The 112574-nt window shown below is 73.2% G+C and carries 105 protein-coding genes, 1 tRNA gene and 1 riboswitch (1 of these 107 running past the window's edge); of the genes, 58 read left to right on the top strand and 48 right to left on the bottom strand.

Going from position 1 to position 112574, the window contains the following annotated elements:
- Both ACX9I7_RS06950 and ACX9I7_RS06945 read left to right on the top strand, forming a co-directional pair.
- Positions 1-166, top strand: partial view of a response regulator transcription factor gene (locus ACX9I7_RS06950; RefSeq protein WP_358627408.1) — the 3' end only. It extends 545 nt beyond the left edge of the window; the window shows 166 of its 711 coding nt (coding positions 546-711); its start codon lies off the left edge, out of view; its stop codon occupies positions 164-166.
- Positions 163-1314: a sensor histidine kinase gene (locus ACX9I7_RS06945; RefSeq protein WP_387575328.1), complete on the top strand. Its 1152-nt coding sequence runs from the start codon at positions 163-165 to the stop codon at positions 1312-1314. The genes ACX9I7_RS06950 and ACX9I7_RS06945 overlap by 4 nt, the downstream gene beginning before the upstream one ends.
- 170 nt (positions 1315-1484) lie before the next feature.
- On the opposite strand, the gene ACX9I7_RS06940 is transcribed toward ACX9I7_RS06945, so the two are convergent.
- The gene (locus tag ACX9I7_RS06940; RefSeq protein WP_126915581.1) at positions 1485-1859 is read right to left on the bottom strand and encodes an STAS domain-containing protein; all 375 of its coding nucleotides are present in this window, start codon (positions 1857-1859) and stop codon (positions 1485-1487) included.
- Positions 1860-2256: 397 nt separating this feature from the next.
- Here ACX9I7_RS06940 and ACX9I7_RS06935 point away from each other — a divergent pair, with 397 nt between their 5' ends.
- A complete protein-coding gene (locus tag ACX9I7_RS06935; protein WP_358627406.1) occupies positions 2257-2823 on the top strand; it encodes a sigma-70 family RNA polymerase sigma factor in 567 nt (188 codons plus the stop codon).
- A complete protein-coding gene (locus tag ACX9I7_RS06930) occupies positions 2820-4070 on the top strand; it encodes a maleylpyruvate isomerase N-terminal domain-containing protein (RefSeq protein ID WP_459386797.1) in 1251 nt (416 codons plus the stop codon). The genes ACX9I7_RS06935 and ACX9I7_RS06930 overlap by 4 nt, the downstream gene beginning before the upstream one ends.
- Positions 4071-4156: 86 nt before the next feature.
- Here ACX9I7_RS06930 and purU read toward each other — a convergent pair whose 3' ends face one another.
- The 4 genes from purU to ACX9I7_RS06910 all read right to left on the bottom strand — a co-directional run bounded on the left by purU (position 4157) and on the right by ACX9I7_RS06910 (position 9043).
- Positions 4157-5020 carry a formyltetrahydrofolate deformylase gene (gene purU, locus ACX9I7_RS06925; RefSeq protein WP_189453157.1) on the bottom strand — a complete coding sequence of 288 codons (864 nt, stop codon included), beginning with the start codon at positions 5018-5020 and terminating at the stop codon, positions 4157-4159.
- Between the two features lie 59 nt (positions 5021-5079).
- Entirely contained in the window at positions 5080-5523 is a 444-nt protein-coding gene (locus tag ACX9I7_RS06920; protein WP_189453576.1) for an SCO4402 family protein, read from the bottom strand.
- Positions 5524-5628: 105 nt separating this feature from the next.
- Positions 5629-7182, bottom strand: a complete 1554-nt coding sequence (locus ACX9I7_RS06915) for a hypothetical protein (protein WP_459386796.1) — start codon at positions 7180-7182, stop codon at positions 5629-5631.
- 472 nt (positions 7183-7654) lie between these two features.
- Positions 7655-9043: a transcriptional regulator gene (locus tag ACX9I7_RS06910; RefSeq protein ID WP_189453161.1), complete on the bottom strand. Its 1389-nt coding sequence runs from the start codon at positions 9041-9043 to the stop codon at positions 7655-7657.
- Between the two features lie 368 nt (positions 9044-9411).
- Between ACX9I7_RS06910 and ACX9I7_RS06905 the strand changes: the two genes are divergently transcribed.
- The 3 genes from ACX9I7_RS06905 to ACX9I7_RS06895 all read left to right on the top strand — a co-directional run bounded on the left by ACX9I7_RS06905 (position 9412) and on the right by ACX9I7_RS06895 (position 12705).
- Positions 9412-10080, top strand: coding sequence for a bifunctional DNA primase/polymerase (locus tag ACX9I7_RS06905; RefSeq protein WP_387575338.1), 669 nt, complete (start codon positions 9412-9414; stop codon positions 10078-10080).
- A 166-nt stretch (positions 10081-10246) separates the two neighbouring features.
- Positions 10247-11053 (top strand): ABC transporter ATP-binding protein, encoded by an 807-nt coding sequence (locus ACX9I7_RS06900; RefSeq protein ID WP_189453165.1) that lies wholly within the window; start codon positions 10247-10249, stop codon positions 11051-11053.
- Positions 11050-12705 carry a transporter gene (locus ACX9I7_RS06895; RefSeq protein ID WP_459386795.1) on the top strand — a complete coding sequence of 552 codons (1656 nt, stop codon included), beginning with the start codon at positions 11050-11052 and terminating at the stop codon, positions 12703-12705. Before ACX9I7_RS06900 ends, ACX9I7_RS06895 begins: the two co-directional genes overlap by 4 nt.
- Positions 12706-12781: 76 nt before the next feature.
- On the opposite strand, the gene ACX9I7_RS06890 is transcribed toward ACX9I7_RS06895, so the two are convergent.
- The gene (locus ACX9I7_RS06890) at positions 12782-13882 is read right to left on the bottom strand and encodes a citrate synthase 2 (protein ID WP_459386794.1); all 1101 of its coding nucleotides are present in this window, start codon (positions 13880-13882) and stop codon (positions 12782-12784) included.
- A 602-nt stretch (positions 13883-14484) separates the two neighbouring features.
- On the opposite strand from ACX9I7_RS06890, the gene pdxH reads away from it, so the two are divergent.
- Positions 14485-15126 carry a pyridoxamine 5'-phosphate oxidase gene (gene pdxH / locus ACX9I7_RS06885; protein ID WP_387575728.1) on the top strand — a complete coding sequence of 214 codons (642 nt, stop codon included), beginning with the start codon at positions 14485-14487 and terminating at the stop codon, positions 15124-15126.
- Between the two features lie 421 nt (positions 15127-15547).
- Positions 15548-16918, top strand: coding sequence for a PAS domain-containing protein (locus ACX9I7_RS06880; RefSeq protein ID WP_387575344.1), 1371 nt, complete (start codon positions 15548-15550; stop codon positions 16916-16918).
- Positions 16919-16923: 5 nt separating this feature from the next.
- On the opposite strand, the gene ACX9I7_RS06875 is transcribed toward ACX9I7_RS06880, so the two are convergent.
- Positions 16924-17682 carry an SIS domain-containing protein gene (locus ACX9I7_RS06875; protein ID WP_387575346.1) on the bottom strand — a complete coding sequence of 253 codons (759 nt, stop codon included), beginning with the start codon at positions 17680-17682 and terminating at the stop codon, positions 16924-16926.
- A gap of 261 nt (positions 17683-17943) precedes the next feature.
- Here ACX9I7_RS06875 and ACX9I7_RS06870 point away from each other — a divergent pair, with 261 nt between their 5' ends.
- The 3 genes from ACX9I7_RS06870 (at position 17944) to ACX9I7_RS06860 (ending at position 21600) form a co-directional block, all read left to right on the top strand.
- Positions 17944-18636: a metal-dependent transcriptional regulator gene (locus tag ACX9I7_RS06870; RefSeq protein ID WP_126915571.1), complete on the top strand. Its 693-nt coding sequence runs from the start codon at positions 17944-17946 to the stop codon at positions 18634-18636.
- A gap of 513 nt (positions 18637-19149) precedes the next feature.
- A complete protein-coding gene (locus tag ACX9I7_RS06865; protein ID WP_387575730.1) occupies positions 19150-20046 on the top strand; it encodes an alpha/beta fold hydrolase in 897 nt (298 codons plus the stop codon).
- A 132-nt stretch (positions 20047-20178) separates the two neighbouring features.
- The gene (locus ACX9I7_RS06860) at positions 20179-21600 is read left to right on the top strand and encodes an FAD-dependent monooxygenase (protein WP_459386793.1); all 1422 of its coding nucleotides are present in this window, start codon (positions 20179-20181) and stop codon (positions 21598-21600) included.
- A 65-nt stretch (positions 21601-21665) separates the two neighbouring features.
- On the opposite strand, the gene ACX9I7_RS06855 is transcribed toward ACX9I7_RS06860, so the two are convergent.
- Complete coding sequence (locus ACX9I7_RS06855; RefSeq protein ID WP_459386792.1) at positions 21666-22469, bottom strand: VOC family protein; 804 nt, start codon at positions 22467-22469, stop codon at positions 21666-21668.
- Positions 22470-22597: 128 nt separating this feature from the next.
- Here ACX9I7_RS06855 and ACX9I7_RS06850 point away from each other — a divergent pair, with 128 nt between their 5' ends.
- A complete protein-coding gene (locus ACX9I7_RS06850; RefSeq protein ID WP_459386791.1) occupies positions 22598-23647 on the top strand; it encodes a hypothetical protein in 1050 nt (349 codons plus the stop codon).
- Positions 23648-23700: 53 nt separating this feature from the next.
- On the opposite strand, the gene serC is transcribed toward ACX9I7_RS06850, so the two are convergent.
- Positions 23701-24822, bottom strand: coding sequence for a phosphoserine transaminase (gene serC, locus ACX9I7_RS06845; RefSeq protein ID WP_459386790.1), 1122 nt, complete (start codon positions 24820-24822; stop codon positions 23701-23703).
- Between the two features lie 121 nt (positions 24823-24943).
- Here serC and ACX9I7_RS06840 point away from each other — a divergent pair, with 121 nt between their 5' ends.
- The 8 genes from ACX9I7_RS06840 to ACX9I7_RS06805 all read left to right on the top strand — a co-directional run bounded on the left by ACX9I7_RS06840 (position 24944) and on the right by ACX9I7_RS06805 (position 36326).
- Positions 24944-27841 carry an FAD-binding and (Fe-S)-binding domain-containing protein gene (locus ACX9I7_RS06840; protein WP_459386789.1) on the top strand — a complete coding sequence of 966 codons (2898 nt, stop codon included), beginning with the start codon at positions 24944-24946 and terminating at the stop codon, positions 27839-27841.
- 48 nt (positions 27842-27889) lie between these two features.
- Positions 27890-29671: an acyclic terpene utilization AtuA family protein gene (locus tag ACX9I7_RS06835; RefSeq protein WP_459386788.1), complete on the top strand. Its 1782-nt coding sequence runs from the start codon at positions 27890-27892 to the stop codon at positions 29669-29671.
- Positions 29668-31272 (top strand): acyl-CoA carboxylase subunit beta, encoded by a 1605-nt coding sequence (locus tag ACX9I7_RS06830; RefSeq protein ID WP_459386787.1) that lies wholly within the window; start codon positions 29668-29670, stop codon positions 31270-31272. The genes ACX9I7_RS06835 and ACX9I7_RS06830 overlap by 4 nt, the downstream gene beginning before the upstream one ends.
- Positions 31273-31297: 25 nt before the next feature.
- Entirely contained in the window at positions 31298-33208 is a 1911-nt protein-coding gene (locus ACX9I7_RS06825) for an acetyl/propionyl/methylcrotonyl-CoA carboxylase subunit alpha (RefSeq protein ID WP_459386786.1), read from the top strand.
- Complete coding sequence (locus ACX9I7_RS06820; protein WP_459386785.1) at positions 33205-34368, top strand: acyl-CoA dehydrogenase family protein; 1164 nt, start codon at positions 33205-33207, stop codon at positions 34366-34368. The genes ACX9I7_RS06825 and ACX9I7_RS06820 overlap by 4 nt, the downstream gene beginning before the upstream one ends.
- Before the next feature lie 27 nt (positions 34369-34395).
- Positions 34396-35136, top strand: coding sequence for an enoyl-CoA hydratase family protein (locus tag ACX9I7_RS06815; RefSeq protein ID WP_459386784.1), 741 nt, complete (start codon positions 34396-34398; stop codon positions 35134-35136).
- Positions 35124-35798, top strand: coding sequence for a TetR/AcrR family transcriptional regulator (locus tag ACX9I7_RS06810; RefSeq protein ID WP_459386783.1), 675 nt, complete (start codon positions 35124-35126; stop codon positions 35796-35798). Before ACX9I7_RS06815 ends, ACX9I7_RS06810 begins: the two co-directional genes overlap by 13 nt.
- A 135-nt stretch (positions 35799-35933) precedes the next feature.
- Positions 35934-36326, top strand: coding sequence for a hypothetical protein (locus ACX9I7_RS06805; RefSeq protein ID WP_387575370.1), 393 nt, complete (start codon positions 35934-35936; stop codon positions 36324-36326).
- Positions 36327-36471: 145 nt separating this feature from the next.
- Here the strand turns inward: ACX9I7_RS06805 and ACX9I7_RS06800 are convergent, their stop codons facing one another.
- A complete protein-coding gene (locus tag ACX9I7_RS06800) occupies positions 36472-37905 on the bottom strand; it encodes an alpha/beta hydrolase (protein ID WP_459386782.1) in 1434 nt (477 codons plus the stop codon).
- Between the two features lie 334 nt (positions 37906-38239).
- Between ACX9I7_RS06800 and ACX9I7_RS06795 the strand changes: the two genes are divergently transcribed.
- Together ACX9I7_RS06795 and ACX9I7_RS06790 are read left to right on the top strand one after the other, a co-directional pair.
- Positions 38240-38827, top strand: coding sequence for a TetR/AcrR family transcriptional regulator (locus tag ACX9I7_RS06795; protein WP_387575373.1), 588 nt, complete (start codon positions 38240-38242; stop codon positions 38825-38827).
- Complete coding sequence (locus ACX9I7_RS06790; RefSeq protein ID WP_459386781.1) at positions 38824-39717, top strand: alpha/beta fold hydrolase; 894 nt, start codon at positions 38824-38826, stop codon at positions 39715-39717. Before ACX9I7_RS06795 ends, ACX9I7_RS06790 begins: the two co-directional genes overlap by 4 nt.
- On the opposite strand, the gene ACX9I7_RS06785 is transcribed toward ACX9I7_RS06790, so the two are convergent.
- The 4 genes from ACX9I7_RS06785 to ACX9I7_RS06770 form a co-directional block, all read right to left on the bottom strand.
- Positions 39714-40673 (bottom strand): hypothetical protein, encoded by a 960-nt coding sequence (locus tag ACX9I7_RS06785; RefSeq protein ID WP_459386780.1) that lies wholly within the window; start codon positions 40671-40673, stop codon positions 39714-39716. The two genes, ACX9I7_RS06790 and ACX9I7_RS06785, sit on opposite strands and share 4 nt — an antisense overlap.
- Positions 40670-41251, bottom strand: a complete 582-nt coding sequence (locus ACX9I7_RS06780) for an RNA polymerase sigma factor (RefSeq protein WP_459386779.1) — start codon at positions 41249-41251, stop codon at positions 40670-40672. The genes ACX9I7_RS06785 and ACX9I7_RS06780 overlap by 4 nt, the downstream gene beginning before the upstream one ends.
- Positions 41248-41433 (bottom strand): hypothetical protein, encoded by a 186-nt coding sequence (locus ACX9I7_RS06775; RefSeq protein ID WP_459386778.1) that lies wholly within the window; start codon positions 41431-41433, stop codon positions 41248-41250. Before ACX9I7_RS06775 ends, ACX9I7_RS06780 begins: the two co-directional genes overlap by 4 nt.
- An 82-nt stretch (positions 41434-41515) precedes the next feature.
- Positions 41516-41806, bottom strand: a complete 291-nt coding sequence (locus tag ACX9I7_RS06770) for a hypothetical protein (RefSeq protein WP_459386777.1) — start codon at positions 41804-41806, stop codon at positions 41516-41518.
- Positions 41807-41940: 134 nt separating this feature from the next.
- On the opposite strand from ACX9I7_RS06770, the gene ACX9I7_RS06765 reads away from it, so the two are divergent.
- Genes ACX9I7_RS06765 through ACX9I7_RS06755 form a run of 3 tightly spaced genes read left to right on the top strand, consistent with a single transcriptional unit; the run spans position 41941 to position 43518 of the window.
- Positions 41941-42165 carry a hypothetical protein gene (locus tag ACX9I7_RS06765; protein WP_459386776.1) on the top strand — a complete coding sequence of 75 codons (225 nt, stop codon included), beginning with the start codon at positions 41941-41943 and terminating at the stop codon, positions 42163-42165.
- Between the two features lie 43 nt (positions 42166-42208).
- Positions 42209-42661, top strand: coding sequence for a DUF6879 family protein (locus tag ACX9I7_RS06760; RefSeq protein ID WP_459386872.1), 453 nt, complete (start codon positions 42209-42211; stop codon positions 42659-42661).
- 5 nt (positions 42662-42666) lie between these two features.
- Positions 42667-43518, top strand: a complete 852-nt coding sequence (locus ACX9I7_RS06755) for a helix-turn-helix domain-containing protein (RefSeq protein ID WP_459386775.1) — start codon at positions 42667-42669, stop codon at positions 43516-43518.
- A 10-nt stretch (positions 43519-43528) separates the two neighbouring features.
- Here ACX9I7_RS06755 and ACX9I7_RS06750 read toward each other — a convergent pair whose 3' ends face one another.
- Complete coding sequence (locus ACX9I7_RS06750; RefSeq protein ID WP_126918154.1) at positions 43529-43756, bottom strand: GntR family transcriptional regulator; 228 nt, start codon at positions 43754-43756, stop codon at positions 43529-43531.
- 712 nt (positions 43757-44468) lie between these two features.
- Here ACX9I7_RS06750 and ACX9I7_RS06745 point away from each other — a divergent pair.
- On the top strand, positions 44469-45278 hold the full coding sequence (locus ACX9I7_RS06745; protein ID WP_459386774.1) for a phosphotransferase: 810 nt from the start codon (positions 44469-44471) through the stop codon (positions 45276-45278).
- On the opposite strand, the gene ACX9I7_RS06740 is transcribed toward ACX9I7_RS06745, so the two are convergent.
- On the bottom strand, positions 45262-45807 hold the full coding sequence (locus tag ACX9I7_RS06740; protein ID WP_459386773.1) for a GNAT family N-acetyltransferase: 546 nt from the start codon (positions 45805-45807) through the stop codon (positions 45262-45264). The genes ACX9I7_RS06745 and ACX9I7_RS06740 overlap by 17 nt on opposite strands.
- Positions 45808-45924: 117 nt before the next feature.
- On the opposite strand from ACX9I7_RS06740, the gene ACX9I7_RS06735 reads away from it, so the two are divergent.
- Positions 45925-47976 carry a hypothetical protein gene (locus ACX9I7_RS06735; protein WP_387575395.1) on the top strand — a complete coding sequence of 684 codons (2052 nt, stop codon included), beginning with the start codon at positions 45925-45927 and terminating at the stop codon, positions 47974-47976.
- A gap of 103 nt (positions 47977-48079) precedes the next feature.
- The gene (locus ACX9I7_RS06730) at positions 48080-49075 is read left to right on the top strand and encodes an aldo/keto reductase (protein ID WP_459386772.1); all 996 of its coding nucleotides are present in this window, start codon (positions 48080-48082) and stop codon (positions 49073-49075) included.
- Between the two features lie 32 nt (positions 49076-49107).
- Here ACX9I7_RS06730 and ACX9I7_RS06725 read toward each other — a convergent pair whose 3' ends face one another.
- Positions 49108-50235: a permease gene (locus ACX9I7_RS06725; protein ID WP_459386771.1), complete on the bottom strand. Its 1128-nt coding sequence runs from the start codon at positions 50233-50235 to the stop codon at positions 49108-49110.
- Positions 50236-50365: 130 nt separating this feature from the next.
- Here ACX9I7_RS06725 and ACX9I7_RS06720 point away from each other — a divergent pair, with 130 nt between their 5' ends.
- Entirely contained in the window at positions 50366-50956 is a 591-nt protein-coding gene (locus tag ACX9I7_RS06720; RefSeq protein ID WP_387575401.1) for a hypothetical protein, read from the top strand.
- Positions 50957-51135: 179 nt separating this feature from the next.
- Here ACX9I7_RS06720 and thpR read toward each other — a convergent pair whose 3' ends face one another.
- The 3 genes from thpR to ACX9I7_RS06705 form a co-directional block, all read right to left on the bottom strand.
- The gene (thpR, locus tag ACX9I7_RS06715; RefSeq protein WP_387575403.1) at positions 51136-51702 is read right to left on the bottom strand and encodes an RNA 2',3'-cyclic phosphodiesterase; all 567 of its coding nucleotides are present in this window, start codon (positions 51700-51702) and stop codon (positions 51136-51138) included.
- A gap of 210 nt (positions 51703-51912) precedes the next feature.
- Positions 51913-53328 carry an MFS transporter gene (locus ACX9I7_RS06710; RefSeq protein ID WP_387575405.1) on the bottom strand — a complete coding sequence of 472 codons (1416 nt, stop codon included), beginning with the start codon at positions 53326-53328 and terminating at the stop codon, positions 51913-51915.
- A gap of 27 nt (positions 53329-53355) precedes the next feature.
- Complete coding sequence (locus tag ACX9I7_RS06705; RefSeq protein ID WP_126915545.1) at positions 53356-53820, bottom strand: MarR family winged helix-turn-helix transcriptional regulator; 465 nt, start codon at positions 53818-53820, stop codon at positions 53356-53358.
- 172 nt (positions 53821-53992) lie between these two features.
- Between ACX9I7_RS06705 and ACX9I7_RS06700 the strand changes: the two genes are divergently transcribed.
- The 3 genes from ACX9I7_RS06700 to ACX9I7_RS06690 are packed head-to-tail and all read left to right on the top strand — an operon-like array spanning position 53993 to position 56653.
- Positions 53993-54772 carry a CPBP family intramembrane glutamic endopeptidase gene (locus ACX9I7_RS06700; RefSeq protein ID WP_459386770.1) on the top strand — a complete coding sequence of 260 codons (780 nt, stop codon included), beginning with the start codon at positions 53993-53995 and terminating at the stop codon, positions 54770-54772.
- On the top strand, positions 54762-56042 hold the full coding sequence (locus tag ACX9I7_RS06695) for a sensor histidine kinase (RefSeq protein WP_387575409.1): 1281 nt from the start codon (positions 54762-54764) through the stop codon (positions 56040-56042). Before ACX9I7_RS06700 ends, ACX9I7_RS06695 begins: the two co-directional genes overlap by 11 nt.
- Positions 56006-56653 carry a response regulator transcription factor gene (locus tag ACX9I7_RS06690; protein ID WP_358627303.1) on the top strand — a complete coding sequence of 216 codons (648 nt, stop codon included), beginning with the start codon at positions 56006-56008 and terminating at the stop codon, positions 56651-56653. Before ACX9I7_RS06695 ends, ACX9I7_RS06690 begins: the two co-directional genes overlap by 37 nt.
- Before the next feature lie 71 nt (positions 56654-56724).
- On the opposite strand, the gene ACX9I7_RS06685 is transcribed toward ACX9I7_RS06690, so the two are convergent.
- A complete protein-coding gene (locus ACX9I7_RS06685) occupies positions 56725-58194 on the bottom strand; it encodes an NCS2 family permease (RefSeq protein WP_358218921.1) in 1470 nt (489 codons plus the stop codon).
- Positions 58195-58434: 240 nt separating this feature from the next.
- On the opposite strand from ACX9I7_RS06685, the gene ACX9I7_RS06680 reads away from it, so the two are divergent.
- Positions 58435-58710, top strand: a complete 276-nt coding sequence (locus ACX9I7_RS06680; protein WP_387575412.1) for a DUF2530 domain-containing protein — start codon at positions 58435-58437, stop codon at positions 58708-58710.
- Between the two features lie 70 nt (positions 58711-58780).
- Positions 58781-61285, top strand: coding sequence for an HAD-IC family P-type ATPase (locus tag ACX9I7_RS06675; protein ID WP_459386769.1), 2505 nt, complete (start codon positions 58781-58783; stop codon positions 61283-61285).
- A 14-nt stretch (positions 61286-61299) separates the two neighbouring features.
- On the opposite strand, the gene ACX9I7_RS06670 is transcribed toward ACX9I7_RS06675, so the two are convergent.
- Positions 61300-61373 (bottom strand) — tRNA-Lys (locus ACX9I7_RS06670).
- Between the two features lie 68 nt (positions 61374-61441).
- Here ACX9I7_RS06670 and ACX9I7_RS06665 point away from each other — a divergent pair.
- The 3 genes from ACX9I7_RS06665 (at position 61442) to ACX9I7_RS06655 (ending at position 63741) form a co-directional block, all read left to right on the top strand.
- A complete protein-coding gene (locus tag ACX9I7_RS06665; protein WP_459386768.1) occupies positions 61442-61942 on the top strand; it encodes a GNAT family N-acetyltransferase in 501 nt (166 codons plus the stop codon).
- Positions 61943-62089: 147 nt separating this feature from the next.
- Positions 62090-63277, top strand: a complete 1188-nt coding sequence (locus tag ACX9I7_RS06660) for an amidase domain-containing protein (RefSeq protein WP_459386767.1) — start codon at positions 62090-62092, stop codon at positions 63275-63277.
- Between the two features lie 35 nt (positions 63278-63312).
- A complete protein-coding gene (locus ACX9I7_RS06655; protein ID WP_358627288.1) occupies positions 63313-63741 on the top strand; it encodes a hypothetical protein in 429 nt (142 codons plus the stop codon).
- A 28-nt stretch (positions 63742-63769) separates the two neighbouring features.
- On the opposite strand, the gene ACX9I7_RS06650 is transcribed toward ACX9I7_RS06655, so the two are convergent.
- The 4 genes from ACX9I7_RS06650 to ACX9I7_RS06635 form a co-directional block, all read right to left on the bottom strand.
- Positions 63770-64447, bottom strand: a complete 678-nt coding sequence (locus ACX9I7_RS06650; protein WP_459386766.1) for a pentapeptide repeat-containing protein — start codon at positions 64445-64447, stop codon at positions 63770-63772.
- A gap of 101 nt (positions 64448-64548) precedes the next feature.
- On the bottom strand, positions 64549-65388 hold the full coding sequence (locus tag ACX9I7_RS06645; RefSeq protein ID WP_459386765.1) for an SAM-dependent methyltransferase: 840 nt from the start codon (positions 65386-65388) through the stop codon (positions 64549-64551).
- A 48-nt stretch (positions 65389-65436) separates the two neighbouring features.
- A complete protein-coding gene (locus ACX9I7_RS06640) occupies positions 65437-65937 on the bottom strand; it encodes a cupin domain-containing protein (protein ID WP_387575424.1) in 501 nt (166 codons plus the stop codon).
- 88 nt (positions 65938-66025) lie between these two features.
- Positions 66026-66631, bottom strand: coding sequence for a DUF6415 family natural product biosynthesis protein (locus ACX9I7_RS06635; protein WP_387575426.1), 606 nt, complete (start codon positions 66629-66631; stop codon positions 66026-66028).
- 281 nt (positions 66632-66912) lie between these two features.
- Between ACX9I7_RS06635 and ACX9I7_RS06630 the strand changes: the two genes are divergently transcribed.
- Entirely contained in the window at positions 66913-67782 is an 870-nt protein-coding gene (locus ACX9I7_RS06630; protein WP_459386764.1) for a helix-turn-helix domain-containing protein, read from the top strand.
- Positions 67772-68014 (top strand): DUF397 domain-containing protein, encoded by a 243-nt coding sequence (locus ACX9I7_RS06625; RefSeq protein ID WP_459386763.1) that lies wholly within the window; start codon positions 67772-67774, stop codon positions 68012-68014. Before ACX9I7_RS06630 ends, ACX9I7_RS06625 begins: the two co-directional genes overlap by 11 nt.
- A 71-nt stretch (positions 68015-68085) precedes the next feature.
- Here ACX9I7_RS06625 and ACX9I7_RS06620 read toward each other — a convergent pair whose 3' ends face one another.
- Positions 68086-68280, bottom strand: coding sequence for a DUF1059 domain-containing protein (locus ACX9I7_RS06620; protein WP_358627268.1), 195 nt, complete (start codon positions 68278-68280; stop codon positions 68086-68088).
- Positions 68281-68551: 271 nt separating this feature from the next.
- Here ACX9I7_RS06620 and ACX9I7_RS06615 point away from each other — a divergent pair, with 271 nt between their 5' ends.
- Entirely contained in the window at positions 68552-68746 is a 195-nt protein-coding gene (locus ACX9I7_RS06615) for a hypothetical protein (RefSeq protein ID WP_459386762.1), read from the top strand.
- Between the two features lie 57 nt (positions 68747-68803).
- Here ACX9I7_RS06615 and ACX9I7_RS06610 read toward each other — a convergent pair whose 3' ends face one another.
- The 4 genes from ACX9I7_RS06610 to ACX9I7_RS06595 all read right to left on the bottom strand — a co-directional run bounded on the left by ACX9I7_RS06610 (position 68804) and on the right by ACX9I7_RS06595 (position 76062).
- Complete coding sequence (locus ACX9I7_RS06610; protein ID WP_459386761.1) at positions 68804-70540, bottom strand: serine/threonine-protein kinase; 1737 nt, start codon at positions 70538-70540, stop codon at positions 68804-68806.
- A gap of 96 nt (positions 70541-70636) precedes the next feature.
- Positions 70637-71512: a poly-gamma-glutamate hydrolase family protein gene (locus tag ACX9I7_RS06605; RefSeq protein ID WP_459386760.1), complete on the bottom strand. Its 876-nt coding sequence runs from the start codon at positions 71510-71512 to the stop codon at positions 70637-70639.
- 56 nt (positions 71513-71568) lie between these two features.
- Complete coding sequence (locus ACX9I7_RS06600; RefSeq protein ID WP_387575438.1) at positions 71569-74868, bottom strand: sacsin N-terminal ATP-binding-like domain-containing protein; 3300 nt, start codon at positions 74866-74868, stop codon at positions 71569-71571.
- Between the two features lie 294 nt (positions 74869-75162).
- Positions 75163-76062 carry a DUF3027 domain-containing protein gene (locus ACX9I7_RS06595; RefSeq protein ID WP_387575440.1) on the bottom strand — a complete coding sequence of 300 codons (900 nt, stop codon included), beginning with the start codon at positions 76060-76062 and terminating at the stop codon, positions 75163-75165.
- Positions 76063-76434: 372 nt separating this feature from the next.
- On the opposite strand from ACX9I7_RS06595, the gene ACX9I7_RS06590 reads away from it, so the two are divergent.
- From ACX9I7_RS06590 to ACX9I7_RS06575, 4 genes are read left to right on the top strand one after another with little or no spacing between them, the layout of a single operon-like run.
- A complete protein-coding gene (locus ACX9I7_RS06590; protein ID WP_387575442.1) occupies positions 76435-77808 on the top strand; it encodes an MFS transporter in 1374 nt (457 codons plus the stop codon).
- 26 nt (positions 77809-77834) lie between these two features.
- A complete protein-coding gene (locus ACX9I7_RS06585; RefSeq protein WP_126915520.1) occupies positions 77835-78350 on the top strand; it encodes a DUF2771 domain-containing protein in 516 nt (171 codons plus the stop codon).
- Between the two features lie 11 nt (positions 78351-78361).
- Positions 78362-79141 carry a futalosine hydrolase gene (locus ACX9I7_RS06580; RefSeq protein ID WP_459386759.1) on the top strand — a complete coding sequence of 260 codons (780 nt, stop codon included), beginning with the start codon at positions 78362-78364 and terminating at the stop codon, positions 79139-79141.
- Between the two features lies 1 nt (position 79142).
- Positions 79143-80003: a 1,4-dihydroxy-6-naphthoate synthase gene (locus ACX9I7_RS06575; RefSeq protein ID WP_387575447.1), complete on the top strand. Its 861-nt coding sequence runs from the start codon at positions 79143-79145 to the stop codon at positions 80001-80003.
- 8 nt (positions 80004-80011) lie between these two features.
- Here ACX9I7_RS06575 and ACX9I7_RS06570 read toward each other — a convergent pair whose 3' ends face one another.
- Positions 80012-80395 carry a cold-shock protein gene (locus tag ACX9I7_RS06570; RefSeq protein ID WP_189453265.1) on the bottom strand — a complete coding sequence of 128 codons (384 nt, stop codon included), beginning with the start codon at positions 80393-80395 and terminating at the stop codon, positions 80012-80014.
- 231 nt (positions 80396-80626) lie between these two features.
- Between ACX9I7_RS06570 and ACX9I7_RS06565 the strand changes: the two genes are divergently transcribed.
- Entirely contained in the window at positions 80627-80875 is a 249-nt protein-coding gene (locus ACX9I7_RS06565) for a hypothetical protein (RefSeq protein WP_126915515.1), read from the top strand.
- Here the strand turns inward: ACX9I7_RS06565 and ACX9I7_RS06560 are convergent.
- Positions 80872-81564: an HAD family hydrolase gene (locus ACX9I7_RS06560; protein WP_387575450.1), complete on the bottom strand. Its 693-nt coding sequence runs from the start codon at positions 81562-81564 to the stop codon at positions 80872-80874. The two genes, ACX9I7_RS06565 and ACX9I7_RS06560, sit on opposite strands and share 4 nt — an antisense overlap.
- A gap of 137 nt (positions 81565-81701) precedes the next feature.
- On the opposite strand from ACX9I7_RS06560, the gene ACX9I7_RS06555 reads away from it, so the two are divergent.
- Genes ACX9I7_RS06555 through ACX9I7_RS06545 form a run of 3 tightly spaced genes read left to right on the top strand, consistent with a single transcriptional unit; the run spans position 81702 to position 84609 of the window.
- The gene (locus ACX9I7_RS06555) at positions 81702-82733 is read left to right on the top strand and encodes a FecCD family ABC transporter permease (RefSeq protein WP_387575452.1); all 1032 of its coding nucleotides are present in this window, start codon (positions 81702-81704) and stop codon (positions 82731-82733) included.
- Positions 82730-83803: a FecCD family ABC transporter permease gene (locus ACX9I7_RS06550; RefSeq protein ID WP_459386758.1), complete on the top strand. Its 1074-nt coding sequence runs from the start codon at positions 82730-82732 to the stop codon at positions 83801-83803. Before ACX9I7_RS06555 ends, ACX9I7_RS06550 begins: the two co-directional genes overlap by 4 nt.
- Positions 83800-84609, top strand: a complete 810-nt coding sequence (locus ACX9I7_RS06545) for an ABC transporter ATP-binding protein (RefSeq protein WP_459386757.1) — start codon at positions 83800-83802, stop codon at positions 84607-84609. Before ACX9I7_RS06550 ends, ACX9I7_RS06545 begins: the two co-directional genes overlap by 4 nt.
- Before the next feature lie 28 nt (positions 84610-84637).
- Here ACX9I7_RS06545 and ACX9I7_RS06540 read toward each other — a convergent pair whose 3' ends face one another.
- Entirely contained in the window at positions 84638-85603 is a 966-nt protein-coding gene (locus ACX9I7_RS06540) for a hypothetical protein (RefSeq protein WP_387575458.1), read from the bottom strand.
- A 142-nt stretch (positions 85604-85745) separates the two neighbouring features.
- On the opposite strand from ACX9I7_RS06540, the gene ACX9I7_RS06535 reads away from it, so the two are divergent.
- On the top strand, positions 85746-88199 hold the full coding sequence (locus ACX9I7_RS06535; protein ID WP_459386756.1) for a helicase-associated domain-containing protein: 2454 nt from the start codon (positions 85746-85748) through the stop codon (positions 88197-88199).
- Here the strand turns inward: ACX9I7_RS06535 and ACX9I7_RS06530 are convergent.
- Genes ACX9I7_RS06530 through ACX9I7_RS06520 form a run of 3 tightly spaced genes read right to left on the bottom strand, consistent with a single transcriptional unit; the run spans position 88162 to position 91537 of the window.
- On the bottom strand, positions 88162-89604 hold the full coding sequence (locus tag ACX9I7_RS06530; protein ID WP_459386755.1) for a PTS transporter subunit EIIC: 1443 nt from the start codon (positions 89602-89604) through the stop codon (positions 88162-88164). The two genes, ACX9I7_RS06535 and ACX9I7_RS06530, sit on opposite strands and share 38 nt — an antisense overlap.
- A gap of 31 nt (positions 89605-89635) precedes the next feature.
- Positions 89636-90580 (bottom strand): N-acetylmuramic acid 6-phosphate etherase, encoded by a 945-nt coding sequence (murQ, locus tag ACX9I7_RS06525; RefSeq protein ID WP_387575464.1) that lies wholly within the window; start codon positions 90578-90580, stop codon positions 89636-89638.
- A 27-nt stretch (positions 90581-90607) separates the two neighbouring features.
- Complete coding sequence (locus ACX9I7_RS06520) at positions 90608-91537, bottom strand: MurR/RpiR family transcriptional regulator (protein WP_387575466.1); 930 nt, start codon at positions 91535-91537, stop codon at positions 90608-90610.
- Positions 91538-91600: 63 nt separating this feature from the next.
- Here ACX9I7_RS06520 and ACX9I7_RS06515 point away from each other — a divergent pair, with 63 nt between their 5' ends.
- Together ACX9I7_RS06515 and ACX9I7_RS06510 are read left to right on the top strand one after the other, a co-directional pair.
- Positions 91601-92005 (top strand): hypothetical protein, encoded by a 405-nt coding sequence (locus tag ACX9I7_RS06515; RefSeq protein ID WP_459386754.1) that lies wholly within the window; start codon positions 91601-91603, stop codon positions 92003-92005.
- Positions 92006-92020: 15 nt separating this feature from the next.
- On the top strand, positions 92021-92293 hold the full coding sequence (locus ACX9I7_RS06510) for a DUF4031 domain-containing protein (protein ID WP_189453287.1): 273 nt from the start codon (positions 92021-92023) through the stop codon (positions 92291-92293).
- Here the strand turns inward: ACX9I7_RS06510 and ACX9I7_RS06505 are convergent.
- Complete coding sequence (locus ACX9I7_RS06505; RefSeq protein WP_189453289.1) at positions 92283-92933, bottom strand: HD domain-containing protein; 651 nt, start codon at positions 92931-92933, stop codon at positions 92283-92285. The genes ACX9I7_RS06510 and ACX9I7_RS06505 overlap by 11 nt on opposite strands.
- Positions 92934-93014: 81 nt before the next feature.
- On the opposite strand from ACX9I7_RS06505, the gene ACX9I7_RS06500 reads away from it, so the two are divergent.
- Entirely contained in the window at positions 93015-93713 is a 699-nt protein-coding gene (locus tag ACX9I7_RS06500) for a copper homeostasis protein CutC (protein ID WP_459386753.1), read from the top strand.
- 162 nt (positions 93714-93875) lie between these two features.
- Here the strand turns inward: ACX9I7_RS06500 and ACX9I7_RS06495 are convergent, their stop codons facing one another.
- A complete protein-coding gene (locus ACX9I7_RS06495; RefSeq protein WP_459386752.1) occupies positions 93876-95948 on the bottom strand; it encodes a HelD family protein in 2073 nt (690 codons plus the stop codon).
- Between the two features lie 299 nt (positions 95949-96247).
- Here ACX9I7_RS06495 and ACX9I7_RS06490 point away from each other — a divergent pair, with 299 nt between their 5' ends.
- Entirely contained in the window at positions 96248-96385 is a 138-nt protein-coding gene (locus ACX9I7_RS06490) for a hypothetical protein (protein ID WP_189453294.1), read from the top strand.
- An 11-nt stretch (positions 96386-96396) separates the two neighbouring features.
- On the opposite strand, the gene ACX9I7_RS06485 is transcribed toward ACX9I7_RS06490, so the two are convergent.
- The 6 genes from ACX9I7_RS06485 to thrC form a co-directional block, all read right to left on the bottom strand.
- Positions 96397-98046 (bottom strand): DNA repair helicase XPB, encoded by a 1650-nt coding sequence (locus ACX9I7_RS06485; RefSeq protein ID WP_189453296.1) that lies wholly within the window; start codon positions 98044-98046, stop codon positions 96397-96399.
- Between the two features lie 77 nt (positions 98047-98123).
- A complete protein-coding gene (locus tag ACX9I7_RS06480) occupies positions 98124-100610 on the bottom strand; it encodes an ATP-binding protein (RefSeq protein ID WP_459386751.1) in 2487 nt (828 codons plus the stop codon).
- A gap of 147 nt (positions 100611-100757) precedes the next feature.
- On the bottom strand, positions 100758-102380 hold the full coding sequence (gene groL / locus ACX9I7_RS06475) for a chaperonin GroEL (RefSeq protein WP_358633223.1): 1623 nt from the start codon (positions 102378-102380) through the stop codon (positions 100758-100760).
- Between the two features lie 340 nt (positions 102381-102720).
- On the bottom strand, positions 102721-102924 hold the full coding sequence (locus ACX9I7_RS06470) for a cold-shock protein (RefSeq protein WP_004954158.1): 204 nt from the start codon (positions 102922-102924) through the stop codon (positions 102721-102723).
- A gap of 487 nt (positions 102925-103411) precedes the next feature.
- Complete coding sequence (locus tag ACX9I7_RS06465) at positions 103412-103687, bottom strand: MoaD/ThiS family protein (protein ID WP_459386750.1); 276 nt, start codon at positions 103685-103687, stop codon at positions 103412-103414.
- 63 nt (positions 103688-103750) lie between these two features.
- Entirely contained in the window at positions 103751-105046 is a 1296-nt protein-coding gene (thrC, locus tag ACX9I7_RS06460; RefSeq protein WP_387575489.1) for a threonine synthase, read from the bottom strand.
- 17 nt (positions 105047-105063) lie between these two features.
- Positions 105064-105206, bottom strand: a riboswitch (SAM riboswitch).
- Between the two features lie 148 nt (positions 105207-105354).
- On the opposite strand from thrC, the gene ACX9I7_RS06455 reads away from it, so the two are divergent.
- The 3 genes from ACX9I7_RS06455 to ACX9I7_RS06445 all read left to right on the top strand — a co-directional run bounded on the left by ACX9I7_RS06455 (position 105355) and on the right by ACX9I7_RS06445 (position 108921).
- Positions 105355-106302, top strand: coding sequence for a glucosyl-3-phosphoglycerate synthase (locus tag ACX9I7_RS06455; RefSeq protein ID WP_358633302.1), 948 nt, complete (start codon positions 105355-105357; stop codon positions 106300-106302).
- A 91-nt stretch (positions 106303-106393) separates the two neighbouring features.
- Positions 106394-107905 (top strand): alpha,alpha-trehalose-phosphate synthase (UDP-forming), encoded by a 1512-nt coding sequence (locus ACX9I7_RS06450; RefSeq protein WP_387575491.1) that lies wholly within the window; start codon positions 106394-106396, stop codon positions 107903-107905.
- Between the two features lie 269 nt (positions 107906-108174).
- A complete protein-coding gene (locus ACX9I7_RS06445) occupies positions 108175-108921 on the top strand; it encodes a hypothetical protein (RefSeq protein ID WP_387575493.1) in 747 nt (248 codons plus the stop codon).
- 12 nt (positions 108922-108933) lie between these two features.
- Here the strand turns inward: ACX9I7_RS06445 and otsB are convergent, their stop codons facing one another.
- The 3 genes from otsB to ACX9I7_RS06430 all read right to left on the bottom strand — a co-directional run bounded on the left by otsB (position 108934) and on the right by ACX9I7_RS06430 (position 111396).
- On the bottom strand, positions 108934-109791 hold the full coding sequence (gene otsB / locus ACX9I7_RS06440) for a trehalose-phosphatase (protein WP_387575495.1): 858 nt from the start codon (positions 109789-109791) through the stop codon (positions 108934-108936).
- Positions 109792-109852: 61 nt separating this feature from the next.
- Positions 109853-110119, bottom strand: coding sequence for a DUF3263 domain-containing protein (locus ACX9I7_RS06435; RefSeq protein WP_459386749.1), 267 nt, complete (start codon positions 110117-110119; stop codon positions 109853-109855).
- A 23-nt stretch (positions 110120-110142) separates the two neighbouring features.
- Positions 110143-111396 carry an extracellular solute-binding protein gene (locus tag ACX9I7_RS06430; RefSeq protein ID WP_387575499.1) on the bottom strand — a complete coding sequence of 418 codons (1254 nt, stop codon included), beginning with the start codon at positions 111394-111396 and terminating at the stop codon, positions 110143-110145.
- A 262-nt stretch (positions 111397-111658) separates the two neighbouring features.
- Between ACX9I7_RS06430 and ACX9I7_RS06425 the strand changes: the two genes are divergently transcribed.
- Positions 111659-112540, top strand: coding sequence for an SIS domain-containing protein (locus tag ACX9I7_RS06425; protein ID WP_459386748.1), 882 nt, complete (start codon positions 111659-111661; stop codon positions 112538-112540).
- Positions 112541-112574: the final 34 nt, after the last annotated feature.

Raw genomic sequence — 112574 nt, 5'->3', positions numbered from 1 at the left:
GGTCAAGGACCATGTGCGCGCGGTCCTCGGCAAGCTGGGCGGGATCAACCGCGTCCAGGCCGCGATCGTCGCCGACCGGGCCGGGCTGGTGACCACGGGCCCGGGCGCGCGCGGCGGGTCCCCGGGGGCCGGGCCGGGCGGGAGAGACGGGGACGGACGGCCGTGACGACGCCGTGGCGCGCCGCCCTGCCGTCCCGCGTGCCCGACTGGGCGGCGGTGGCCGGGCCCGCGCTGTTCGCGGCCGGGGACGCGCTGCTGGTCAACGGCGTCACCCCGCGGTTCTCGCTGTGGGTGTCGTTGCTGGCGGCGGTGGCGCTGCTGTGGCGCCGCCGGTTCCCCGCGCCGGTCTTCCTGGCGACGCTGCCGGGGATGTACTACGCGTACATCTGGATCGCGCCCATGTTCGCGCTCTACACGCTGGCGGTGCGGCGCACGGCCAGGCCGCGCGCCGACAAGTGGCTGCTGGGCGGCGCCGGGCTGCTGATGGCCGCCGCGCAGTTCCTGCCGTACCCGGTGTCCGACCTGGCGCTGGGCGACCGCCGCGAGACGGGCGTCAATCTGCTCGACTCGCTCGTGGTGGCCACCACCCCCATCGCCTTCGGCCTGCTCTCCCGGGCCCGCCGGGAGCTGGTCGCCCGGCTCGACGAGCTGACGCGCAGCCGCGCCCGGGAGGACCGGCTGCTGGCCGACCGGGTGCTGGCCACGGAACGCGCGCGGCTCGCGCGGGAGATGCACGACGTCGTCGCCCATCAGGTCAGCCTGATCAGCCTCCAGGCGGGGGCCGTGCAGATCAGCACGGGGGACGACGCGGCCCGTGAGGGCGCCCGGACGATCCGTGAGCTGTCGGTCCGGACCCTGGACGAACTGCGGCACATGGTGGGCATCCTGCGCGCCGCCGGGGCCGACACCGAGGAGCTCACACCGCAGCCCCGGCTGTCCGACCTGCCCCGGCTGATCGAGCTGAGCGCGCTCGACGTCGCCTTCGAGGACGGCTCCGACCCCGGCGCCGAACGCCCGGAGGCCGTGGAGCGGGCGGCGTTCCGCACGGTCCAGGAGGCGCTGACCAACGTACGCAAGCACGCGCCCGGGGCGAAGGTGCTGGTGCGGGTCGTGGAGGAACCGGGGGAGCTGGTGGTCGAGGTGCGCAACGGTCCGGCGGACGCGGCGGTCCCGGCTCCGGAGCTGCCCGGCGGGGGCCACGGCCTGGTGGGGTTGCGCGAGCGGGCGCAGAGCCTCGGCGGGACGCTGGAGGCGGGTGCGACGGACGAGGGCGGATTCGCGGTACGGGCCCGCTTCCCGACGACGGAGCGCTGACGGACCGTCGACCGGCTGTTGGCCGACCGTCGACCGTTCGGCGGCGGACCGTTGACCGACAGCCGGCGGGCCGCTGAATCACCCGGGCCGGGTGCCACGGTCCGCTGATTTGTTGACGGTTCGACGATTCACCCGTCCGAGGGGCGCCGGGACGCGCCGATGACGACAGGTCAGGCGGACAGCGGGTCCGTGCTCTCCTCGGTCGCGCTGTCCAGGTCGGGGTAGACCTCGAAGAGCCTGCGCACCCCCAGCGCGGCGAGCACCCTGTTGACGTGCGAGCCGTCCACCGCGCCCTGGGCGGGCAGGATCAGCCGCAGCCGCCCCTGGCAGGAGCGCATCAGCCGCCGGGCCGCGATCAGCACGCCCACGCCGCTGGAGTCGCAGAACCGCACTTCCGCGAGGTCGAGCACCAGACTCCGCCGCCCGTCCGCGACAGCCTCGTGCACGTGCTGCCGCACCGACGGGGAGGTCACCAGATCCATCTCGCCGCAGACCCGGAGCACGGCCCACTCCCCCCGCTCGTGCTCCACCACCTTCAACGTCACGCGCTCGAGCCCCTTCACTCGGTCTGTCGTTCCTATGGAATGGACCCTTCCGCGGTATGGCTGCCTGGCGCTTCCCCCGTGCGGCGCCGAGTGAAACACCGCGGTCTCGTACGCGGTACAAGCCGACCACTGTTGAGCCTATGCCCAGCTCGAACCCTTCATCCCCATAGATCCGGTCACACCCGCATAACACATCGGCACATTCGTGCACGTACGATCGACCCCGATCGCCGACTGGGTGGAGCATGCACGCATGGTGACCGATCCAGTACCACACGCGACATGGATCAGGCGGCGTCTTTCCGGGATTCATCCCAACCGCTCGTGCGGTGTCGGACCCTCCCGTTACATTCGGTGCGAGGGCGTACAGCAGTGCGTACGGAAGGGGGCCGGGCCGATGACGAACGACGCGCCACCGCGCTGGGACCGCAGGATGCAGCAGCGCCTCACCCACGGCGAGGCCGCGGCCCTCGGCGAGCTCTACGACCGTTTCGCCTCCCTCGTGCACGGCCTCGCCCACCGCGTCCTGGGCGACGAGGCCGGGGCCGACCGCGTCACGCGCGAGGTCTTCGGCCATATCTGGGAGCACCCCGAGGAGTTCGACCCCCGGGAGGGCCCCCTGCGCTCCTGGATCGCCGGCCTGGCCCACCGGCAGGCCGTCAGCAGACTGCGGCGCGCCGAGGCCGACGAGGAGCGCCCGGCGGCCGAGATCGAGGAGAAGGTGCGCGCCGCGAGCGCCGCCGCCCGCGCGGACTACATCGTCACGTCCATGCCCGCGCCCCTGCGGGCCGCGCTGGATCTCGCCTACTTCCGCCGCCTCGACTACCGCCAGACCGCCGTACGGCTCGGCGTCACCGAGGACGAGGCGCGGCGCAGACTCCGGCTGGGCTTACAACTGCTGTCCACGGCCCATGACGGCCCGCGCGCGGTCTCGCCGCCCGGCGGTGGGGCGGCACTGCGATGAGCACCGCACCCCGACCGGGCGAGGACGGCGGGCACGGCGTGCCCGGGTCGCACGTACCCGGATCGCACATGCCCGGCTCGCACGTACCCGAGCCGCGTGTTCCCGCGCAGCGCGCCGCCGTGGAGGGCGGCGCGGGCCGGTCCGCGACCCCGCTCGTCCGCTCCCACCCGCTGCTCAAGTCACTGCTCGGCGCCTGGGCACTGGCCGCCTGCTCGGCCGAGGAGACCGCCGCCGTCGAGGCCCATCTGACCGACTGCGCGCCCTGCGCCGACGAGGCCGTCCGGCTGCGCGACGCCGTCGCGCTGCTCCACCCCGAGGACAGCCTCGACCTCGACCCGGGGCTGCGCGCCCGGGTGCTGACCGCGGCGCTCAACCGCAGGCCCGCGCGGATCCCGGTCCCCGAGTGGGCCGCTCCCTACGAGGCGGAGGCCTCCCGGCTCGACGCGCTGCTGCGCGACATCGGCGAGACGGAATGGCGGGCCCCGGTACGGCTCGGGTGGTTCGACGGGCGCTCCCCGGTCGCGCGCGAGGCGACGGTGGCGGATGTCATCGGCCACCTCACCGCGGTGGACACGATCGTGGCGGGCGCGCTCGGCATGGCGGACCCGCTGCGCGGGGCGTCCCCCGAGGAGCGGACGGAAGCCCTGTGGGCGGCGGAGCCGGCCGACCGGACACCCGCCTCCGTTCGGGCCGCGTGGCGCGACCAGGAGCAGACGCTGATACGGACGGTCTCCTTCGCGGGCGAAGCCGCCGCGGAGCTCCCCGTCGACTACGGGCCGTTCGCGCTGCCCCTGCGCGACGCCTTCCTGGACCGGGCCTTCGAGTGCTGGACGCACGCCGGGGACATCGCCGAGGCCGTCGACTATCCCTACGCGCCGCCGTCGCCGGCCCACCTCAACGGCATGATCGACCTGGCGGCCCGGATGCTGCCCGGCGCGATAGCCGCCCGGCGCCGCGCCGGCCTCGCACCGCCGGCGCGCGGTCTGGTGGTGGCGGGCGCACCGGGGCGCGCGCTCCATCTGGAGATCGAGGGGCGGGGTGGCGGACACTGGTACATCGCCCTGGACTCCCCCGGGGCGACCGGGACTCCCGAGGGGGAGGTGGCACATGTGGCGCTGGACGGGGTCGAGTTCTGCCGGCTGGCCGCGGGCCATGTCCCGCCGGAGGAAGCGGCGGCGGGCTCGCTCGGCGACGAGGAAGCCGTGCGCGACGTCCTGTACGCGACGGCATCACTGTCACGGCTGTGACACGCCGCTGACCCGCTCCTGAACCCGCCCCCGAACCCGCTCCTGTTCCCTCCCCCGGCCCGCCCGGGCCGGGGGAGGGAGCGGAATCACGCGAAGACGACCGTGCGGGTGCCGTTCAGCAGGACGCGGTGCTCGCTGTGCCACTTCACGGCACGGGCCAGCGCCTGGCACTCGACGTCGCGGCCGACGGCGACGAGCTGCTCCGGGGTGACCTCGTGGCCCACCCGCTCGACCTCCTGCTCGATGATCGGGCCCTCGTCGAGGTCGGCCGTCACATAGTGCGCGGTGGCACCGATCAGCTTCACACCGCGCGCGTGCGCCTGGTGGTACGGCTTCGCGCCCTTGAAGCTCGGCAGGAAGGAGTGGTGGATGTTGATGATCCGGCCCGACAGCGCCTTGCAGAGGTCGTCGGAGAGCACCTGCATATAGCGGGCGAGGACGACCAGCTCGACGTTCTCCGCCTGCACGAGCTCCAGCAGCCGCGCCTCGGCCTCCGGCTTGTTCTCCCTCGTCACCGGAATGTGATGGAAGGGGACGCCGTAGGAGCCGACGAGCTCGGCGAAGTCGGTGTGGTTGGAGACCACCGCGGCGATCTCCACCGGGAGGGCGCCGATCCGGGAGCGGAAGAGCAGGTCGTTGAGGCAGTGCCCGAACTTGGACACCATCAGGACGATGCGCATCTTCTCGTCGGCCCGGTGGATCTGCCAGTCCATCTGGAAGGAGTCCCCGACCGCCGCGAAGCTGGCCCGCAGCTTCTCCAGCGTGACGGGCGCCTCGGCGCCGAAGTGGACGCGCATGAAGAACAGGCCCGTGTCGCGGTCACCGAACTGCTGGCTGTCCTCGATGTTGCAGCCGGTCATGAAGAGATAGCTGGACACCGCGTGGACGATGCCCTGCTTGTCCGGGCAGGAGAGGGTGAGGACGTACTGCTGGGGCTGTTCGGTGGTCATAGCCCAATAGCGTCGCACACCCGGGACCCTGCCGGAGCCCGATGCCCGTCGGCGCCCGGTCAGTACCGCGTCGCGAGCTCCAGCACCGCCAGCGGGGGCGGCGGCGCGTCCGGGTCGTGGCCGTCGCCCAGGGCCATCCGCACATGGGCCTCCCGGGCGGCCCGGACGGCCTCCGGCCAGCCGTGGTGCCCCAAATACGCGGACGCCGGCGCGTCCGCCCCGACCTGGTGCATGATCCGCAGCACGCGCAGCACGGCGACGTCGACGAGCGCGGCCTCTCCCGAGTCCCGGAAGACCGTGCCGACGTATTTCTCGGCCGACCAGTTGTCCAGCCAGGTGTCCTCGACCAGGCGGTAGACGGCGTCGGTCACGTCCCCGTACCCCTCCCGGCCCGCCACCCAGCACTCCTGCTGGAAGACCGGGTCCGAGAGCATGTGCAGCGCCGAGCGCACGTTCGCACGCCAGCGCCACCACGGCATGTCATTGAGCGGCATACCGCCCATGGTGGTCGAGCGGCGGCCGCGACGGGAAGACTTCTCTGAACCCTGCACAACAATCGATCGTACGTTCCCGTGCGCCGTGCCGGAGCCCGGCCCCGGCGTTCAGGCTCACAGCTGGGTCCAGTCGTGGGGCGTCAGGCCGTACTGCCGCGCGATCGGGTTCCACAGGTCGGCCGCCTTCTTCTTGGCGGCCGTCGCGTCGGCGCTGGCACGGTCGCCGTCCGCGCTGTCGCGCGTCGGCAGGGCGTGGTCCTTCACACAGCCCTTCTTGCCCTTGGCCTGGCGGGCCCAGGCCGCGTAGTGGCTGTCCGCCGAGGCGGACGACTGCCACGCCTTCGTCAGCTGGGCGGTGAGGGCGGCGCTGTTGGACAGCTTGTCCGTGGGCGTCTGCCCGAGCCGGGCGACCAGGGCGTTGCGCTCGCCCGCGGCGGCGGTGAGATCGGCGGCGGACTTGTCGAGGTCCTTGCAGTTCCGGGTGGCGTCCACGGACCTGATGACCGCGTCCCGGCTGTTGTTGCTGTCCTTCAGCAGCGCGTCCAGCGCCTTGGCCTGCGCCGCCGCCGGGTCGTCGGTCTTGGCCGACGGCGAGGGCGTGGCGCTGGGGGTGTCCGCGGGCTTGGTCGGCGCGGCGGCGGAGGGGGCGGTCGTCGCCGGGCTCGCGGCGGCGGCGTTCTGCTTGTCGCCGCCGCCGTCGTCGTCCCCGCCGCTGAGCAGCGCGCCCGCGCCGAGCCCGGCGACGGCGCAGCCCGCGACGACGGCCGCGATCACCACGGCCGGGGACTTCTTGCGGCCCGCCGGACGCGGCCCGCCGTGGCCGCCGCCCGGCGCCACCGGGGCGCCGGGCGCGCCCGGCATTCCCGGCATGCCGGGACCGCCCCGGTGCCCCTGCGGGCCCGGGGCGCCCGGGAAACCGGGAGAGCTGGGGAAGCCCGCGGAGTTCTGGGCGCCCGGGGAGTGCGGGGGGTAGCCGTACGAACCGCCGGCGCCGTGGGACTCCTGCGGCTGCCCGAAGGGCGCGGGCACGGACCCGCCCGGCGGTACGGGCGGCAGCTGCTGCGTGGGCGTCGCGGAGCGGAACAGCGTGTCGAACTCGGCGGGCGGCGGCCGCTCCCCGGGCCGGGCCATCACCGAGAAGGGCGTGGCGGGCGTGGGCGTGGAGGTGGTGGGCGCGGCGGGCGGCGGGACGGCGGCGGAGCCAGCGCCCGTGGCGGACGAGGGCGCGGCTCCGGGCGCGGCCGGTGCTCCCGGCGCGGCTGCCGGAGCGGACCCCGGCCCGGCCGAGGGCACGGGCGGCATGAGGGTGGTCGCCGCCTCGGCGTTCGCCGTGTGCGCGGGGGACGGCTCGTCGCGCTCGTTGACGACGGGCGGGAGGTACTGCGTCGCGGCGGCGGAGTCCACGCCGGGGGCGGACGGTACGGGCGGCAGGTACTGGGTGGCCGCTTCGGCGGCCATGGGGCCCGTGGGGCCACCGTTGCCCGGGACGGGCGGGAGGTACTGGGTGGCGGCGTCGGCACCGGCCCCGGGACCGGCCCCGGTCATGGGCGGCAGGAAGGCCGTGGCCTCCGCGTCCCCGTAGGAGGCGTGACCGCCATGGGGGCCACCGTAGGAGCCACCGTGGGGGCCACCGACGGCCGGCGGGTTGCCCGGGTGCGAGGGCAGCAACTGCGTGGCCTCGGCAGCGGATTCGGGCCCGGAGTGTCCAGGACCCGCGCCGGGTATACCGGATATCTCCGGCTCCTCACGTATCTCGCGTATCCCGTGGATCTCCGGTATCGCGGGCGCACCGGCCCCACCACCCCGCGGCGGGTTCTCCGGCGGGAGAGGGGCGCCGGCCGTGGGCCAGGGCGTGCCCCAATCGGGGGCAGGCCGAACTGGCGGCGCGGGCGGGGCCGCAGGGCGCTGCGGCTCGTTTCCCTGTCCGCTCTGCGTCACCGGGACTCCTCAGGCTGTAACGGGACTTACGGGACCGGCGGCTCACGCTACCGGGTCCTGCGGGCGGTCGGCCATGCGCCGCCCGTTCGCCCCGAAACGCCCCGCTGTGCGGGCCGTCCTCAAACGCCGGACGGGCTGCCGTGCCCTGTCCTCAAACGCCGGACGGGCTGATTGACCCGCGATCCACCCGCCCGGCATCCGACTACGCCGCCTGCATCTCCATCCGCGCCCCGAACTCCCGTACCACCGGCTCGTCCCGGTACGGCTCCAGCCGCTGCTGGAAGTCGTCCAGGTACTCCGCGCCCCGGTTGGACCGCAGCGTGCCCAGCAGCTCCAGGGCCCGGCTGCCGGTGGCGACCGCCTCCTCCACCTCCCTCTGCTGCACGTGCGCCGTGGCGAGGAGCAGCAGGTCGATCGCCCGGCGGCGGACCCGGCCCGGCGGGTGCGCGGCGAGCGCGTCCTCCGCGTGGCGCCGCGCCGGTTCGGCCTGGCCCAGGTCACGGTGACAGTGGGCCAGCTCGTCCGAGAGGTACGCCTGGTCGAAGTGGCGGATCCAGGGCGGTTCGTCCCCCGACTCCCGGCCGCTGTCGGCCGCTTCGAGCCGGGAGACGGCCCGGCTCGCGACGACCTGGCAGGAGCGCGCGTCGCCGAGCAGCGCGTGCCCGCGCGCCTCGGCGGCGTAGAACATCGCCTCGGCGCGGGGCGGCACATGCCCCCGCGCCCCCTCCTGCGCGGCCTTGGCGAGCTGCGCGATCTCCCGTGGGTTGCCGAGCGAGGCGGCGAGGTGGCTCATGCTGGCGGCCAGCACGTATCCCCCGTAGCCCCGGTCGCCGGCCGCCTGGGCGAGCCGCAGCGCCTGGATGTAGTAGCGCTGGGCGAGCCCGGGCTGGCCCGTGTCGACGGCCATGTAGCCGGCGAGCTCCGTCAGCCGGGCCACGGCCGCGAAGAGCTCGCGCCCGACCGCCTCCCGGTAGGAGCCGGCGAGCAGGCCGGAGACGACGCTGTTGAGGTAGTGGACCACCACCGGGCGGACGTGCCCGCTGCCGTAGCGGTGGTCGAGCTCGACGAGGGCCTCCGTGGTGGCGCGGACGGCCTCGACGTCGGCGGTGCCGACCCGTGCCCCCGCGCTCCGGGCGACCTGCGCGTCGGCGGCGGTGATCAGCCAGTCGCGGCTGGGCTCGACGAGCGCGGAGGACGCCACCGAGGTGCCGCTGAGGAAGTCGCGCCGGCCGACGTCGCTGCGCCACAGCTCGCAGACCTGCTCGATCGCGCCGAGCACGGTCGGGGAGAACTGGAGCCCGACGCCGGAGGCCAGGTTCTTGCCGTTGGCCATGCCGATCTCGTCGATCGTCACCGTGCGGCCCAGCTTGCGGCCGAGGGCCTCGGCGATGACAGCGGGGGCCCGGCCGCGCGGCTGCTGACCGCGCAGCCAGCGGGCCACGGACGTCTTGTCGTACCGCAGGTCCAGTCCGTGCTCGGCGCCGCACATGTTCACACGGCGCGCCAACCCGGCGTTGGAGCAGCCGGCTTCCTGGATGAGCGCCTGCAGCCGTTCGTTCGGCTGCCGCGCCACAAGTGGCCTCGCGGCCATGCTTTACCCCCTGAGACTGCTGATACCGCTATGCGTTCGCGATGAGTCCCGCCGGATGCGGAACAGCCGGTTCGGCCGGGACAGCCGGGTCGGCCGTGAACGCTCTCTCCCGTGATCTTTGCCCCCTGGATATCCGGAGAATGCAGGACTTGCCGGTATTCGCGCCAATCGCGGCGATCCACGAACGGAACCACCGCCTCGGTGGCCCGCGCCGTCAACCGCCGCCCAGGTGGCTACCCCTTCGCGGCGGCGAACCCTCGCCTGCGCCCCCGTACATGCATCCGTGCGCCCCGTGTGCTGTTGCCGGCAGTCGTAACTAGCCCGTGCCGCCGCCGTAACCCCTGATGTCAAGGGGAGTTGTGTTGAACGTGGAAGAGACCATCGGAGTAGGAGCCCCGCACATTCCCCAACAACGCGGCGAGCGCGTGCTCGATGCCGCCGGGAGATACGCGGAGGACCGGCACTGGGACGTATTTCCGGGCACCTGGCTGGAGGCCGTCGAAGGACGGGAACGCTGCTCGTGCGGGGAGTACGAGTGCCCCGCGCCCGGTGCCCACCCGGCCCGGCCCGACTGGGCCTCCCAGGCCACGGGGAGCGCGTCCACGGCCCGGCGGATGTGGAGCAAGCAGCCCCGCGCCTCCATCCTGCTGCCCACGGGCCGCACCTTCGACGCCCTCGAGGTCTCCGAGTCGGCGGGCTTCCTGGCGCTGGCCCGCATGGAGCGGATGGAGATCCAGCTCGGCCCGGTCACCTGCACGCCCTTCCGCCGGATGCTCTTCTTCGTCCTGCCCGGCGGCTCCCTGAAGGTCGCCGACCACGCCCGCAGGCTCGGCTGGTCCCCCGCCACGCTGGACCTGATCCCCCACGGCGAGGGCAGCTACGTGGTCGCGCCACCCACCCGGATCGGCAACCGGGGCCGGGTCCAGTGGGCCCGGCAGCCCACGCCCGCCAACCGCTGGCTGCCGGACGCGGAGGAGCTCGTCAGCGCCCTGGCGTACGCCTGCGGCCGGGGCACCGCCCCGGCGAGCTGCCGCTGACCGGCGCGCCGGCCGGCACACCGGGACGGCGGCGGGAAGTCCCGACGGTCCGCGAAGTCCTGACAAACCTCATGCCCCCGCCCCTCGACACGCCTCTAGGGTGGTTCCGGGGGGCAGGGCGGAGTCCGTCCCCCGGAACAGCACTCGGGGATTTGAGGAACAGCACGTGGGACGGGAAGCGACGAACGCGACCGGGACGACCGGCATACCGGCGGTCCGCGTCGAGGGACTGTGGAAGCGGTTCGGCGAGCAGGTGGCGGTCGCCGGGATCGACCTGGAGATACCCGCCGGCCGGTTCGTGGGCCTGGTCGGCCCCAACGGCGCCGGGAAGACCACCACCCTCTCCATGGTCACCGGGCTGCTGCGCCCGGACTCCGGCCGGGTGGAGATCGGCGGCGCCGACGTCTGGCAGGACCCGGCCGCCGTCAAGGCCCGCATCGGGGTGCTGCCCGAGGGGTTGAGGATGTTCGAGCGCCTCTCGGGGCGTGAACTCCTCGCCTACACCGGGCGGCTGCGCGGCCTGCCCGGCGACGAGGTCGACAAGCGCGCCACCCAGCTCCTGGACGTCCTCGACCTCGCGGGCGCGCAGAACAAGCTCGTCGTCGACTACTCCACCGGCATGCGCAAGAAGATCGGCCTGGCCGCCGCGCTGCTGCACAATCCCGAAGTCCTCTTCCTCGACGAGCCGTTCGAGGGCGTCGACCCGGTCTCCGCCCAGACGATCCGCAAGGTCCTGGAGCGCTACACCGCCTCCGGCGCCACCGTCGTCTTCTCCAGCCACGTCATGGAACTCGTGGAGTCCCTGTGCTCCTGGGTCGCGGTGCTGGCCGGCGGCCGGATCCGCGCCCACGGCCCCCTCGCGGACGTCCGCGGCGACGCGCCGACCCTCCAGGACGCGTTCCTGGAACTCGTCGGCATGCGCGGCAACGCGGCCGACGACAACCTCGACTGGCTCGGCGGCGGCACCCGATGAGCGCGGCAGCCACCACCTCCACGACCCCCTCCACGCCCTCCTCGCCGACCTCCTCGACGATTCCCGCCACCACCGCCGTCTTCGTCCGGCTGAAGCTGTCGCTGCTGCGCAACGGACTGCGGCAGTCCTCCGGCCGCAAGGCCGTCTGGATCACCTCCCTCGTCCTCGTCTCCCTCTACGCCGCGCTCCAGCTCCTCGGCTTCGTCGCGCTGCGCGGCCACGCCCACGTCGGCGCCCTGACCGTGTGCACGGCGGCCCTGCTGGCGTTCGGCTGGGCGGTGATGCCGCTGTTCTTCCCCGGCGGCGACGAGACCATGGACCCCACCCGGCTGGTGATGCTGCCGCTGCGCCCGACCCCGATGCTGGCGGGCCTGCTGGCCGCGGCCCTGGTGGGCATCGGCCCCGGGTTCACAGTGGCGGTGCTGACCGGCGCGGTGATCGCCAGTGCCCACGGCGCCGCCGCCTTCGCCGTCGGCGTCCTGGCCGTGCCCCTGGCCCTGCTGGTCTGCCTGGCCCTGGCCCGGGCCGTGGCCACGGCCAACGTCCGGCTGCTGACCAGCCGCAAGGGCCGTGACCTGGCCCTGCTGAGCGGTCTGGTCATCGCGGTGGGCGGTCAGCTGTTCAGCCTCGCCATGCAGAAGCTCAACGGCGCCGGCATGGCGAAGCTGGAGTCCGTGGCCGACGTCCTGCGCTGGATCCCGCCGGGCTCCACCCTGGACGCCGTCCGGGCCGCGAGCGACGGCGCGTACGGGCGGGCCGCCGTCGATCTGGCCCTCACCGTCGTCGCGCTCGCCGCCGTCCTGTGGTGGTGGCAGCGCGGCCTGACGAAGGTCATGACCGCCGGCGACGCCTCCACCCTCGGCGCGGCCTCCGTCACCAAGCCCGAGAAGGCCCGCCCCGACGGCTCCGGCCTCGCCCGGCTGCTGCCCGCCGGCCGCACCGGAACCGTCATGCACCGCTCGCTGCGGTACATCTGGCGCGACCCCAAGACCAAGGCGTCCTGGGTCTCCGGGCTCGCGGTGGGCGCGCTGGTGCCGATCGTCAACGCGGCGCAGGGCATGTCCAACATCTGGTTCGCCATGTTCGCGCCGACCATGCTCGGCCTGCAGATGTACAACCAGTTCGGCCAGGACGGCCCGGCCTTCTGGATGGTCCTCCAGACGATCGGCTCCCGCCACGACGCCTACGCCGAACTGCGCGCCCGCGCCCTGACCTTCTCCCTGATCGCCGTCCCGTACGTGGCCCTGGTGGTCACCGGCACGGCCTACTTCACCGGCAGGTGGCAGGACTGGGCCGAGGTCCTGGGCCTGGCCTTCGCCCTCCTGGGCGCCCTCTTCGCCACCGGCGCCCTCGCCTCCGTCCTGGCCCCGTACTCGATCCCGCAGGACAGCGGCTTCAAGAACGTCGCCCCCGGCCAGGGCGCCCTCGCCTGGTTCGGCATGCTGGGCGCCCTCGTCGGCGCCGTCCTCTGCGCCCCGCTGGGCGCCCTCACGATCGGCCTCCACCTCGCGGGCGCCCACGGCTGGCTGTGGACCGTACTGCCGCTGGGCGCGGGCTACGGCGTCCTGGTGACCTGGGCGGGCCTGCGCCTGGCGGCCCCGCGCATGCTGGACCGCCTGCCGGAGATCCTCACGGCGGTGAGCAAGGGGTAGCGGGGATTCCCGTGAAACGCCGGAGGGGCTGGACGGATCCAGCCCCTCCGGCGTTTCGGCATCCGGCGGCGGAGGCTCAGCCCTTGATGTCCGCGTAGCCCTGGACCTCGCGGGGGTCGCGGGGGCCGGGTCCCACGTAGCGGGCCGAGGGGCGTACCAGACGCCCCGTGCGCTTCTGCTCCAGGATGTGCGCGCTCCAGCCCGCCGTGCGGGCGCAGGTGAACATCGAGGTGAACATGTGCGCGGGAACCTCGGCGAAGTCCAGGACGATCGCCGCCCAGAACTCGACGTTCGTGGCCAGCACCCGGTCGGGGCGGCGGTTGTGGAGCTCCTCCAGGGCCGCCTTCTCCAGGGCCTCGGCGACCTCGAAGCGCGGGGCCGCCAGCTCCTTGGCCGTACGGCGCAGGACGCGGGCGCGGGGGTCCTCGGCGCGGTAGACGCGGTGGCCGAAGCCCATGAGGCGCTCGCCCTTGTCGAGGGCGTTCTTGACGTAGGCGACGGCGTCGCCGGTGCGCTCGATCTCCTCGATCATGCCGAGGACGCGGGAGGGCGCGCCGCCGTGCAGCGGGCCGGACATGGCGCCGACCGCGCCCGACAGGGCCGCCGCGACGTCCGCGCCCGTGGAGGCGATGACGCGGGCGGTGAACGTGGAGGCGTTCATGCCGTGCTCGGCGGCGGAGGTCCAGTAGGCGTCGACGGCCTTGACGTGCTTGGGGTCGGGCTCGCCCCGCCAGCGCTTCATGAAGCGCTCGACGACCGTCTCCGCCTTGTCGATCTCCCGCTGCGGCACCATCGGCAGTCCCTGGCCGCGGGCCGACTGGGCGACGTACGACAGGGCCATCACGGCGGCCCGGGCGAGGTTGTCGCGGGCGGTGGCCTCGTCGATGTCGAGAAGGGGCTTGAGGCCCCAGACGGGCGCGAGCATCGCCAGCGCGGACTGCACGTCGACGCGGATGTCACCCGAGTGGACGGGGATGGGGAACGGCTCGGCCGGCGGGAGCCCGGGGTTGAAGGCGCCGTCGACCAGCAGCCCCCAGACGTTGCCGAAGGAGACGTTGCCCACCAAGTCCTCGATGTCGACGCCTCGGTAGCGGAGGGAACCGCCTTCCTTGTCGGGTTCGGCGATCTCCGTTTCGAACGCGACGACTCCTTCGAGTCCGGGGACGAAGTCGGACATCAGGCGGCTCCTCATGATGTGTGCGACAAGCGGCTGCCGACCGGCGGACCGTCCGGGATCTCCGGAGGTCCGGCCATGGATCGGAAGAGGTCAATGGGGTTGGGCTTGCGGCTGTTGCTTTCCGGTGGGGGTGGTGCTTCCGGTGGGGGTGCTGCGCTCCGGTAGGAGTGGCCGGCGCGGTTACGCGGCAGCATGCGCGGCTCGCGGTCCGTTCCGGTCTACCCGGTCATGCCCCGTGCGGATGTACTTCACCCCGGACATCACCCGGGCTCCGCAGAAGTACGGTGCCGGGTCCGGGGCCGGACACGATAGCCGGAGCTGACGGGAAGCCACAGCTGTCCACCGGTGATTTTGGGGGGTTCGGGGCTTGCGGGGAAGGTGATGTCCGGCACACCCAACTTTCCACTGGTGAAAGGGTTACGGAGCGGGATTCCGGGGCAGGAGAGCCGCCCGAACACCCGTCCGCCCGCAATGTCGGCCACCCCGTGCTGCAAGATGTCCACGTGTCCCACGCCGACGACTACACATCCGACGACGCCGACGACGCCTACGACGGCGATGACGGCCTCGAGTACGGACTCGCGTTCGACCTCCAGCACGACCTGGCCGCCATGCGGGCGCACTACCGCTCCGCGGGCCTGTCCGAGACGGAGCTGACGGCCGACCCGTACGAGCAGTTCGCGCACTGGTTCACCGAGGCCGCCGCGAGCGAGCTCCACGAGCCCAACGCCATGGTCGTCTCCACGGCCGACGCCGCCGGACGGCCCAGCTCCAGGACGGTGCTGCTCAAGGGGTACGACCGGCGGGGCTTCGTCTTCTACACCAACTACAACTCCCGCAAGGCAAGGGAGATCGCGCAGAACCCGCGCGTCTCCCTGCTGTTCCCCTGGTACCCCCTGGCCCGGCAGGTCGTCGTCACCGGTACGGCCGAACGGGTGCCGGCCGAGGAGACCGCCGCGTACTTCCGTGCGCGCCCCTATGGTTCGCAGATCGGCGCCTGGGCGAGCGAGCAGTCGACGGTGGTCGCCTCCCGCGCCGAACTCGACGCGGCGTACGAGCGAATGGCCGCCCGCCATCCGGAGGGCGAGCCCGTGCCGGTGCCGCCGCACTGGGGCGGCTTCCGGGTGACGGCGGAGACGGTCGAGTTCTGGCAGGGCCGGGAGAACCGCCTCCACGACAGGCTCCGGTACGTCCGCGACGAGACCGCGAAGACGGGCTGGCAAGTGGAACGCCTCTGCCCGTAGAGCCACCCGGGCCCCAGGGAGCCACCCGGCTCCGTAGAGCCATCCGGGCCCGAAAACGCAGACGGCCCGTGGGCTGCTACCGCCTCCCCGCCTGACGGCGGAGCGACGGTGCCGAGCGGACGACTCGGCGGCCCACGGACCGGGTGACTGCTTGGGATTGGCCGGCGTGGCCGGCGCTGCGTAGGAACGCGACGACGGGCGCTAGCCCGCAGTCACCTCACGCGTCCGGAAAGAAATCATGTCCCGAACCACCTCCCTTCTCGTGTGCCTCACAGCCTAGGAACGGCCGCGCGCCCCCGGCAAGCGAATTTCCTTGGGCATCGATTTCGGCGAAGTCGGTGTGGGGTGCGCCGGGGTCGAGTTGAATGCCGGTCGTGCAGGACTTGCAGGGCACGCGGACACGTCCAGCGGGGGGTATCTCGTGACGGCTCCACACCAGCCCGGCCCCACCGGCCACCGGGCGGCCCCGGAGAGCGAGGACCACGACCTCCTGGCGGCGCTTCTCGACGGCATGGACGCGGCACTGTGCGCGTTCGACGCCGACGGTCACGTCACCCACTGGAACCGCGAGGCCGAGCGGATACTCGGCTGGACGCCCGAGGAGGCCGTGGGCCGCCGGGGCCTGGGCGGCTGGGCCGCCCGCGAGGCGGACGCCGAGGAGGTCACCGGGCGGCTGCTGGGCGTGATGAAGTCGCCGGGCCGCCAGGTGGACGAGTTCGCGCTGCTCACCAAGGACGGCCGGCGGGTGCTCGTCCGCGTCCAGTCCTCCACCGTGCCCGGCACGGACGGCAGACCGGCGGGGGTGTACTGCGCGTTCAGCGAGGTGCACACCCAGATCGACCTGGAACGGTCCGTCGCCCTGAGCGAGGCGCTGTTCGGCGACGCGTCCTGGGGCGTGGTGCTGGTCGACGCCGACCTGCGCCCCGCCCTGGCCAACGCCCACGCCGCCCGCGCCCTGCGCACGAGCCGCACCGCCCTACTGGGCCGCCCCCTGGGCGAACTGCTCGACCAAGGCGTCGAGGAAGTGGAGGGCGCCCTCCAGCACGTCCTGGCCGCCGGCGCGCCGCCCGCGCCCACCGAGCTGTGGGTGACCGTCCGCGACCACGGCGGCGGCCCCTCGCCCGTCCCGGAGCGGCGCTGCTGGCGCAGCGGTTTCCTGCGGCTGGCCACCCCGCTGGTCGAGGAACCCGTCCCCCTGGGCGTGGCCTGGCTGTTCCTCGACGTCACCAAGACCCGGCTGGCGGAGCAGGAGAGCGCCCGGCTGCGCTTCCGGGGCAGCCAGCTGCACCGGGCTGGGCGGGCGGTCGCGGAGTGCGAGGACCCCATGGAGGCCGCGGCCCTCTACATGGACTTCGCCCTCGCGGGCTTCGCCGACCACGCCCTGATCGACCTGCTGCCCGAGCCCCGGCCCGTCCCGGAGGGCCCGATCCGGCTGATCCGCGCCGCGGCGACGCCCGCCTGGGCCCCGGGCCAGGGCCCCCTGACCTCGGCGGGCGGCCTGCCGGTCCCCTACCTCGACGGTCACCCGGCGCTCCAGGCCGTCGAGCGCTGCGGCTCGGTGCGTGCGGCGGCGGACCGTTCGGAGAACTGGGCCGCCACCCGCAAATGGCCCGACGGCACCCGCCACGCCCTGTCCACGGCCCTGCGCAGCCGGGGCCGGACGGTGGGCGTCGTCACCTTCCTACGAGGCGGCTCGCGCCGCGCCTTCGACCGCGCGGACGCGATCTACGCGGAGGACATCGCCTCCCGGGTGGCGGCCTCGATCGACCTGGCGGTGACGACGGCGGGCTGAAGCCCTCAGTGGTGCCGGAAGAAGATCCGGTCGCCGTACTCCGCCAGCACCCGCCCGTTCCACTCGTGGCCACCGTCCACGTTGCCCGACCGCAGCATCGGCGGGTCGATGCCGCGCGCCGCGAGCTCCCCGGCCGCCGCGGCCATGACGGCCTGCATCACGGCGCTCGCCACGACCGTCGACGCGGGCCCGAAGGGCGCCGCGATGCCCTCGGAGGTCAGCTCCGCGTCCCCCACAGTGATCTTGGTGTCGACGACGACGTCGCAGTGGTCCTTCAAGAACGTTCCGGACACATGGCGGGATCGGGTCTCCTCGGCATAGGCCAGGGACGTGACCCCGATGACCCCGAGACCGAGGGCGCGGGCGTTCATGGCCATCTCGACGGGCAGCGCGTTGCGCCCGGAGAGGGAGATGACGACGAGGACGTCGCCCGGCCGCGCGGGGCTGGTGTCCAGGACCGCCCCGGCCAGCCCGTCCACCCGCTCCAGCGCGCTGCCCAGCGTGGCGGGCATGACGTCGATGCCGACGACGCCCGGCACGGCCAGCAGGTTCACCAGGGCGAGCCCGCCCGCGCGGTAGACGACGTCCTGGGCGGGGAGCGAGGAGTGCCCGGCGCCGAAGACGAAGATCCGGCCGCCGTCCGCCACCGTGCCGGCGATCAAGGCACCGGCGTCCGCGACGGCGCCCGCCTCCTCGTCGCGCACCCGCCGCAGCAGGCCGATCGCGGCGTCGAAGAACTGCCCGGCCGGCTTACTGTCGCTCATCGCTGCGGGACTCCTTGGCTCGACTCGGCTCGACGCTCGCCCGACGCCCGACGCCCGACGCCCGACGACGGAACACGCGTGGCAGGACATATCCCCCCGGTTCGCACCCCGGACGACTGTCGTGGCGCGGATCACGTTGCGTGCTGGACCAGGGCGCTGTCAATACGGACGAGGCGGGCGGAGGCGTGGGCGGCCCCGTTGTCGGTGCCATGCGTCAGAATTGAGTCCAGGGCCAGCGCACGACTTATCGAGGGGCACGGCATGTCCGGACTGATCGACACCACGGAGATGTACCTCCGCACCATTCTCGAGCTGGAAGAGGAAGGTGTGGTCCCCATGCGCGCCCGCATCGCCGAGCGGCTCGATCAGAGCGGCCCGACGGTCAGCCAGACCGTGGCCCGTATGGAGCGCGACGGACTGGTCACGGTCGCGGGCGACCGCCACCTGGAGCTCACGGAGGAGGGCCGGCAGCTGGCCACCCGCGTGATGCGCAAGCACCGGCTGGCCGAGTGCCTGCTCGTCGACGTGATCGGCCTGGAGTGGGAGCAGGTGCACGCCGAGGCCTGCCGCTGGGAGCACGTGATGAGCGAGGCCGTCGAGCGGCGGGTGCTGGAGCTGCTGCGCCACCCCACGGAGTCGCCGTACGGCAACCCGATCCCGGGCCTGGAGGAGCTGGGCGAGAAGGCCGAGGCCGACCCGTTCCTCAATGACGGCATGGTCAGCCTGATGGATCTGGAGCCGGGCACCGACGGCAAGACCGTCGTCGTGCGCCGCATCGGCGAGCCGATCCAGACCGACGCCCAGCTGATGTACACGCTGCGCCGCGCCGGGGTGCAGCCGGGTGCGGTGGTCAGTGTGACGGAGTCGCCCGGTGGAGTGATGGTGGGAAGCAGTGGCGAGGCCGCCGAGCTGGCGGCGGACATCGCCGCGCATGTCTTCGTCGCCAAGCGCTGACCTGCCTCGACGCCGGAGACGGACCGGCCGCGCCGGGTACGTATACCGCCTTACGTAAAGCTGCCGAGCCGCGGCGGAATCGGCGCGCCCGGGGCCGAGCCGTGCCACGCTGGCGCTGAGTGCCGAAACGCATATGCGCGCGCAGCCGACCGGGGGGAGGGGCTGGGATGAGGCCGGCGGACCGGCGTCGACACGGAACGGGGCTCCAGCGAGAAGGACCCCGGCGACACGGAAAGCGACACGGAAAAGGGCCCCGGCGCCCTTACGAGCGGCCGGGGCCCCACCTCCCCGTTCTCCCCCACAGCGACCCGGAGCCCCGAGCTCCCAGGGTGCGCCGCGCGGACCTTCTTCCCCGAACGGTCCGCGCCCAGATCGATTCCTCCCCTGGTCGCAGACGGTCAATCCTTCCGCCCGGTCACTCGAACGAGGGGTGTTGCGCGCGACAACGGTTCATTCGAATGGAAGTTCCATAGGGTGGAGCTGCTCGGGGGAGACGAGGGGGTGCCAGGGCTCATGGTGCGGCGCATCGAGGTGACGGGAAGCGGCGGAGTGCGGCTCGCCGCCTGGGAGTTCGCCGAACCGCCGAAGGCCGGCGGCAGCGGGCGGTACGACGGCGGGCCGGTGCCGGGCCCCGGTTCCCGGCCGGGCGGGGTGCTCCTCCTCCACGGCCTCCTGGGCCGCGCCGCGCACTGGGCGCAGACGGCCCGCTGGCTCTCCACGCGCTACCGCACGATCGCCCTCGACCAGCGCGGCCACGGCCGCAGCGACAAGCCCGTCAGCGGCCCCTACGCCCGCGAGGCATATGTCGCCGACGCGGAGGCGGCGGTCGAGCAGCTCGGCCTCGCGCCCGTCACCCTGATCGGCCACGCCATGGGCGCCCTCACCGCCTGGCAGCTCGCCGCCCGCCGCCCCGACCTCGTCCGCGCCCTGGTCATCTGCGACATGCGCGCCTCGGCCCTCGGCGCGGCCACCCAGCGCGAGTGGAGCCAGTGGCTGGGCTCCTGGCCGGTGCCGTTCGCCACGCTCGCGGACGTACGGAAGTGGTTCGGCGAGGACGATCCGACGCTGGAGCGCCCCGCCCCCAGCCGGGGGGATTTCTACGCGGAGGTGATGGCGGAGCGCGCCGACGGCTGGCGGCCGCTGTTCTTCCGCCGCCAGATGCTCCAGGCCCGCGAGGGCTACGCCCATGACGCGCACTGGGAGGAGCTGGCCCTGGTCGAGTGCCCGACGCTGGTCGTCCGCGGCCTGGACGGCGCGCTGGGGCGGGCGGAGGCCCAGGAGATGGTCCGCGTCCTGCCGCGCGGCCGCTACGCCGAGGTGCCGGACGCGGGCCATCTGATCCATTACGACCAGCCGGACGGCTGGCGGCGCGTCACCGAGCCCTTCCTGGACGCGGCGGTTCCGGCGTAAGGACCGAGGGGGCCAAGGATCGAGAGAACCGCTGATTAATTCAACAGTCGTTGACATACTGGCCCGACCGGGTGTGCACTGGTGGTACGAGCCGAGCCCCGGCCGTGCCGGGGCGATTCACCGGGAGCTGTCATGTCCGAGTCCGCCACGTCCGGGTTCACCGCGGACGTCCTGGTCGTAGGGGCCGGCCCGACCGGCCTCCTTCTCGCCGGCGATCTCGCCGCCGCGGGCGTGCGGGTCGTGGTGCTGGAGAAGCGCGCCGAGGAATCCAACCTCACCCGCGCCTTCGCCATCCACGCGCGCACCCTGGAGGTGCTCGACGCCCGCGCGCTCGCCGAGCCGCTGATCGCGACCGGCACGTTCATTCCCGGCGTACGGCTCCCCGGCGGCGCCCGCGTCGAGATGGCCGCCCTCGACAGCCGCTTCGCCGGCGTCCTGATCACCCCCCAGTACGAACTGGAAGGGCTGCTGGAGAAGCGCGCGCTCGCGGCCGGCGCCGAGATCCGGCGCGGCGCGCGGGTGACCGGGCTGCGACAGGACGCGGAGGGCGTCGACGTGGACGTGGCGCCCGCCGAGGAGGGCGGGGAGCCCGTCATCCTCCGGAGCCGCTATGTCGTCGGCACGGACGGGGTGCGCAGTGCCGTCCGCGAGGCGATCGGCATGCCCTTCCCGGGGCAGGCCGTCCTGCGCTCGGTCATGCTCGCCGACGTCCGGCTGGACGCCGCGCCGGACGAGGTGCCCGCCTTCAAGGGCACGACCGAGTGCTTCGCGATCATCGTCCCCTTCGGCGACGGCTGGTACCGCGTCATCGCCTGGGACCGGAACGCGGATCTGCCCTCCAGCGCCCCCGTCGACTTCGAGAACCTCAAGGCCGTCACCCGGACCGCCTTCGGCAAGGACTTCGGCATCCGCGACCCCCGCTGGACCTCGCGCTTCCACAGCGACGAACGCCAGGTGCCGCGCTACCGGGACGGCCGGGTCTTCCTCGCGGGCGACGCCGCGCACGTCCACTCCCCGGCCGGCGGCCTGGGCCTCAACGCGGGCGTCCAGGACGCCGCCAACCTCGGCTGGAAGCTCGCCGCCGTCCTCGCCGGCCGGGGCGGCGAACGCCTCCTCGACAGCTACCACGAGGAGCGGCACCCGGTCGGCGCGATGGTGCTGCGCATCAGCGGCGCCCTCATCCGCGCGGTCCTGGCGTCCACGCCGCTCACCAGGGGCGTGCGCAACGCGGTGGGCACCGTGGCCCGCCTCGCGCCGTTCGCGGTGCGCCGGGCGGCGCTCTACGTCTCCGGCATCGGCATCCACTACCCGGCCCCGCCCGGCTCCCACCCCCTGACGGGCCACCGGGCCCCGGACCTGCCCCTGGCGGAGCTGGACGGCCACCCCTCACGACTGTACGAGGCCCTCCGGGCGGGCACGTACGTACGGGTGGTGCCGAGGAAGGCCGACGTGAAGGCCGAGCCCGGCGTCCTGACGGTGACCCGCGCGGACGCCCAGCGCACCACCCTCCTCGTCCGCCCGGACGGCTACGTGGAGTCCGCGTCGGAGAGCTGAGGCCGGGGCCCGCCCCACCCGAGTCCGCCCGGCCGGGGCGCCCGCACGGCACCCCGGCCGGTGGGTCACTCGGTGGTCGTCGGCGTAGTGGTCGCCTGCAACACCCCGAACGTCGCGCCGAACGGGTCGCGGAGCATCGCCACGCGGGCCACGCCCGGTACGTCGATCGGTGGGATGAGCGTCTCGGCGCCGCGTTCCGTGGCCGTCTTCGCCACGCCGTCGCAGTCGCGGGTCGCGAAGTACGGGTGCCATTCGGAGCGTGAGCCCGCTGCCAGGTTTTCGGGGAGCAGTTGCATGATGGCGCCGTGCTGGGCCTCCCGGCCGGAGCCGGAGGGGGAGATGATGGCGAGGACGTGGGTGCCGACCTCGATCTCCCAGCCGGTGTCCCAGGGGAGGACCGCACCGTAGAAGGTTTTAGCCGCGGCCGCGTCCGTGGTGTAGAGCTCGGTCCAGCAGAGCGCGCCGGCGGTGTTGATCGCGTCCAGGGAGTCGACCTCGCGCGGCTGCCAGACGGCGAAGCGGGCGCCGGTCGGGTCGGTGAAGCCGGCCGCGCGGCCGGCCATCAGGACGTCGTGGGCCGCGAAGCGGACCATGCCGCCCGCCTGCTCCACGGCCTTGGCCGTGGCGTCGGCGTCCGCGGTGCGGAAGTAGATCTGCCACTCGGCGGCCGTGCCGGCCTCCGCCAGCGGGCCGCAGCTCGCCACGGTCCTCCCGGCCAGGCGGAAGAGCCCGAACTCCCGTTCCTCCGGCCCCACGGGCTCGTACCGCCAGCCGAAGACGTCGCCGTAGAAGGCGGCGGACGCGGCGGCGTCCGGGGTCGTGAGGCCGAGCCAGTTGGGCCCGCCCGGTACCTGCGTCGCTGTGAGCATGACGAACTCCTCGTCCTCGGCAACTCCCGCACGCCAACCCCCTGAGCATGCCCACCCGGAGGCCCCGACTCGCCCGGGTTCGGCCTCTCGGTCCCGGACGCGCCACGCGGCGATGGCAGGCTTGGGGCATGCGTCCCTTCCGTCCCGCCCTCGCCGCCGCCGTCCTGGGAATCGCCGCATCGGCCCTGCTCCTCCCGTCGGGCGTCCTCCCGCCGGGCACCACGCCCGCGCGCGCCGACGGGAGCGGCCGCGAGACGCCCTCCGGCTTCACCATCGAGGACTCCCGCATCAAGGAGTCCAGCGGCCTGGCCGCCAGCCGGGCCCACCCCGGCGTCTACTGGACGCACAACGACAGCGGCGACGGCCCGTACGTCTACGCCGTGGACAGCCGGACCGGGCGCACGGTCGCCCGGGTGACGCTCGACGGCGTCGACGCCCGGGACGTCGAGGCGATCTCCCTCGGCCCCGACGGGAACCTCTACCTGGGCGACATCGGCGACAACCTCGGCGGCACCTGGCCCGACGTCCGCGTCCACCGCTTCCCCGAGCCGAAGGAGCTCACGGGCGACATCACCGTCACCCCCACCACCTACACCGTCCGCTACGAGGACGGGCCGCGCGACGCCGAGTCCCTGATGGTCCACCCCCGCACCGGCCGGGTCTACATCGTCAGCAAGAAGCAGTCCGGGAAGGGGGCCCTCTACGAGGCCCCGGAGCCGCTCTCCGCGTCCGGCGTGAACACGTTCCGCCGCGTCGCCGACATCGACGTATGGGCCACGGACGCGGCGTTCTCCCCCGACGGCACCCGGCTCGTCGTCCGCGGCTACTTCGACGCCCGCGTCTACCGCTGGGAGAACGGCCGCCCGGTGAAGGAGCTCGGCCGTCCCGTCGTGCCCCTGCAACGCCAGGGCGAGTCGGTGACGTTCACCCCCGACGGCCGGACGCTGATGTACGGCTCGGAGGGCGCCCGCAGCAAGGTCGTCCCGATCGAGCTCGACGACGAGCTCCTGCCGGACAGCGCCGCGAAGCGAAAGGGGGAGGACAAGGGCGGTGCCGGGCAGGCCGCCGACGTGGGCTCGGACGGCGGCCCCCACACCCTGACCCTCGGAGCCGGCGCCCTCGCCGTCGTGGCCGCCCTGGCCCTCGCCCTCCGCCGGCTGTTCCGGCGGCGTACATAAAAGGCGAACATAAAAAAAGGGGGAGGGCGCGCGCCCTCCCCCCCAACCGGCTCTCAGCCCAGCCGCTCGATCACATAGTCCACGCACGCCGTCAGCGCCTCGACGTCCGCCGGGTCGATCGCCGGGAACATCGCCACCCGCAGCTGGTTGCGGCCCAGCTTGCGGTACGGCTCGGTGTCCACGACGCCGTTGGCCCGCAGGGCCTTGGCGACGGCCGCCGCGTCCACGTCGTCCGAGAAGTCGATCGTGCCGATGACCGCCGACCGCTTCGCCGGGTCCGCGACGAACGGGGACGCGTGCTTGGACGCCTCCGCCCAGCCGTACAGCGTCCGCGCCGACGTCGCCGTGCGCCGCACCGCCCAGTCCAGGCCGCCCTGGCCGTTGAGCCACTCCAGCTGCTGGTTCAGCAGGAACAGGGTGGAGAGGGCGGGGGTGTTGTACGTCTGGTTCTTCAGGGAGTTGTCGATCGCCGTCGGCAGCGAGAAGAACTCCGGGACGTGCCGCCCGGACGCGTGGATCCGCGCCGCCCGCTCCAGGGCCGCCGGGGAGAAGACCGCCAGCCACAGGCCGCCGTCGGCGGCGAAGGACTTCTGCGGGGCGAAGTAGTAGACGTCGCTCTGGGCGATGTCCACGGGCAGGCCGCCCGCGCCGGACGTGGCGTCGACCAGCACCAGCGCGCCCTCGTCGGCACCCGCGACGCGCTTGACGGGCGCGGCGACACCGGTGGAGGTCTCGTTGTGGGTGAGGGCGTAGACGTCGACGCCCGCCTCCGCCTCCGCCTCCGGGTGGGTGCCCGGCTCGGAGGAGATCACCGTCGGCTCGGCCAGCCAGGGCGCCAGCTTCGCGGCCTTGGCGAACTTCGACGAGAACTCGCCGAAGGACAGGTGCTGCGACTTGGACTCGATGAGACCGTGCGTGGCGATGTCCCAGAACGCGGTGGAGCCGCCGTTGCCGAGGATCACCTCGTAGCCCTCGGGGAGGGAGAAGAGCTCCCGGATGCCGTCGCGCACGCTGCCGACCAGGTTCTTCACCGGGGCCTGGCGGTGGGACGTGCCGAGGAGGGAGGTGCCGGTCGCGGCCAGGGCGTCGAGCGCCTCCGTCCGCACCTTGGACGGGCCCGCGCCGAAACGACCGTCGGCGGGCTTGATGTCAGCGGGAATCTGGATATCAGCCACGGCCGCAGCCTAGTCCGTGCCTTCTGCCTGCGGAAACGTCCCGTCCACCCGATGAGACGATTCCGCCGGTAACCTCCACGGTCCGCCGGTAACCTCCCCGGTCCGGGGGAAGGGTGGTCGTATGGGCGATCACAGCAGTCACGACGGTCCCGCAGACGAGCTACGCGCGTCCCTCCGCGCATCCGTGCGCGGCGACGTCGACTTCACCGCCTCCGCCCGCGCCCTCACGACCATGGACGCCTCCAACTACCGCCGCGTTCCGCTCGGGACCGTCGCACCCCGCGACGCCGACGACGTCGCCGCCGCGCTCGCCGTCTGCCGCGAGCACGGGGTCCCGGTGGTGGCGCGCGGCGGCGGGACGTCGATCGCCGGGCAGGCGACCGGCGAGGGCGTGGTCCTCGACTTCACCCGGTACATGACCGACGTCGTACGGATCGACCCCGAGGCCCGCACCGCCGTCGTCCGGCCCGGCGTCGTCCTCGACACGCTCCGGACGGCGGCCGGCGCGCACGGGCTGACCTTCGGGCCGGACCCGTCGACGCACGGCCGCTGCACCCTCGGCGGGATGATCGGCAACAACGCCTGCGGCGCCCATTCGGTGGCCTGGGGCACCACGGCCGACAACGTCCTCGCCCTGGACGTGCTGACGTACGGCGGCGAACACGCCCGACTCGGCGCAGGCAGAGGGCTCGACGGGCTCCCTACCCGCCTCGCGAGGGGCGTACGGGCCCTCGTGGACGGCCACTTGGCCCTCCTCCGCACCGGCTTCCCCTCCCCCACCCTCCCCCGCCGCATCTCCGGTTACGCGCTCGACGCCCTGCTGCCCGAGCGCGGCACGGACCTCGTCCGGGCCTTCACCGGCACCGAGGGCACCCTCGGGCTGATCACCGAGGCGACCGTCCGGCTCGTCGCCGCCCCCGCCGCCCGCGCGCTGGTGGTGCTCGGTTACCCCGACGAGGGCTCGGCCGCCGACGCCGCGTCCGTCCTCCTGCCGCACAAGCCCCTGACGGTCGAGGGCATGGCGGCCGACCTGGTCCCGGGCCCGGACCGGGACGCGCTGCCGAAGGGCGCGGCCTGGCTCTTCGTCGAGGTCGGCGGCGCCACGCCCGGCGAGGCGGCGGCCCGGGCGGAGGAACTCCGCCGGGCGGCCGCCGCCGACGGCGCGAGCGGCCACGCCGTGCTGACCGAACCGGCCGCCCAACGGGCCCTGTGGCGCGTGCGCGAGGACGCGGCCGGCACCGCGACCCGGCTGCCCGACGGCGGCGAGGCCTGGCCGGGCTGGGAGGACTGCGCCGTTCCGCCGCAGCGCCTCGGCGCGTACCTGCGGGAGTTCCGGGCGCTGCTGGGCCGCCACGGGCTGCGCGGCGCGCCCTTCGGGCACTTCGGCGAGGGCTGTGTGCACATCCGCCTCGACGTCGACCTCCTGACCCCGGCGGGAGTGCGCCGCTACCGCGACTTCTCCCACGACATGGCGGACCTCGTCGTCGCCCACGGCGGCTCGCTCTCCGGCGAGCACGGCGACGGCCAGGCCCGGGCGGAGCTGCTCCCCCGGATGTACGGGACGGAGGCCGTCCACCTCTTCGAGCGCTTCAAGGACCTCTGGGACCCGGCGGGCGGCCTCAACCCCGGCATGATCGTCCGCCCCTACCCACTGGACCGGAACCTCCGCTTCGAGGTGCTGCCCAAGGGGCCGGTCCCCGTGGAGTTCGGCTATCCGGAGGACGGCGGGGACTTCACGGCGGCGGTCCGGCGGTGCGTCGGAGTGGCCAAGTGCCGGGAGACGACGGCCGGTACGGGTGTGATGTGCCCGTCCTACCGGGTCACCCGTGACGAGCGGCACTCCACCCGGGGCCGGGCCCGGCTGCTGCACGAGATGCTGGCGGGCGAGCTCGTCACGGACGGCTGGCGCTCGGAGGAGGTGCGCGAGGCCCTCGACCTGTGCCTGGCGTGCAAGGGCTGCCGCAGCGACTGCCCGGTGGGCGTGGACATGGCCACGTACAAGGCCGAGTTCCTCCACCACCACTACGCGGGCCGGCTGCGGCCCGCCGCCCACTACTCGATGGGCCGGCTGCCGGTCTGGCTCCGGGCGGCCGCCGCCGTACGGGCCGCGCCCGTGCTCAACGGACTGGCACGGGTACGACCACTGGCGGCCGCCGCCAAGCGGCTGGGCGGCATCGCCCCGGAACGGGACATCCCACCGCTGGCGGCGGAACCTTTCACCAGGTGGTGGCGGGGGCGGGAGCGTCGTGGCAGCGCGCACCACCACGGAAGCCCGCCACCCGATGCCGCGAACCGCCTGATCCTTTTCCCCGACACCTTCACCGACCACCTCTCCCCCGGCGTGGGCCGCGCCGCCGTCGCCGTCCTGGAGGACGCCGGGCTGCACGTCACCGTCCCGGCCAGGCCCGTTTGCTGCGGCCTGACCTGGCTGAGCACCGGCCAGCTCGACCGCGCCCGCGCCGTCATGCGCCGGACACTCGACACGCTCGACGCCCCCGACACCCCCGCCCCCCTCCTCGTCCTCGAACCGAGCTGCGCCGCCGCCCTCCGCACCGACCTCCCGGAGCTGCTTCCGGACGATCCGCGCGCCGCGCGCCTCGCCGCGTCCGTACGGACCTTCGCGCAGGTCCTTGAGGAGCGCGCCCCGCACTGGGAGCCGCCCCGCGTCGGCCGGCCCGTCGCCGGGCAGACGCACTGCCACCAGCACGCCGTGCTCGGCGACGCGGCCGAGCGCCGCCTCCGCGAAAAGGCGGGCCTGCACGGCGACTTGAGCGGCGGATGCTGCGGCCTCGCCGGTGACTTCGGCTTCACGCGCGGCCACTACGACGTGTCCGTCGCCTGCGCCGAGGAACAGCTGCTCCCCGCCCTGCGCCGGGCGCCCGAGGGGGCGTACGTCCTCGCGGACGGGTTTTCCTGCCGTACACAGATTCGTCAACTCGCGGACACCGAAAGCCTTCATCTGGCCGAGGCGCTGGCCCGCCACCTCCCCTCCTCGCCCTCGCCGACCGGCCGAAAATGATGCAAGCACGCTTGCTTGTTTCCGGGCCCGCTGTCACCCTCCGGTGCCATGCCCGAACCCGCTTCCGCCCCGGTGCTGCGTGTCGGCAACGCCTCCGGCTTCTACGGCGACCGTTTCGACGCCCTGCGCGAGATGCTCACCGGCGGCCCCCTGGACGTCCTGACCGGCGACTACCTCGCCGAGCTGACCATGCTCATCCTCGGCCGGGACCGGCTGAAGGATCCCGGGACCGGCTACGCGCGCACCTTCCTCGGCCAGTTGGAGGAGGGCCTGGGGCTGGCCGCCGATCGCGGCGTGAAGATCGTCGCCAACGCGGGCGGCCTCAACCCCTCCGGGCTCGCCGAGCGGATCGCGGAGCTCGCCGACCGCGTCGGCGTTCCAGCGCGCATCGGCTACGTCACCGGTGACGACCTCCTGACGGACGGGGTCCCCGAAGCCCCCTGGATCAAGGGCGCCCTCACCGCCAACGCCTACCTCGGCGGCGCGGGCATCGCCGAGTGCCTGCGGGCGGGCGCGGACATCGTGGTGACCGGCCGGGTGACGGACGCGGCGCTGGTCACCGGCCCGGCGATGGCCCACTTCGGCTGGACCGACGACGATCTCGACCCGCTCGCGGGCGCGGTCGTCGCCGGGCACATATTGGAGTGCGGCACGCAGGCGACGGGCGGCAACTACTCCTTCTTCCAGGACGTCCTCGGCGAGCACACCCCGCCACGCCCCGGCTTCCCGCTCGCCGAGATCCACGCCGACGGCTCCGCCGTCATCACCAAGCACCCGGGGACGGGCGGCGCGGTGACCGTCGGGACGGTCACCGCGCAGCTGCTGTACGAGACGGCGGGCGCCCGCTACCCCGGGCCCGACGTGACCGCCCGGCTGGACACGGTGCGGCTCACCGCCGACGGCCCGGACCGGGTGCGCGTCGACGGGGTGCGCGGCGAGTACCCGCCGCCCACGCTGAAGGTGGGCGTCACCCGTGCCGGGGGCCACCGTTACGAGGTCACCTTCGTGCTGACCGGCCTGGACGTCGAGGCCAAGGCCCGGCTCGTCCGCGCGCAGCTCGACGGGGTGCTCGCCGTCCACCACCCCGCCGAGGTCCGCTGGACCCTCGCCCGTACGGACCGGTCCGACGCGCCCGTCCAGGAGGAGGCGAGCGCGCTGCTGCGCCTGGTGGTGCGCGACCGCGACTCCGAGGCGATCCGGGCCGTCCGGGCGGCGTGCGTCGAGCTGGCCCTGGCCAGCTACCCCGGCTTCCACATCGCCGCGCCGCCCGGCAAGGGCACGCCGTACGGGGTGTTCGAGGCGGCGTACGTGCCGCCGGAGGCGGTCCGGCACGTGGCCGTGCTGCCGGACGGCGCGCGGGTGCCGGTCCTGCCGCCGCCGGCCCGGACCGGGGGCCGGGGCGCGGCCGTGGGCCGCCCGGCGGTGCTGCTGCCCGACCCGCTGCCCGCCGGGCCCACGCGCCGGGCGCCCCTGGGGCTGATCGCGGGGGCGCGCAGCGGGGACAAGGGAGGCAGCGCGAACATCGGTGTGTGGGCGCGTGGCGAGGGTGCGTGGCGCTGGCTCGCGCACGAGCTGACCGTACCGAGGCTGCGGCAACTGCTGCCGGAGACGTCCGGGTTCGTCGTGGAGCGGCACGTGCTGCCCAACCTCCGGGCGCTGAACTTCGTCGTGCACGGCCTGCTGGGCGAGGGCGTCGCCTCCCAGGCCCGCTTCGACCCGCAGGCCAAGGCCGTGGGCGAGTGGCTGCGCTCCCGGCACGTGGACCTCCCCGAATCGCTGCTGCGGGAGTTACGCGAGACACGGGAGACACGAGGGCTGGAGGAGCTGTGACCGTCCTGCGCTCCGCCCTCGATCCGGCCTCCGCCGACCACGTGGCCAACCGCGCCGCCATGCTGGCCAAGCTCGCCGAGGTCCAGGCCGAGCACGCCAAGGCCGTCGCGGGCGGCGGCGAGAAGTACACCGCCCGGCACCGCGCCCGCGGCAAGCTGCTCGCCCGCGAGCGCGTCGAGCTGCTGCTCGACCCCGACACCCCGTTCCTGGAGCTGTCACCCCTGGCGGGCTGGGGCAGCGACCACACCGTCGGCGCGTCGCTCGTCACCGGCATCGGCGTGGTCGAGGGCGTCGAGTGCCTGATCACCGCCAACGACCCGACCGTGCGCGGCGGGGCCAGCAACCCCTGGACGCTCAGGAAGGCGCTGCGGGCCAACGAGATCGCCCGCGCCAACCGGCTGCCGGTGATCTCGCTGGTGGAGTCGGGCGGCGCGGACCTGACCGGCCAGAAGGAGATCTTCATCCCGGGCGGCGCGCTCTTCCGCGACCTGACGAGGCTGTCGGCCGCCGGCATCCCCACGATCGCCGTCGTCTTCGGCAACTCCACGGCGGGCGGCGCGTACGTCCCCGGCATGTCCGACCACGTGATCATGGTGAAGGAACAGGCCAAGGTCTTCCTGGGCGGCCCGCCGCTGGTGCGGATGGCCACGGGCGAGGAGAGCGACGACGAGTCGCTGGGCGGCGCCGCGATGCACGCCCGGACGTCCGGGCTCGCGGACCACTTCGCCACGGACGAGCGGGACGCGCTGCGCCAGGCCCGCCGGATCGTCGCCCGCCTCAACCGGCGCAAGGCCCACCCCGCTCCGCCGCCGTCCTCCGTCGCGCCCCCGCTGTACGACGAGGAGGAGCTGCTGGGCGTCGTACCGGACGACCTCCGGATCCCGTTCGACCCGCGCGAGGTCGTCGCGCGGATCGTGGACGGCTCGGACTTCGACGAGTTCAAGCCGCTCTACGGCCCGAGCCTGGTGACCGGCTGGGCGCGGCTGCACGGCTACCCCGTCGGCGTCCTCGCCAACGCCCAGGGGGTGCTCTTCAGCGCGGAGTCGCAGAAGGCCGCGCAGTTCATCCAGCTCGCCAACCAGCGCGACATCCCGCTGGTCTTCCTCCACAACACCACGGGCTACATGGTCGGCCGGGCCTACGAGCAGGGCGGCATCATCAAGCACGGCGCGATGATGATCAACGCGGTGTCCAACTCCCGGGTCCCCCACCTGTCCGTCCTCATGGGCGCCTCCTACGGCGCCGGGCACTACGGGATGTGCGGCCGGGCCTACGACCCGCGCTTCCTCTTCGCCTGGCCGAGCGCGAAGTCCGCCGTGATGGGGCCGCAGCAGCTCGCGGGCGTCCTGTCGATCGTCGCCCGCGCGTCGGCGGCGGCGAAGGGCACGCCGTACGACGAGGACGCGGACGTGGCGCTGCGCGCGATGGTCGAGGAGCGGATCGAGGCGGAGTCGCTGCCGCTGTTCCTGTCCGGGCGGCTGTACGACGACGGCGTCATCGACCCGCGCGACACGCGGACCGTGCTGGGCATCTGTCTGTCGGCCGCGCACGGCGCCCCGGTGGAGGGCGCGCGGGGCGGCTTCGGCGTCTTCCGGATGTGACGGATGTGACGGATGTGAGGTCCGAGTGATCGAGTCAATCCTGGTGGCCAACCGCGGCGAGATCGCCTGCCGGGTCTTCCGCACGTGCCGGGAGGCGGGCATCGCCACGGTCGCCGTCCACGCGGACCCGGACGCCGGCGCCCTCCACGTGCGCTCGGCCGACACGGCCGTCCGCCTGCCGGGCACCACGGCGGCGGAGACGTACCTCCGGGGCGACCTCGTCGTACGGGCCGCGCTGACGGCCGGCGCGGACGCCGTGCACCCGGGGTACGGCTTCCTCTCCGAGAACGCGGGCTTCGCGCGGGCCGTCACGGACGCGGGGCTGGTGTGGATCGGCCCTCCTGCGGAGGCCATCGAGGCCATGGCCTCCAAGACCCGCGCCAAGCGGGTCATGGCGGCGGCCGGGGTGCCGCTCCTCGCCCCGCTGGACCCGGCGGGACTGACCGCCTCCGACCTCCCCGTGCTGATCAAGGCGGCGGCGGGCGGCGGCGGACGCGGGATGCGGGTGGTGCGGGATCTCACGGTGCTGCAGGAGGAGTTGGTGTCGGCGCGGGCGGAGGCGGCGGCCGCCTTCGGCGACGGCGAGGTATTCGTCGAACCATACGTGGAGGGGGCGCGCCATGTGGAGGTGCAGGTCCTCGCCGACACCCACGGCACCGTATGGACGCTGGGCACGCGCGACTGCTCCCTCCAGCGCCGCCACCAGAAGGTCGTCGAGGAGGCCCCGGCCCCGGACCTGCCGGACGCGGTGCGCGCCGCCCTGGCCTCGGCCGCCGAGGCGGCGGCACGGGCGATCGGGTACGTGGGCGCGGGGACGGTGGAGTTCCTGCTGCCGGGGGACGGGCGCGGCCCGTACTTCCTGGAGATGAACACGCGGCTCCAGGTAGAGCATCCCGTGACGGAGGCGGTGTATGGGGTGGACCTGGTGGCGCTGCAGATCAGGGTGGCGGAGGGCGCGCGGCTGGGCCCCGTACCGGAACCGTACGGCCACGCGGTGGAGGCCCGCCTGGCGGCGGAGGGGGACGTCTCTCAGCCCGTCCGGCGTTTGAGGACCGGGGGTTCGGGACTCCGCCTGGACGCCGGGTACGCCGAGGGTGACACCGTCCCCTCTCAGTACGACCCCCTCCTGGCGAAGGTCATCGCATGGGCGCCGACCAGGCCGGAGGCGATCCGCAAGCTCGCCCACGCCCTCGAACACGCCGCCGTCCACGGCCCGCACACCAACCGCGACCTGCTCGTACGCGCCCTCCGGCACCCGGAGTTCCTGGCGGGCGCGCCGGACACCGGCTTCCTCGAACGCCACCTCACCGCGCTCACCCGCCCCCGGGACGCGCGCCTGGCCGCCCTCGCGGCGGCCCTGGCCGGCGCCCATCGGCCGGGCGCCTGGCGGAACGTCCCCTCCCAGCCGCAGAGCAAGCGCTACCGTTCGGAACCCGACGGCGCGGAGTACGAGATCCGCTACCACCGCACCCGTGACGGCCTCGTCCCCGAGGACTTCCCGGGCGTGCGCGTCGTGTCGGCGGCCCCCGGCCGCGTCGCCCTGGAGACGGACGGCGTCACCCGCACCTTCGAGGTCACCGCGTACGCCCACGGCCGGGTGCACGTGGACTCGTACGCCCTCACCGCCCTCCCCCGCCTCCCCGACCCCGCCGCCCGCGCGGCGGCCGAACCCGGGGCGCTGCTCGCGCCCATGCCCGGCACGGTCGTGCGCGTGGCGGACGGAATCGCGATCGGAGAGCCGGTGAAAGCGGGGCAACCGCTGTTGTGGCTGGAGGCGATGAAGATGGAGCACCGCGTGACCGCTCCTGTCGACGGCACGCTCACCGCGCTCCACGTGACGCGGGGCCGCCAGGTGGAGACGGGCGAGACGCTCGCCGTGGTGACAGAGACGGTCGGCACGGAGACGGCCGTCACAGAGACGGAGGAAAAGCCATGAGCAGCACGCTCATCGAAACTCCCGAACAGCGCGCCCTCCGCACCGCCGTGGCCGCCCTCGGCGCCCGCTACGGCCGCGCGTACTTCGCCGCGTCCGTACGCGACGGCAAACACACCGACGAGCTGTGGGCGGAGGCCGGCAAGCTCGGCTACCTCGGTGTGAACCTCCCGGAGGAGTACGGCGGCGGGGGCGGCGGCATCACCGAACTCACCATCGTGCTGGAGGAACTGGGCGCCGCGGGCTGCCCGCTACTCCTGCTGGTCGTCTCCCCCGCCATCTGCGGCACGGTGATCGCCCGCTTCGGCACGGACGCGCAGAAGCGCGCGTGGCTGCCGGGCCTCGCGGCCGGAACCACGAGGATGGCCTTCGGGATCACCGAGCCGGACGCCGGCTCCAACTCCCACCGGCTGACCACCACCGCCCGCCGCGACGGCGGCGACTGGCTGCTCACCGGCCGGAAGGTGTTCATCTCCGGCGTGGACGTCGCCGACGCGACGCTGATCGTCGGGCGGACGGAGGACGCGCGGACGGGCCGGCTCAAGCCGTGCCTGTTCATCGTCGACCGTGACGCGCCCGGCTTCACCCGCCGCCGGATCCCCATGGACATCGCCTCCCCGGAGAAGCAGTTCGAGCTCGTCCTCGACGAGGTCCGGCTGCCGGCGGACGCGCTCGTCGGCAACGAGGACGCGGGCCTGCTCCAGCTCTTCGCCGGGCTCAACCCGGAGCGCGTCATGACGGCGGCGTTCGCGATCGGGATGGGCCGGTACGCGATCGCGCGGGCCGTCGAGTACGCCCGCGACCGCCGGGTGTGGGACGAACCGATCGGCGCCCACCAGGCCGTGGCCCACCCGCTCGCACGCTCGCACATCGAGATCGAGCTGGCCCGGCTGATGATGTACAAGGCGGCGCACCTCTACGACGCCGGGGACGACGAGGGCGCGGGCGAGGCGGCGAACATGGCGAAGTACGCGGCCGCCGAGGCGGCGGTCCGGGCCGTCGACCAGGCGGTGCACACCCTCGGCGGCAACGGTCTCAGCTCGGAGTTCGGGCTGGCGTCGCTGATCACGGCGGCTCGGGTGGCACGCGTGGCGCCGGTGAGCCGGGAAATGATCCTGAACTACGTGTCGCACCGGACGCTGGGCCTGCCCAAGTCCTACTGAGCCCAAATCCTGCTGAAAGGAGCCCTCATGCCGGTCCACGACGCGTACGAGCGGGGCGTCACCACCCTGACCCTGGACTCCCCGCACAACCGCAACGCGCTCTCCACCCGTCTGGTGACCGAGTTACGGGAGGGGCTGGCGCGGGCCGCGGACGACGCGCGCACCCGGGCGGTGGTGCTCACCCACACGGGCGGCACGTTCTGCTCGGGCGCCGACCTCGGCGAGCAGCCGGCCCCGACGGGCCCGGAGGCGCTCGTCGGCCTGCTGCGTATGGTCGTGGAACTGCCCAAGCCAGTGGTGGCGTTGGTGCGCGGGCATGTACGGGCGGGGGGCCTGGGGCTGGTGGGGGCGTGCGACATCGCGTTGGCGGACGAAACCTCGACGTTCGCGTTCACGGAGTCGAGGATCGGGCTGGCACCCGCGGTCATCTCCCTGCCGTTGCTGCCCCGTCTGGACCCGAGGGCCGCGAGCCGCTACTACCTGACGGGCGAGCGCTTCGGCGCGGCGGAGGCGGCGCGGATCGGCCTGGTCACGGCAGCGACGGACGCCGTGGACAAGGCGGTGGAAGCGGTCCTGGTCGGACTCCGCAGGGCCTCCCCACAGGGTCTGGCGGAGTCGAAACGCCTGGTCACGGCGGAGGTCCTACGGGCCTTCGACCGTGACGCGGCCGAGCTGGCGGAGCGGTCGACGCGGCTGTTCGCCTCGGCGGAGGCGCGGGAGGGCATGGCGGCGTTCCTGGAGAAGCGGGATCCCGCATGGGCACGTTGACGGACCGCCCGCAGGAGCCCACCACTCCCAGCACCCCCCAGACCCCCACCACCCCCAACCTCCCCAAACAGGACCGCAGCCGGGCCACCCGCCGCCGCCTCCTGGAGGCCGCCGTCGCGTGCCTGGCCGAGCACGGCTGGGCGGGCTCGACGGTCGCGGTCGTCGCCGAGCGCGCGGGGGTGTCGCGAGGGGCGGCCCAGCACCACTTCCCCACCCGCGAGGACCTGTTCACGGCGGCGGTGGAGCATGTGGCGGAGGAGCGGTCGGCGGCGCTGCGGGGGCTGCTGTCCGCCGCCCGCCCGGTCGCGGGCCCGGCCCGTACGTACGCCGTGGTCGAGGGCATCGCGGACCTCTGCACCGGCCCGCTCTTCCGCGCCGCCCTCCAGCTGTGGGTGGCGGCGGCGAACGAGGAGCCGCTCCGGGCCCGGGTGGTGGACCTGGAGGTGCGGGTGGGACGTGAGGTGCACCGGATGGCCGTGGAACTGCTGGGCGCGGACGAGAGCGTCCGAGGCGTACGGGAGACCGTCCAGGGCTTCCTCGACATGGCACGCGGCCTCGGCCTGGCCAACCTCCTCACGGACGACAGCGCCCGCCGCGAACGCGTGGTGGCCCACTGGGCCACCCTCCTCGACGACGTCCTCCGCCCGCGCGGGCGCGGCTGAAGCCCACCAGCGCGTTTCGACCACGACCGAATGCGGGGGCGCGCCCCCCGCCCCCTGTGGAGACTCGTTTCCGTGCTCGTCGCAGGAGCGGCGGGCGTGGACCAGGGATTCAGGATGCACAAGGGGGAATCTCGCATGGCACTTCGTGAGACCGGCAAGCGCAAGCTGTTCCGCCGGGCGGCGGCCGTGGCGGCCGCGACCGCCACGGCGGCCGTGATGGCGGCGGGCACGGCGGAGGCCAAGCCCGCGGACGGGCCGTGGGCCAACTGTCGGTGGGGCGCGGTCTGCATCTACCCGCAGGACCAGAACCCGGCCGTCAGCCCGTCGCACGCGTTCGAGAGCTACGGGCCCCACAACCTGAGCAACCAGTACGGCAACCACTGGGTCCTCAACAACCAGTACGGCGGCGCCTACGCGCGCGCCTGCACCGGCTACAACGGCGGCGGATCCTGCATCGACATCGCCCCGCAGAACGGCCTCTACCTCGACCTGACGCCGATCAACTCGATCGTGCTGGTGCGCCCGTGAGGCGACAGCAGCGCCCCGGAACCGCCCCGCTCCTGAGAACGGGCGGGGCGCGGGGCAGCCGCGTCTGACAGCCGGGGCCGCGTCGTGGACGCGGCCCCGGCATCATGTCCCCGCCCTAGCGCCAGCCCTGGCCCTGTCCCTGGCCCTAGTGGACGACCCCGCTCCCGTCCACGGTGAACTTCCCGCTCGCCGCCCCGTTGAACGTGCCGTTGGTGATCCACTCGCTGAGCGCCGCGGTGACCGTGCCGTGCGGCCCCGCCCACGGCGTACCGGGCTGCTGGCCGTAGACCGTCGCCGGGCTCGGGGCGTTGCAGCGGTCGCCGGAGCAGCCCTCCCACATGAACACGTGGCTCGCGCACGTGACCTGGACGACCACCTTGTTCTTCGTCGCGGCCGGGAGCGCGTTGTAGATGGCCGTGGAGTTCGCCACCGGCGCGGTGCCGTCGCCGAAGCCGTGGAGGATCAGGGTCGGGACCGTCACCTGGCCCGCGACCGCCGTGTTCCAGCCGTAGGTGGAGAAGGTGGGCGAGCGGTTGAGGCCGGCGGGGTGGTGGGGGTCGTCGCCGCCCCAGTCCTTCCCGGCGCCGTCGCCCTTCATGAGTTCCTTCCAGACCTCGTCCTGGCTGCCCGGCGCCACGCGGCCGGAGCAGCTCTGCTCGTTCGTGCCGGGGCCGTTCACGAGCGGCATGGACGTCATCGCCGCGCGGTCGCCGACCGTCAGGGGGAAGGAGACGAACCCTCCCGCCGGTGTCACCTCCTCCGTCGGCAGTCCGAAGAGCGATGCCATGAAGACGGCCCGGTCGACCTTCCCGATCCAGGCCGCGCTGTCGGGCAGGAGCGGATTGGGGTTGGCCGCGTAGAGGGTCCGTCCGACGCGCGGCCCCCCGAGCGAGTAACCGACGAGGGTCACCTTGCCGTTCGTGGGCTTGGCCTTCGCGATGGCGTCGTCGATGACCTGGCGGATGTCACGCACCCAGGTGTCGATGGACGCGAAGCGCACGTCGCTGGAGTGGGCGAACATCTTGCCGGCGAGGGGGTTGGTGCCGAGCTTGGTGCGCTGCTGGTCGAGCGGGAAGATCTGGGCGTTGTGGGTGCGGTCGCACCCCGTCGGGAAGGCGCAGGTGGTGCTGCCGGCGTTGAAGGCGGGGCGGCTCGCGTTGTGGGGGTCGTCCAGGCCGTGCGCGAAGCGCGTGGACTGGCCGTAGCCGAGCAGGTCCGGCACGAACGTGTCGACGCCCGCCCGGGCGAGTCCCTCCTGCACGCTGAGCTTGTTGTTGTTCTGGTCCTTGCCCTTCAGGTCGAAGACCGGCCGTCCGGGCACCGAGCGGCCGTGGATCAGCACGGCGGCCCGGGCGGGCGTCTGCGCGCACCGCCCGTGCGCGTACTCGGGCGCCACGCGGTGGACGCTCAACTGCGCCTTCTGCCCGTTGAACTGCGGGTCGGGCATCATGCCGTTCGGCACGGTGAAGTCCAGCATGTAGTCGCTGGTGGTGATGTCGGTCGGCTTGTCGTCGCAGGGCGCCTGCTCGATCCGGATGGCGTCGACGGCCAGCAGCCCGCCCACGCCGAAGGCGCCCACGGCCAGACAGGTCCCGACGGCGATCCACCACCGGTGCCAGAGGGGCCTGCCCCGCCACCACCGGCCCGGCGACCACCCGCCACTCTTCCGACCGCCGTCGTCCTTCCGACCGCCGTCGCCGTTCCGACTGCCGTCCACCGCGCCTCCCGTCCGGGCCGGGTCGAGTCCTGTACGTCTGTGCGCCTGTACGCCGCATCCTTCGCCGGGGCCAGGGGGCCCGCCACACGGGCGCGGCCGAATGGAGGGGCGGGGAAACGGGGGAATGGGCTGGCGCACCGAGACCTAGATCCACTAGCCTCATTCCTAGGAGCTCTAGGAAAGAGGAGGCGCCCGAGTGGTGCGCGCAGGAATCACCGCCGCCAAGCTGACGGCCGCGGCAGCGGCGATGGCGGACGAGCAGGGCCTGGAGAAGGTCACCGTCTCGGCGCTCGCCCGGCAGTTCGGCGTCAAGGACGCGAGCCTGTACTCCCACGTCAAGAACCTGCGGGAGCTACTCGTACGGATCGCCCTGCTCAGCGCCGAGGAGGTGGCCGACCGGATCGCGGTCGCGGTGGCGGGGCGGGCCGGGAAGGACGCCCTGGTCGCCTTCGCGGACGCGTACCGCGACTACGCGCTGGAACACCCCGGCCGCTACGCGGCGACGCAACGGCAGTTCACGCCGGAGGAGATCGGGGACTCCGTCGGTTTCCGCCGGAACATCGAGCTGACGTACGGCATGCTGCGCGCCTACGGCCTCACCGAGCCGGACCTGACGGACGCGGGACGGCTGCTGCGCAGCACGTTCCACGGCTACATCCACCTGGAGCTGAGCGGCGCCTTCGGCCACTCCCGCCCGGTGGGGGAATCGTGGTCACGTGCGCTCGACGCCCTCCACATGGTCCTGGAGAACTGGCCGACCGACAACAAGGGGGACAACCGATGAACAAGCCCGAATCCGGAAAGCTCGACGTACCCGGCGCCACCCTGCACTACGAGGTACGAGGCAGCGGCCCGCTGCTCCTGCTGATACCCGGCGGCGCGGGGGACGCCGGAATGTACGCGGGCATGGCCGACGTCCTGGCCGACGCCGGGTACACCGTCGCGTCCTTCGACCCGCGCGCCCTGTCGCGCAGCCGCCTCCACGTCCCGCTCGGCGACCAGCGGGTCGCGGAGTGGAGCGAGGACGCGCGACTGCTGATCGACCACCTGTCGCCGGACGAGCCGGCATCCGTCCTGGGCTGCAGCGCCGGCGCCATCGTCGCCCTCGACCTGCTGGCCCGCCACCCGGAGCGGGTGCACCGCCTGATCGCGCACGAACCGCCGCTGCTGGAGCTCCTGGACGACCCCGCCCCGCACAAGGCGCTGTTCGCGGACGTGCGCGAGGTCTTCCGGGCGGAGGGCGTGGGCGCGGCGATGGCACGCTTCAGCGAGGGCATGACGGGAGACCACCCGACGGACCACTCGGCGGACCGTCCGGCGGAACGTCCGGCGGAACGTCCGGCCGACCGTCCGACCGACCGCGAGCCGATGGAACTCCCGCCCGAGATCCAGGAGATGGCATCCCGGATGCACGCCAACCAGCCGGTCTTCCTGGAGCACATGCTGGTCCCGTTCTCCTCGACCGTCCCGGACGTCGAGGCGCTGCGGAACGCTGCCACGAAGCTCGTCCCGTCGGCGGGGCACGAGTCACGCGACCTGCTGCCGCTGTACGGCCCGATCGCCCACCTGGCAGTACTGACCGGCCGCCCGCTGGAGGAGTTCCCGGGCGGGCACCTGGGCGCGGTCGAGCGACCGAGGGAGTTCGCGGAGCGGATGCTGACGCTGCTGGGCTAGGCCAGTCCGGCCAGGTCACGCATGGTGGTGGTCCCGGACCGGACGACCCAGATGCCGCCCCCTTCCTGCTCCGAGCGGGCCTTGAGGTCGTCGACGTCCACCGTCGCGGGCCACCGCGTCCCGCTCTCGGACCAGCGCACACCGCCCAGGTCGAGGCCGGACAGATCGGCCGCGCGCAGGTCGGACGTCGTGAAGTCGTCCAGGAAGGCGCGCACCGCGGTGCTGTCGAGCGGAGGCGGCTCCATATCCAGCGCGGATCCGATGGCCTGCCTCAGCTCGTCGACTCGAAGCCCGACCAGGACGGGAACCAGGGCATAGCTTCGATTGAGTGCGTTCGAGAGCTCCGCCTGAAGCAGCGCGACGTTCGCGTCATGGGCCCCCCGGCGATTGGCGTGGTCGATGGCCCGGTCGAGAGAGCCGACGAGAGCGTCGGTGAGGCCGATGGCGCGCTCGAGGCGTTGCTCGACCCCGCTGGAGCGAGCGTCTCCGCTGTCAATGACGCGCATGAGGTCATGCTCGAGGTCGCGTTCGAAGAAGTGCGTGAGGTCGAGAACGTACTGGAGGGAGGAGACGAGGTCGTCACGCACGACGGGGCCGGGCCCGGACAGCAGTTCACGAACGCGGGCGAGGTCGGCGACGAGCTTGTACGTACGGAAGTAGGTGTGGTTCAGGGCCTCGTAGGCCGCCACGACACGGGGAACGGCACGCAGGGCCAGGCGCGTCACCGGGTCGATTCGCCCCGGCGAAGGCGTAGTGCAAGTTACGCAATCCGGCCTGCCGGCGGGAACGATCGCCGCCAACCCGCCCTCCACGTCGAGGACGGACCCGAGGGCGTCCACGGCCGTGTCGTGCCGCGACTGAAGAAGCACCTCCCGCAGGCCCGCCTCGACGTCGAGCACGCCATCCAGCCCGTCGGCCGGCTCGCGCTGGTGCCGGTCGAGCCACCGGTCGATCACCGTTCCCCCTCCTTCGTCGCGAGGTAGGCGGTGGCGGCTCTGCGCGCCTTGGCGAGGCTGCCACGCACCGTCTCGGCCGGTAACCCGAGCAGGTCGGCGATGTCGCCCGGCGTGTAGCCGGCCAGCGTCCAGGCCAGGATCTGCCGCTGCCGGGGCGGCAGGCTCGCGAGCATCGGCCGGGCGTCGTACCGAGCCTCCCACTCCGCGATGGCGTCGGGCCGGGCCAGCAGCGACGTGGGTTCGGGGACCATGTCGACCAGGTCTTCCCCGACGGAGGCGAACGTACGGATCAACGCCCGCGAGGCGACCGTGTGCGCCCAGGCGCGCGGGTCGCGGAGCTCGGACCAGCGCTGGTACGCCTTCGTCATCGTGTCCTGCGCGATGTCCGCCGCGACGGCCAGCGAGGCGCCCTGATTGATCAGGAAGCCCACGAGGGGGCGGACGGTGGCGCGATAGAAGGCGGAGAACGCCTCGTCCACTTCACGCCGCGCACGACGGTTCTCCTCCAGCGAGCCGCTCCGCGCGGCGGGTACGACCGTCGGCCCCTCCGTGCCGTCCGACGAAGCCTGCTCCGTCAAGCCCCTTCACCCTCCCCCGGCACCGGCGCGTGGGTGATCCGCACCCGAAGACAGCGCCCGTCGCCGTGCCGCTCCTCGACCTCCACGTCCCGCCGGCGCAGACGTATCCACAGCGCCGCCACAGCGCAGACCTTTGCGATGACCAGGGAGATGATGGTGGTAACTGCTGTCGCGGTGTCCATACTCGGGCCCCTCCTCGTCCGGCAACGCCGCCGTCACAAGGAGGAGGCCGGGCGGGCCTTGATCGTGAACTCCGGGGTCGGATCACCTCCCCGCCGGGCACTCCAAGTCCGGCGCCGCGCGGTTCGGGGAGCAGGTGACCACGGCCAGGCTGAGGAAGGACGGACGCCCCAGGTAGTACCCGAGCGAGACGTCCCCGCCCCAGCCGAGCGTTTCCGTCACGTACGCGACCGTTCCCGCGAGGCGGGCGCTGTCACGCTCGGCCCGCGAGGCGAAGCGCGACGCGTGCTCCGCGAGCCGTTCCCCCTTGGTCTCCAACGGAGGCACATCGGTGACCCGCCACTCGGCCACGGCCTCCTTGTACCTGTCCACCACGTCGGGAGGACTGCCGGAAACGGCTCCACCGATGGGGGACTCGCGTAGAACTTCGTGCAAGTCGCTGGAGCGCCCCGAGCCGACGGAGCATGCTCGTTCACGCTCGCACCACTCAGCGACGCAGGAGGCGAATGATGGCTCTGCACAAGCTCGGCCAGGACCCCGAGAGCCCGGACGGCAAGTCGCCAACCGTCTACTACGACGATCAGACGGGCAATTACGTCCTCCAGGGGTGGCGCGTCCTCGACGCCGAACGGCTCACCCAGATAGACATCCCCGACGACGAGACCGTGATCGAGTTCCCCCGGCGGATGATGCGGTTCTTCCCGGAGGTGAACGGTGGCGGACCCGACGCTTGAGAACCTTCTGCACCGGTGCGAACGGTCCGCCGTCCACCTGGAGATGCGCGACGGCTACATGAGGGACGACCCGATGTTCCTGGCGTGGCAGAAGGGACACAGGGACGACCCGGCTGACCGGGACGCCTGGTGGCGTCCCTGGCTCACGCTCATCGAACAGATCACGGCCCGTGGCGTGCGGGTGCGCCGAGCGCGCGTCGTCAGTGTGCCGGTCTCCGACTACGTGCAGTTCGAGCACGACGTGACGTTCACCAACGTCGCGGCGGGCGAACAGGTCCGCTGGCTGCCGCGCCGACGCGCAACCGACCTCGCCCTGCCAGGGAACGACTTCTGGCTGGTGGACGACTCCATGGTGGTGATCAACCACTTCGACGGCGACGGCCGCTTCACAGGTGACGAATTCATCGCGGAGCCGGAGACGGCGAAGCTCTGCTCCTCGGCCTTCGAAGCCGTGTGGGCACGGGCCGTGCCCCATGAGGAGTTCCGACCGGTCTGATCCTCATGTACTCGTCCTCGTCATCGAGCGTTCAGCAGGCACGACAAGCCCTCGGCCGGCGCCTGCGCGAGATCCGGAAGGACTCCGGTATGACCGCGCGGGCGCTGGCCGCGCTGGCGGGCTGGCACGCGTCGAAGTGCTCCCGCATCGAGAACGGCCGCACCGCCCCGTCCGACAGCGACATCAGGTCCTGGACGCTGCACTGCGGCGCGCAGGACCAGACCGCCGATCTGATCGCCACCGCGCGCAACATCGACGGCATGTACGTGGAGTGGAGGCGCATCGAGCGGGCGGGGCTGAAACGCGCGCAGGAGAACGCCCTACCGCTCTTCGAACGCACCCAGCGCTTCCGGATCTACCAGTCGTGGGTGGTCCCCGGCCTGTTCCAAACCGCCGCCTACACCACGGCAGTACTGAACACGGTCGTGAACCTGCGGCAGACCCCTAACGACGTCGCCCAGGCGGTAGCCGTACGCATGGACAGGCAACGCATCCTGCGGTCGGGCCACCGCCGCTTCGCCGTTCTCGTGGAGGAGTGGGTACTGCGCACGGTGATCGGCGACACGAGCACCATGGCCGAGCAGCTCCGGCAGCTACTGACAGTCGCCTCGCTGCCGTCCGTCAGCCTGGGCGTCATCCCCATGGGCCGTCCACGCGGCTTCGGCTGGCCGACGGAGTCGTTCACCATGTACGACGACCGGCAGGTCAACGTCGAGTTGGTGTCCGCACATCTCACCGTCACGCAACCCCGCGAAATTCACGACTACGCCGTCACGTTCAACGAGCTTTCCGCTGTCGCGCGGTACGGGGCCGACGCGCGATCTTTGATCGCGGCGGCCGTCGACGCTCTTGAGTGAGCGCTACGCGCTACCGCTTCGCGACGAACGAGCCCATGCCCGGCGTCGTGACGATCAGGCCCTCGGCGCGGAGGGCGGCCGTCACCTTGCGGACGGTTCCGCGTGCCACGTCGAACTCCGCTTCCATCTGGACCTCGGAGATCAAGTGGTTCGGCGGGTATTCACCGCTGGCGATCCGCCTGCGGATCTCATCCGCGATCTGGGCCCACTTCGGTCGCGTCGGATCAAACTCCATCACGCGGCTGACTGTATGCATCGATATGCAGGCGGACATAGACAACACTGTACTTGTATAGCCATGGACAGGGGGGTCTATGTAACGTGACCGCAAGCAAGACCCCCGCGACCGTCTCCACCGGTCCGGGGGCATGGCCACCAGCCAAAACTCCCAAGGAGCTGATGACATGCGCGACCTTATCTCCCGCCTGCTCCGCCGGAACAGGGCTCGCGGCGCCGTTCGTACGGCGCCCGAACCCCGGCCCACCCCGCCTCCCGTCCTCTCTCCCCCACACCAGCGGCATCCGCTACGACGAACACGACGAACACGCCGTGGTGAATTCGCAGGGGCGGTGGGAGAAGTGAGCGTGCCGGACGTCGCACTCGGCATCGTCGCAGTGGACACTTTCAGCAACGCCGTCGGCATGGTGATCGAGTCCGCCAAGGGGCTCGTCCGGATGCAGCATCCCAATGGGGTCAGCTGACGGGCCTACGCCGACAATCTCCGGGTGCCGGAGCCGGCGGAGAGAGAGCAGTTCGAGGCCGCGGAGCGGGCCTGGGCGCCAGTCGTCGTACCGGCGTCCGCGCCGCAGACGAAGGGAACATAGAACGCCATGAGAGTGTCGAGCCGCGCCCGGAACCGCGACTGCGAGCACGACTGGGTCCAATGGAGCGGCGCGTCACGCTGTCGCAAATGCGGGACGACTCAGCAGTAGTCGTCCGTGAGGGGTGCCATGACGTCGACGTCGCGCACCGAATGGCACGAGCTGCCCCGTCCCGTGCGGGCGGCCGTCGAGGAGCGCACCGGGCCGGTCGTGACGGCGCGAGCGCTCCCCGGCGGGCTCAACTGCGCCGTTGCCGCAGCGCTGACCACGGCGGACGGCACGGCGGCGTTCGTCAAGGGCACGCCCGTGACGAACGCCGCAGCCCGCGCCGGTCAGCGCTGGGAAGCCGCCGTCAATCCGTACACGCGCGACGTCGGGCCCCGGCTGCTGTGGCGGGTCGCGGTCGGCGGCTGGGAGTTGCTCGGGTTCGAGTACGTCGGCGGCGCGCGGCACGCGGATCTGTCGGCCGGGGCGGCGGATCACGCCCTGGTCGCCGAAGCACTCGGCACGGCGTGCGCTCTGCTGCCGCCGCCGGCCGGGCTGCGCGTGCCGTCGTTCGCCGGTCGCTGGGCCGGGTTCCTGGAGACCGGCGAACTGTCGCTCCTCCACGGCCGTTCGCTTCTGCACACGGACACCAACCCCCACAACCTCCTCGTCACCGCCGACCGCGCCCACCTCGTCGACTGGGCGATGCCCGCCCTCGGCCCGGCCTGGGTGGACGTCGCCAACACCGCCGTCCGGCTGATGGAGGCCGACTGCCCGCCCGGCGACGCCCTCGCCTGGGCCGCCGGGTTCACCGCCTGCTGGCGATCGGCCACCACCGCCGCCCTCCGCGCCTTCGTCGCCGCCAACTGCCGTGCCTGGACCTCCCGCGTGGGCCCCGTCGACGCCCGGCCGAGCAACGAGCGGTTCACCGCGCTGCTCAACCTGTTCGATTAGCGCGCACGTCCTTCTCCAGCAGCGTGAAGGACTTCGGCGCCCCGCCCGGCTGCGGCTTGCCCTCCTTGCGGCCCGCGACGCGGTAACCGGCCGCCCGGTAGTAGTCGTTCAGCCGCGCGTTGCCCGCCAGGCAGTCCAGCCGCACCCACGTCCGTCCCGCCTCGGCCACCCGGCGTTCCGCCGCCCGCAGCAGCCGCCGCCCCGTCCCGGGCTCGGCGACGCGGCGGTCCACCATCAGCCGGTGGACGTATCCGGCCACGGGCGGCTGCGGACCCCACGCGTCCTCGTCCTCCCACCACAGCTCCCAGGCACCGAGAACACGGCCGTCCGACCCCGCCCCCGACCCCGCCTCCGCGAGCCAGACTTCCCCGCGCGCCATGACCCGGCGGAAGTGGTTCTCGTCCAGCTCCCCCGGCCGCCACTGCCCGGTGATCCCCCGGGCCAGCATCCAGCGCGCCGCGTCGTCGCGGAGGCGGACGAGACCGGGCAGATCGGCCTCGCCGGCCGGGCGTATTCGTAGATCGTTCACGCGGGGATGCTCGCATACGGGTAACAGAACGGGTCCGACGTTGCCGTTCCGGCTGCGTCATCTTTCAGCCACAGCTATACCGTTGGCGTGACAGCGCCAAGGGAAGCACACAGGGATGTGGATGAAGCGCGCGGCGAGCTGCGCGACGTTCTCGACCGGTCCGAGGCGTGGCTGCGCGACGCGGCCGGTCTCCCCGAGGTTCCGGCGGAGTGGCCGGAGGAGTTACGGGCGGATGCGGCGGCCGTCAAGCGGTTGCGGACGCGCGCGGCCTCGGCCCTGATCAACGTGGCGCTCCTCGGCGCCTTCTCGTCCGGCAAGAGCTTCCTGCTCAGCGGTCTGCAGGGCGGTCTGGAGCTGGTCGAGGTGCAGACCGCCGACGGGCTGACGGCGGACAAATTCGTGGGGCTGCTGCCGTCCTCGCCGGTGCCGACCACGGCCTGCCCGGCGAGCGTGGTGCCGGTCGACGGCCGCCAGTCCACGGTGGACGCCTCCAGAACCGGCTATCTGCGGGTGCGCTTCACGGACTCGGCCGACGGCGAGTGGGAGGACGTCGGGAACTCCCCGGCCCCGTCCGTCGTCGCGGCGTACGCCATGCAGGACGCGGACGTCACCAACCGGCTCAGGGCGCACTGGGACCGCGAGGTGGCCGAGGTCGAGGTGCTCCTGGCGGACGCCAGACTGCCGGCGAAGTTCTACGACCTGCCGGGCTACGGCTCCCCGAACCCCGTCCACGACCTGATCGTCAAGGCCGCGATGGCCGACGCGGACTGCTTCATGTACGTCGCGCACGCCGGCCGGACGCTCTCCGAGCGGGAGCTGTCCCTCATCGGCACCCTCTACACCCATCACCAGCTCTCCGGAAAACGGGTCGTCTGGGTGGTCACCGCGATCGACTCGGCGTCGAACCTGGATCTGCGCGACGAACCCGAGTGGAAGGCGACCGTCGCCCGGAACACCGGCTATCTGAAGGAGAACTTCACCCTGCCCGACGGCCGGCCGGACCTGGGCTTCATCGGCGAGGGATTCGTCCCCGTGTCCCCGGCCCTGGAGGCGCGCGCCGCGAAGCTGGAGGCCGAGGAGGCCGAGGCGCCCGCGCGGCGGTATCGCGCGGAGAGCCGGATGGACACCCTGCGCCAGGCGATCGAGGACCTGATCAGAACGGAGACCGGCCCCCGGCACATCGCCGCCGTGGCGGCCGAGGCGCGCGTCAGGCTCGTTCCCCGGCTGCGGCTGGTCGAGGACCGGCTGCGGACGGAGCGGCTGGAGATCGACGGGCTGAGGGAGCTGCTGGACGGCCATCAGCGGCGGCTGGAACTGCTGGACCGGGCGCTGCCGGAGCTGCGCGACCAGCTGGAGCGGAAGCTGCAGGCCCGCGTCGGGCGGGCCGCGCGGCCGTTCGGCCGGCTGGCCGCCCATCTGCACGGCTCGCTCGACGCCACCATCCGGCGGACCGATGTGAGCAAGCCGGCCAAGGCCCACCAGGTCCAGACGGCGAAGACCCAGGTGCTCCGGGGCTGGCTGGAGGCGCCGACCGGCCCGGCGACGCTGTGGGCCGAGCAGTTGGCGGCGTTCAAGCAGGACGTGGCGCAGGCCGTAGAGCACTTCTTCGGGGACAAGGACCTCACGGGGCGCCTTCCCGACTCCGTCATCGACGTGAACGACCTCTCCCTGCCCCGGCACGCGCAACGCCCGGCCACCGCGCAGGACATCGTCCAGCGCGCGTCGGCGCTGGTCGGGGTCGTGGCGCCCGTCGCCGCGGGCGGGACCTGGCTGTACGGCCTGGCGGCGGCCGGCACCGTGTTCCCGCCGGCCACCGTCGTCGCGGGTGTGGCCGGGATGGTCTTCATGGGGATCGAGTACCGCAAGAGGAGGCTCAACTCGCTCCAGGTCCTCCAGGAGGAGTGGATCGGCGCCGTCGACGCCGAAGTCACGTCCGTCATGGAGCAGTTCAAGCAGTCCGCCGCCGTCCAGGGCACCATCATCATCGATCACCTGAGCGACAACCTGACGCAGTACCGGGAGCAACTGGAGAACACACGCGACTTCGCGCGGCAGCGCATCGCCAACCCCGAGAACCGGGTCCGGCAGGAGCTGATCGACCGGCTCGCGCCCGTCCACGAGGAAGGCCGGGCCCTCGTGGACGCCCTGCGGACCCTGGAGAACCCCTGACGGCCCGACGGCCCCGACGGCCCCGACGATCCCGGTCTCCCCCACCGCCGATCGGGCGGACGCTCTTGCCCCCACCCGCCCCCAGGGCGTTGGCTTAGGGCCCATGGAGTACACGCAGCTCGGACGCACGGGACTCAAGGTCGGCCGGATCGTGCTCGGGACGATGAACTTCGGGCCGCACACCGACGAGGCCGACAGCCACTCGATCATGGACGCGGCGCTCGCCGCCGGCGTCAACTTCTTCGACACCGCCAACGTCTACGGCTGGGGCGAGAACAAGGGCCGTACCGAGGAGATCATCGGTAGCTGGTTCGCCAAGGGCGGCGGGCGGCGCGACAAGGTCGTCATCGCCACCAAGGTGTTCGGCGGGATGAACGCCGCCGGGGAGCCGTGGCCGAACGAGGACCGGCTCTCCGCGCTGAACATCCGCCGCTCCGTCGAGGCCAGCCTGCGGCGGCTGCGCACGGACCACATCGACCTCTACCAGTTCCACCACGTGGACCGGCGCACGCCGTGGGAAGAGATCTGGCAGGCCATGGACGTCCTCGTCCAGCAGGGCAAGATCCTCTACGTGGGCTCCTCCAACCTCGCCGGCTGGCACATCGCCCAGGCCAACGAGACCGCCCGGCGCCGTGGCTCGCTGGGCCTCGTCAGCGAGCAGTGCCTGTACAACCTCGCCGAGCGCCGCGCCGAGATGGAGGTCGTCCCGGCGGCGCGGGCGTACGGGCTCGGGGTGATCCCCTGGTCGCCGCTGCACGGCGGGCTGCTCGGCGGCGTCCTCCGCAAGGAGCGGGAGGGCGGCGGCGCCCGTTCCACGTCCGGCCGTTCGGCGGACGCGCTCGCGAACAGCAGGATCCGCGACCAGATCCAGGCGTACGAGGACGTCGTCGACAAGCACGGCCTGGCGCCCGGCGAGGTGGCCCTGGCGTGGCTGCTGACCCGGCCCGGGATCACCGGGCCGATCGTGGGGCCGCGTACGGCGGAGCAGTTGGAGTCCGCGCTACGGGCGGCGGAGCTGAAGCTTCCGGAGGAGCTGCTCGTCGATCTGGACGAAATCTTCCCCGGGCCGGGCGCGTCGCCGGAGGCTTTCGCTTGGTGAAGGGCTGATAGACCGTAGATCAGCCCGTCGGCTCACCCCATCGTCCTGAGCATCGCCCTCCCGCCCGTCCGCAGGAAACGCACCAGCAGCACCGCGGCCAGGGCGAGGAAGGCGATGTTCAGGTACGTCGTATAGTTCCAGCTCACCCCCGACATGGGCACCTTCGCCGCCGCCTGGTCCGGGATCAGCCCGAGCCCGCCGAAGACGATCTCGACCACGTATCCCGCGATCACCATCGCGACGTAGAAGGTGCCGAGGAGGAACAGCGCGGTCCGGCCGCCGTAGTACTTCCGGTAGATGGCGAGGATCGGCAGGATCAGCAGGTCGGCGAAGACGAACGACACCACGCCCCCGAAGCTGATGCCGCCCTTCCACAGCACCACCGCCAGCGGCACGTTCCCGATCGAGCACACGAACGACACCAGGGCCACCAGCGGCCCCACCAGCGGTCCCCACACCTTCGCGAGCAGCGGATGGCCCTCGAAGAAGAACGCGCGCCAGAAGGAGTCCGGCACCCACGCGGCGATCGCCCCCGCGATGAACAGGCCCAGCACGAGATCGCGGAGGATCGCCGCCCACTCCATGACGAAGACGTGGGACGTCGCGGTGAACCCCTCGCGCGACAGCAGCCGCCGGACGAACGAGCCCTCGCCGCCCACGGACATGTCCATCGCCGCGTGCCCCTCCATCGAGCCCGCCACGCCCCGCTCGGCCTGCTCCCTCGCGCGCCGCAGCAGCGGCTCGCGCAGCAGCAGCCGGAAGAGCACCGCCAGCACCGCGATCATCACGGGCCCGCCCAGGAACTCGGCCGCCGTGAACTGCCACCCCATGAGCAGGGCCAGGATCACCCCCAGCTCCACGACGAGATTGGTGGAGGCGATCTCGAAGGCCATCGCGGCCGTGAAGTGCGCGCCCTTCACGAACAGCGAGCGCGCCAGCGCCACGGCGGCGTACGAGCAGGAGGACGAGGCCATGCCCAGTCCGGCGGCGGCGGCGAGCGTACGGGGCCGGTCGTCGCCCAGCAGGGAGACGACGGCCGCCCTGCGGACCACGGCCTGGACGACGGCGGAGAGCGCGAACCCCAGGACCAGCGCCCAGGTGATCTCCCAGGTCATGGAGCCGGTGACGGCCAGGGCGCGCAGGACGGCGTGGAGGATCACCCCCTCAGCATGGCCGAGCGGCCCCCGGCCCCGGGGCGGACAACACGCTTCCGCTCAGCCGACAACACGCTTCCGTTCAACTGAAGCGCTTCTTCGGACAGTCGTTCCACGGCTCGTTATCGTGAGCGCCATGGTGAACGGGACAGCGGTCCGGCGACCGCGCCAGGCCCTCTGCGTGGCGGCACTCGCGACGGCCGTACTGGCGGGCTCTGCGGGCTGTTCGGGCTCCTCCTCCGACGAGGGCAAGGAGCTGCGGTTCGGGGAGACGGCGAGCCTCCCCGGCTACAAGGACGCCAAGGTCGACGTGACCGTCGAACGCCTGGAGCAGGGCGGCAGCGCCGACCTGAGCGTCCTCAAGGACGCGTCGAAGTACGCCGGCAGGACGCCCTACTACCTCCGCTACAAGCTCACCAAGCCCACCGGCGCGGAGGCCGGGAAGTCGGGCGGCGCCTCCACGTACTTCTCGGTGGCCGACGCGAACAAGAAGCGGCTGACCAAGCTGACGATCCTCGGCGCCCTGGACACCACCGGCGATCCGAAGAACCCGCTGAAGTACCGGGGCTTCGAGAAGTGCGAGTCCTTGAGCACGTCCGACTTCGAGAAGGCCGCGCCGGGACAGAGCGTGACGGGCTGCGCCGTCTACGTGGCGGACGCGGGGGCCGGGGCGCCGACCGGCGTCACCTGGGAGCAGGGGACGAAGACGCTCGCCACCTGGAAGTGAGGACGGCCACCTCGCCGCCGGCTACTTCACCGCCGACACCACGGCGACGACGACGAGCATGAGGGCGAGCGCACCGGTCATGATCCGGTTCCTGGTCTTCGGGTCCACCCCACGAGCCTAACCGGACGCGCCGGGGGCACGCCCCGTGGGCCCGGCCACCGCCCCATGGGCACGGCCGACTACCGCCCCAGCTCCCACGCAGCGATCGTCTCGTAGCGGGGCCGCTCCCCCGGGACGCCCCCGCCGGGGAGCCGGCTGCGGACGAGCTCCAGGCGCTCGGCCCTCCACTCCCGGCCCCGGAAGTCCACCAGCGCGGCGACGTAGGGGCGGAGGTTCACCCGGCCGCCGCCGGAGCGGGCGAGGGTGAGGTGGGGGTGGAAGGTGTGGGTCCCGTCCACGACGACGCCCGCCCGGCGGGCCCCGGCGATCACGGAACGGGCGAGCCCGCGCAGGGTCTCCACCTCGCCCTCGGCCCCCACCCACAGCACCCGGTCCCCGAACCGGCCCCCGCCGGCGAGCCGCAGCGCGTGCGCCGGATGCCGGTGCGCGGCGCGTCCCAGGCGCTCGGTGAGCTCCGGGAGCAGCGCCTCGTCGACCTCGCCGAGGAACGCGAGCGTGAAGTGCCAGCCGGGCCGCTCGGCCCAGCGCAGCCGTTCCGCGCCCGGCAGGGCACGCAAGTCGTGGACGGCCGAGGCGAGTTCGGCGACGGCCGGCTCCGGGGGGTTCACCGCGACGAACAGGCGCATACGGCCAGTGTCCCGCACGGGGAGATCCACAGGGCGGAGCCGGGGCCCTGCGGGGCTGTTCCCCGTTCCCGCCCCTTCCCGTGACCGGGGGCGAGCCCCCTGACCCCCTTCGTCGGCCTTCATCCGTGCTGACGCACGTCGTCCTCATGCGCCGGACGGGCAGAGCCCGCGCGTCCGGCGCATGAGGACGGGGGGGCCAGGCGGCGGCCGTCAGGCCGTCGCCGGCACCCGCGCCTCCGCCTCCTGCCGGGACGGCGGTCGTGGCACGAACGCCACCACCGGCTGTCCCCGGCGGAAGCCGACCCGCATCCGCAGGCCGCCCGCCCGGAGCAGCACCAGCCCGATCGCCGTCGCCGCCAGCGTCGAGACGACGCCGCCGGCCAGGAAGCCCACCCGGGGCCCGTACACGTCCGTGACCCAGCCGACGAGCGGGGCGCCCAGCGGCGTACCGCCCATGAAGACCATCATGAACAGGCTCATCACCCGGCCCCGCATCGCGGGGTCGGCGGCCAGCTGGATACCGGAGTTGGCGGTGACGTTGATGGTCAGGCCGCACATGCCGATCGGCACGAGCAGCAGGGCGAAGATCCAGAAGGACGGCGCCAGCGCGGCGGTGATCTCCAGCAGACCGAAGCCCAGGGCCGCGCCGACCAGCAGCCGCATCCGCGAGGTGCCGCGACGCGCGGCGAGCAGGGCGCCCACCAGGGAGCCGGCCGCCATCAGCGTGTTGAGCAGACCGTAGGTGCTGGCGTCGGCGTGGAAGACGTCGTTGACGAACGCCGTGAGCCAGATGGGGAAGTTGAAGCCGAAGGTGCCGATGAAGCCGACGAGCACGATCGGCCAGATGAGCTCCGGTCGTGACGCGACGTGCTGGAGCCCCTCCCGGAGCTGGCCCTTGCCGCGCGGGGTGGGGTCGACCTTGTGGAGCTCGGAGGCGCGCATCAGCAGCAGCGCGGCGATGGGCGCGGCGAAGGACAGCCCGTTGAGGAGGAACGCCCAGCCACTTCCCACAGCGCTGATCAGCACACCGGCCACGGCGGGGCCGACGAGACGCGCCGACTGGAAGTTCGCCGAGTTCAGGCTGACGGCGTTGCGCAGGTCGGCGGGGCCGACCATCTCGACGAGGAACGCCTGGCGGGCGGGGTTGTCGACGACGGTGACGAGGCCGAGCGCGAGCGCGGTGAGGTAGACGTGCCAGACCTGGACGTGCCCGGTGAGGGTGAGGACGCCGAGCGCGAGGCCGGTGACGGCCATCGCGGCCTGGGTGACCAGCACCAGCTGCCGCTTGGGGCAGCGGTCGGCGATGACGCCGCCGTAGAGGCCGAGCAGCATCAGGGGCAGGAACTGCAGCGCCGTGGTGATGCCGACGGCGGCGGAGGATCCGGTGATGCTGAGGACCAGCCAGTCCTGGGCTATTCGCTGCATCCAGGTACCGGTGTTGGAGACCACCTGGCCGGTGGCGAAGAGCCGGTAGTTGCGGATCCGGAGTGAACTGAAGGTTCCGCCCTTGGAACCGGACTCGGAACCGCGCTTCAGGCTGCGGTCCAGGTGCGGCAGGGAGGTGGTGGGTGCGTCGTGGTGGCGGTTCGGTGCGGGTGCGGAGTCTGCTCCGGGTCCCGTACTCAAAGTGGGGTCGCCTCCTTCTCCGTGCACTTACAGGTGCGCGAGTTTCTCCAGGACGGGCGCGGCGGCGCGGAGCGTCTCCCACTCGTCCTCGGTCAGCTGCCCGGCCAGCTGGGCCAGCCAGGCGTTCCGCTTCCTCCGGCTCTCCTCGAGCATGGCCTCGGCCTGCTCGGTCTGGCGGACCACCTTCTGCCGGCGGTCCTCCGGGTGCGGCTCCAGCCGGACCAGGCCCTTGCTCTCCAGCAGCGCGACGATGCGCGTCATCGACGGCGGCTGCACGTGCTCCTTGCGGGCGAGCTCCCCGGGCGTGGCGGAGCCACAGCGGGCGAGCGTGCCCAGCACCGACATCTCGGCGGGGCTGAGCGATTCGTCGACCCGCTGGTGCTTGAGCCTGCGGCCCAGCCGCATCACCGCGGAACGCAGGGCGTTCACGGCGGCTACGTCGTCTGGGGTGTCGCGCGGGGTGTGGTGCGGTGCGCTGGACAGGTCCGGCATGTTTATTAGATTAACTCATTACCTGAACTAAATAAAGTGGGCACTGGGGCGCATGGGGGCACATGGGGGTGCATCTGGGTACACCCCGGCCCGGCAGCCAGGGCCAATGGCAGGGAGTCCGGCGGCCGGGATCGTCGGTGCCATGCGAATGACACGTCCGATGACAGGCCCGATGACGCGTGACGAGATCAAGGCGGCATGGGTGTTCCTCACCGTCGCCTTCCTGGCCGCCGGCGCGCTGGGCGCGGCCCAGCCCGCGACCCGGATCCCCGCCGAGGTCGTCCAGCTGACCCAGTTCGGGCCGGCGCTGGGGGTGGGGCTGGTCGCCCTGCTGTGGCCCGGGGTCGTACGGGCGCTGTGGCGCGGCGAGGGTGGCGGGCGGCCCGGGCGCCGGGGCACGGCGCTGGCCGCCACCGCCGTGCTGATCATCGCGGCGAGCGCTGCCGCGTACGGCGTCATCGGCGGCGACGCGCGGTTCACCCGCCCGAGCGCGCTGGAGCACCCCTTCGCGCTGATCGTCGTCGCGCAGCTCATCGGCGCGTGCGGTGAGGAGATCGGCTGGCGCTGCTTCCTCCAGCCGCTGCTGGGCAACCGGTTCGGGTCGTTCGTCTCGTCCGGCGTCGTGGGCGCGGTGTGGGGCGTGTGGCACGTGCAGGTCTTCGCGCAGGACCCGGTGTACGCGGGGGCGTTCCTGCTGGGGGCCGTGTCCATGTCGGTCGTCCTGGGGTGGGCCCTGGAGGGCATGGCTCCGGCGGCTCGGCTGCCGCTCGCGGGCGGCTTCCACGCGCTGGTCAACCTCGGCATGCTGCTGTTCATGGACGAGGAGTCGGGCGCGGTGCCGCCGATGGTCCTGTTCGGGGCGTCGTGCCTGGTCGCGGCGGTGGTCTGGACGGCGGCGCGGACCCGGAGGGCAGCCGCTAGGATCCACCCGATCCTGGACCATGCCCGATAGACCACGCCCAGGCGGCCCCCGCCCCCGCAGCCCCCGCCCCCGCCTCGTCGCCCTCGGCCGGTGCCAGCTGGCGAGCCTCCACGCCATCGCCGTGTCGGCCGTCGGCTCGCTGGTGGTGACCGCGCTCCTGCTGTTGCCCGTCGGCGTCGGCTTCCGGATGCTGCCGTGGGCCGCTCGGGCCCTGCGCGCGCTGTCGGACCGGTCGCGCGCCCGGGCCGCCCGCTGGGCGGGCGTACGCGTCCCCCCGCCGGATCCCCTCCCTCTCCATCGCCGTAGTGCGCGTGCGGTCCTCGCCGACGAAGGCTTCTGGCGCGACCTGGCGTGGGCCTGGCTGGAGCCGCTGGTCGGCGGCCTGCTGGTGGCCGTGCCCCTCGCCCTCGTCGAGTACGGGGCGTTCGGCGCGCTCGTCCAGCCGTTCATCCGGCGGCTGATCGACGACGGCAACTGGTACGCGTTCGTCCCCGTGCGCGGTACAGCGACGGTGCTTGCCGCGGCGGCACTGGGCGTGGCGTTCATGGCCGGGGGCATCCTCGCGGCGCCGGCCGTGCTGCGGCTGCACGCCCGGTGGGGCCGGTCGCTGCTGGCCGCCCCCCGCAGCACCGAGCTCGTCCGGCGGATCGAGCGGCTCACCGATACCCGGGCCGAAGCCCTCGACGCCCAAGCGGCCGAACTGCGGCGCATCGAACGGGACCTCCACGACGGCGCGCAGGCCCGGCTCGTCGCGCTGGGCATGACGCTGGACAGCGCCGTCCGGCGGCTGGAGAGCGACCCGGAGGGCGCCCGGGCGCTGCTGCTGGACGTCCGCAGGACGTCGCAGCACGCGTTGCAGGACCTGCGCGACCTGGTCCACGGCATCCATCCCCCGGTCCTCGCCGACCGGGGGCTCGGCGACGCCGTGCGGTCGCTGGCGCTCGACAGCTTCCTCGACGTGCACGTGGACGCGGGCGGGCTGGTGGGCAGGCTGCCGGCGCCCGTGGAGTCGGCGGCCTATTTCGCGGTCGGCGAGGCGCTGGCCAACGCGGCGAAGCACTCCGGCGCCGACGAGGTCCGTATCGTCCTCGCGCACGACGGCGCGACGCTGACGATCACCGTCACCGACGACGGGCGGGGCGGAGCCGACGCCTCCGGGGGCACCGGACTGCTGGGGGTCCGCCGCCGGTTGGGTACGTTCGACGGGACCCTCGCCCTGCACAGCCCGCGGGGCGGGCCGACCACCGTGACGATGGAGATTCCGTGCGCGTTGTCCTCGCCGAAGACCTCTTCCTGCTGAGGGACGGGCTGATACGCACGCTGGAGGAGCACGGCTGCGAGGTCGTCGCCGTGGACAACGGACCGTCCCTGCTGCGCGCGCTGCTCGACGAGGCGGCGCCGCCGGACGTGGCGGTGGTGGACGTACGGCTGCCGCCGACCTTCACCGACGAGGGGCTGCGGGCGGCGCTGGAGGCGCGACGCGCGCGGCCGGGCCTGCCGGTGCTCGTGCTCTCGCAGTACGTCGAGCAGCTCTACGCCCATGAACTGCTGGCCGGGGGCGAGGGAGCGGTCGGCTATCTGCTCAAGGACCGGGTGACCGACACGGCGCAGTTCGTGGACGCGGTGCGGAGGGTGGCCGGCGGGGGCACGGTGATGGACCCTCAGGTCATCGCGCGGCTGCTGTCGCGCGGCGAGGCCCGGGGCTCGGTCGGCGATCTGACGCCGCGCGAGCGCGAGGTGCTGGAGCTGATGGCGGAGGGCCGGTCCAACGCCGCGGTCGCGAGCGGGCTCCACATCAGCGAGAGCGCGGTGGCCAAGCACACCGCGAGCATCTTCGCCAAGCTGCGGATCGATCCGTCGCCGGACGACAACCGCAGGGTGCTGGCCGTGCTGGCGTATCTGCGGCGGTAGAGAAGGCGATGGAGAAGAAGGTGGGTACGGGCCCGGGGCCCGTACCCACCTCCGTCATGTGCCCGCGGGCGCTACTTCACGCCCAGCGCCCGCTCGATCGGGTCGAGGAGGAAGTAGATCAGGAAGCAGACGCCGACCGCGTTGAGGAGCCAGGGGATCTCACGGGCCCGCTTGTCCGCGACGCGCAGGGCGATGAAGGCGAGGACGCCGATGCCGATGCCGTTGGTGATCGAGTAGGTGAACGGCATGGAGACGATCGTCAGGAACGCGGGGATGGCGATCGTGAAGTCGCTCCAGTCGATCTCCTTGACGTTGGACGCCATGATCAGGAAGCCGACGACCAGCAGCGCCGGGGTGGCGGCCTGCGAGGGGACGATCTTGGCCAGCGGGGTGAAGACCAGGGCGAGGAGGAAGAGGCCGCCGGTCATCAGGTTGGCGAGGCCGGTGCGGGCGCCCTCGCCGACGCCGGCCGTGGACTCCACGAAGCAGGTGTTGGCGGAGGCCGAGCCCACGCCGCCGGCGGCGACGGCGACGCCGTCCATCATCAGGATCTTGCCCATGTTGGGCAGCTGGCCGTTCTCGTCGGTCAGCCCGGCCTCCTCGCCGACGCCGATGATCGTGCCCATCGCGTCGAAGAAGCCGGACAGCAGCACGGTGAAGACGAACAGGCAGCCGGTGAGCCAGCCCACCTCGTGGAAGCCGCCGAAGAGGCTGACCTTGCCGACGAGCCCGAAGTCGGGGGTGTCCACGATCTTGTCCGGCCAGCTGGGGACGGACAGGCCCCACTCGGCGTCGGGGATCTTCACCAGCGAGTTGATCACGATGGCGGTGAACGTCATCACGACGATGCCGATGAGGATCGCGCCCGGCGTCTTCCGGACGAGCAGGACGAACGTCAGCAGCAGGCCCGCCGCGAAGACCAGCACCGGCCAGCCCTGGAGCTGACCGCCCTGGCCGAGGGAGAGCGGGACGGTGGTGTGGGCGGCGTCGGGGTTGCGGCTGACGAAGCCGGAGTCCACCAGGCCGATCAGCGAGATGAACAGGCCGATGCCGATCGCGATGGCGCGCCGCAGCCCGTTCGGGATCGCGTCCATGACGCGCTGCCGCAGACCGGAGGCCACCAGCACCATCAGCACCAGGCCGGCGAGGACGACCATGCCCATCGCGTCCGGCCAGCTCATCTTGGGCGCGAGCTGGAGCGAGACGACGGCGTTGATGCCGAGGCCGGCGGCACAGGCGATGGGCACGTTGCCGATCGCGCCCATGAGGACGGTGGTGAGACCGGCCATCAGCGCGGTGGCCGTGACCAGCTGGCCGTTGTCCAGCTGATGGCCGTACTTGTCGTGACCGGCCCCGAGGATGATCGGGTTCAGCACGATGATGTACGCCATCGCGAAGAAGGTCGCCAGTCCGCCGCGGAGCTCCCGGGAGACGGACGAGCCACGCTCGCTGATCCGGAAGTACCGGTCGAGGACGTTGCCCGTGGGGGGCGTGGGGGACGGCTGCTGGGCGTCGACGGCTGGGGTGGCCGAGGTGGGCATGCGTGACCTCAGTCGTGAGGGCGGCCGGGGAGGCCGTCGGGACAAAACAAATGGATCAGAAGAGTGCTTCTTCGCGCTTCCTTTGATCATTCTTGTATGATCAAACATAAGCGAGCAATCAAATCCAGTTCGATTCAGTATGAATAAACAAGGGCGTCTTGGCTATCTCCGCGCGTAGACCCCGGCGGCGCAAGGGCTCCACCGCCACCGGCCAAACCCGGACGCACTAGGCTGGCCGCCATGACGAAGTGGACACCGACGCACGAAGCGCCCGAGCCCCTGGAGGGCCCGGTCGTCGCGACGATCACGGGCGGCACGATCGTGTGGTTCGTCCTCTTCCTCGCGCAGCTGCCGTTCTACGTCTGGTACCGGGACCACGGGCACCTGTGGTGGCTGTGGACGTGCCTCGCCGGCGGCGGGCTGGGGCTGATCGGCGTCTGGTACGTCCGCAAGCGGGACGCGGCGATCAAGCGGCACGCGGCGGCGAAGGCCGCGCTGGACGCGGAGCAGCGCTGACTTACGGCTGCTGGCTTACGGCTGAGGCCATGGCCGAGCAAGCGGGAAGCCGTCCGGTTACCGTCGGAACATGAGCGATCCCTCGCAGATCGTGACAACCGCGCACCCCGGGCTGAGCGCCGCCGAGGTCGCGGAGCGCGTGGCACGGGGCGAGGTCAACGACGTACCCGTACGGTCCTCGCGCTCCACCAAGGAGATCGTCCGGGCGAACGTCTTCACCCGCTTCAACGCCATCATCGGCGTCCTCTTCCTGATCATCCTCGTCGTCGGCCCCCTCCAGGACGGCCTCTTCGGCTTCGTCATCATCGCCAACACCGCGATCGGCATCTTCCAGGAGCTGCGCGCCAAGAAGACCCTCGACTCGCTCGCCGTCATCGGCGAGGCCAAGCCGGTCGTCCGCCGCGACGGCGCCCCCGTCCCCCTCCCCACCGGCTCGATCGTCCTCGGCGACGTCATCGAGCTCGGCCCCGGCGACAAGTGCGTCGTCGACGGCGAGGTGGCCGAGGCCGACGGCCTGGAGATCGACGAGTCGCTGCTCACCGGCGAGGCCGACCCGGTGCTCAAGAAACCCGGCGACCCGGTGATGTCCGGCTCCTTCGTCGTCGCCGGGGGCGGCGCCTTCACCGCGACCAAGGTCGGCCGCGAGGCGTACGCCGCGCAGCTCGCCGAGGAGGCCACCCGCTTCACCCTCGTCCACTCCGAGCTGCGCACCGGCATCAGCACGATCCTCAAGTACGTGACCTGGCTGATGCTGCCCGCCGCCCTCGGCCTCGTCGTCAGCCAGCTGGTGGTCCAGGGCCACGACTGGCGGGAGGCCGTGCGGCGCATGGTGGCCGGGATCGTGCCGATGGTCCCCGAAGGGCTGGTGCTGCTGACCTCCGTCGCCTTCGCCATCGGCGTCATCCGGCTGGGCCGCAAACAGTGCCTGGTGCAGGAGCTGCCCGCCATCGAGGGGCTCGCCCGCGTCGACGTCGTCTGCCTCGACAAGACCGGCACCCTCACCGAGGGCGGCATGGACGTCAGCGAGCTGCGCGTCCTGGCCGCGGCGCATGGGTCGTCCGAGGTGCAAGGGTCGGCCGAGGCCCAGGAGTCGGCCGAGGCCCGGGAGTCGTACGTGCGCCAGGTGCTCGGCGCCCTCGGCGAGGCCGAGCCCCGGCCCAACGCCAGCCTCCAGGCGATCATCGACGCCTATCCCGACGGCTCGAACGCCTCGAACGCCTCGAACGCCCCCGACGGCTCGGGCACCTCGAACGCCTCCGGCGGCTGGCGCTGCGCGGAGGCGCTGCCGTTCTCCTCCGCCCGCAAGTACAGCGGCGCCTCGCTCCACGGCCCCGACGGCGAGTCCGGCACCTGGCTGCTCGGCGCCCCCGACGTGCTGCTGCCCGCCGGCGACCCCGCGCTCACCGAGGTCGACGGGCTCAACGCCCAGGGCCTGCGCGTCCTGCTCCTCGCCCGTGCCGCGCGCGACCTGGACGACCCGCGCGTCGCCGAGGACGTGCGCCCCACCGCCCTGGTCGTCCTGGAGCAGCGGCTGCGCTCCGACGCGGCGGAGACCCTGCGCTACTTCGCCGAGCAGAACGTCTCCGCCAAGGTGATCTCCGGCGACAACGCGGTCTCCGTCGGCGCCGTCGCCGCCAAGCTCGCCCTGCCCGGGGCCGAGGCCCCCGTCGACGCCCGGAAGCTGCCGCACGAGCCGGAGGCGATGGCGGCGGCCCTGGACCGGGGCGCGGTCTTCGGCCGCGTCACCCCGCGGCAGAAGCGGGACATGGTCGGCGCCCTCCAGTCCCGGGGCCACACGGTCGCCATGACCGGCGACGGCGTCAACGACGTCCTGGCCCTGAAGGACGCCGACATCGGCGTCTCCATGGGCTCCGGCTCGGAGGCCACCCGCGCCGTCGCCCAGATCGTGCTCCTGAACAACAGCTTCGCCACCCTGCCCTCGGTCGTGGCGGAGGGCAGGCGCGTCATCGGCAACATCACGCGCGTGGCCACGCTGTTCCTGACGAAGACCGTCTACTCGGTGCTGCTCGCGGTCCTGGTCGTCTGCACGCGGGTCTCCTACCCCTTCCTCCCCCGGCACCTGACGCTGCTGTCGACGCTGACGATCGGCGTCCCCGCGTTCTTCCTCGCCCTCGCCCCCAACAAGGAACGGGCCCGCCCGCACTTCGTCCGCCGTGTGATGCGGTACGCGATCCCGTCCGGCCTGATCGCGGGGACGGCCACCTTCGCCGCGTACCTGCTGGCCCGCGCCCACTACGCGGACGCCGGGCTCGCCCCCGCCGACACGCTCGGCGCGGAGACGAGCGCGGCGACGCTGACCCTCTTCCTGATCTCCCTGTGGGTGCTCGCGATCATCGCCCGCCCGTACACGTGGTGGCGGGTGGCGCTGGTCGCGGCGATGGGGGCGGGGTTCGTGGTCGTCCTGGTGGTGCCCTGGCTCCAGCGCTTCTTCGCGCTGAAGCTCATCGGGACGACGATGCCGTGGACGGCGGTCGCCATCGCCGTGGCGGCGGGGGTGGCGCTGGAACTCACGTGGAGGTGGCTGAAAACGAACGATGGCCCCACCGAACGGTGAGGCCATCGTCACTGTGCGCCGCCAGGGACTCGAACCCCGGACCCGCTGATTAAGAGTCAGCTGCTCTAACCAACTGAGCTAGCGGCGCGTGACTCATCCATAGTACCCCGGAAAAGGAGTACCTCTGACCACGGCGGCCGCCGTACGCTCCGCCGCATGGTGAGACTGGAGCGGCTCAGGGCGGACCACGCGCCCGCCCTGCTGGCCTTCGAGCGGGAGAACCGCGCGTACTTCGCCCGGACCGTCCCGGACCGCGGCGACGCGTACTTCGCCCGCTTCGCGGCCCACCACGCGGCCCGGCTCGCCGAGCAGGAGACGGGCGGGATCCACTTCCACGTCGTCCTGGACGACGACGGCGACGGCAATGGCGCCAGCGGTCGGCTGATCGGCCGCGTCAACCTCGTCGACGTCGAGCGGGGCACCGCCGAGCTCGGCTACCGGATCGCCGAGCGGGCGGCGGGCCGGGGCGTCGCCACGGCCGCGGTCACCGCGCTGTGCCGCCTGGCCGCCACCACGTACGGCCTCACCTCCCTCACGGCCCACACCACCCTCGACAACCCGGCCTCCCGGACCGTCCTCGAACGCAATGGGTTCGTGTTCGCGGAACACACCACCGTCGGCGACCGCCCGGGCGTGCGCTACGAGCGGGAGCTGTAGCCGAGAACCGACGGAACCCGTCGTTCCCAGGCGCTCCCCGGCCAAAGAACAGCCGAGATCCGGCCATCGCGGCACCACGACAGCCCCCATAGGTGTCCTTACGACGCAGCCTGATACGGGCGTAGCCACAACAACATGGGGGAAATCATGAGAAAGATCGCTCCCGGATTACCGTGCGCACTGCTCACCGCGGCCGTGCTCACGCTCACCACAGCCGTCTCGGCCTCCGCGGCCGGGCCTTCGGCTTCCTCGCCGGTGGAAGAGTCCCGGCCGGTCGCCGCCGGCGACGTGCGGGACCTCACCGGCATCGCCCACGCGTATCTGCGGCAGCGTGCCGACTCCGTCACCCTGGCCGGCGCCAAGCGCCTGGCCCCCGTCACGCCCGAACGCGCCACACCGGCCCTGAAGCAGAGCCTCGCGAAGGAGTTCGCCCAGCTCGCCGAGCAGGGCCGCGCCTACGAGAAGGCCAGCGGCGGCTACTCCCGCGCCGAGGTGGCGGTGACCCCCGGCAAGGCGGAGCAGAAGGGCGACCGGGCCACGCTCCGGCTGACGGAGACGACGAGCCTCCTCTACCCGAACGTCCGCTCCGCGGACGAGCCCAAGGCCGAGGAGTACACCCTCGACCACACGCTCACCTTCACCCGTGACGCGGCCGGCGCGTGGGTCCTCGCCTCGGACCGCCCGGACATCGGCACCGGGGACGTCACCACGTACAACACCCCGCCCCGGACCGAGCAGCCCACGGACGAGACGAAGAGCGAGGGACCGCGTTCGGCACCCGCGAACACCGAACGCCCGCCCGCGGGCACCCCGGCCGACGACAAGGCCAAGACCGGCAAGAGCACCCTGGCCGCCGGGTACGACTACACGGCGATGGTCAACTACGCGAACAGGTACTGGCAGCACCCGAACGGCGACTACCGCACCTACGGCAACGACTGCACCAACTTCGTCTCCCAGGCCATGAAGGCCGGCGGCTGGAAGAAGAAGGGCAGCGGGTTCTTCGACCGCAAGGACCGCGACAAGTGGTACTACGGCGACCACACCTGGACCACCAGCTACACCTGGGGCGGCGCCGAGAACTGGTTCTGGTTCGCCAGGAAGTACTCCCAGCGCGCCAAACCCCTGAACAACGTCTGGCAGATGGCTCTGGGCGACGTGCTCCAGGCGGACTGGGACCGCGACAACACCATCGACCACACGATGATCGTCACGGGGTTCTACGGTACGAGTGAGATCTACCTGACGTACCACACGAGCAACACCCACAACCGGAAGCTCACCAACCTCCTCGCCAAGTACCCGCACGCCTGGTGGTACGCGCACCGCACGTGACGTCCGGCTTTCGCCTCCCCGGCCTCTGGAGCGACATGAAGACACCACTTCGCATCGTGTGCGCGACGGCGGTCGCGGCCCTGTCCCTGACCGCGTGCGACGACCAGGGGGAAGGGAAGGCGAGGGACGAGCGCGACACCGCGGTCGCGTATGTGAAGGCGATCAACGACCGTGACGTACCGGCGCTGGTGAAGCTCAGCCCTCCCGGCAACGAGGGGGCCGAGCAGGCCGCGCGAGAGCTGGTCGGCAGCCAGGGCGGACGCGGGCTGCGCGTGGACGACGTCCGGGTCGGCCACGAGTTCGGCCCCGACACCGCCGACGCGCGGCTCCGGGCGACCGACAAGGAGGGCCGTCCTTTCAGCGAGACGCTCACCCTGACCCGGCGCGGCGGGACGTGGTACGTCGCCCTGGGCACCGCGCCGGGCTCCACGCCGAAGTCGCCGGCGCAGACGTCACGTCCGTGACAGCAGGCACAACCGTCGCCAGTAGTCGTCAGCCGTCCGTGACAGTGAGGCCGACGTGCTGGGCCAGGGCGGGGGCCAGGTCGAAGAGCTGAGGGGTGCTGATCGTCGCCCCGGCCAGGTACTCCGCCCCGGAGGTGATGCCCAGCGCGGTCGCCTCGCGCAGGTCGACCCGGGTCAGCGTGGCCCGGGTGAGGTCGACGCCGTCCAGGGCCGTGCCGGGGAAGGAGACGTCCGTCAGCGTCGCACCGCCGAAGTCCACGTCCCGCAGCAGGCAGTCGACGAACGCGACCTCCTTGAGATGGGCCACGCGCAGGTTGACCGAGTCGAACTTGCAGTGGTGGAAGACGGTGCGGCGGATGTCGGCGCCGTGGATCTCCGTGCCGGCGAGGAGGCCGGAGACGCACTCCACGTCCATCCACCTGGTCTCCGCGAGATCGCTGCCGACGGTGCGGAGGTTGTGGAACCACACGTTGTCGAAGAGCGCGCGCCGGTAGCGGCCACGGGTGAGGGTCACCGACGACAGGGCGGACTCGGAGAACTGGACGCTGCCGCCGTCGACGTCGTCGAAATCGCGCCCGTCGACGTGGAGCCATTCGTACGCGCTCTCCCGCTCCAGCTCGCCCGTGAACGGCTCCAGGCGGTGCGCGTACGGGAGCGCTGCCAGGTCGCGGGGGTCGGGCACGGGCACGGGCACGGGCGTGCTCATCGGCGGGGTCCTTCCGGTCCGGGGTGCGGGAGGGGCGCCCTCATGCTTACGCGAGTCCGGCCGTTCCGCCCAATCGCCGGGGGGCGGTCTTCCCCGTCCGCTCACCGGCGGGCGTGGAAGACGCCCCAGGAGAGCAGGCCGTTCTCGCAGGCGTCGACCCACAGGGGCAGGTTCGCCCGCAACCGCTCCCGGTACGCGTCGCTGTAGGCGCCGGCGAGTTCGTCGCCGTGCCGCCGTACGTCCTCGGCGAGGCGGGTGTAGTGCGGGAGCAGGTTCTCGCTGAGGTCGTCGAAGCGGACCCGCCCCAGGCCGAGGCCGGTGAGCCGCTCCCGGACGAAGTCCGGCGTCGCCAGGTCGGCGACGTTCAGCCGCTCGCACACCGGACGCAGCGCGTCCCTGTGGCTGTCGTCGGCCGCCATGACGTCCGTGAGGACCAGCGCCCCGCCGGGCGCGAGGACGCGGACCGCCTCCGAGAGCATGCGCGCCCGGTCGCCGCTGTGGACGAGGGCCTCCTGCGTCCAGACGACGTCGAACCGTCCGTCCGGCGCGGGGACGTCCTGGAACGACCCGGCGACGACGTCGATGAGCGCGTCCAGCCCCTCGCGGGCGTTGAGCTCGCGGTGGCGCCGGTTCTGCACGTCGCTGATGTTGAGCGCGACGACACGGCAGCCGTAGGTCCGGGCGAGGTGGCGCGCGGCGCCGCCGTAGCCCGAGCCGAGGTCGATGACCGTGCGGCCCGGCCCGAGGAGGTCGGCCACCCGCGCGGCCATCCGGACATCGGTCCGCCGGCTCGCGCGGGCGACGGGCTCGTCGGGGTGCTCGTAGATGCCGGTGTGGATGTCGTCGCCGCCCCAGACGGCGGTGTAGAAGCCGTCGACGTCGGCGGAGTCGTAGTAGGCGCGGGCCGTGTTCGCCGCGTGCGTGGTCGCCGTCTCACCCATGCCGGAATCCTCCGCCCGGCCCGGCGTCCGCAAACCTCACCCGTCGCCTCACGCGCCGAGCGCGGCGTTCCACACGGGGCTGTCCACGTAGTGGTTGTCGAAACGCTCGGAGGACTCCCTGATCTCCCGCGGGCTCGCCTCGCCCCGCATCACGCGCTCCAGCAGCCGCATGTACGCGAAGCGCGCCATCCCGGGCGTGAAGGTGATCAGCACATCGGCCTCGCACCCGGGCGCGGCGGCGAACGCGTGGTGCGTACGCGGCGGCACGAGGAGGAAGTCCCCGGCCTCCAGCACCTTGACCTCCTCGCCCACGAGCACCCGCAGCGAGCCGTCGATGACGTGGAACATCTCGGCGGCCCGCGTGTGAAAGTGCGCCGGCGCGCCCGGCGCCCCCTCGGCGAACGTCGAGCGGTAGCTCGTCAGCAGACCGCCGGTGGTGTCGGAGTCGGCCAGCAGCGTGATGACGCTGCTGGGATCGCGCGTGACCTCCGCCTCGGCGGCACGGGTGAGCAGGGCGGGGAAGTCGGCGTTCCGGGTCGTCGTCGTCATGGCTGTGGGCCTCCTCGGTGGTCGTGATCACGACTCTAGGGAGGCGGGAGACCTGGTGGATGGTGCAATTCCTCGCGGGTATGGGAGGTCAATTCGGCTCGTGGTCGGTGCGGCGGTGGTCTTCGAGGCGGGTGTTCGCGTCGTGGGACGCGCGCCAGTCGTGGTGGGCTTGTGACTCGTGCCTTTTCTCAACGAGTTCATGGCACGTCGTGCAGGTTTCCGCTGGCGGAAGGACGATGACGGCGGCGCCGGAGGAGTGCGGCAGGGGGACGGGGGCCTGTGGCCGCGCTGTGGGGAGTTGCAGCAGCTCCTGCTGTTCCAGCAGCGCTTCGGCGCCTCTTCCCAGGCTCCGGACGCGGATGACCGCTGACATGTAGCCGTCCCCGGCCGTGAGCCCGAGCCGGGCCCGGGCCTCCCTGACGACGGTCAGCGCGTCCTCGCGGACCGGGTCGCCCGCCGGGCGTCCGCTCACGGCGGCCTCGACGGCGGTGGCCGTGGCGCGGATGTAGGCGACGAGCCCCTCGCTCAGCCCTTCCGCCTCTGCCGGGGCGGGCAGCCGATACTCGGTGGCGATGGCCCGGTGGATCACCTCCTCGATCCCGGGCCGGGGGTCCGGTCGGCGCGTCCGCGGTCGCGGGGGCGGCACGCGCGTCAGCGCGGCGCCGGCGTTTCCGGTGAGGGGGTAGGGAGGCATGGCGGCTCCTTGAGCAGGGGTGGGGGGCGCCCGCCGGGCGTTCGGCGGGTGGCTTGAACAACGCTGCCGCAGCCTCGACTTGGGCCGCAAGTTAGCCCCAAAAAGGGAGAGAAATTGGAATATGCCAACCCTGGGCATCGTCACGCCGAGCGCACGCACCGGCTGAAAGACTGCCGACAAGGGCGAGCTCAGGGGCTACAGAGGCTCGCCGGGAACCAACAGGGCGACGCCGTCGGGGTACAGGGGCGTGCCCACGGGTACAGCACCGGAAGGGTTCGACAGTGGCAGCACGACGCGGTCCGACGTTCCGCCGGAGGGAGCTGGGCAAGGAGCTCCGCCGTCTGCGGGAGAGGAAGGGGTTGAGCACCAGGGCGGCAGCCGAAGCCATCGAGAGTTCGGAGTCGAAACTCAACCGAGTCGAGTCCGGGCACAACCAGCTACCTCGCGTACGCGACCTGGAAGACCTGCTCGAACTGTACGGCGTCACCGCCACCGACGACCGCGAGCACCTGCTGATGCTCCACAGGGATTCGCTGAGCGGAGACTGGTACCGGCCCTACCAGAACTTCCTGCCTTCGGGGCAACTGCTCTACATGGGGCTGGAGTCGGATGCGGCCTCAATGCGCGCTTGGCACTCCCAGGTCGTCTTCGGGCTTCTGCAGGCCGAGAGCTACACGCGCGCCATGTTCACCACGTCGAAGCCTGTCCTGGAGAGGACGACCGAGTTCGTCGAGAGCAATGTGACTCTTCGCATGAAGCGCAAGGAGATTCTCTTCGGGGACAACCCGATGGAACTGCGTGTGGTGCTGGACGAATCGACGCTCCGACGCGTGATCGGAGGGCCCGAGGTGATGCGCGAACAGTACGCGGAGATCGAAAAGCTCGCGTCTCTCGACCACGTCACGGTGCAGATTCTCCCGCAGAGGCTCGCCACCTATCGCGCGCCCGACAACTTTGTGATCCTCGACTTCGATGCGGGGCTTGATCCTGTCGTCATGCACGACAGCCCATCCGTCATGACTGTCTCCGACAAGGCCCGCGAGGTCTGGCTGCACGCCCGAAAGTTCGACGCCATGCGGGAGGGCGCCTTGGCCCCGGCTCAGACAGCCGAATTCCTGCACCGACTGTCAAGAGAGATCGATGAAACCTAAAACTCGATTCACGGCCCTGCAAGTGGCAGACAAAGCCTCCTGGTTCAAGTCGTCCCACAGCACCGATACCGGGGCGGCAAGTTGTGTCGCAGTCGCGAGACTCGCCGACTGCGTCGGCATACGCGACTCCAAGGAGCCGGACGGACCGGCCTTCATCGTGGCAGCGGCGTCCTGGGCCTCGTTCATAGGGGAGGTGCGGGCCGGGCGGCTCCTGAGGGGGACGCGCGGCTGAGCCGCGGTGGGCGTGAGCGGCTTTCCTCCCCGCCCGGGGCGGGGAGGGCGCCGCGTCGTCGACGCATGGGGTCAGGCGCCCGGCGCCGGTTCGTCCTCCAGCATGCCGCGGATCATTTCGCGGAGCTCGGGTGTGTCCTCGTGCTGGTGCACGGACACCGCGTGCTCGGTGGCGGCGCGGAGGACTTCGTCCTCCTCGCCCGTGATCGTCAGCGTGCAGTGGGATTCGCTCGGCGCCTTGCGGCAGTCGGCGACTTTCCTGGTCATGACGGCCTCCTGTCGTACGGATGTACCGCCCGTGGTTCCAGGGTAGGCCGGGCAGGAGGTGCCCCGCCGCCGCGCCCGCATGCGGCATGTCACCCGTACGGGGCCGCCGAAACGATCCGCTACAGCCTGTGCGGGGTTGCGGGCACCGGCCTCACCCCACAGGGCCATTACTCGCAACCCCGGATACCCCCTGGCGCCCCGTCCCCGGGGGAACCTCACACGGCCGGCCGGAAAGACTCACCGCAGTCCGCCCCCCACTGGAGGAGACACCTTGAGCCGCACCCGACGAACCGTCCTCGCGCTCGCAGCAAGTACGGTCCTCGCCGTCATGGGAGCCGTCGCCACCGCCCCGGCGGCGCAGGCCGCCCCCGCCGCCCCGATGTCGGCCGGCGGTGACGTGTGCAGGTTCGTGCAGACCGCCCTGGCCAACCAGGGCCTCACCATCGGCGGGACCTGTCCCGCTTGAGTCTCCCGCCCCGCCGGGTCCACGCCCCTCGGCGTGGACCCGGCACCGGGCCGAGTCCTACGTGCAGGGGGTGTCCGGTCCGTTCTGGCGGTTGATGTTGCCGTTGTACATCCAGCCCATGCTCTTCGTGCCGTCTATTCGGACGTAGGTCCACCGGTGGCCGTAATTGTTGGTGATGTAGCAGTGGAACCAGACCTTCACACCCGACTTGGCCTCGGCCAGCGTGGGGCATGACGCATACGGACCGGATCCCAGCTTGAAGGTGCCGATCATGTAGCCGTAGGTGCCCGGCTTCGGGTCCTTGTGGTCCCAGCCGACGCAGCTCTTGGACACCGTCGACGACGGGGAGGGCGACGTCTTCGGGGATTTGCCGTCGCTCGGCGTCGCCTTGGGGCTCGCCTTGCCCGGGTCGCCGGCCGTTCCGCTCGGCGTCGGCAGCGAGGGGCTGCCCGACGGAGCCACGGGCAGGCCTTCCGACGGTGCGGTGACCATGCCGCCGCCCGAAGGGGACCCCGGAACGGGCGACGCGCCCTGCGCCACGTCGCGCTTGCCGCCGTGCTCGCCCATCAGGGCGTAGCTGACGCCACCGCCCGCCAGGACGACGGCGGCCGCCGCCCCCGCGATGAGCGCACGGCTGCGGCGCCGCGCCTTGCCCGCGCCCGGAGGGCCGGGAGCGGGGGCGGGAGCGGGAGCCGGGGCGGCCGCCGGATGCCTGGGCGGGGGGTAGCCGTAGCCGGCGTACGGAGGCTGCGGCGCCGCATCGGCACCGGCGCCCGCCACGGGCCGAGGCGGCGGGGTGACGGCCATGGTGGGCGGATGGCCGAAGGCCGGGGGCGGGGCGCCGAAGGCCGGGGGCGCTGCGGCGGCCGGAGGCGAAGCGGCCGACGGCGGGGTGGCGGCCGACGGCGTGGACGACCTCTGCACGAGGTTCACCGTCTTCCCCGACGCCACCCGCTCCAGCATCTGCCGCGCCTCGTCGGCGGTGGGCCGGTGCTCCGGCTCCTTCGCCATCAGCGCCAGCAGGACCGGTGTGAGCGCCCCGGCCCGCTTGGGCTCCGGCAGCTGTTCGTTGACGATCGCCGTCAGCGTGGACCACACCGACGTCCGGCGGAACGGCGAAGCGCCCTCCACCGCCGCGTACAGCGTCATGCCGAGCGACCAGATGTCCGACGCGGGGCCGGGGTCCGCGCCCTGGGCGCGCTCCGGGGGCAGATAGTCGAGGGAGCCGATGATCTCGCCGCTGCGGGTCAGCTTGTCCATGGCCTCGTCGCCCGTGGCATCGAGCGTCGCGATGCCGAAGTCGGTCAGGACGACCCTGCCACCGCGTTCCAGCAGCACGTTCCCCGGCTTGACGTCCCGGTGGAGGACGCCTGCGCGGTGCGCGGCGTCGAGCGCGGCCATCAGCTTGGCGCCGATGGCCGCGGCCTCGCGCGGCTCCAGCGTGCCGCGCTCCGCGAGGACGTCGTCGAGGGAGGGGCCGTCGACGAGTTCCATGACGATGACGGGGAGGCCCTGCTCCTCGGTCACGTCGTGGACGGTGACCACGCCACCGTGCCGGATACGGGCGGCGGCCTGCGCCTCCCGCCGCATCCGGGCCCGCAGGTCGGCGAGCTCGGGCGCGGACGCGTCGGTGTAGGCCCGCAGGACCTTGACGGCCACCTCGCGGCCCAGCACCTCGTCCGTCGCGCGGGCCACCACGCCCATGCCGCCTCGGCCCAGCGTGGCGGTCACGCGGTAGCGGCCACCAAGTATCTGACCGGTCAGGTCGCCGCCGTTCGGGTCCCCCGTCGTCACCGCGCGTCTCCGTTCCCTCACGCTTGTCACATGCGCCACCACTGCATGGCGGGCACCAAGGGTAGAGAGCCCGGGGAACCGCGCGCAGTCGGGGTGTCAGCCGCCGCCCTTCTCCGTGCGGACGATCGCCTCGCGGACGGCGGTGACGAAACCGTCCCAGTAGCGGGCCGCCGTACCGTCCGTGGACCTGCCGTAGGTCGCGGCGCGTGTCGCCGGGGAGGCGAAGTCGCCGAACATGGCCTTGCGCAGGTCGGTGGAGAGCTCCAGCTGGCCGCCCGCGCCGCTGTAGGTGCGGTTGCAGATGTTCAGCGGCTCGTCACCGTCCAGACCGCCGTCGGGCAGCGTGAGGGTGACACCGCTGCCGAGGCAGTCGCGGAGGGCGTCGTACAGGTTCTTCTTCAGCGTGGCGTCGCGGCCGCCGATCTGGATCAGCTTCTGCGTCCCGGAGCCACCGGGGTTCTTGCAGCCGTGGACGGAGACCGCGTGGCGGCTGCCGCCGACGATCGCCAGCGCGGCCGGGTCGTCGCAGTGTGTCGACGTGACGTGCATCTGCTGGACCGCGCGGCTGTCGGTCGCGAGAACGTCGAACATCCAGTAGTCGTAGGCGGGGCCGCCGCCGGAGCCGTACCTCGTCATGGGGTCCTCCGGCGCGTACCCCGCGATCGCCAGGCACAGCTCGCTCGTGCCGTCTTCCAGATTGCCGCCGTGCGGCGCGATCACGGACGTCAGCGGGGGCGTGGCCCGGGAGTGCCCCGGAACGGTGTCCAGGCCGGTGCGGCGGTAGCGGCGGGCCCAGTCCACGCCCTCCTTGAAGAGCGGGCTGGCGTACAGCTCCGTGTTCGAGGCGAACAGCTCGGTGTCGGCGGCTTGCGGGACGGCGGCGGCCCGCCCAGCGGCGGTCGTGGCGAGCGGTACGGCCACGGCCGCCGCCGCCATGCCTGTCAGCAGAGATCTTCTGGTCGTCGAGCGCATGGCGGCATTGTTGGTTATCAGCCGATGGTTCGTCAGCCCTTTCGGGCGGCTCGACTTCAGTCGAACCAGCGCGCCCGTTCCAGTTCTTCCGTCCGCGACGGGTCCTCCAGCAGCGCCGCCGCCTCGAAGCGGCGCGCCCACGCGCCGGCCGCCCACGCCAGGCCCGCCGCCACGCCCTCCAGCGTCGCCGCGTGCAGGACGCCGTCCGGGCCCAGGCGCCAGTCCAACTCCACGCCGTCGATCACGAGCTCCTCGTGCTCGACGTACGTCGCCGGGGCGCCCGGCAGCAGGACCCTTACCTCCTCCGGGACCTCGCGCACCTCGCCCTCGGTCGTCTCCACGGCCGCCGGGACGACCTCGCTCAGCCGTCGCACCTGCAAAAGCTCCGCCAGCGCCGCCGCTCGCTCCGGGGCGACCGGCAGCAGGGCCACGCCCGTCGCCAGCGGCAGCAGGTCCGGGGCGTCCGCCACGACCGCGTCCGCCGCGTCCACGACGCGTACTTCGCCGTCGACGACGGCCCGCAGGTCGTCCGGGAGTGTCACGTCCTCCGGGGCGAGGTCGGCCAGCAGGCCGTAGAGACCGTGGAGCCGGTCGGGCCGGACCTCGCGGGACGGGTCCGCCAGGCGGGACAGCAGTTCCGCCGCGCCGCCCGGCTCGTCCAGCAGCGCCGCCGCCGACGTGCGGACGCCCAGCGCCCGCAGCACCTGCTCGTCGGCCAGGCCGCCCGCGTCCGCCGCCTCGTAGAGGCCCTCCAGCAGCGGGTCGCCGCCCGCCACCCGCAGGCCGGCCGGGCGGCGGCCGTCCAGGACGGGGTGGCCGCGCAGCCACCACGCCGTGTACGGGCGCACGGACTCCGTCGTGCCGTCCGGCAGCAGGACGCGCAGCGGGGTCGTCAGCGCGTCGCGGAGCGGGGGCTCGGCGAGGAGGGCGAGGGCCTGCGGCCAGGCGTCGTCGTCCACGAGGTCCAGGTCCCGGACCGCCACGATCTCCGTGGCCACCGGCGGCACCGGCGTGTCGGGGAGCCGGTCGAGGACGTCCTCGCACCACACGTCCACGGCGTCGAGCAGCCCCGCGTCGTCGGGCTCGGCGAAGTCGCCGTCGCGCGGCTCGAGTTCGTCGGGGTCGAGGACGACGTCGGCCGCGCGTACGAGCGCGAAGTCGGCCAGCACGCCGACCGCCGTCAGCGGCTGCTCGCCCCAGCGCTCGGCCAGCTCCGCGTCGCACGCGGCCAGCTCTCCCGGGCGGATGACCTGTTCGAACGGGCTGCCGGGGAGCACGAGTTCACCGGCGGGCGCGAGCTCGCCGTCCTCGTCGGGCAGGGCGAGGGCCGCCAGCCACGGCTCGTCACCGGGGGCGAGGTCCGCGTCGCGGGCCAGGGTGAGGACGAGTTCGGCGAGGGTCTCGCTGTCGAGCGTCTCCTCGTCGTCCCAGACCTCCTCGGCGTCCAGGGACGCCGCCACGGCGGCCCTCACCTGCGGCGTCGTCAGGATCGCGCGCGGCGAGGACGGGGTCGCGCCCAGTTTCTCCAGCAGCGGGTGGGCCGCGTCCGGGTGGGCGACCTTCAGCCCGAGGCGGGCCAGGTGCTCCGCGTCCGGGCCGGTCGCGTCGGCGGGCGGCAGCGGCAGCAGGACCTGGCGCGGGCCGATGGCCGTACGGCCGTCCGCGAGCGGTACGGGCAGGCCGGTCAGCCGGTCCGGGTCCACGCCCGCGAGGCTGTCGTAGAGGCGCCACCACCAGTCCGCCGGGCGCTCCGCCCCGGCGAGCCGGTCGATGACCTCGCCGAGCGGCACGCGCGCCACGCCGAGTGCGCGGAGCTCCGGGCGGCGCTCCAGGCCGGCGGGGAGCAGGCTCGGGAACAGCTCGCCGAGCACGGCCACGGTCGCGGTGCCCGCGCCCTCGACCAGTTCGGCGTCGCGGGGGCGCAACGGTTCGCCCGCGGCGTCGCTTCGGTGGAAGGGGTCGTCCTCCCAGGCCGGCGTGGGTGCGTCAACGGCCGGCGCGGCGGCCGCCGGGTGTTGTGTGGACGCGTCCGGGGATTCCGTCCACGGGATGCCTTCGATGCCCGTCCCGGGGGGCTGGGTGGGTTCCGTCGGGAGCGTCGCCGCGCTCGGCAGGAACGGGACGTCCGGGAGTCCCTCCAGGATGCGGCGGCGCAGCTCCGCGTCCAGCGCGCCCGTCGCCAGCGGGGCCGGGACGAGGTCGAGGGTGCCCGTGCCGACGGGACGCCATTCACGCAGCAGGGCCGTGTACGTCTCGGCCGCGCGGTCGGTGAGGAAGTCCGAGAGGACGCCGGGGGCCGTGTGGCGGCGCGTCGGCTCCAGCGGGAAGCTCGCGATGAGCAGGGCGGGCAGGCCCAGGGGCTCGTCCGTGGGGGTGGGGGCGTGCACGACGGGGGCCGTGCGCGGGCGCTCCGGGGCGCCGTCGGGTGCGACGGGGACGGCCCAGGTGACCGACCAGTGGGGGCGCAGGCGCTCCTCCACGGGGCGGTTCGCGAGGAGGTCGGGGGTGAGGGGGCCGGTGGCCGTCTTGACGCGCCAGCGGGTCGTCCTGGTGCGGGTCGTCCCGGCGGCGTCCGGGGTGGTGCCGGGTTCCCCCGTCGTGTCCTCGATGACGACCTGGTCGTCCTTCTGGTGGCGCGTCAGGACGCGGCGCGGTGCGTCCGGGGTCTCGATGACGACCTCGGCGAGGCCGGGGAGGGTGAGCAGCAGCGCGTCGTCCACGGCGGCGAGGAGACGGCGGGTCAGGTCCTCGGCGGCGCCGTCGCGGAGCGGGAGGACGACGACGGTGTCGTAGCCGTTGAGCACCGCGCCCTCGGCGGGGAACGGCAGGCGCAGGAGCGGTACGTGGCCCTCGCGGCGGCGGAGCTCGCCGCCGAGGCCGGGGCTGCCGCCGGCGGCCTCGGCGGCCAGGGCGCGGGCCTCGGCCAGGGACCAGCGGACGCCGCCGGTGCGGCCGACGAGGGCGGGCTCGTCGGTGACGGCGAGGACGGCGGCGAAGCCGACGCCGAAGCGGCCGGCGGCGCGGGTGCCCTCGTCGCGCTTGGCGGAGGCGCGGAGGGTGGAGAGGGACTCGACGCCGGTGGCGTCGAGGGGGGCGCCGGTGTTGGCGGCGGCGAGGGTGGCGGGGGTGCCGGCGTTCGCGGCGTGGAGGGTGAGGTGGAGGCGGCCGGGGACGCCGGCGCGGGCGGCGGCGTCGGCGGCGTTCTGGGCGAGCTCGACGACGAGGCGGTCGCGGTAGCCGCCGAGGGCGAGGTCTTCCTCGGCGTTGGCGTCCTCGCGGAAGCGGGCGGGGGAGGTGACCCAGGAGTCCAGTACGCCGCGGCGCAGGCGGGCGGTGCCGAAGGGGTCCAAGCTCACGTCTGCGTCTCTCCCTGTGCGGGTGGTGCGTGGGTGGGTGGGTCGTGGGTCGGGGGCGGGGTGGGGCGGACGGGCCCTTACGGGGCTGAGCTCTTCGCGGTGCCTGCCATCACTGTGCTGATTGCCCCGTATTGTGCTCCAGCGGCGAAGAGCTCTTCACGCCCCTACCAGGGCCCGTCCACCCCACCCCGCCCCCTCACGTCACCCCAGCTCCCTGGCTGAGCGATCCGTTCCGGGCAATCGGGCGGGCGGGTGGCGAAACCCGCGCCGGAGGCGCGGAACACCCTGCGGCACTCAGGAGTGGCCGAGGTCCTCTTCGGACTCCGGTTCGGCGGACGTCTCGTCGGTCTCCCGGAGCGGGAGGACGTCGACGCGCGTCTCGTCGATCACCGGCGGAGCCGGCCGCGGCGGCCGCGGCATGACGGCCGCCTCGGAGTGACCGCCGCATCCGTAGGAGAGGGAGACGACGTGGCCGTCCGCCGGTCCGAACTCGTTGGCGCACACACCGAACGCCTGGCCCAGCGAGCCGCCGATGGGGACGAGGAAGCCGCAGCTGACGCAGGACGCGGGGGCCGCCTGGGCCATGGGCGTCTTGGAGCCGTGGGACTCGTCCCAGCGGTCGGCCGCGGTGTGGAGGCCGTAGCGGGAGAGGACCCGGGCGCGGCGCATGCCGAGTTCCTCGGCGAGGGCCGCGATGGAGCCGCGCCGGGGCGCGGTGGGCAGCTCGCGCGGGGGGCCGACCGTGATGTCCGCGTCCTCGGCCTCGACGAGCTCGGCCATCTCCTCGGAGACCGCGGAGCTCGGCGGGGGTTCCTCCGCGCCGATGAAGCCGGGCTCCAGGCGCAGGTCCTCGGCGTCGGTGGGGAGGAGGTCGCCGGGGCCCATGTCGCCGGGGCGCAGCCGCTCGCTCCAGGGCACCCATTCGGGGGCGAGGAGGGCGTCGGAACCGGGCAGGAGGACGGTCTCGTCGAGGGTGACGACCTTGGCGCGGGAGGCGCGGGCGACGGTGACGGCCCAGCGCCAGCCCCGGTAGCCGGGGTCTTCGCAGAGGAAGTAGTGCGTGACGACGCGGTCCCCGTCGGCGACGACCTCGACGTGGTCACCGACCTTGCCCGGCAGGGCCGCTTCCTCGGCGGCCGCCCGGGCGAGTTCGACCGCCTCGGCGCACAGGCGGTCCGGGGTACGGCTTCGCATCGCAGCACTCACAAGAATCGATTCTCTCTTCCACGCCGTCTCACGAGTGCGCCAGCCGAACGATCGGGCGTGCGAACGGAGCGGACCGCTGGGCCGCGTCGACGTCCGCGCCCGACGGCCTGGGGCGCACCTGTCATCACCCATTCTGCGGGATCTGGACTCGGGGTGCGGCCAGGAGCTGCGGCCGGTGGCGCGCTACGCACGCTACCCCGCGCGGCCACCCGGGGGATACCCGGGCTTCGGCGAGCCCCGCGCGTCGTGGCGGGCGGGCCCGGCGCGTCGTGGTGGGTCGTCGTGGGTCGGCGTGGGCCGCACGCCCCATCGGTACCGCGAAAGTGCCATGCATGGTGTCAGTTGGGGCAGTATGGCGTGGTGGGAGCCATCCGGTCAGCCGAGGGCGGTCCGCTGCGCCGTACGGCCCGGAGCGCCGGCCGGGTGCTGCGCGCTCCCTTCCGGGGCGCGGCGCGGGGCGTGCGCCGGGCGACGCACGCGCACGGCGCGGGCGAGTCGGGCCTGGGCAAGCTGATCGAGCTCCACGCGGTGAATTCGGCCGGTGACGTGTTGATCACGATCGCCCTGGCGTCGACCGTCTTCTTCTCCGTGCCCACGGATCAGGCGCGGGGGCGGGTGGCGCTCTACCTGGCGGTGACGATGGCGCCGTTCGTCTTCCTCGCGCCGGTGATCGGTCCGCTGCTGGACCGGGTGCCGCACGGCCGGCGGGCGGCGATGGCCTCCGCGATGCTGGCCCGTGCCCTGCTGGCGCTGATGATGTCGGGCGCGGTGGCGAGCGGCGGGCTGGAGCTGTATCCGGCGGCGCTGGGTGTGCTGGTGGCGTCGAAGGCGTACGGGGTGGTGCGCTCGGCCGTGGTGCCGAGGCTGCTGCCACCGCGGATCGCGCTGGTGAAGGCGAATTCCCGGGTGACGCTGGGCGGCCTGCTGGCTACGGGCCTGGCGGCCCCGCTGGGCGGGGCGCTGCATCAGCTGGGGCCGCAGTGGCCGCTGTACGGGGCGTGCGTGGTGTTCGCGTTCGGGACGTACCTGTCCCTGTCGTTGCCGCACAAGGTGGACTCCGCCAAGGGGGAGGCCCGGGCGCGGCTGGCCGCTCCCGGGTCCCGGCGGCGGGGCAGGTGGTGGGGGCGGGCCGGGGCTCCCGGACTGCGGACCGTGGGGGCCTCGGTGCTGCACGGGCTGCAGGCCAACGGCGCGCTGCGGATGCTGTCGGGGTTCCTCACCTTTTTCCTGGCTTTTCTTTTGCGAGTGCATCCGCTGGGCGGGTTGAGTCCCGCGTTCTCGCTGGGCTTCGTGGCCGTGGCGGCCGGCGCGGGGAACGCGCTGGGGACGGCCATGGCGGCGCTGCTGCGCTCGCGCGGTCCGGAGAAGACGATCGCGCTGGTGCTGTCGGTGACGCTGGGGACGACGATCGTGGCGGCGGTGCTGTTCGGCGCGTTCATGGTGGTCGTGGTGGCGGCGGTGGCGGGGATCTCGCAGGCGCTGGGGAAACAGTCGCTGGATTCCCTCATTCAGCGGGACGTGCCGGAGGAGGTGCGCACCTCCGCGTTCGCCCGTTCGGAGACCCTGTTGCAGATGTGCTGGGTGGTGGGCGGGGCCATCGGGATCCTGCTGCCGCTCAACGGGGTGGTGGGGATGTCCGTGGCGGCGGCGTTCCTGGCCCTGGGGGCGGCCACTGCCGTACGGGGGCTGCTGGCGGCCGCCCGGCGCGGCTCGCCGCACCCGCGCGTGGCCTGATGGGAGGGGCCCGATAGCCTGCCCGCATGACCGTTACTGATGACCTCGCGGTGTCGGGTCGCGCCTCCGGGGAGCTCGGCCGCGGCAAGCGCCGCCGCGCCGCTGCCGCCGTCGGGGCCGTGGCCCTCGGGCTCGTCGCCCTCACCGCCTGCGACAAGCCCACGCCGCTGGCTACCGTGACCGTCGGTTCGACCACGGTGACCTCCGAGGCCGCCTGCTACGACGACGGCAACTCCCTCGGCAACGAGAAGGTCGCGTCCTGCCTCAAGGAGAGCGGGGGCGAGACCGTCAAGGCGTCCATGGAGGACAAGCTCCGCTTCGGCGTCGACCCGAAGATCGCCGACGAGGGCTGGACCATCTTCATCAACGGCCAGCCCGCCGAGCAGGAGCCGAACAAGAAGACGTACCGGACGATCCCGGCCAGCGCCTTCTTCGCCGGCGGCCAGGGCGGTGCGGCCGCCAAGACGCAGGTCAGCATCGTCGAGGTGAGCACGGGCAAGGCCCTGGGCGTCTGGAACTTCACCGTCGAGCGCGAGTCCTGACCCCGCGACCGATGCGAGTTCTCGTCGTCACCGCCGTCCCGGCGGAACGTGACGCCGTGACCGCCGCCGCGCCGGAGCGGCGGGAGTTCCCGCTGCCCGGCGGCGCCGTGCTGCACCGGGTGGTGCGAGACGGCGGCGCGGTGGTGTGCGACGTGCTGGCCGCCGGTGTCGGCCCGGCCGCCGCGGCGGCCGGGGCGGCGACGGCGCTGACCGCCGCCGCGCTCGCGGGCGACCCCTACGGCCTGGTGGTCTCGGCGGGCATCGCGGGCGGCTTCGCGCCCGCCGCGCCCGTCGGCGCCCTGGTGGTGTCCGACGCGGTGGTCGCCGCCGACCTGGGCGCCCAGTCCGGCGACGGCGGTTTCCTGTCGGTCACCGAGCTGGGCTTCGGCTCGCACGTCCACCGGGCCCCGGAGGAGCTCGTCCGGGCCGTGGCCGGGGCGACCGGCGCGGTGCGCGGCGCGGTGCTGACCGTGTCCACCGCCACCGGCACCGCCGAGCGGGCCGGGGAGCTGGCCGACCGTCACCCCGGTGCGGTGGCCGAGGGCATGGAGGGCTTCGGCGTCGCCGAGGCCGCGGCGGCCCACGGCGTGCCCGTGCTGGAGCTGCGGGCGGTGTCCAACGAGGTCGGGCCGCGCGACAAGGGCGCCTGGCGCATCGGGGAGGCGCTGCGGGCGCTCACCGAGGGATTCGTCGCGCTTTTCGCGGATTTTCCGGCCGTTCCGGCATTGGGTTCTTCTTCCGGTTCGTCGCCTGCCACATTGGCCGAATCGCTGCCTGTTCAGGGGGGCTGACATGAGCGCGCCGCTCAAGATCGCTTATTCGCCGTGTCCCAACGACACCTTCGTCTTCGACGCCTGGGCACACGGCCGGATCCCCGGCGCGCCCGCCCTCGACGTCACCTTCGCCGATATCGACATCACCAACGGCATGGCCGAGCGCGGTGAATTCGACGTGCTGAAGGTGTCCTACGCGGTGCTGCCGTGGGTGCTCGACGAGTACGCGCTGCTGCCCTGCGGCGGGGCCCTGGGACGCGGCTGCGGCCCGCTGGTGCTGACCCGGGAGGCGGACGGCCCGGCGGACGCGGCGGAGCTGGCCGGGAAGACCGTCGCCGTGCCGAGCGAGCGCTCGACGGCCTATCTGCTGTTCCGGCTGTGGGCGGCCGCCGAGGTCCCCGGCGGGGTCGGCGAGGTCGTGGTGCTGCCCTTCCACGAGATCATGCCGGCCGTGCGGGACGGCAAGGTGGACGCCGGACTGGTCATCCACGAGGCCCGCTTCACCTACGGGAACTACGGGCTGCGCAAGCTCGCCGACATGGGCGAGCACTGGGAGGACACCACGGGCCTGCCCATTCCGCTGGGCGCCATCATCGCCAAGCGCTCGCTGGGCGCGGAGCGGCTGCGGGAGCTGGCCGAGACGGCCCGCACCTCGGTGCGGATGGCCTGGGACGACCCGGCGGCCTCCCGTCCGTACGTCCTGGCGCACGCCCAGGAGATGGACCAGGCGGTGGCGGACCAGCACATCGGGCTGTACGTCAACGAGTTCACCGCGGGCCTGGGCGAGGAGGGCTACGCCGCCGTGCGCGGGCTGCTGACCCGTGCCGCGGCCGAGGGGCTCGTACCGCCCCTCGGCCCGGACGCGCTCGCGTTCGTGTAGCCCCGGCTCTATACGTCCAGCTGGTCGGCCACGGCGCGGAGCATGCCCGCGATCTTCGCGCCGCTGGCCTTCTCCGGGTAGCGGCCGCGCTCGAGCTGCTGGGTGACGTTCTCCAGGAGCGTGGTGAGGTCCTGGACGATGGAGGCCAGCTCATCGGGCTTGCGGCGCTGCGCTGCGGCGACCGACGGGGGGGCTTCGAGCAGGGTCACCGACAGCGCCTGGTCACCGCGCTGGCCGGCCACCACGCCGAACTCCACGCGCTGGCCGGGCTTGAGGGCGTCGACCCCGTCCGGGAGCACCGAGGAGTGCACGAAGACGTCTCCGCCGTCGTCGCGGGAGAGAAAGCCGAAGCCCTTCTCGCTGTTGAACCACTTGACCTTGCCGGTAGGCACGTCTGTCCTCGTCCTCGTGTCTCGTCGGATACCGAAAAAAACGAAATATTCGCTGTAATCAAGAGAAAAACAGCTCTGGATAGCACTACAGCGGGCCGCAAGACCCGCCACCCCCAAGGCTAATGGTCCCGGGCCCGGTGACAAGACGTCCTCGGGTCGTACCTGTGCGCGTCCGATCTGTTCGCCGTCATCCGGCCGCCATACCGCCGCCCTGGGATCTACCCTGGTCAGGTGAGTAGCGAAACGCCCCGAGCCGGGGATCTGCTGGTACGGACCGGCGCCGTCGTCTTTCTCGTCGGCGCGGTGGCCACTTTGGCCACGGTCGCCCCGCTGTTCCTCGGTGCCGATCCCCTGCCGCCCGCAGCGTACTTCGTCTGCATGCTGATGGGCGTGGGATTTGTGATCTCCGGGGCCGGGGTGCTGCGCTCCATCGCCGAGCAGCGCCGCGAGGCGCGCGGGGCGATGGATCCCGCGAGCTAGTCCGCCTGGTGCCGGTCCGCCCGGAGCCGGTCCGTCGAGCCGGCGCGGTGGCCGCGCAGCCAGGCCGGGAAGTCGGTCAGGCCGCCGGGCAGGACGACGTCCGCCCCGGCCGCGCTCAGTTCGGCCACGCCGTACGGCCCGGTGGGCACCGCCACGGCGAGCGCACCGGCCTTCCGCGCGCCGAGCACGTCCCCGATGTGGTCGCCGACGTAGACGGACGCGCCGTGGGCGCGCAGGGCGAGGGCCTTGTCCTCGGCCCACAGGTCGCCGATGAGTTCCTCGGCGTCGATGCCCAGGTGGTCCAGATGGAGCCGGGCGTTCCGGGGGTTCTTGGCGGTGACGACGATGGCCCGGCCGCCCAGCTCCCGGATGGCGGCCAGGGATTCGCGGGCGCCCGGCATCGCGGGCGAGGGGGCTATGCCGTGTTCGGGGTAGCCGGCCAGGTAGAGGGCGTTGGCCTCGGCGACCTCCTCCTCCGGGAACCAGTTGCGCAGTTCCTCGACGAGCGGCGGGCCCAGTCTGCTGATGACGAGGTCGAGGTCGATGTGGGTGCCCGTGGCGGCGGCGAGCGCCGCGTAGGCGGCCCTGATGCCGGGTCGCGAGTCGACCAGGGTCAGGTCGAGGTCGAAGCCGACCGTGAAGGCGTACCGGTGGTCCGTGCGCGGGGCCGTGCTCGGATACGGGGTCATGCCCCATATTGTGCCGGGTGGCCCACCCGTACACTTAGCCTCGCCTAACCGCAGCCGTTCGCGGCATTGGGGCCGTCATGGTCGCAATGCCGGTTTGTCGACCTGTCGGCCCTTTTGGGGCCGGCGTTTTGGAAGCGATGTCAGCCGCCGTCCCGATCAGCAGCCCCGGACCGTCGTCGGTCCGCCGCCGCGTCGGCTGGATGGCGGCAGCGGTCGCCGCCCTGGCCGTCGCGGCCCTGCTCAGCCTCGCCGTCGGCAGCCGCCCGGTGGCCCCCTCCCACGTCCTCGACGCGCTGCTGCACGGCGGCACGGACCCCGACTCCGTGACCGTGCGCAGCTTCCGCGTGCCGCGCACCCTGATCGGGGTGATGGTCGGCGCGGCCCTCGCCCTGGCGGGCACCGCACTCCAGGGCGTCACCCGCAATCCCATCGCCGACCCGGGCGTCCTCGGCATCAGCCAGGGCGCCTCGCTGGGCGTCGTCGTGGCCATGACGGCGGCGGGGCTCCACCGGCTGAGCGACTACGTCTGGTTCGGCTTCACGGGCGCCGCCGTCGCCGCCGTGGGCGTCTACGCCGTCGCCACGCGCGGGCGCGGCGGGGCCTCGCCGGTGAAGCTGGCGCTGGCCGGGGCCGCGATCAACGCGCTGCTGGTCTCCGTCATCTCCGGCGTCCTGACCACCGAGGCGTCCGCGCTGGACGAGTTCCGCTTCTGGCAGGTCGGCTCGATCGCCGGGCGCGACGCGGCCGTCGCCGCGCAGCTCTGGCCGTTCCTGCTCGTGGGCGCGGCGGCCGTGCTGGCGTCCGCCCGTGGCCTGGACGCGCTCGCGCTGGGCGAGGACATGGCGAAGGGCCTGGGCCGCAACGTGGGGCTCGTCCGCGTCACCGCCGGGCTCGGCGCCACCGTGCTCACCGGCGCGGGCGTCGCGGCCGCCGGGCCGATCGCCTTCCTGGGCCTGGCCGTCCCGCACATCGCCCGCGCGCTCGTGGGCACCGGACACCGCTGGGTGCTGCCGATGGCCGCGCTGCTCGGTCCCGTGATCCTGCTGACCGCCGACGTCCTCGGCCGGGTGGTCTACACGGAGGGCGAGGTGCCGTCCGGCGTGATGACCGCGCTGCTCGGCCTGCCCTTCCTCGTGACGCTGGTCCGCCGCAAGGCGGTGGCGGCGTGAGCGCGATACCGACGCCCGGGACACCGGCGGCGGCGAGGCCGTACGGGTACGCCCTGGTACGGGTCGGCCGCGGCTCGTTCCTCGTCCACCGGCGGGCCACGGTCGTCGCCCTGGCGCTGACCGTGCTGCTGGCCGGGGCGTGCCTGGCGTACCTGTGCCTGGGCATGCCGGACACCTCCCCGGGGGAGGTCCTGAAGGTGCTCCTCGGACAGCCGTCCTCCGCCGAGTTCGCCGTGGGCACCGCCCGGCTCCCCCGGATGACCGTGGGCCTGCTGGCCGGCGCGGCCTTCGGCGTGGCCGGGGCGCTCATCCAGACCGTCGCCCGCAACCCGCTGGCCAGCCCCGACGTCATCGGGGTCAGCCAGGGCGCGGGGGCGCTGACGGTCGGGGCGATGACCTTCGGGATGACCTCGTACTCCGTCCTGCCCTACCTGTCGGTGGCGGGCGGGCTGCTCGCGGCGGGCCTCGTCTACGCCTTCGCGTGGCGGGGCGGGCTGCAGGCCGCGCGCTTCGTGCTCATCGGCATCGGCTTCGCCGTCGCCCTGCGCTCGGTCACCCATCTGTTCCTGACCAAGGGCGACTACCTCGTCGCCCAGCAGGCCAAGGTGTGGCTGACGGGCTCCCTGGGCGCCCGCGGCTGGGACGAGGCGGCACCGCTCGCCTGGACCCTGCTGGCCGCCCTGCCCGCGATCTGCTGGGCGGCGCGGGCGCAGCGGACGGTGTCGCTGGACGACGCCACCGCGACCGCGCTGGGCGTCCGGCTGAACCGGACCCGGCTGGGGCTGGCGGGCCTCGGCGTCGTCCTCGCCTCCGTCGCCACGGGCGCGGCGGGCCCGGTGGACTTCGTGGCGCTGCTCGCCCCGCAGATCGCCCGCCGCATGACCCGCACGGCGCAGATCCCACTGCTGGGCTCGGCGCTGCTGGGCGCGTTCATCGTGGTGACGGCGGACCTGCTGGGGCGCAAGCTCCTGGAGCCCACCCAGCTGCCGGTGGGCGTCCTCACGGCGGCCGTGGGGGCGCCGTACCTGATCTGGCTGATCGCCCGCGGGCGTACGGGAGGGAAAGCGTGACCGTCACCACCAGTGCCACGAGCCGGCTCGGCGCCCGGGAGCTGACGCTCGCTTACGAGGAGCGCACGGTCGTCGAGGGCCTGGACCTGGACGTCCCGGACGGCCGGGTCACGGTGATCGTCGGCCCGAACGCGTGCGGCAAGTCGACGCTGCTGCGCGCGCTGGGGCGGCTGCTGAAGCCCGCGCGGGGCTCGGTGCTGCTCGACGGCGAGGAGCTCGCCCGCATCCCGACCCGGCGGGTCGCCCGGTCGCTGGGGCTGCTGCCGCAGACCCCCGTGGCGCCCGAGGCCATCACCGTCGCCGACCTCGTCGCCCGCGGCCGGCAGCCGCACCAGCGATGGTGGCAGCAGTGGTCGGAGGACGACGAGCGGGCCGTCGCCGACGCCATGGCCCGCACGGACGTCGCGGCGCTGGCGGATCGTCAGGTGGACGAACTCTCCGGCGGGCAGCGCCAGCGGGTGTGGATCGCGATGGCGCTGGCGCAGGAGACGGACCTGCTGCTGCTCGACGAGCCGACGACGTACCTGGACATCTCCCACCAGGTGGAGGTCCTGGACCTCGTCCGGCGCCTCAACCACGAGCGGGGGCGGACGGTCGTCGCCGTGCTGCACGACCTGAACCAGGCGGCGCGGTACGCGGATCATCTGGTCGCGATGAAGGCGGGGCGGGTGGTGGCGGAGGGGCGGCCGTCGGACGTGGTGACGGCGGAGCTGGTGCGGGAGGTCTTCGGCCTGGAGGCGGTCGTGGTGCCGGATCCGGTGACGGGCGGACCGATGGTCGTGCCGGGGAGGCCGTGGCAGGGGTGACCGCCCCGGGCGGCGCCCCCGGGGCGCGTCAGCCCGGCCGTCGCGCCCGCCACAGCACGAAGGCCGCCGACGCCACCGCCGCCACCTTCACCACCACCGGCCACGTCTCCGCCAGGGCCGACGCCATCGCCCCCTGCGGTATCGGGTCGCCCCAGCGACCCTCCGTGCGGCCCCAGAGCCAGACCACCGCGCCGGCCACCGCCAGGCCCGGCACGCCCATCACGGCCCACTTCGACTCCGTCTGCGTGAGGCGGCGCGTCGCGTAGGCCAGGGCCCAGCCCGCCGCCAGGACCAGCCAGTTGCCGAGGATCGCCCCGGCGACGAGCAGCACGGCCACGAGCAGGAGGAGCGGGCTCATGGGGACGCCGTCCTTGGAGCGCCAGAAGCTGAAGCGGCGGTCGTCGCCGGGGGACTCGTCCTCGCCGGCCTCCGTCTCGGATTCGGCGGTGACGGCGTCGGCCTCCGGCTGTTTCTCGAACGACGGCGGCGGCTTCAGCATGTCCGGGATCTCGATCCCCCCGGTGAACCCGTGCACGGCGTCCCCCGCGCCCCCGGGATCCGCCGGCGCGAAGGGCCCCGGCTCCACCCGCCACCAGTCGGCCCGCCCGAGCTCCTCCTCCGTCGCCAGGTGCGGTGGCGCCGCGGGCCCGCCGAGCCGGCGCGGACGGGCCGCGACGGGCACGGACGGCACCGCCTCCTCCGCCCCCGGCCGCCGCTGCGCCGGCACCCGCCCCGCGTCGGCCACGCCGCCCGCCGGAGCCGAGCCCGCCGTGCCCGAGGCCGCCACCGCCTCCGACGGCGTACCCAGCCCGTCGAGGATGCGCCGCACGGCGGCGGGGGTGTCGGCGCCCTCGGCCGCGCGCCGGCGCTCGATCTCGGCACGCAGCCGCGACACCAGCCGCATCCGGTCGCCGGAGGTGAGCGACTGTCTCTGGGCGAGGTCCCCGACCTTGCTCAGATAGTCGTAAACCAGCTGATCGCTCTCGATCCCCACCGAAGCCCCCAAGGCCGCACGAGCCGTCGAACCCCACCGAAGGTACCGGTTCCGCACCCGCCGTCACCCGGTCACGGACGAAGGCCCGGGCCGAGCCGGTGAACCCGGGGCCGCGGCACGGCGACCCGGTACCGTAAACAGAATGACCACTTCGCGGGAGAACGGCAGCACCGGCGGCGGTACGGCGGCGGGGCCGCGCACACTCGCCGAGGAGCTGCGGGGGCGGCCCGACGACGCCCTCGCCGATCTCCTGCGCGCCCGGCCCGACCTGCTCAGTCCCGTGCCCGGCGACCTCACCCAGCTCGCCACCCGCGCCGCCACCCGGGCCTCCGTCGTCCGGGCGCTGGACCGGCTGGACCGGTTCGCGCTCCAGGTCGCCGAGGCGCTGGCCGTGGCCCCCGACCCCTGCCCGTACGGGACGCTCGCCGCACTCATGAACGGCGACCGACCGGATGACCCGAGGGTCGCCGCCGAGCTCCCGCGCGCCGTCGCCACACTGCGCGAGACGGCCCTGGTGTGGGGCGGTGAGGACCGGCTGCGGCTGGTGCGCACCGCCCGCGAGCTCCTCGCGCCCTCCGCCGGGCACCCGTCCCCCACCGGGTTGGGCCCGGCCGTCGCCGAGGTGACGGCCGGAATGTCACCGGGCCGGCTCCAGGAGATCATCGCGGCGGCCGGGCTGCCCGCCACCCACGATCCGGTGACCGCCGTGGCAGCGCTGACCTCCCTCTTCGAGGACCGCGAGCGCATGGCCGCGCTGCTCGCCGACGCGCCCGCCGAGTCCCTGGCCGTGCTCGGCAAGCTCCAGTGGGGCCCGCCCTACGGCACGGTCACCGCCACGCCCGCCCCCCACCTGCGCTGGCTCCTCGACCGGGGCCTGCTGCTGACCGTCACGCCCGGCAACGTCGTCCTGCCCCGCGAAGCGGCCCTCCACCTGCGCGCCGGGCGCGCGCACCGCACGACCGAGCCGGTCGCGCCCGACCTCGCGCCCGTCACCGAGCACTCCCCCCAGGTCGTCGACGCGACCGCCGCCGGAGCGGCGTTCACCGCGCTGACGACCGTCGAGGAGCTCCTCGCCGACTGGGAGACCGCCGGCCCGCTCGTGCTGCGCGCGGGCGGCCTGAGCGTCCGGGACCTCAAGCGCGCCGCGACCCGTCTGGACACCACCGAGACGGCCGCCGCGTTCTGGGCCGAGCTGGCGTACGCGGCGGGCCTGCTCGCCTCCGACGGCGACGTCGACGAGCGCTACGCCCCCACCCCCGCCTACGACGACTGGCTGCCGCTGCCCGCCGAGCACCGCTGGCGGCGCCTGGCCACGGCGTGGCTGGCCATGACCCGCACGCCGGGCCTCACGGGCGAGAAGGACGCCAAGGGCCGCACCCTCGCCGCCCTCGGCCCGGACCTCGACCGCTCCCCCGCCCCCGAGGTCCGCCGGCGGGTGCTGACCCTCCTCGCCGGGCTGCCCGCCGGGGCGTCCGTGGCCGAGGAGACGCTGCTGGCCCGGCTCCGCTGGGAGCGGCCGCCGCGCCCGGCGGCCCCGGACGCGCCCGAGGACACCCGCTCGCGGCTGGCCCGCTGGGCGCTGGCCGAGGCGGAGCTGCTGGGCGTGACGAACCGGGGCGCGCTCTCCGCGCCCGGCCGGGCCCTGCTCGACGCTCCCGACCGGGCCGCCGGCCTGCTCGCCCCGCTGCTGCCCGAACCGCTGGACCACGTCCTGCTCCAGGCGGACCTGACCGCCGTCGCCCCCGGCCCGCTGCGGCGCCCGCTCGCGCAGGCCCTGGCGGTGCTCGCGGACATCGAGTCCAAGGGCGGCGCGACCGTCTACCGCTTCACCCCCGACTCGGTGCGCCGCGCCCTGGACGCGGGCCGCACGGCGGCCGACCTCCACGCGTTCCTCACCGCCCACTCGCGCACGCCCGTGCCCCAGCCTCTCGCCTATCTGGTGGACGACGTGGCCCGGCGGCACGGCCGGCTGCGGGTCGGCGCGGCGTCGTCGTACCTGCGCTGCGACGACGAGGCGGTCCTCGGCGAGATCCTCGCCGACCGCCGTTCGGCACCGCTGCGGCTGCGCCGGCTCGCCGGGACCGTCCTGGCGGCGCAGGTCGCGCCCGACGCGCTGCTGGAGGGGCTGCGGGCGATGGGGTACGCGCCGGCGGCCGAGTCCGCCGAGGGCGACGTGGTGGTCAGCCGCGCCGACGTCCACCGCACGCCGCCGCGCACCGCCCCGGCGCCCGTCCCCGACGGTCCGCCCGTGCCCGACGCGACGCTGCTGGGCGCCGCCGTCCGCGCGGTCCGGGCGGGCGACCTGGCCGCCACGGCCGAGCGCAAGCCCGTCGCCGCCCCGGCCCCCGCCGACGGCGGGCTGCCCCGCACCACGTCCGCCGACACCCTCGCCACGGTCCAGGCCGCCGTCCTCACCGGCGCCGCCGTCTGGATCGGCTACGTCAACGCGGAGGGCGCGGCCAGCCAGCGCGTCATCGCCCCGATCCGCGTGGAGGGCGGCTTCGTCACGGCGTACGACCACACGGCGGACGAGGTCCGGACGTATCCGCTGCACCGCATCACGGGAGTGGCGGAACTGGCGGACGACGTGGTGTGACGTCCTCGGGGCCGGGGCCCCTCACACCGAACGCGTACGTCGCCCCGAACCCCACCCCGTATCCCACCGCCAGACCCGCCCCGTAGACCACCACCGCCCTCACCGGCCCGTGGTTCCCCGCCAGGAGCGGGAACAGCGCCCACCCCGACGGCCCGATGGCCGTCGCCCCCACCGAGTACCCCAGCTGGTGGCAGAGCCCCACGAACGCGCCCCCGAACGCGCCCCCCACGCACGCCGTGGCGAACGGCCTGCCCAGTGGCAGCGAAACCCCGTAGATCAGCGGCTCCCCGATGCCGAGAAGCGCTGCCGGAAGGGCGGAACGGATCACCCTGCGCACCGACACGTCACGCGCGAGCCGGACGTAGACCGCCAGCGCCGCCCCCACCTGTCCCGCGCCCGCCATCGCGAGCAGCGGCAGCAGAACGGTGGAGCCCCGCTCGGCGATGAGCGTGGTGTGGATGGGGATCAGCGCCTGGTGGAGGCCCAGCATCACCAGCGGCAGGAACAGCCCGCCCAGCGCGAAGCCCGCCACCGCGCCCCCGTTGGCCAGCAGCCACTCCGCGCAGCGGCCGATCGCCGCCGACACCTCGCCCGCCACGAACATCAGCCCGTACAGCGTCACCAGCCCCGGCAGCAGCACCGTCAGGAAGGGCGTCACCAGCACGTCCAGGGCCTCCGGCACCACCCGCCGGCACGCCTTCTCCACGACCGTCCCCAGCAGCGCCGCGCCCATCGCCCCCAGCACCCCGCCCTGCCCGGGGGCCAGTTGCCGCCCGAACACGGTGACGTGCGCGACGCCCGGATGGACGATGACGGCCGCGACCGCCCCACCCAGCACGGGCGTGCCGCCGAACTCCTTCGCCGTCCGGTACCCGACGAACACCGCGATCAGCGACATGAAGCCGGAGGCGATCGCGGACAGCGCCGGGACGAGCGCGGGCAGCCAGCGCAGATTGGCCAGCAGCCCGGCGGCTCCCGCGATGACGCCGCAGCCGACGAGGGCGGGGATCAGCGGGACGAAGATCTGGGCGAGGCGGCGGAGGAAGAGCTTGCCGGGCGTGGCGTTACGGGCCCGCCGCCGTTCCCGCAGCGCGGCGCCGCGCTCGGCGAGGACGTCGGCGGAGGCAGGGCCACGGCCTGGCGAGGCCGGGGAAGCGGCGTCCACCAGTCGCTCCAGCTCCGGCGCCACCCGGGCGACCGTCCCCGGCCCCAGCACGATCTGCCACGACTCCCCGTCCTCCACCACGCCCAGCACGCCCGGCAGCGCCCGCAGTTCCGCGCCCCGGACGAGTGCGCGGTCCGCGACCGTCACGCGCAGCCGGGTCATGCAGTGGCCGACGGTACGGACGTTGCCGGCGCCGCCGAGGAGGGGGAGGAGGGCGGCGGCGGTGTCCTGATGGTTCATCAGGGCATGACGGTACGGCCGTGACGGGTGATCAGCCGTGCGCCGCGCCCGCCGCGCGCAGGGCGGCCCGCAGATGGCCGTGCGCCGCCTCCAGCAGCCGGGCGGCCGTGGGCCCGTCGACCTCGCCGAGGAGGATCAGGATGGCGTTCTTCACCTCGCCGCCGGCGTCGGTCAGCGCCGCCTCGATCTCCTCGTCCGCCGCGCCCGTGGCGAGAGAGACGATCCGCCGGGAACGGGCGCGCAGCTTGTCGTTGGAGGCACGGACGTCGACCATGAGGTTCCCGTAGGTCTTGCCGAGCCGCATCATCGTGATCGTCGAGATCATGTTGAGGACGAGCTTCTGCGCCGTGCCCGCCTTCAGCCGGGTGGAGCCGGTGAGGAGTTCGGGCCCCACGACGACCTCGACGGCGTGCTCGGCGGCCGCGCCCAGCGCCGAACCGGCGTTGCAGGCCAGCCCCACCGTGAGCGCCCCGGCCGCGCGGGCGTGCCGGACGGCCCCCACGGCGTAGGGGGTGCGGCCCGAGGCGGACACGCCGACGACCGTGTCGTCGGGCCCGAGCTCCAGCGCGTCCAGGTCGGCGGCGGCCCGCGCCGCGTCGTCCTCGGCCCCTTCGACGGCCGCCACCAGGGCCTCGGGGCCGCCCGCTATCAGGCCGACGACCTGCCCGGGGCCGGTGTTGAACGTCGGCGGGCACTCGCTCGCGTCCAGCACGCCCAGCCGCCCGGCCGTGCCCGCGCCCGCGTAGATCAGCCGGCCGCCGCGCGCCATGCGCTCGGCGGCCGCGTCGATGGCCGCGGCGATCTCGGGGAGCCGGGCCGCGACGGCGGCGGCCACGCCGGCGTCCTCCGCGTTCATGATCCCGGCGATGTCCCGGGTGGGCAGCCGGTCGATGTCGGCGAGGTCGGGCCGGAACGCCTCCGTGGTGAGGGCGGCCAGCTGCGCCCCGAGCGCGACCGGGTCGGCGGAGGAGTCCATGGGCGGTTCCTTGTCGGTCTGTCGGTCTCAGCGCCGGTCGCGCGGGGCGTGCCGGTGGGCCAGCGCCTCGTAGGAGGCGGACAGGGCGGGCGCCGCGCGTTCGTACGTCCGCTGCGCGACCCCGATGAACAGGCAGTCCACCACGAGCAGCTGGCTCGTGCGGCTCGACATGGCCGCCGGGCGCAGCTCGCTCTCCCGGGCGGAGGACGTGGTGAGGATGTGATCGGCGTACTGGGCGATCTCCCCGTCGGGCCGCCCGGTGATCGCGACCGTGGTCGCCCCGCGCTCGAAGGCGACGCGCAGCGGTTCGATGACGTCGGTGGTGCGCCCGGAGTGGGTGATGGCGATGGCCACGTCCCCGGAGCACAGCTGGACGGCGTTGGTGACGGCCAGGTGGGGATCTGCGGGCGCGTGCGCGATCAGGCCGATGCGCAGCAGCTTCTGGACGAGGTCCTGGCCGACGAGGTTGGAGGCGCCGATCCCGTAGACGTCGACGCGCCGGGCGGCGGTGAGGGCGGCGACGGCCGCCTCCAGCGCGGCCGCGTCGAGCCCGGCGGCGGTGTCCGCCAGGCACTGGGCCTCCTCCTGGGCGAGCTTGGCGACGACGCGGGCCAGCGGGTCGTCGACGGCGATGTCGGCGGTGACGGCGGGCGCCCGGCCCGCCGCCTGCTCGGCCGCGAGCGCGGCGAGCGCGAGCCGCAGATCGCGGTAGCCGGGGTAGCCGAGGACGCGGGCGGTGCGCACGACGGTGGCCTCGCTGGTGCCCGTGCGCTCCGCGAGCCCGGTGACGGTGAGCGCCGCGGACCCTGCCGGGTCGCCCGCCACGGTCTCGGCGACGCGCTGCATGGAGCGGGTCATGGACGGCGCGAGGGTGCGCACCTTGGCGGCCAGGGCGGCGGGCGGGGTAGGGAGCGCCGGACGGGAAGTGATGGCAGTTTCCTTCACCTTGCTGCTCACATCGTGAAAGGTATTTTCGGCCCGGTGTGCCGTCAACCCTCCGGGCGCCCGACAATGGATCGCATGGAGCTCGAACAGGCACTGCACACGGCACGCGCGCTCGTCCTCGCCGATCTGGTGGCGGGCGACGCGGCCGACGCCGACGTCGTCTCACTGGTCGAGGACGCGGTCGCGCACCGGCGGTGGTGGGTCGAGCAGTGGCCCGAGGGCACGGCGTTCCTGCCCGGCCTGGTGGCCCAGGACGTCCAGGACGCCCTGCTGGAACGGCACGGCCGCTGGCCCCTGTGCCCGGTCTGCACGGACACGGGCGACCCCCACGCCCTGGAGGTCGAGCCGGAGCTCGGCCCCGACCCGCACTGGGCCTGCGCCAAGCAGGCCGTGCTGATCGCGCCCGTGGGCTCCCTGGGGACGGCCCTCGGTCACGGCCACGGCCACGAACACGGGCACGAGCACGGGCACGGGCACTGACCGGATGGCGTTCCGGTGACCCTCTACATCGACCCGCCGAACTGGCCGGGCCACGGCCGCATGTGGTCCCACCTGGTCAGCGATGTCTCCTTCGACGAACTCCACACCTTCGCCGCCGGCCTGGGCCTGCCCTGCCAGGCGTTCGACGGCGATCACTACGACGTGCTGTCGACGACGTACGGGGACGCCGTGCGGCTGGGCGCGGTGGAGGTGAGCAGCCGTGAGGTGGTGCGGCTGCTGAGGGGGGCGGGGCTGCGGAGGCGGAAGCGGAGCGGCGTCAGCCGGTGAGCAGCTCCAGCTCGGCGGTGAGGTTGCGCCGCGCCAGCAGCTCCCAGCGGTCGTGACCGAGCGGGGTGCGGAACAGCCTGGGCAGCGCCAGCAGCTGGCGGAGCACGGCGGCGCGGCCCTCGCGGAAGACGTCGTCGGGCACGAAGCCGTACTCCTCGCGGACGGCCGCCGCGTAGTGGGCGTACTCGTGCGGCGTGCCGCCGAGGACGGCGAGGTCGGCGTCGCAGAGGGTCTCGCCGTCGCGGTCGCCGGGGGCGGGGTCGTGGCTGGTGGTGAGCCGGACGAGGCGGGCGACCTCGGTGGTACGGGTGTGGTCCAGGCCGAGCTCGGGCAGGGCGCGCTCGGCGAGGTGGGCGGAGCGCTCCTCGTTCTCGGAGCGGTCGGGGCGGTAGACGGCGTCGTGGAACCAGGCGGCGAGCCGGACGGTCTCGATGTCCTCGGCGTGGGGGGCGAGCGTGTCGAGGTGGCCGAGGACGGCGGCGAGGTGGTCGACCGTGTGGTAGCGACGCTGCGGCTCCCCCCAGCGCGCCAGGAGGTCGTCGGCGTACGGGCCGGGGTCCGGCCCGTCGGCGGTGCGGACCCGTTCGACGGTCTCCCGCCAGCGGGCGTGCAGGGCCTCGTGGGGACTCGTGGCTGCCATGACTCGATTATGTGCCCCGTAGGAGGGGTGATTGAGGGGACGGCCGCGTGCACGGCCCGCGCGTGTGGCAGGCTTGAGTACATGTCTAGACCAATTCTTGAGGTAATCGCGCTCGGCCCCGAGGACGCGGCGGCCGCACAGGCCGGAGGTGCGGACCGGCTCGAACTGGTCAGCGACATGGCCGCCGACGGCCTCACCCCCACCCGGGAGACCTTCGCCGCCGTACGGGACGCCGTCGACATCCCCGTACGGGTGATGCTGCGCGCCACGGACGGCTTCTCGGCGGGCGGCGCGGCGGCGCTGGAGGCCCTGTGCGGCACGGCGCGGGCGCTGCGGGCGGAGGGGGCGGAGGAGTTCGTCCTCGGCTTCCTGACCGACGACGGCCGGGCCGACCTCCCGGCGGTGGCGGCCCTCGCCGACGCGGTCGGGCCCCGGGCCCGCTGGACCTTCCACCGCGCGATCGACCGCGCGGCGGACCGCGACGCACTGCGCAAGCAGCTCGCCGACCAGCCCGGTCTCGACACCTACCTCACCGCCGGCGCCGCCTCCGGCGTCGACGACGGCCTCGCCACGCTCCTCGCCGAGGCGACGCGCCGCGACGAGCCCGGCTACGAGCCGCAGATCATGGTCGGCGGCGGGCTGAAGCTCAAGCACGTGCCCGTGCTGCGGTCGGCGGGCCTCACCGCCTTCCACATCGGCGGCGCGGCGCGCCCCTCCGGCTGGGACTCCCCGGTCTCGGCGGACGCGGTCGCCGCGTGGCGGGTGGCGCTGGACGCCTAGCGCGGGGCCCGGCGCAGGGGTCCGGGGCGGAGCCCCGGGAAACGGGAAGGGGCGGGACAGGGGCCCCTTCCCCGCCGCGACGGCGCCCAGCCGAGACGTACCGGCCCGGCGGTGCCGAACAACCGCACCCGGCCGACCCGGCCGACCCGGCACCCGGCAAGCTCACCCCAGCGCCCCCGGCAAGGGCTCCGCGTGCACCACCGTCAGCCCCGAAACCGCCCGCGTCAGCGCCACGTACAGCCGTCGCAGCCCCGTCCGCTCGTCCGGCTCCCCCGCCACCACCGCCGCGGGCTCGTCCAGCACGACGTAGTCGTACTCCAGGCCCTTGGCCAGCGATGCCGGCACGAGCGTCAGCCGTGCCGCCTCCGTCGTCTCCTCGCCCGGGGCGAGATACGGCAGCCCCGCCGCCGTCAACAGCTCCCCCAGCGCCGCGACCCGCGAGTCCGCCGCGATCAGGCCGACGGATCCCTCCCGCGCCAGCGCCTCGCCGCACGCGGCGAGCACCGCGTCGTCCAGCCCGTCGAGCGCCACCGCCCGTACCGCGAAGTCGCCCGGCGACTCCCGCATGGACGTCGCCGCCGCCAGCCCCGGCGCGATCGCGGGCAGCAGCCGCGACGCGTACGCGATGACCTCGCGCGGCACGCGGAAGCCCTGCGTCAGCTCTTCCACCGCCGCCTCCGGCTTGCCCAGGTGGGTCAGGGCCTCCGCCCAGCTCGACGTCGCCCACGGCGTCGTGCCCTGCGCGAGGTCGCCGAGGATCGTCGCCGAACCGGTCGTGCAGCGGCGGCCCACCGCGCGGTACTGCATGGGCGAGAGGTCCTGCGCCTCGTCCAGGACCACATGGCCCAGCGATGGGGTGCGCGCCACGAGGTCCGTCGCCTCGTCGATGAGCACCGCGTCCGCCGCCGACCACTTCGCCGACCGGACGCTCCGGGCCGGCCGGGCCCACAGCACGGTCCGCTGCTCGTCCTCCGTCAGCACGCCCGCCGCGTGCTCCGCCAGGAACTCCGCGTCGGACAGCAGCCGCAGCACCAGTTTCGCCGGGTCGACGGCCGGCCACACGGCCTTGACGGCCGCCTTCACGGCCGCGTTGCGCGCGACCGCGTCCTGCACCCGGTCGTCGGGGGCCTCGCCGGCCTCCTCCATGCGGACGAGCACGGCGTGGGCGATGCGCTGCGGCAGCGCGTCGCGCGCGGCGCCGTAGCGGATGTCGCGGTCGAGCAACTCCCGCACGATCTCCTCGATCTCGTACGCCGGGACCCGCCAGCGCCGCGACCCGCGCACGACGACCACCGGCTCCACCGGCATCGTCACCCCCGCGCGCACCGCGCGCCGCAGCACCTCGGCCATCCGGGCGTCGCCCTTGATTCGCGCGGCGTCGGCGGAGTCCGCGCCCCGCACCTCCACATGGCCGACGAGGTCGTCGACGGTCGCCTGCGCGACGTTCAACTCGCCCAGGGCGGGCAGCACTTGCTCGATGTAGCGGAGGAAGGACCGGTTCGGGCCGATGACGAGCGTGCCGGTGCGGGCGAGGCGCTCGCGGTGGGCGTAGAGCAGGTACGCGACCCGGTGCAGCCCGACGGCAGTCTTCCCGGTGCCGGGCGCGCCCTGGACGCACACCGTGCCGCCGATGCCCGCGCGGACGATCTCGTCCTGCTCGGGCTGGATGGTCGCGACGATGTCCCGCATGGGGCCGACGCGCGGCCGTTCGATCTCGGTCTGGAGCAGCCGGCTCGCCTGCTCGCCGCCCGCCGCGTCCGTGAGGTCCTCGTCCTCGTAGGCGGTCAACTCGCCCCCGGTGTAACCGAACCGGCGGCGCGTCCCGACGTCCATCGGGTCCTTCTTCGAGGCCCGGTAGAACGGCTGGGAGACCGGCGCCCGCCAGTCGATCACCATCGGGTCGCCGTCGGCGTCGTGGACGTGCCGCCGCCCGATGTAGAAGCGCTCGCCCTCCGCGCCCTCCGCCTTCTCCGCTCCCGGCGCGTGGAGGTAGTCCAGCCGGCCGAAGAAGAGCGGGGTGTGCGCGAGATCGGCGAGGGCGGCGATGCGCTCGTCGATCTGCCGCTGGAGGACGGCGGCGTTGACCCAGTTGGCCGTGACGTCCTTGATGTCGAGCGCCTCGACATCGGCCCGCATCGCCCGCAACGCGGCGCGGGACGAGGCGAGATGGGCACGCTCGCGCTCCAGGGGATCGTTCGCGTTCACGGATTGCGCGGGCACGGATTGCGCGGGCACGGCGGAGCCTCCAGACGTACGGCGGACGAGCGGAAGCCGCCGGTTTCCGTCCGGACGGCGGCGCTCCCGGGAACGTCGTCGCGAAGGGGCGACCGACGCGGGAGGCGGCGGGAAGGGTGGATTGTAGTCACTCGTCCCCAGGGCGCGCGAATGATTTTTCCGCGCGCCCCGGGGACGCGTCAGGGGCGCCGTCCACCTCCGGTAGGGCACCCCATGGGTCTTGGGTCGTACGGCCCCACCCGCGCGTTTACACCGGCAGGCCGACGCCCGCGCGCGTTCCGGAAGCCACCATGGAAGACATGACCACCACTTCCGTCACCCCGGCCACCGCCCCCTCGTTCTCCTTCGCCGACGCCCTGCGCGCCATCAAGGCATTCGCGGGCGCGGCCGTCAGCGTCGTCGTCCTCGGCGAGTACGCCGACAAGCGCCGGGCCTGAAGGACCCCGCGTCAGGCGTCCTCCCCCGCCAGCAGCGAGTCCGCGTCCACGATCCGGTACGCGTACCCCTGCTCCGCGAGGAACCGCTGGCGGTGCGCCGCGAAGTCCTGGTCGACCGTGTCCCGGGCGACCACCGAGTAGAAGCGCGCCTCGTGCCCGTCGGCCTTCGGACGCAGCACCCGGCCCAGCCGCTGGGCCTCCTCCTGCCGGGAGCCGAAGGTGCCCGACACCTGGATGGCGACCGTCGCCTCCGGCAGGTCGATCGAGAAGTTGGCGACCTTGGAGACGACCAGCACCGAGATCTCGCCCGCCCGGAAGGCGTCGAAGAGCTTCTCGCGCTGGGCGTTGGTCGTCTCGCCCTTGATCACGGGCGCGTCCAGGTGCTCGCCCAGCTCGTCGAGCTGGTCGATGTACTGGCCGATGACCAGCGTCTGCTCCCCCCGGTGCTTGTGCACCAGGGCCTCGGTGACCTTCCGCTTGGTGGCGGTCGTCGCGCAGTACCGGTACTTCTCCTCCGTCTCGGCCGTCGCGTAGGCCAGCCGCTCGGAGTCGGTGAGGTTGACGCGCACCTCGACACAGTCGGCGGGGGCGATATAGCCCTGGGCCTCGATCTCCTTCCAGGGCGCGTCGAAGCGCTTGGGCCCGATGAGGGAGAAGACGTCGGACTCGCGGCCGTCCTCGCGCACCAGCGTCGCGGTCAGCCCGAGCCGTCGCCGGGCCTGGAGGTCGGCGGTGAACTTGAAGACGGGCGCGGGCAGCAGGTGCACCTCGTCGTAGACGACCAGGCCCCAGTCCCGGGAGTCGAAGAGCTCCAGATGCGGGTAGACGCCCTTCCGCCTGGTCGTCAGCACCTGGTAGGTGGCGATGGTGACCGGGCGGATCTCCTTGCGCGTACCGCTGTACTCGCCGATCTCGTCCTCGGTCAGCGAGGTGCGCTTCACCAGCTCGTGCTTCCACTGACGCGCGGAGACGGTGTTGGTGACCAGGATCAGCGTCGTCGCCTTCGCCATGGCCATCGCGCCCGCGCCGACGAGCGTCTTGCCGGCGCCGCAGGGCAGCACGACCACGCCCGAGCCGCCGTGCCAGAACCCCTCCACGGCCTGCCGCTGGTACGGGCGCAGGGCCCAGCCGTCCTCGGCGAGCTCGATGGGGTGGGCCTCGCCGTCCACATATCCGGCGAGGTCCTCGGCGGGCCAGCCCAGCTTGAGGAGCGTCTGCTTGATCTGGCCGCGCTCGGAGGGGTGGACGGCGACGGTGTCCGGGTCGATCCGGGCGCCCACCAGCGGCTTGATCTTCTTCGAGCGGAGGATCTCCTCCAGCACGGGCCGGTCGGTGCTCTCCAGCACCAGGCCGTGCACCGGGTGCTTGACCAGCTTCAGCCGCCCGTAGCGGGCCATGGTCTCGGCGATGTCGACGAGCAGGGCGTGCGGCACGGGGTAGCGGGAGTACGAGACGAGCGCGTCGACGACCTGCTCGGCGTCGTGCCCGGCGGCCCGCGCGTTCCACAGCCCCAGCGGGGTCACCCGGTAGGTGTGGATGTGCTCGGGCGCGCGCTCCAGCTCCGCGAAGGCGGCGATGGCGCGCCGGCACTCGTCGGCACGCTCGTGGTCCACCTCCAGCAGCAGGGTCTTGTCGCTCTGGACGATCAGGGGTCCGCTCACGCCTCGGCCTTCCACTTCGCTTCGCGCACGGGGAGAAGCTTCCAGTGTCCCTTATCCGCCCGGTGCGGGAGGAGCCATCACCCGGTGAAGCCGGTCGGGCTCACGATCCGGTAGAGCTCGTCCAGGGTGCGCGGGAGCGGCCCCGGAGGCAGGACACCGGTGTCGCGGAAGGCGGCGACGGCCTCGGTGAGCGCCACGCCGGCCTCCTGGGAGCGGCCGACCGCGTCCTGAGCGGAGGCGAGGTTGAACAGGGCGACGCCTTCCTTGTACCGGTCGGCGGTGTCGCGGTAGCAGGCGACGGCCTCGGCGTACGCGTCGACCGACTCCGCCGGGCGTCCGGTGCGGCCGAGGGCGGTGGCCAGATTGGTCAGGGCCATGCCTTCGCCGTCGCGGTCGGCCAGGCGCCGGAAGCCGGTGATCGATTCTTCGAGCGGAGCCACGGCCTCCGCGGGGCGCTCCGCCGTGAGCAGGGCGAGCCCGAGGTTGCTCAGGGCGGTGGCCTCGTCGTGCGGGGCGCGGGAGAGGCGGAAGGCGTCGACGGCCCGGGTCTGGGCGTCGATCGCCTCCTCGAAGCGGCCCTGGCGGCTGTGGACGACGCCGAGGTTGGTGAGGGCCTGGGCCTCGCAGTGGCGGTCGTCGAGTTCGCGGAAGGCGGTGCGGGCCTCGGTGAGGGCCGTGGCCGCCTCGTCGAGCCGGCCGTCCTCCCGCAGGACCGTGCCGAGGTTGTTGAGGGCCAGCGCCGCGCCCCGGCGGTCGCCGATCTCCTCGCAGATCGCGACGTCCTGGCGGTACACCTCGACGGCCTCGGCGAAGCGCCGCAGGTCCTGGAGGACCAGGCCGAGGTTGGTGAGCGCGCTGCCCTCGGCGCGGCGGTCGCCGGTGTCCCGGTGAATGGCGATGGCGGCTTCCAGGGCGGGGATCGCCTCGTCGAAGCGGCGCGTCTCCCACAGCACGAGACCGAGGTTGCCCAGGGTCCCGCCCTCACCGGCGCGGTCGTCCAGCCCCCGGTAGAGGGCCGTCGCCAGTTCCAGGGTCGCGGCGGCCTCGTCGAACCGTCTCAGGTGGCGGAGCGCGATGCTGACGTTGTTGAGCACCTCCGCCTTGGCGAGCGGCCAGTCGAGGTCCATGGCCACCCGCATGGCCGTGGACCCCAGGCGCAGCCAGTCGTCGAAGTGACGGCGCAGGGACAGGTAATCGGTGAGCACTTCGAACACGATCAGCGACGCCTTGGGCGCGCCCAGGCCGGGGGCCGCCAGCGCGGTGGCGACGAGGTTGGCGCGTTCGTCGTCGAGCCAGGCCACGGCCCGTTCCCGGGTGGTGAAACGCGGCCCGGGGCCGGCCCCGGTGGCGGGCTGCAGCCAGCCGGAAGCATCGGAGGCGGTGCCCACGTAGTACTGGAAGAGCCGTTCGACGGCCTTGGCCGGGGCGTCCTCCTCCTCGTGCGCCTCGCCCTGTTCGGCCGCGTACAGCCGCATCAGGTCGTGCAGCCGCCAGCGCCCGTACACGGCGCCCGGCTCGATCAGATGGCCCCGGGCCAGCGTGTGGAGCAGTTCCTCCACGGCGTACGGGTCGGCGCCGGCGAGGTGGACGGCGGCCTCGGTCGACAGGTCGGGGCCGGGGTTGAGCGGCAGCAGCCGGAAGAGACGGGCCTGCTCGGGGCGCAGGTGCGCGTAGGAGAGGCCGAACACCGCGCGGACGGTGACGTCCTCACGGGCGAGGCGCTCCAGCCGGCGGCGGCTGTCGGCGAGGGCGTCGGCCATGGAGGCCAGGGGCCGGCCGGGCAGGTCGGCGAGGAGGGCGGCGACGATCCGCAGGGCCAGCGGGAGCCGGCCGCAGAGGTCCGCGAGTCCGGCGGCCGCCGCGGGGTCGTCGGCGACGCGGGTGTCGCCGGGGCCCCGGGCCTCGCGCAGGGCCTGACGCAGCAGGTCCACGGCGGACGCGGCGTCCAGTTCGGACAGGTCGAGCAGGCGGGCACCGAGTCCGCCGAGGGTGTGCCGGGAGGTGACGAGGACGGGGACGCGGGGGTCGGCGGGGAGCAGGGGACGGGCCTGTTCGGCCGTTCCGGCGTTGTCCACGACGACGAGGACGCGGCGCCCCTGGTCGGCGTAGGCGGACAGAACGGAACCGTAGAGCCGGGCGCGGTCCTGGAGGTCGGCGGGGACGTGTTCGTCGGGTATGCCGAGGGCGCGCAGCAGGGAGCCCAGGGCGCGTTCGGGGGTGAGGCGGCGTTCGTCGTCGTAGCCGAAGAGGTCGACGAACAGGACGCCGCCGGGGAACCAGCCGTCCTGGTCCAGCGCGTGCCGGGCGGCCTGGAGGACCAGCTCGGTCTTGCCGACGCCGGGCAGGCCGGCCACGGCCCACACCCTGGGGGCGTCCCCGGCGGGCGGGCCGGGGCGCAGCGCGTCGGCGAGGAGGGCGAGGTCGGCGTCGCGGCCGGTGAAGGTGCCGGCGGCCGGGGGCAGTCCGGTCAGGGCGGGGGTGATCTCCCTGGGCAGTTCGAGGGTGATGTGCCGGCCCTGGGCGACGACGTTGAAGTAGACGCCGCCGGTGATCTCGTTGTGCATGCCCAGCCCCCCCGGCCTCCGCTCCTGTGGCTTCACACCGTACGGGCGCGCGGGGGCTCCCGTACGGGAAAACGCCACCGGGGCGGCACCCCCGTGAGGGTGCCGCCCCGGTGGACCGCAGGACGGTCGATCAACCTGTCGGGTCGATCAGAAGTCCATGTCACCGCCCGGCATGCCGCCCGGAGCGGCCGCGGCGGCCTTCTCCGGCTTGTCGGCGATGACGGCCTCGGTGGTCAGGAACAGCGCGGCGATGGACGCGGCGTTCTGCAGGGCGGAGCGGGTGACCTTCGCCGGGTCGATGATGCCCTCGGCGATCATGTCGACGTACTCGCCCGTGGCGGCGTTGAGGCCGTGGCCCGGGGTCAGGTTGCGCACCTTCTCCACGATGACGCCACCCTCGAGGCCGGCGTTCACGGAGATCTGCTTCAGCGGGGCCTCCAGGGCCAGCTTCACAGCGGCGGCACCGGTGGCCTCGTCGCCCTCGAGCTCGAGCTTCTCGAAGACCGAGGAAGCCTGGAGCAGGGCCACGCCACCACCGGCGACGATGCCCTCCTCGACGGCGGCCTTGGCGTTGCGGACGGCGTCCTCGATGCGGTGCTTGCGCTCCTTGAGCTCCACCTCGGTGGCGGCACCGGCCTTGATGACGGCCACGCCGCCGGCCAGCTTCGCCAGGCGCTCCTGGAGCTTCTCGCGGTCGTAGTCCGAGTCGCTGTTCTCGATCTCGGCGCGGATCTGGTTGACGCGGCCCTGGACCTGGTCGCTGTCACCGGCACCGTCGACGATCGTCGTCTCGTCCTTGGTGATGACGACCTTGCGGGCGCGGCCGAGCAGGTCGAGACCGGCGTTCTCCAGCTTGAGGCCGACCTCCTCGGAGATGACCGTGCCACCGGTGAGGATGGCGATGTCGCCCAGCATGGCCTTGCGGCGGTCGCCGAAGCCCGGGGCCTTGACGGCGACGGACTTGAAGGTGCCGCGGATCTTGTTGACGACCAGGGTCGACAGGGCCTCGCCCTCGACGTCCTCGGCGATGATCAGCAGCGGCTTGCCGGACTGCATGACCTTCTCGAGGAGCGGCAGCAGGTCCTTGACCGAGCTGACCTTCGAGTTGACGATCAGGATGTACGGGTCCTCCAGCGAGGCCTCCATACGCTCCATGTCGGTGGCGAAGTACGCCGAGATGTAGCCCTTGTCGAAGCGCATACCCTCGGTGAGCTCCAGCTCCAGACCGAAGGTCTGGGACTCCTCGACGGTGATGACGCCTTCCTTGCCGACCTTGTCCATGGCCTCGGCGATCAGCTCGCCGATCTGGGTGTCGGCGGCGGAGATGGAGGCGGTGGAGGCGATCTGCTCCTTGGTCTCCACGTCCTTGGCCTGCTCGAGCAGGGCGGCGGAGACGGCCTCGACGGCCTTCTCGATACCGCGCTTCAGGGCCATCGGGTTGGCACCGGCGGCCACGTTGCGCAGGCCCTCGCGGACGAGCGCCTGGGCGAGGACGGTCGCGGTCGTCGTGCCGTCACCGGCGACGTCGTCCGTCTTCTTCGCGACCTCCTTGACCAGCTCGGCGCCGATCTTCTCGTACGGGTCCTCGAGCTCGATCTCCTTGGCGATGGACACACCATCGTTGGTGATCGTGGGGGCGCCCCACTTCTTCTCGAGGACGACGTTCCGGCCCTTGGGGCCGAGGGTGACCTTGACGGCGTCGGCGAGCTGGTTCATCCCGCGCTCGAGACCGCGCCGTGCCTCCTCGTCGAACGCGATGATCTTGGCCATGTGAAGTGGTCCTCCCAGGACGGGGTGGAGACTGCTCCGGACCGCGCTGGTGCCCGCGACGGACGGCCTGCGTGCCCCGCGGTTCCTTGCCCCGCTTGGCTCGCCGACCTCACCGACGGTCCAAATCTGTCACTCTCACTCGGAGAGTGCTAAGCCCAATGATTAGCACTCGACCCCTGCGAGTGCAAGCGCCTCACACCAACCTGCCCCGTGCCGGACGACCCCACACCTGGACGCGCCCGGAGGCGACAGGGGCGGGACGCGGACGCGCGAGGGGCCCGCGTCGTAAAGACGCGGGCCCCTCGGCGAGCTGAGTGAGCCGGTGGTCGATGCGCGCCGGTCAGGCGGTCACCTTGACCATGTCCGCCTGCGGCCCCTTCTGGCCCTGCGAGATTTCGAACTCGACCCGCTGCCCCTCCTCGAGGGTGCGGTAGCCGTCCATCTGGATCGCGCTGTAGTGGACGAAAACATCCGCACCACCGTCGACCGCGATGAAGCCGTACCCCTTCTCCGCGTTGAACCACTTGACGGTGCCCTGAGCCATGCCTAACTCCCCTATTACTGGCCCTTGCACAGGACCGCACCTCGCGGACCCGGGTCAGACCTCACCCCCAGACAGGTTGGGGGTGTGCGCCGGAACGCGTCGACCGCCGCTGAATGTATCTGCACGGATGCCGTCTGCAACAGGTCAGTCGGACGAGAATTCCGGGCGCGGCCGATCGGTTATTACCGCCTATTTCGCCAGCTTCTCGGGCAAGTCGGACCGGGCATAACGCAACCAACCCGGCAATTCGTGCACACGTTGTGGGCACAACTTGACGGGTTCTCATATGCGTTCGGCAGTGACACCGGAGGGGGAACGCCCCAACTGTATCGCGGTTCAACAGACGGAATCACCCCGTCCGTTTTACGGGCGGGGTGATTCCGGTGAATTCCGCAGGAACGCTTCGGAAGGGTCGGGCCAAGGGTCCGGGGGGCCGGAAGCCTTGGGAGAGCGGCCCGGTCGGGCCGCCCCGGCCGGGCCGTCCCGGTCAGCCGCCGGCGACCGCCGGAATGATCGACACCCCGGCGCCATCCGGAGTGGCCGCTTCCAGTCCGCCCTCGAACCGTACGTCGTCGTCATTGACGTACACATTCACGAAACGGCGCAGCTTTCCGCTCTCGTCGAGAACGCGGGCGGCGATTCCGGGGTGGTTCTTCTCCAGGCAGGCGATCACTTCACCGAGAGTGGCCCCTTCGGCGGAGACTTCCGACTTACCGGAGGTGTAGGTGCGAAGGATGGTGGGAATGCGGACGTTGACGCTCATGGGATCACCTTTGGTTTGAGGAAGGAAACGGCCGGGCAATGGCCCGCTCGGCAATGGCCCCGATCAAAGGCCCGCGAGCCCCGCCGCCCGGAACGCGCTCAGCGAAGGCGGAATCGTCGCCGTCGGCCCCGCCGCCACCGCGTCCAGCGTCTTGAGCCCGTCGCCCGTGTTGAGCACGACGGTGGTCAGGGACGGATCCAGCCGCCCGTCCTCCAGCAGCTTCCGGGTGACCCCGACCGTCACCCCGCCCGCCGTCTCCGCGAAGATCCCCTCCGTCCGGGCCAGCAGCCGGATGGCCTCGACGATCCGCTCGTCGTCCACGTCCTCCACGGCCCCGCCCGTGCGCCGGGCGATGTCGAGCACGTACGGCCCGTCGGCGGGGTTGCCGATGGCCAGGGACTTCGCGATGGTGTCCGGCTTCACCGGCCGCACCACCTCGTGTCCGTCCTTGAAGGCGCGCGAGACCGGCGCGCACCCCTCGGCCTGCGCGCCGAAGATCCGGTACGGCCGGTCCTCGACCAGCCCCAGCGCGACGAGCTCCTTCAGCCCCTTGTCGATCTTCGTCAGCTGCGACCCCGAGGCGACCGGCACCACGATCTGGTCCGGCAGCCGCCAGCCCAGCTGCTCGCAGATCTCGTACGCCAGCGTCTTGGAGCCCTCCCCGTAGTAGGGCCGCAGATTGACGTTGACGAAACCCCAGCCCTCGCCCAGCGGGTCGCCGATGAGCTCGCTGCAGAATCGGTTGACGTCGTCGTACGTGCCCTCGATGCCCACCAGCTCGCCGCCGTAGACAGCGGCCATCACGACCTTGCCGGCCTCCAGGTCGTGCGGGATGAAGACACAGGACCGCAGGCCCGCGCGCGCCGCCGCGGCGCCCACCGCTCCGGCCAGGTTCCCCGTCGAGGAGCACGAGAGGGTGGTGAAGCCGAAGGCGCGCGCCGCCTCGACGGCGATGGCGACGACGCGGTCCTTGAAGGAGTGGGTGGGGTTGCCGGAGTCGTCCTTGACGTACAGCCCGCCGGTGACGCCCAGCTCGCGGGCGAGGTTGTCGGCCTTGACGAGCTTGGTGAAGCCGGGGTTGAGGTTCGGCCGGTCCGCGACGTCGGCGGGGACGGGCAGCAGGGGGGCGTAGCGCCAGATGTTCGCGGGTCCGGCCTCGATGCGGCGGCGCAGCGTCTCGGGGTCGCCGGCCGGGAGCTCGTAGGCCACCTCGAGAGGGCCGAAGCAGCTCACGCAGGCGAAGGAGGGACCGAGCGGGAAGCGCTCGCCGCACTCGCGGCAGGAGAGCGCGACGGCGGGCCCGAAGGACGCGGTGGTGTGAGGTACGGAGGTACGACTTTCAACGGCTTCGACAGCCATGGAGGCGAGGCCCTTTCTCCTCATCTTCCTCGCGGCGAACGTCACCACGAGACGGATTTGGCACCTTCCCCGCCGGGAGCCTCGCGTCGTACGACCGAGACCAGCTGGAGGGTTGCCGGGGCTTCAACGGGCCGTGTCCCTCTGCCCCTCTGGATGAGCGGTATGGCCCGGGCGCGCCCGGGCGTTTGTGCGCGCGACGACCCCGACATAGGACGGCCGTCCGCGTTGTTCAAGACTGTAACGGAAGGGGTGGCCGCTTGAGAGGGCCGTCCGAACCGCGAGATGTGTCACAACGAGGAGTCATGCACGTGCTGGAAGAGGTGGAGCGCTGGCTCGCCCGGCGGTCCTGGTCCGCCGCCGACCGTCCGCTCGACCAGCTGCTGGCCGCCAAGGGCGAGGCGGGCACCACGGTCAGCGTGGTGCTGCCGGCTCTGAACGAGGAGGCGACGGTCGGCGAGATCGTGGCGACGATCCGCCGCGAGCTCATGAGCGAGGCCGTGCCGCTGGTGGACGAGCTGGTGGTGCTGGACTCCGGTTCCACGGACCGGACGGCCGAGGTCGCGGCGGCGGCCGGCGCGCGCGTCGCGCACCGCGACGAGATCCTGCCGCGGCTGCCCGCGCTGCCGGGCAAGGGCGAGGTGCTGTGGCGGTCCCTGCTGGCGACGACGGGCGACGTCGTCTGCTTCGTCGACGCGGACCTGAAGGACTTCTCCAGCGACTTCGTCTCGGGGATCGTCGGCCCGCTGCTGACCGATCCCGGGGTGCAGTTCGTCAAGGCGATGTACGACCGTCCGCTGGGTGAGGTCGCGGGGCAGGGCGGCCGGGTCACCGAGCTGGTGGCGCGCCCGCTGCTGAACCTCCACTGGCCGCAGCTCGCGGGCTTCGTCCAGCCGCTGGGCGGCGAGTACGCGGCCCGCCGCTCGCTGCTGGAGCGGCTGCCGTTCCCCGTGGGCTACGGCGTGGAGCTGGGCCTGCTCGTGGACGCGCTGCACACGGTGGGGCTGGACGCGCTGGCGCAGGTCGACGTGGGCGTGCGCAAGCACCGCCACCAGGACGGCCGGGCGCTGGGCCGGATGGCCGCGACGATCTACCGCACGGCGCAGGTGCGGCTGGCCCGGGGCCATCTGGTGCGTCCGGCGCTCACCCAGTTCGAGCGCACGGCGGAGGGGTTCGTGCCGCGGACGTACGCCGTGGACACGGAGGAGCGGCCGCCGATGGCGGAGATACCGGAGTACGCCCGGCGGCGCGCGGCGTAGCCGCCCGGATGGGGAACGGAGTGTTCCCCCTGTGGCACCCGACGAGCCGTGCGTACGTTTGAGCGGTTCCCCGGGGGGCAAGGCTGGCGTCATGGTCGCTGAGCATCCCCAGCCCGCCCCGGTAACCGCCGCCCCGGCAGCCGCCGCGCCCATCGTCGTGGCGTCCAACCGGGGGCCGGTCTCGTACGCGCTGCGCGAGGACGGCTCGCTGGCGGCCGGGCGGGGCGGCGGCGGGCTGGTGTCCGGGCTGAGCGAGATCGGGCGGGACCCGCGGGGCGCGGCGGCGGTGTGGGTGTGTGCCGCGCTGGGCGAGGGCGACCGGCTGGCGGCGTCCCGCGCGGGCCGAAGACTCGACCCGGCCGACACGGGCGGGCTGCGGGTGCGGATGCTGGACATCCCGGCCGGGACGTTCTCCGCCGCGTACAACGGCGTGGCCAACTCCGTGCTGTGGTTCGCCCATCACATGCTCTGGCAGACCCCGCTCGAACCGGTATTCGACAAGGGGTTCCGGTCGCAGTGGGCGGCCTACGAGGCGTACAACACCGCCTTCGCGGACGCGATCGCCGAGGAGGCGGCGGAGGGCGCCGTCGTCCTCGTCCAGGACTACCACCTCACCCTCGTCCCCGCGCTGCTCCGCGCCCGCCGCCCCGACCTGCGCGTCGGCCACTTCTCCCACACCCCGTGGGCCCCGCCGGACTACTACCGGCTGCTGCCGGACGACGTCGCCGAGCAGGTGCTGCGCGGCGTCCTCGGCGGCGACCGGGCCGCCTTCCTGACCCGGCGCTGGGCGGAGGCGTTCGCCGCGTGCTGCGCGGACGTCCTGGGGGCCGAGGTGGTGCGCGAGGAGCACGGGGGCGCGGCGGCGGTGCGCTTCGCGGGCCGTACGACCCTGCTCGGCGTCCACGCGCTCGGCGCGGACGCCGACTTCCTGCGCGAGCGCGCGCACCGGCCGGACGTGGAGGAGCGGCTGACGGCCCTGCGGGAGCAGATCGGGCCCGGCCGCCGGACGATCCTGCGGGTCGACCGCACGGAGCTGTCCAAGAACATCGTCCGCGGCCTCCACGCCTACCGCCGGCTGCTGGAGGACCACCCCCACTGGCGGGGCCGGGTGACCCACCTCGCCTTCGCCTACCCCTCCCGGCAGGATCTGGCGGTCTACCGCGACTACACCGCCGAGGTGCAGCGCGTCGCCGACGCGGTCAACGCGGAGTTCGGCACGGCCGACTGGCAGCCGGTGATCCTGCATGTGAAGGACGACTTCGCCCGTTCCCTGGCCGCCTACCGGATGGCGGACGTCGCGCTGGTCAACCCCATTCGCGACGGCATGAACCTGGTGGCCAAGGAGGTCCCGGCCGTCTCCGACCACGGCTGCGTCCTCGTGCTCTCCCGCGAGGCCGGGGCGGCGGCGGAGCTCGCCGGGGAGGCGATCGTCGTCAACCCGTACGACGTCGAGGCGACGGCGCGCGCCCTGCACGTGGCCCTGCTGATGGACCCGGCGGAACGCGCGGAACGTGCCGAACGACTCGCCACGGCCGCGACCCGGCTACCGCCGGCCCGCTGGTTCACGGAGCAACTGCACGCGCTGGAGGGGGACGCCCCGTAGGGGTGCGCCCCGCCAGGGGCGCGGGGAACTGCGCGAACGGCCACGGACGGCCCGCAGCCGCCCACCCCGCCGGAGCGCACGGCGCTGTCGGCACGGCCACACGTGCGGACCGTCCGTGGCCGTTCGCGCCCGCGCGGCGGCAGCCGCATATCGACCCCGCCCCGCGCCCCTTGCGGGGCGCGCACGGCGCGTTCGCGCACCGTGCCCGTGCGGGCCGACGCCTCCACCGCGCGGCACCCCCCACGAGGCGGACGGGTAGCCATGCACCCATGCCGAACGCTCCGCGCTGGGCCGCCGCCGCGGCCGCCACCACGCTCATAGCCGTCACCGCCACCGGCTGTTCCTCCGACTCCGACAGCGGCAAGGACGCCGGCTCCAAGGCGGCGAAGGCCGGCACCTCGGCCTCCCCGTCGGGCACCTCGTCCTCGTCATCGCCCTCGGCCGGAGGCGCCGCCGCCGTCCCGGTCGGACCGGGTCCCCAGGGCTCGTACACCGTCCAGAAGCAGCCCGAACCGGGCACCTGCGCCTACCGGTACACCGCCGCCAAGGAACCCCTCCCGGACCCCAAGTGCACCCCGGGCGCGACCAACCCCAAGGTCACCCAGGCGACCCTCAAGACCACCATCTGCCGCAGCGGTTACACCGCCGACATCCGCCCCGGCACCAACATCACCAGCCGGGAGAAGACCGCGAACGCGGCCTCCTACGGCTACAAGGGCCCGCTGAAGGACGCCGAGTACGACCACCTCATCAGCCTCCAGCTCGGCGGCGACCCCAACGACCCGCGCAATCTGTGGGTCCAGCCGCCCTCCCCCGGCCACAAGGCGGGAGCCGGGCCGAACAACCCCAAGGACGTGGTCGAGAGCAAGCTCAAGGCCGCGATCTGCTCGGGGAAGACGGAGCTGGCGAAGGCCCAGCAGGCGATCGTCAAGGACTGGACGACCGCGCTGTCGGTGCTCGGCCTGACGAACGAGAAGCCGGCCGCGAAGGACCCGAAGGCGGAAGAGGGCGAATAGGGCGAACAGGGCTCAACCGAGCCGGTCCGCCAAGGCGGCCAGGAGCTCCACCACCCCCGCCGGACCGTCCACCACGAGATCCGCCCGCTCGGCGAGCACGGCGACCTCGGCGCTGCCGCTGCACACCAGGGTGCCCGGCACCCCCTCGGTGCGCAGCTTCTCGACCGCCGCGAAGGCGGCGAGATCGCCGAGGTCGTCACCGGCGTAGAGGACGGCGGAGGCGCCGCTCTCCCGGACGTACTCGGCGAGGGCCACGCCCTTGTCCATGCCCGGGGGCCGCAGCTCCAGCACCAGCCGGCCGGGTTCGACGATCAGGCCGTGGCGCTCGGCGAGGGCGCCCAGCGGCGCGCGCAGGGCGTCGTAGACGGCCTGGGGGTCGTCGGCGCGGCGGGTGTGGACGGCGATGGCGCGGCCGGCCTTGTTCTCGATGTGCACGGTCTCGATCCACGAACCACGCCAGGCGCCCGATTCGTCCAGTACGCCGGGGAGTTCCGCCTGGACGGCCGCCACGCCCGGGTGCGGGGCGGGGGCGTGGACGGTGCCGGTGACGGCGTCCCAGCGTTCGGCGCCGTAGTGGCCGAGCACCACCAGGTGCTCCAGGCCCGGGACCCCGGCGAAGCCGCCGTAGCGCACGGCCACCCCGGCGGGGCGGCCCGTCACCACGGCCACCGACCCCAGGAGCGGGGCGAGCCGGGCGAGGGCGGGCACGGCGCCGGGGTGGGCGCGGGCCTGCTCGGGGTCGGGGACGATCGGCGCGAGCGTGCCGTCGAAGTCGAGGGCGACGACCGCGCGTTCCGGCCGCGCCAGCAGCGCGGCCAGGCCGTCACGGCCGGCCTCGGTCACGGGTTCCGGGAGGAGGTGGCTGCCCATAAGGCGACCCTACCGGGGCGCCCGCCACGGGGGCGGGCGTATGCCGGCCTCGGCCGCCGTCTCAGCGGCGTGCGCGGCGCTCGTCCCGCAGCCGTCGCAGCCGGTTGACGGTGACGGGGTCGTGGGCGAGGGCGCGCGGATCGTCCAGGAGCGCGTTGAGCAGCTGGTAGTAGCGGGTGGGCGTGATGCCGAGGCGCTCGCGCACGACCCGCTCCTTGGCCCCCGGCCCCGGCCAGGACCGCCGTTCCAGGGCGAGCACGGCGAGATCGCGCTCGGACAGCCCGCTCCCGCCCTGGTCTTCCGGCCCGCCCTGGTCGTCGTCGCTCACGTCGTCCAACCTAACGGTCCGCCTTAACGGCCCGCGAGCTCCGCGGCCTCCGCCTCGCGCTGGATCTCGCCGAGCACGGCGGCCGGGTCGCCGCCCTTCTGCACGACCGTGCCCATCTTCTCCTTGATCGTGGCGCTGACCTTCGCCCAGGAGGTCTTGTCGGCGGGGTAGAACTCGGCGTTCTGGAGCTGGGAGAGGAACGGCCAGAGGGCCTCGTAGCGGCGGTCGCCCTGCATCGAGGCGGAGGCCGACTCGGTCACGGGCAGCAGGTCGTACTGACCGACGAAGCTCAGCACGTTGTCCTTGCTGAACACGAAGTCGAGCAGGGTGCCCAGCTGGTCGCGGTGGTCGTTCTGCTTGAAGGCCATCATCCAGTCGGCGACGCCCATGGTGGAGCTCGCCTTGCCCTTGACACCGGGCAGCGGGGCGATCTGGAAGTCGATCTTCCCGGCCCTGGCCTGCTGCATCAGGGTGGGGTGGCCGTGGAGCATGCCGACGTCGCCCTTGCAGAACGCGTCGAAGACGTCCTGGCGGTTGGTGCGGGCCGGGTCGTTCGGGCCGGTGAGGCCCTTGCCGACGAGCTCGTCGCGCAGCCAGGCGAACGCCTTGACGTTGGCCTCGGAGCTGATCGTGTAGGCACCGGTGTTGTCGGTGTAGCCACCGCCGCCGCCCAGCATCCACAGCATGGTCTCGGCGGGCGCCTCCTCGGGCCCCAGCGGCACGCCGAAAGGTATCTTCACGCCCGCCGCCTTGAGCTTGACCGCGGCCGCCTGGACCTCGTCCCAGCTCTCGGGCGCCTTCACGATGCCCGCCTTGGCGAACAGGGTCTTGTTGTAGAAGAGCATGCGGGTGCTGGAGACGAACGGCAGGCCGTACTGCACCCGGTGGACCTCGCCCGCCTTGGCGAGCGAGGAGATGAAGTCCGCCTGGGTGGGCACGGAGATCATCTGGTCGGCGCTGTAGAGCTTCCCGGCCGCGGCGAAGTCGGCGTACGCGCCGATCTGCGCGATGTCGGGGGCCTTGCCGGCCGCGACCATGTCGGCGACCTTCTTGTCGACCTCGGTCCAGCTGTAGACCTCGACGTCGAGCTTGACGCCCTTGTTCTTGGCCTCGAAGTCCTTGGCGAACTGCTCCCAGTACTTCTTGGAGCTGTTGGCCGGCTTGTCGCCATAGTCCGCCGCGACGAGCTTCAGCTTCTTGTCGCCACCGGGGCCGGAGCTCCCGCACGCCGTCAGCGCGGGCGCCAACGCCGCCGTCGCGGCACCCGCCGCCGTCATGCCCAAGAACCGCCGCCGCTGCACTACTGCTACCCACCTTGTGGTTCGTGTCCGCCGTGTGGAGACCGTGGAATCTCCCCCCTGGGATTCGCGAGTCCCGTGGAGACCGTGAGTTTCTCCCGCGCGCAACCATACGGTCTACGGCTCCGGGGTTTCGCTTCGGTATCGCCGTATCGCCCTTCCCCCAGGTCAAGGGGGCCTGCTATGCACGGGGACGACCGCTCATCCCGCAAGGAACGCTCATCCCACGAGGAGTAAGCGCATGAAGCCGTCCCTCACCCATCGTGAACTGATCACCCAGCCGGAGAGCTGGCGCCGGGCGGCCCGCGCCGCGTCCTCGGCCACCGGCCTTCCCGTTCCGGGGGAACGGGTCGCCGTCACCGGCTGCGGCACGTCGTGGTTCATGGCCCAGGCGTACGCGGCGCTGCGCGAGGCGGCCGGGCAGGGCGAGACGGACGCGTTCGCCGCGTCCGAGTTCCCGCGCGGCCGCGCGTACGACCGGGTCGTGGCGATCACGCGGTCCGGTACGACCACGGAGGTGCTGCGCGTGCTGGAGGGGGCGGGCGACACCCCGACGCTGGCGATCACCGCGGACGGGAAGACGCCCGTCGTGGACGCCGCGGCGGAGGTGGCCGTCCTGGACTGGGCGGACGAGGAGTCCGTCGTCCAGACGCGCTTCGCGACGACGGCGCTGGCGTTCCTGCGCGCGGGCCTTTCCCCGACCGGCGCGGCGGTGGCGGACGAGGCGGAACGGGCGCTGTCGGCGGCCTTGCCACCGGCCGTGGTGGAGGCGGAGCAGTGGACGTTCCTGGGCGCGGGCTGGGCGTACGGGCTGGCGCAGGAGGCGGCGCTGAAGATGCGGGAGGCGGCGGGGGCGTGGACGGAGGCGTACCCGGCGATGGAGTACCGCCACGGGCCGGTGGCGATCGCGGGACCGGGGCGGGTGGTGTGGTCGTTCGGGCCACTGCCGGAGGGGCTGGCGGCGGAGGTGGCCGCGACGGGGGCGACGCTGGTGGCGGAGGGGGGCGATCCGATGGCGGATCTGGTGCGGGCGCAGCGGCTGGCGGTGGCGGTGGCGGAGTCCAGGGGGCTGAACCCCGACGCGCCGCGCCACCTGACGCGGAGCGTGGTGCTTTCCGGCTGAGCGGGTGCGTTGTGGGTCGGGGGCGGGGTGGGGC

The organism is Streptomyces sp. L500, assembly GCF_054551825.1.
The sequence above is the reverse complement of the archived record's forward strand: the minus strand, read 5'-3'. Positions and strand labels throughout refer to the sequence as shown.

What these genes read in the sequence shown, in the direction of transcription:
- ACX9I7_RS06935 (WP_358627406.1), top strand. Translation starts at nt 2,257, where the DNA reads ATGACGAACGACGCGCCACCGCGCTGGGACCGCAGGATGCAGCAGCGC.
- ACX9I7_RS06930 (WP_459386797.1), top strand. Translation starts at nt 2,820, where the DNA reads ATGAGCACCGCACCCCGACCGGGCGAGGACGGCGGGCACGGCGTGCCC.
- purU (WP_189453157.1), bottom strand. Translation starts at nt 5,020, where the DNA reads ATGACCACCGAACAGCCCCAGCAGTACGTCCTCACCCTCTCCTGCCCG.
- ACX9I7_RS06920 (WP_189453576.1), bottom strand. Translation starts at nt 5,523, where the DNA reads ATGGGCGGTATGCCGCTCAATGACATGCCGTGGTGGCGCTGGCGTGCG.
- ACX9I7_RS06910 (WP_189453161.1), bottom strand. Translation starts at nt 9,043, where the DNA reads ATGGCCGCGAGGCCACTTGTGGCGCGGCAGCCGAACGAACGGCTGCAG.
- ACX9I7_RS06895 (WP_459386795.1), top strand. Translation starts at nt 11,050, where the DNA reads ATGAGCGCGGCAGCCACCACCTCCACGACCCCCTCCACGCCCTCCTCG.
- ACX9I7_RS06890 (WP_459386794.1), bottom strand. Translation starts at nt 13,882, where the DNA reads ATGTCCGACTTCGTCCCCGGACTCGAAGGAGTCGTCGCGTTCGAAACG.
- ACX9I7_RS06875 (WP_387575346.1), bottom strand. Translation starts at nt 17,682, where the DNA reads ATGAGCGACAGTAAGCCGGCCGGGCAGTTCTTCGACGCCGCGATCGGC.
- ACX9I7_RS06870 (WP_126915571.1), top strand. Translation starts at nt 17,944, where the DNA reads ATGTCCGGACTGATCGACACCACGGAGATGTACCTCCGCACCATTCTC.
- ACX9I7_RS06865 (WP_387575730.1), top strand. Translation starts at nt 19,150, where the DNA reads ATGGTGCGGCGCATCGAGGTGACGGGAAGCGGCGGAGTGCGGCTCGCC.
- ACX9I7_RS06860 (WP_459386793.1), top strand. Translation starts at nt 20,179, where the DNA reads ATGTCCGAGTCCGCCACGTCCGGGTTCACCGCGGACGTCCTGGTCGTA.
- ACX9I7_RS06855 (WP_459386792.1), bottom strand. Translation starts at nt 22,469, where the DNA reads ATGCTCACAGCGACGCAGGTACCGGGCGGGCCCAACTGGCTCGGCCTC.
- ACX9I7_RS06850 (WP_459386791.1), top strand. Translation starts at nt 22,598, where the DNA reads ATGCGTCCCTTCCGTCCCGCCCTCGCCGCCGCCGTCCTGGGAATCGCC.
- ACX9I7_RS06840 (WP_459386789.1), top strand. Translation starts at nt 24,944, where the DNA reads ATGGGCGATCACAGCAGTCACGACGGTCCCGCAGACGAGCTACGCGCG.
- ACX9I7_RS06835 (WP_459386788.1), top strand. Translation starts at nt 27,890, where the DNA reads ATGCCCGAACCCGCTTCCGCCCCGGTGCTGCGTGTCGGCAACGCCTCC.
- ACX9I7_RS06820 (WP_459386785.1), top strand. Translation starts at nt 33,205, where the DNA reads ATGAGCAGCACGCTCATCGAAACTCCCGAACAGCGCGCCCTCCGCACC.
- ACX9I7_RS06815 (WP_459386784.1), top strand. Translation starts at nt 34,396, where the DNA reads ATGCCGGTCCACGACGCGTACGAGCGGGGCGTCACCACCCTGACCCTG.
- ACX9I7_RS06810 (WP_459386783.1), top strand. Translation starts at nt 35,124, where the DNA reads ATGGGCACGTTGACGGACCGCCCGCAGGAGCCCACCACTCCCAGCACC.
- ACX9I7_RS06805 (WP_387575370.1), top strand. Translation starts at nt 35,934, where the DNA reads ATGGCACTTCGTGAGACCGGCAAGCGCAAGCTGTTCCGCCGGGCGGCG.
- ACX9I7_RS06790 (WP_459386781.1), top strand. Translation starts at nt 38,824, where the DNA reads ATGAACAAGCCCGAATCCGGAAAGCTCGACGTACCCGGCGCCACCCTG.
- ACX9I7_RS06775 (WP_459386778.1), bottom strand. Translation starts at nt 41,433, where the DNA reads ATGGACACCGCGACAGCAGTTACCACCATCATCTCCCTGGTCATCGCA.
- ACX9I7_RS06765 (WP_459386776.1), top strand. Translation starts at nt 41,941, where the DNA reads ATGGCTCTGCACAAGCTCGGCCAGGACCCCGAGAGCCCGGACGGCAAG.
- ACX9I7_RS06760 (WP_459386872.1), top strand. Translation starts at nt 42,209, where the DNA reads ATGCGCGACGGCTACATGAGGGACGACCCGATGTTCCTGGCGTGGCAG.
- ACX9I7_RS06755 (WP_459386775.1), top strand. Translation starts at nt 42,667, where the DNA reads ATGTACTCGTCCTCGTCATCGAGCGTTCAGCAGGCACGACAAGCCCTC.
- ACX9I7_RS06745 (WP_459386774.1), top strand. Translation starts at nt 44,469, where the DNA reads ATGACGTCGACGTCGCGCACCGAATGGCACGAGCTGCCCCGTCCCGTG.
- ACX9I7_RS06730 (WP_459386772.1), top strand. Translation starts at nt 48,080, where the DNA reads ATGGAGTACACGCAGCTCGGACGCACGGGACTCAAGGTCGGCCGGATC.
- ACX9I7_RS06720 (WP_387575401.1), top strand. Translation starts at nt 50,366, where the DNA reads ATGGTGAACGGGACAGCGGTCCGGCGACCGCGCCAGGCCCTCTGCGTG.
- thpR (WP_387575403.1), bottom strand. Translation starts at nt 51,702, where the DNA reads ATGCGCCTGTTCGTCGCGGTGAACCCCCCGGAGCCGGCCGTCGCCGAA.
- ACX9I7_RS06705 (WP_126915545.1), bottom strand. Translation starts at nt 53,820, where the DNA reads ATGCCGGACCTGTCCAGCGCACCGCACCACACCCCGCGCGACACCCCA.
- ACX9I7_RS06700 (WP_459386770.1), top strand. Translation starts at nt 53,993, where the DNA reads ATGACGCGTGACGAGATCAAGGCGGCATGGGTGTTCCTCACCGTCGCC.
- ACX9I7_RS06695 (WP_387575409.1), top strand. Translation starts at nt 54,762, where the DNA reads ATGCCCGATAGACCACGCCCAGGCGGCCCCCGCCCCCGCAGCCCCCGC.
- ACX9I7_RS06685 (WP_358218921.1), bottom strand. Translation starts at nt 58,194, where the DNA reads ATGCCCACCTCGGCCACCCCAGCCGTCGACGCCCAGCAGCCGTCCCCC.
- ACX9I7_RS06680 (WP_387575412.1), top strand. Translation starts at nt 58,435, where the DNA reads ATGACGAAGTGGACACCGACGCACGAAGCGCCCGAGCCCCTGGAGGGC.
- ACX9I7_RS06675 (WP_459386769.1), top strand. Translation starts at nt 58,781, where the DNA reads ATGAGCGATCCCTCGCAGATCGTGACAACCGCGCACCCCGGGCTGAGC.
- ACX9I7_RS06665 (WP_459386768.1), top strand. Translation starts at nt 61,442, where the DNA reads ATGGTGAGACTGGAGCGGCTCAGGGCGGACCACGCGCCCGCCCTGCTG.
- ACX9I7_RS06660 (WP_459386767.1), top strand. Translation starts at nt 62,090, where the DNA reads ATGAGAAAGATCGCTCCCGGATTACCGTGCGCACTGCTCACCGCGGCC.
- ACX9I7_RS06655 (WP_358627288.1), top strand. Translation starts at nt 63,313, where the DNA reads ATGAAGACACCACTTCGCATCGTGTGCGCGACGGCGGTCGCGGCCCTG.
- ACX9I7_RS06650 (WP_459386766.1), bottom strand. Translation starts at nt 64,447, where the DNA reads ATGAGCACGCCCGTGCCCGTGCCCGTGCCCGACCCCCGCGACCTGGCA.
- ACX9I7_RS06645 (WP_459386765.1), bottom strand. Translation starts at nt 65,388, where the DNA reads ATGGGTGAGACGGCGACCACGCACGCGGCGAACACGGCCCGCGCCTAC.
- ACX9I7_RS06640 (WP_387575424.1), bottom strand. Translation starts at nt 65,937, where the DNA reads ATGACGACGACGACCCGGAACGCCGACTTCCCCGCCCTGCTCACCCGT.
- ACX9I7_RS06635 (WP_387575426.1), bottom strand. Translation starts at nt 66,631, where the DNA reads ATGCCTCCCTACCCCCTCACCGGAAACGCCGGCGCCGCGCTGACGCGC.
- ACX9I7_RS06625 (WP_459386763.1), top strand. Translation starts at nt 67,772, where the DNA reads ATGAAACCTAAAACTCGATTCACGGCCCTGCAAGTGGCAGACAAAGCC.
- ACX9I7_RS06620 (WP_358627268.1), bottom strand. Translation starts at nt 68,280, where the DNA reads ATGACCAGGAAAGTCGCCGACTGCCGCAAGGCGCCGAGCGAATCCCAC.
- ACX9I7_RS06605 (WP_459386760.1), bottom strand. Translation starts at nt 71,512, where the DNA reads ATGCGCTCGACGACCAGAAGATCTCTGCTGACAGGCATGGCGGCGGCG.
- ACX9I7_RS06595 (WP_387575440.1), bottom strand. Translation starts at nt 76,062, where the DNA reads ATGCGAAGCCGTACCCCGGACCGCCTGTGCGCCGAGGCGGTCGAACTC.
- ACX9I7_RS06585 (WP_126915520.1), top strand. Translation starts at nt 77,835, where the DNA reads ATGACCGTTACTGATGACCTCGCGGTGTCGGGTCGCGCCTCCGGGGAG.
- ACX9I7_RS06580 (WP_459386759.1), top strand. Translation starts at nt 78,362, where the DNA reads ATGCGAGTTCTCGTCGTCACCGCCGTCCCGGCGGAACGTGACGCCGTG.
- ACX9I7_RS06575 (WP_387575447.1), top strand. Translation starts at nt 79,143, where the DNA reads ATGAGCGCGCCGCTCAAGATCGCTTATTCGCCGTGTCCCAACGACACC.
- ACX9I7_RS06560 (WP_387575450.1), bottom strand. Translation starts at nt 81,564, where the DNA reads ATGACCCCGTATCCGAGCACGGCCCCGCGCACGGACCACCGGTACGCC.
- ACX9I7_RS06555 (WP_387575452.1), top strand. Translation starts at nt 81,702, where the DNA reads ATGTCAGCCGCCGTCCCGATCAGCAGCCCCGGACCGTCGTCGGTCCGC.
- ACX9I7_RS06535 (WP_459386756.1), top strand. Translation starts at nt 85,746, where the DNA reads ATGACCACTTCGCGGGAGAACGGCAGCACCGGCGGCGGTACGGCGGCG.
- ACX9I7_RS06530 (WP_459386755.1), bottom strand. Translation starts at nt 89,604, where the DNA reads ATGAACCATCAGGACACCGCCGCCGCCCTCCTCCCCCTCCTCGGCGGC.
- murQ (WP_387575464.1), bottom strand. Translation starts at nt 90,580, where the DNA reads ATGGACTCCTCCGCCGACCCGGTCGCGCTCGGGGCGCAGCTGGCCGCC.
- ACX9I7_RS06515 (WP_459386754.1), top strand. Translation starts at nt 91,601, where the DNA reads ATGGAGCTCGAACAGGCACTGCACACGGCACGCGCGCTCGTCCTCGCC.
- ACX9I7_RS06505 (WP_189453289.1), bottom strand. Translation starts at nt 92,933, where the DNA reads ATGGCAGCCACGAGTCCCCACGAGGCCCTGCACGCCCGCTGGCGGGAG.
- ACX9I7_RS06500 (WP_459386753.1), top strand. Translation starts at nt 93,015, where the DNA reads ATGTCTAGACCAATTCTTGAGGTAATCGCGCTCGGCCCCGAGGACGCG.
- ACX9I7_RS06490 (WP_189453294.1), top strand. Translation starts at nt 96,248, where the DNA reads ATGACCACCACTTCCGTCACCCCGGCCACCGCCCCCTCGTTCTCCTTC.
- ACX9I7_RS06480 (WP_459386751.1), bottom strand. Translation starts at nt 100,610, where the DNA reads ATGCACAACGAGATCACCGGCGGCGTCTACTTCAACGTCGTCGCCCAG.
- groL (WP_358633223.1), bottom strand. Translation starts at nt 102,380, where the DNA reads ATGGCCAAGATCATCGCGTTCGACGAGGAGGCACGGCGCGGTCTCGAG.
- ACX9I7_RS06470 (WP_004954158.1), bottom strand. Translation starts at nt 102,924, where the DNA reads ATGGCTCAGGGCACCGTCAAGTGGTTCAACGCGGAGAAGGGGTACGGC.
- ACX9I7_RS06465 (WP_459386750.1), bottom strand. Translation starts at nt 103,687, where the DNA reads ATGAGCGTCAACGTCCGCATTCCCACCATCCTTCGCACCTACACCTCC.
- thrC (WP_387575489.1), bottom strand. Translation starts at nt 105,046, where the DNA reads ATGGCTGTCGAAGCCGTTGAAAGTCGTACCTCCGTACCTCACACCACC.
- ACX9I7_RS06450 (WP_387575491.1), top strand. Translation starts at nt 106,394, where the DNA reads ATGGTCGCTGAGCATCCCCAGCCCGCCCCGGTAACCGCCGCCCCGGCA.
- ACX9I7_RS06445 (WP_387575493.1), top strand. Translation starts at nt 108,175, where the DNA reads ATGCCGAACGCTCCGCGCTGGGCCGCCGCCGCGGCCGCCACCACGCTC.
- otsB (WP_387575495.1), bottom strand. Translation starts at nt 109,791, where the DNA reads ATGGGCAGCCACCTCCTCCCGGAACCCGTGACCGAGGCCGGCCGTGAC.
- ACX9I7_RS06430 (WP_387575499.1), bottom strand. Translation starts at nt 111,396, where the DNA reads ATGACGGCGGCGGGTGCCGCGACGGCGGCGTTGGCGCCCGCGCTGACG.
- ACX9I7_RS06425 (WP_459386748.1), top strand. Translation starts at nt 111,659, where the DNA reads ATGAAGCCGTCCCTCACCCATCGTGAACTGATCACCCAGCCGGAGAGC.